This is a genomic window from Amycolatopsis sp. cmx-11-12, assembly GCF_046269425.1.
Lineage (GTDB): Bacteria > Actinomycetota > Actinomycetes > Mycobacteriales > Pseudonocardiaceae > Amycolatopsis.
In genome coordinates this window covers 1-81,677 of the sequence record NZ_JADNQM010000042.1, presented here as the reverse complement: position 1 = coordinate 81,677, position 81,677 = coordinate 1, and the positions used below count along the sequence as shown (strand labels likewise).

The 81,677-nt window shown below is 67.4% G+C and carries 70 protein-coding genes and 1 rRNA gene; 40 read left to right on the top strand and 31 right to left on the bottom strand.

Features of this window, described 5'->3' with window-relative positions; genetic code table 11:
• Positions 1 to 51: 51 nt before the first annotated feature.
• Positions 52 to 1,146: a DUF222 domain-containing protein gene (locus ACLARN_RS37625; protein ID WP_409496247.1), complete on the bottom strand. Its 1,095-nt coding sequence runs from the start codon at positions 1,144 to 1,146 to the stop codon at positions 52 to 54.
• Between the two features lie 253 nt (positions 1,147 to 1,399).
• Between ACLARN_RS37625 and ACLARN_RS37620 the strand changes: the two genes are divergently transcribed.
• Entirely contained in the window at positions 1,400 to 1,732 is a 333-nt protein-coding gene (locus ACLARN_RS37620) for an antibiotic biosynthesis monooxygenase (protein ID WP_409496252.1), read from the top strand.
• Between the two features lie 37 nt (positions 1,733 to 1,769).
• Positions 1,770 to 2,567 carry a DUF1684 domain-containing protein gene (locus ACLARN_RS37615; RefSeq protein ID WP_409496246.1) on the top strand — a complete coding sequence of 266 codons (798 nt, stop codon included), beginning with the start codon at positions 1,770 to 1,772 and terminating at the stop codon, positions 2,565 to 2,567.
• On the opposite strand, the gene ACLARN_RS37610 is transcribed toward ACLARN_RS37615, so the two are convergent.
• From ACLARN_RS37610 to ACLARN_RS37570, 9 genes are all read right to left on the bottom strand, one after another.
• Positions 2,549 to 3,544 (bottom strand): BtrH N-terminal domain-containing protein, encoded by a 996-nt coding sequence (locus ACLARN_RS37610; protein WP_409496245.1) that lies wholly within the window; start codon positions 3,542 to 3,544, stop codon positions 2,549 to 2,551. The two genes, ACLARN_RS37615 and ACLARN_RS37610, sit on opposite strands and share 19 nt — an antisense overlap.
• Complete coding sequence (locus ACLARN_RS37605; RefSeq protein ID WP_409496244.1) at positions 3,541 to 4,344, bottom strand: MerR family transcriptional regulator; 804 nt, start codon at positions 4,342 to 4,344, stop codon at positions 3,541 to 3,543. The genes ACLARN_RS37610 and ACLARN_RS37605 overlap by 4 nt, the downstream gene beginning before the upstream one ends.
• A 46-nt stretch (positions 4,345 to 4,390) precedes the next feature.
• The gene (locus ACLARN_RS37600; RefSeq protein WP_409496243.1) at positions 4,391 to 7,297 is read right to left on the bottom strand and encodes an alpha-L-fucosidase; all 2,907 of its coding nucleotides are present in this window, start codon (positions 7,295 to 7,297) and stop codon (positions 4,391 to 4,393) included.
• 160 nt (positions 7,298 to 7,457) lie between these two features.
• Positions 7,458 to 8,501 (bottom strand): YncE family protein, encoded by a 1,044-nt coding sequence (locus tag ACLARN_RS37595; protein ID WP_409496242.1) that lies wholly within the window; start codon positions 8,499 to 8,501, stop codon positions 7,458 to 7,460.
• A 116-nt stretch (positions 8,502 to 8,617) separates the two neighbouring features.
• The gene (locus ACLARN_RS37590; protein WP_409496241.1) at positions 8,618 to 9,304 is read right to left on the bottom strand and encodes a hypothetical protein; all 687 of its coding nucleotides are present in this window, start codon (positions 9,302 to 9,304) and stop codon (positions 8,618 to 8,620) included.
• 37 nt (positions 9,305 to 9,341) lie between these two features.
• The gene (locus tag ACLARN_RS37585; protein ID WP_409496240.1) at positions 9,342 to 10,067 is read right to left on the bottom strand and encodes a HEAT repeat domain-containing protein; all 726 of its coding nucleotides are present in this window, start codon (positions 10,065 to 10,067) and stop codon (positions 9,342 to 9,344) included.
• 153 nt (positions 10,068 to 10,220) lie between these two features.
• Complete coding sequence (locus ACLARN_RS37580; protein ID WP_409496239.1) at positions 10,221 to 10,706, bottom strand: hypothetical protein; 486 nt, start codon at positions 10,704 to 10,706, stop codon at positions 10,221 to 10,223.
• Positions 10,707 to 10,869: 163 nt separating this feature from the next.
• Entirely contained in the window at positions 10,870 to 12,030 is a 1,161-nt protein-coding gene (locus ACLARN_RS37575; RefSeq protein ID WP_409496238.1) for an HAF repeat-containing protein, read from the bottom strand.
• A gap of 210 nt (positions 12,031 to 12,240) precedes the next feature.
• A complete protein-coding gene (locus tag ACLARN_RS37570; RefSeq protein WP_409496237.1) occupies positions 12,241 to 13,614 on the bottom strand; it encodes a flavin monoamine oxidase family protein in 1,374 nt (457 codons plus the stop codon).
• A gap of 462 nt (positions 13,615 to 14,076) precedes the next feature.
• On the opposite strand from ACLARN_RS37570, the gene ACLARN_RS37565 reads away from it, so the two are divergent.
• Positions 14,077 to 14,355 carry a type II toxin-antitoxin system Phd/YefM family antitoxin gene (locus ACLARN_RS37565; protein WP_409496236.1) on the top strand — a complete coding sequence of 93 codons (279 nt, stop codon included), beginning with the start codon at positions 14,077 to 14,079 and terminating at the stop codon, positions 14,353 to 14,355.
• Entirely contained in the window at positions 14,348 to 14,752 is a 405-nt protein-coding gene (locus tag ACLARN_RS37560; protein WP_409496235.1) for a type II toxin-antitoxin system VapC family toxin, read from the top strand. Before ACLARN_RS37565 ends, ACLARN_RS37560 begins: the two co-directional genes overlap by 8 nt.
• A 98-nt stretch (positions 14,753 to 14,850) precedes the next feature.
• On the opposite strand, the gene ACLARN_RS37555 is transcribed toward ACLARN_RS37560, so the two are convergent.
• The gene (locus tag ACLARN_RS37555) at positions 14,851 to 15,138 is read right to left on the bottom strand and encodes a DUF3892 domain-containing protein (RefSeq protein WP_409496234.1); all 288 of its coding nucleotides are present in this window, start codon (positions 15,136 to 15,138) and stop codon (positions 14,851 to 14,853) included.
• Between the two features lie 428 nt (positions 15,139 to 15,566).
• On the opposite strand from ACLARN_RS37555, the gene ACLARN_RS37550 reads away from it, so the two are divergent.
• Positions 15,567 to 16,931 carry a DUF4365 domain-containing protein gene (locus ACLARN_RS37550; protein WP_409496233.1) on the top strand — a complete coding sequence of 455 codons (1,365 nt, stop codon included), beginning with the start codon at positions 15,567 to 15,569 and terminating at the stop codon, positions 16,929 to 16,931.
• 412 nt (positions 16,932 to 17,343) lie between these two features.
• Here the strand turns inward: ACLARN_RS37550 and ACLARN_RS37545 are convergent, their stop codons facing one another.
• Entirely contained in the window at positions 17,344 to 18,021 is a 678-nt protein-coding gene (locus ACLARN_RS37545; protein WP_409496232.1) for an MBL fold metallo-hydrolase, read from the bottom strand.
• Between the two features lie 107 nt (positions 18,022 to 18,128).
• Here ACLARN_RS37545 and ACLARN_RS37540 point away from each other — a divergent pair, with 107 nt between their 5' ends.
• Both ACLARN_RS37540 and uvrA read left to right on the top strand, forming a co-directional pair.
• The gene (locus ACLARN_RS37540; protein ID WP_409496231.1) at positions 18,129 to 19,364 is read left to right on the top strand and encodes an acyltransferase family protein; all 1,236 of its coding nucleotides are present in this window, start codon (positions 18,129 to 18,131) and stop codon (positions 19,362 to 19,364) included.
• Positions 19,365 to 19,441: 77 nt separating this feature from the next.
• Positions 19,442 to 22,297, top strand: a complete 2,856-nt coding sequence (gene uvrA / locus ACLARN_RS37535; RefSeq protein WP_409496230.1) for an excinuclease ABC subunit UvrA — start codon at positions 19,442 to 19,444, stop codon at positions 22,295 to 22,297.
• A gap of 72 nt (positions 22,298 to 22,369) precedes the next feature.
• On the opposite strand, the gene ACLARN_RS37530 is transcribed toward uvrA, so the two are convergent.
• A complete protein-coding gene (locus tag ACLARN_RS37530; RefSeq protein ID WP_409496229.1) occupies positions 22,370 to 23,008 on the bottom strand; it encodes a fibronectin type III domain-containing protein in 639 nt (212 codons plus the stop codon).
• Between the two features lie 256 nt (positions 23,009 to 23,264).
• Between ACLARN_RS37530 and ACLARN_RS37525 the strand changes: the two genes are divergently transcribed.
• From ACLARN_RS37525 to ACLARN_RS37510, 4 genes are read left to right on the top strand one after another with little or no spacing between them, the layout of a single operon-like run.
• On the top strand, positions 23,265 to 23,816 hold the full coding sequence (locus ACLARN_RS37525) for a sigma-70 family RNA polymerase sigma factor (protein ID WP_409496251.1): 552 nt from the start codon (positions 23,265 to 23,267) through the stop codon (positions 23,814 to 23,816).
• Complete coding sequence (locus ACLARN_RS37520) at positions 23,813 to 24,526, top strand: anti-sigma factor family protein (RefSeq protein ID WP_409496228.1); 714 nt, start codon at positions 23,813 to 23,815, stop codon at positions 24,524 to 24,526. The genes ACLARN_RS37525 and ACLARN_RS37520 overlap by 4 nt, the downstream gene beginning before the upstream one ends.
• Positions 24,523 to 24,996 carry an SRPBCC family protein gene (locus ACLARN_RS37515; RefSeq protein WP_409496227.1) on the top strand — a complete coding sequence of 158 codons (474 nt, stop codon included), beginning with the start codon at positions 24,523 to 24,525 and terminating at the stop codon, positions 24,994 to 24,996. Before ACLARN_RS37520 ends, ACLARN_RS37515 begins: the two co-directional genes overlap by 4 nt.
• A gap of 9 nt (positions 24,997 to 25,005) precedes the next feature.
• Positions 25,006 to 25,710, top strand: coding sequence for a carbon-nitrogen hydrolase family protein (locus ACLARN_RS37510; protein ID WP_409496226.1), 705 nt, complete (start codon positions 25,006 to 25,008; stop codon positions 25,708 to 25,710).
• Here the strand turns inward: ACLARN_RS37510 and ACLARN_RS37505 are convergent.
• Positions 25,689 to 27,098 carry an MFS transporter gene (locus ACLARN_RS37505; RefSeq protein ID WP_409496225.1) on the bottom strand — a complete coding sequence of 470 codons (1,410 nt, stop codon included), beginning with the start codon at positions 27,096 to 27,098 and terminating at the stop codon, positions 25,689 to 25,691. The two genes, ACLARN_RS37510 and ACLARN_RS37505, sit on opposite strands and share 22 nt — an antisense overlap.
• A 100-nt stretch (positions 27,099 to 27,198) precedes the next feature.
• Here ACLARN_RS37505 and ACLARN_RS37500 point away from each other — a divergent pair, with 100 nt between their 5' ends.
• Positions 27,199 to 27,600 carry a winged helix-turn-helix transcriptional regulator gene (locus tag ACLARN_RS37500; protein ID WP_076157104.1) on the top strand — a complete coding sequence of 134 codons (402 nt, stop codon included), beginning with the start codon at positions 27,199 to 27,201 and terminating at the stop codon, positions 27,598 to 27,600.
• Between the two features lie 78 nt (positions 27,601 to 27,678).
• Here ACLARN_RS37500 and ACLARN_RS37495 read toward each other — a convergent pair whose 3' ends face one another.
• Positions 27,679 to 29,001, bottom strand: coding sequence for a cation:dicarboxylate symporter family transporter (locus ACLARN_RS37495; protein WP_409496250.1), 1,323 nt, complete (start codon positions 28,999 to 29,001; stop codon positions 27,679 to 27,681).
• Between the two features lie 203 nt (positions 29,002 to 29,204).
• Between ACLARN_RS37495 and ACLARN_RS37490 the strand changes: the two genes are divergently transcribed.
• The 3 genes from ACLARN_RS37490 to ACLARN_RS37480 all read left to right on the top strand — a co-directional run bounded on the left by ACLARN_RS37490 (position 29,205) and on the right by ACLARN_RS37480 (position 32,197).
• A complete protein-coding gene (locus tag ACLARN_RS37490) occupies positions 29,205 to 30,809 on the top strand; it encodes an ATP-binding protein (protein WP_409496224.1) in 1,605 nt (534 codons plus the stop codon).
• A complete protein-coding gene (locus ACLARN_RS37485; protein WP_409496223.1) occupies positions 30,806 to 31,474 on the top strand; it encodes a response regulator in 669 nt (222 codons plus the stop codon). The genes ACLARN_RS37490 and ACLARN_RS37485 overlap by 4 nt, the downstream gene beginning before the upstream one ends.
• A gap of 174 nt (positions 31,475 to 31,648) precedes the next feature.
• Entirely contained in the window at positions 31,649 to 32,197 is a 549-nt protein-coding gene (locus tag ACLARN_RS37480) for a snapalysin family zinc-dependent metalloprotease (protein WP_409496222.1), read from the top strand.
• A gap of 346 nt (positions 32,198 to 32,543) precedes the next feature.
• Here ACLARN_RS37480 and ACLARN_RS37475 read toward each other — a convergent pair whose 3' ends face one another.
• Both ACLARN_RS37475 and ACLARN_RS37470 read right to left on the bottom strand, forming a co-directional pair.
• A complete protein-coding gene (locus ACLARN_RS37475; protein WP_409496221.1) occupies positions 32,544 to 33,797 on the bottom strand; it encodes a choice-of-anchor Q domain-containing protein in 1,254 nt (417 codons plus the stop codon).
• 1,018 nt (positions 33,798 to 34,815) lie between these two features.
• Positions 34,816 to 36,483 (bottom strand): TIR domain-containing protein, encoded by a 1,668-nt coding sequence (locus ACLARN_RS37470; RefSeq protein ID WP_409496220.1) that lies wholly within the window; start codon positions 36,481 to 36,483, stop codon positions 34,816 to 34,818.
• A gap of 178 nt (positions 36,484 to 36,661) precedes the next feature.
• On the opposite strand from ACLARN_RS37470, the gene ACLARN_RS37465 reads away from it, so the two are divergent.
• Positions 36,662 to 40,240: an NB-ARC domain-containing protein gene (locus ACLARN_RS37465; protein WP_409496219.1), complete on the top strand. Its 3,579-nt coding sequence runs from the start codon at positions 36,662 to 36,664 to the stop codon at positions 40,238 to 40,240.
• Positions 40,241 to 40,307: 67 nt separating this feature from the next.
• On the opposite strand, the gene ACLARN_RS37460 is transcribed toward ACLARN_RS37465, so the two are convergent.
• The 8 genes from ACLARN_RS37460 to ACLARN_RS37425 all read right to left on the bottom strand — a co-directional run bounded on the left by ACLARN_RS37460 (position 40,308) and on the right by ACLARN_RS37425 (position 50,676).
• On the bottom strand, positions 40,308 to 41,714 hold the full coding sequence (locus ACLARN_RS37460) for a beta-N-acetylhexosaminidase (RefSeq protein WP_409496218.1): 1,407 nt from the start codon (positions 41,712 to 41,714) through the stop codon (positions 40,308 to 40,310).
• 1 nt (position 41,715) lies between these two features.
• Positions 41,716 to 42,600 (bottom strand): carbohydrate ABC transporter permease, encoded by an 885-nt coding sequence (locus ACLARN_RS37455; RefSeq protein ID WP_409496217.1) that lies wholly within the window; start codon positions 42,598 to 42,600, stop codon positions 41,716 to 41,718.
• On the bottom strand, positions 42,591 to 43,550 hold the full coding sequence (locus ACLARN_RS37450; protein ID WP_409496216.1) for a carbohydrate ABC transporter permease: 960 nt from the start codon (positions 43,548 to 43,550) through the stop codon (positions 42,591 to 42,593). The genes ACLARN_RS37455 and ACLARN_RS37450 overlap by 10 nt, the downstream gene beginning before the upstream one ends.
• Positions 43,551 to 44,834, bottom strand: coding sequence for an extracellular solute-binding protein (locus ACLARN_RS37445; RefSeq protein ID WP_409496215.1), 1,284 nt, complete (start codon positions 44,832 to 44,834; stop codon positions 43,551 to 43,553). It lies immediately after the preceding gene.
• A 187-nt stretch (positions 44,835 to 45,021) separates the two neighbouring features.
• Complete coding sequence (locus ACLARN_RS37440; RefSeq protein ID WP_409496214.1) at positions 45,022 to 46,152, bottom strand: lactonase family protein; 1,131 nt, start codon at positions 46,150 to 46,152, stop codon at positions 45,022 to 45,024.
• Positions 46,153 to 46,179: 27 nt separating this feature from the next.
• Positions 46,180 to 47,568 (bottom strand): GntP family permease, encoded by a 1,389-nt coding sequence (locus tag ACLARN_RS37435; RefSeq protein WP_409496213.1) that lies wholly within the window; start codon positions 47,566 to 47,568, stop codon positions 46,180 to 46,182.
• A gap of 177 nt (positions 47,569 to 47,745) precedes the next feature.
• Positions 47,746 to 49,338: an N-acyl-D-amino-acid deacylase family protein gene (locus ACLARN_RS37430; RefSeq protein WP_409496212.1), complete on the bottom strand. Its 1,593-nt coding sequence runs from the start codon at positions 49,336 to 49,338 to the stop codon at positions 47,746 to 47,748.
• Positions 49,339 to 49,371: 33 nt separating this feature from the next.
• On the bottom strand, positions 49,372 to 50,676 hold the full coding sequence (locus ACLARN_RS37425; RefSeq protein WP_409496211.1) for an amino acid deaminase: 1,305 nt from the start codon (positions 50,674 to 50,676) through the stop codon (positions 49,372 to 49,374).
• 150 nt (positions 50,677 to 50,826) lie between these two features.
• Between ACLARN_RS37425 and ACLARN_RS37420 the strand changes: the two genes are divergently transcribed.
• The 3 genes from ACLARN_RS37420 to ACLARN_RS37410 are packed head-to-tail and all read left to right on the top strand — an operon-like array spanning position 50,827 to position 52,909.
• A complete protein-coding gene (locus ACLARN_RS37420) occupies positions 50,827 to 51,768 on the top strand; it encodes a sugar kinase (RefSeq protein ID WP_409496210.1) in 942 nt (313 codons plus the stop codon).
• Positions 51,765 to 52,529, top strand: a complete 765-nt coding sequence (locus ACLARN_RS37415) for an IclR family transcriptional regulator (protein ID WP_409496209.1) — start codon at positions 51,765 to 51,767, stop codon at positions 52,527 to 52,529. The genes ACLARN_RS37420 and ACLARN_RS37415 overlap by 4 nt, the downstream gene beginning before the upstream one ends.
• Positions 52,526 to 52,909 carry a RidA family protein gene (locus tag ACLARN_RS37410; RefSeq protein ID WP_409496208.1) on the top strand — a complete coding sequence of 128 codons (384 nt, stop codon included), beginning with the start codon at positions 52,526 to 52,528 and terminating at the stop codon, positions 52,907 to 52,909. The genes ACLARN_RS37415 and ACLARN_RS37410 overlap by 4 nt, the downstream gene beginning before the upstream one ends.
• A gap of 43 nt (positions 52,910 to 52,952) precedes the next feature.
• Here the strand turns inward: ACLARN_RS37410 and ACLARN_RS37405 are convergent, their stop codons facing one another.
• From ACLARN_RS37405 to ACLARN_RS37395, 3 genes are all read right to left on the bottom strand, one after another.
• Entirely contained in the window at positions 52,953 to 53,948 is a 996-nt protein-coding gene (locus tag ACLARN_RS37405; RefSeq protein WP_409496207.1) for a 1-aminocyclopropane-1-carboxylate deaminase, read from the bottom strand.
• Complete coding sequence (locus tag ACLARN_RS37400) at positions 53,945 to 54,592, bottom strand: GntR family transcriptional regulator (protein ID WP_409496206.1); 648 nt, start codon at positions 54,590 to 54,592, stop codon at positions 53,945 to 53,947. The genes ACLARN_RS37405 and ACLARN_RS37400 overlap by 4 nt, the downstream gene beginning before the upstream one ends.
• 122 nt (positions 54,593 to 54,714) lie before the next feature.
• The gene (locus ACLARN_RS37395; protein WP_076157053.1) at positions 54,715 to 55,074 is read right to left on the bottom strand and encodes a DUF1844 domain-containing protein; all 360 of its coding nucleotides are present in this window, start codon (positions 55,072 to 55,074) and stop codon (positions 54,715 to 54,717) included.
• A gap of 268 nt (positions 55,075 to 55,342) precedes the next feature.
• Between ACLARN_RS37395 and infC the strand changes: the two genes are divergently transcribed.
• The 7 genes from infC to ACLARN_RS37360 all read left to right on the top strand — a co-directional run bounded on the left by infC (position 55,343) and on the right by ACLARN_RS37360 (position 64,796).
• Entirely contained in the window at positions 55,343 to 55,918 is a 576-nt protein-coding gene (gene infC / locus ACLARN_RS37390) for a translation initiation factor IF-3 (RefSeq protein WP_143252937.1), read from the top strand.
• Between the two features lie 70 nt (positions 55,919 to 55,988).
• Positions 55,989 to 56,183 (top strand): 50S ribosomal protein L35, encoded by a 195-nt coding sequence (gene rpmI, locus ACLARN_RS37385; RefSeq protein WP_005163285.1) that lies wholly within the window; start codon positions 55,989 to 55,991, stop codon positions 56,181 to 56,183.
• 62 nt (positions 56,184 to 56,245) lie between these two features.
• Positions 56,246 to 56,623, top strand: a complete 378-nt coding sequence (gene rplT / locus ACLARN_RS37380; protein WP_125795399.1) for a 50S ribosomal protein L20 — start codon at positions 56,246 to 56,248, stop codon at positions 56,621 to 56,623.
• A complete protein-coding gene (locus ACLARN_RS37375) occupies positions 56,620 to 57,453 on the top strand; it encodes a TrmH family RNA methyltransferase (protein WP_409496249.1) in 834 nt (277 codons plus the stop codon). The genes rplT and ACLARN_RS37375 overlap by 4 nt, the downstream gene beginning before the upstream one ends.
• Positions 57,454 to 57,689: 236 nt before the next feature.
• Entirely contained in the window at positions 57,690 to 58,754 is a 1,065-nt protein-coding gene (pheS, locus tag ACLARN_RS37370) for a phenylalanine--tRNA ligase subunit alpha (RefSeq protein ID WP_409496205.1), read from the top strand.
• Complete coding sequence (gene pheT / locus ACLARN_RS37365; protein WP_409496204.1) at positions 58,755 to 61,322, top strand: phenylalanine--tRNA ligase subunit beta; 2,568 nt, start codon at positions 58,755 to 58,757, stop codon at positions 61,320 to 61,322.
• 87 nt (positions 61,323 to 61,409) lie between these two features.
• Complete coding sequence (locus tag ACLARN_RS37360; protein ID WP_409496203.1) at positions 61,410 to 64,796, top strand: tetratricopeptide repeat protein; 3,387 nt, start codon at positions 61,410 to 61,412, stop codon at positions 64,794 to 64,796.
• Here ACLARN_RS37360 and ACLARN_RS37355 read toward each other — a convergent pair.
• A complete protein-coding gene (locus ACLARN_RS37355; RefSeq protein ID WP_409496202.1) occupies positions 64,777 to 65,469 on the bottom strand; it encodes a DNA alkylation repair protein in 693 nt (230 codons plus the stop codon). The genes ACLARN_RS37360 and ACLARN_RS37355 overlap by 20 nt on opposite strands.
• Positions 65,470 to 65,654: 185 nt before the next feature.
• Here ACLARN_RS37355 and ACLARN_RS37350 point away from each other — a divergent pair, with 185 nt between their 5' ends.
• Together ACLARN_RS37350 and ACLARN_RS37345 are read left to right on the top strand one after the other, a co-directional pair.
• The gene (locus ACLARN_RS37350) at positions 65,655 to 67,241 is read left to right on the top strand and encodes an alpha/beta hydrolase (RefSeq protein WP_409496201.1); all 1,587 of its coding nucleotides are present in this window, start codon (positions 65,655 to 65,657) and stop codon (positions 67,239 to 67,241) included.
• A 554-nt stretch (positions 67,242 to 67,795) separates the two neighbouring features.
• On the top strand, positions 67,796 to 68,290 hold the full coding sequence (locus ACLARN_RS37345) for a helix-turn-helix domain containing protein (RefSeq protein ID WP_076157032.1): 495 nt from the start codon (positions 67,796 to 67,798) through the stop codon (positions 68,288 to 68,290).
• A gap of 202 nt (positions 68,291 to 68,492) precedes the next feature.
• On the opposite strand, the gene ACLARN_RS37340 is transcribed toward ACLARN_RS37345, so the two are convergent.
• Positions 68,493 to 69,458, bottom strand: coding sequence for a helix-turn-helix transcriptional regulator (locus ACLARN_RS37340; RefSeq protein ID WP_409496200.1), 966 nt, complete (start codon positions 69,456 to 69,458; stop codon positions 68,493 to 68,495).
• A 78-nt stretch (positions 69,459 to 69,536) separates the two neighbouring features.
• Between ACLARN_RS37340 and argC the strand changes: the two genes are divergently transcribed.
• The 8 genes from argC to argH are packed head-to-tail and all read left to right on the top strand — an operon-like array spanning position 69,537 to position 77,076.
• Positions 69,537 to 70,565 (top strand): N-acetyl-gamma-glutamyl-phosphate reductase, encoded by a 1,029-nt coding sequence (gene argC, locus ACLARN_RS37335; protein ID WP_409496199.1) that lies wholly within the window; start codon positions 69,537 to 69,539, stop codon positions 70,563 to 70,565.
• Positions 70,562 to 71,722, top strand: a complete 1,161-nt coding sequence (gene argJ, locus ACLARN_RS37330) for a bifunctional glutamate N-acetyltransferase/amino-acid acetyltransferase ArgJ (RefSeq protein WP_409496198.1) — start codon at positions 70,562 to 70,564, stop codon at positions 71,720 to 71,722. Before argC ends, argJ begins: the two co-directional genes overlap by 4 nt.
• Positions 71,719 to 72,639, top strand: coding sequence for an acetylglutamate kinase (gene argB / locus ACLARN_RS37325; RefSeq protein ID WP_409496197.1), 921 nt, complete (start codon positions 71,719 to 71,721; stop codon positions 72,637 to 72,639). The genes argJ and argB overlap by 4 nt, the downstream gene beginning before the upstream one ends.
• Positions 72,636 to 73,829, top strand: a complete 1,194-nt coding sequence (locus ACLARN_RS37320; RefSeq protein WP_409496196.1) for an acetylornithine transaminase — start codon at positions 72,636 to 72,638, stop codon at positions 73,827 to 73,829. The genes argB and ACLARN_RS37320 overlap by 4 nt, the downstream gene beginning before the upstream one ends.
• Positions 73,830 to 73,846: 17 nt before the next feature.
• Positions 73,847 to 74,773, top strand: a complete 927-nt coding sequence (gene argF / locus ACLARN_RS37315) for an ornithine carbamoyltransferase (protein WP_409496195.1) — start codon at positions 73,847 to 73,849, stop codon at positions 74,771 to 74,773.
• Positions 74,770 to 75,291 carry an arginine repressor gene (locus tag ACLARN_RS37310; protein WP_409496194.1) on the top strand — a complete coding sequence of 174 codons (522 nt, stop codon included), beginning with the start codon at positions 74,770 to 74,772 and terminating at the stop codon, positions 75,289 to 75,291. The genes argF and ACLARN_RS37310 overlap by 4 nt, the downstream gene beginning before the upstream one ends.
• The gene (locus tag ACLARN_RS37305) at positions 75,281 to 75,634 is read left to right on the top strand and encodes an argininosuccinate synthase (protein WP_409496193.1); all 354 of its coding nucleotides are present in this window, start codon (positions 75,281 to 75,283) and stop codon (positions 75,632 to 75,634) included. The genes ACLARN_RS37310 and ACLARN_RS37305 overlap by 11 nt, the downstream gene beginning before the upstream one ends.
• A 26-nt stretch (positions 75,635 to 75,660) precedes the next feature.
• Positions 75,661 to 77,076, top strand: coding sequence for an argininosuccinate lyase (argH, locus tag ACLARN_RS37300; RefSeq protein WP_409496192.1), 1,416 nt, complete (start codon positions 75,661 to 75,663; stop codon positions 77,074 to 77,076).
• A 59-nt stretch (positions 77,077 to 77,135) separates the two neighbouring features.
• Here the strand turns inward: argH and ACLARN_RS37295 are convergent, their stop codons facing one another.
• A complete protein-coding gene (locus ACLARN_RS37295) occupies positions 77,136 to 77,831 on the bottom strand; it encodes a TetR/AcrR family transcriptional regulator (RefSeq protein ID WP_409496191.1) in 696 nt (231 codons plus the stop codon).
• A 34-nt stretch (positions 77,832 to 77,865) separates the two neighbouring features.
• Between ACLARN_RS37295 and ACLARN_RS37290 the strand changes: the two genes are divergently transcribed.
• From ACLARN_RS37290 to ACLARN_RS37275, 4 genes are all read left to right on the top strand, one after another.
• Entirely contained in the window at positions 77,866 to 79,242 is a 1,377-nt protein-coding gene (locus tag ACLARN_RS37290) for a serine hydrolase domain-containing protein (protein WP_409496190.1), read from the top strand.
• Between the two features lie 45 nt (positions 79,243 to 79,287).
• Entirely contained in the window at positions 79,288 to 79,923 is a 636-nt protein-coding gene (locus ACLARN_RS37285) for a DNA-3-methyladenine glycosylase (protein WP_409496248.1), read from the top strand.
• A 32-nt stretch (positions 79,924 to 79,955) separates the two neighbouring features.
• Entirely contained in the window at positions 79,956 to 81,230 is a 1,275-nt protein-coding gene (gene tyrS, locus ACLARN_RS37280) for a tyrosine--tRNA ligase (protein WP_409496189.1), read from the top strand.
• A gap of 345 nt (positions 81,231 to 81,575) precedes the next feature.
• A 16S ribosomal RNA gene (locus ACLARN_RS37275) occupies positions 81,576 to 81,677 on the top strand; the annotation flags it as partial.

The window sequence follows — 81,677 nt, the reverse complement described above, 5'->3', positions numbered from 1 at the left end:
TGCTCCCGCTTCCCCAGCGTCTCCTGGTTCCGCTGCCCTCAGCTATCACCGCTATGATGCGACATAACAATGGTGCAGGTCTTTCACCTCCACATTGATTGACAGCGCCTCGTGGCGCACGCCGGGGAACGCGCAGCCTCGGTCGCGGATGTTCAGGGCTCGGCGTTGGCCTGGGGTGACGAAGCGTCTGAGCCGTCCCACGTCGAGAGGTTCCCCGGCGGCATTGAGCACGACCGGAAGCATCAAGCAATCGCAGGCGGCCATACGGGCTTCGCGGGCGGTCATCGTGCCGACGAAATCGAGGCAGGCAGTTCCGAGGCCGGTCTTGAGTTCTTCGAGGCCGATGGTGACGTGCACCAAGGTCCGGTACCCGTTGGTGCCGGGCTGGTCCGGGCAGGCGATCGCGAGGTCCACGAGGTCGACCCAGGCGTCTCCCTGTCGTTCGGCTTTGCTGCGCAGGTCGGCCTGGCCGAACTCGTCCACCGGGCGGGGTTTCGCGTAGGCCTCCAGTGCGGCCGCGGTCCGGGCTCCGGCTTCGTCGTCGAGGAGGCCTTTCAGTGTCCAGAAGCCGTCTTTGCGGCGTTGCAGGGTCAGTTCGCGGCGGGGCTGGGCGGGTTCGGGGTCCTTGGGCTCTTTGCCGTCCGGGTCGAGCCATCCCAGCAACTGCTCCCCGAGATCCGACACCTGCCCAGGACCCGCCTTCCGGGCCAACCCAGCGAGCGTCTTCTCCGCATGCTCCCGATCCTCCACCGGCACCTCGGCCGGGATCTGCCGCAGGATCTCCAGGATCTGCTTGATCCGTTCCTCGCCGATCGCACCGTCCGCCGCCGCAGCAGCGGTCGCGGGCGCGAACGCCGGGATCTCGGTGCCATCCAGAGCACGCGTCGGGTTCAGGTCGATCGCGCGATTCACATACGGCCGCGCCTCACCAACAGACAACCCCGCGATATCGGCGAACCACGAAACCGTCGTCCCATAACCGTACAAGTCTTTCACGCCACGAGACTCGACCTCCGCCAAATACCGGCCCAATCCGGCGGACGCTACCCGCATCACCTGCAGGAACTGCTGCACGCCGTGGGCAAGCTCCAGCTTGCCAGCGCGCCACAGTTCCTGCGGCAACTCGGGAAGGATCGTCTCGGACACACCCCAATAATACCCCATTCCCGTCGAACACGTGTTCGTAATTTTACGTTACCGCGAACCGGCACATTTACCACTGAAGGGTGACGTGTGTGAGTAGGGACGTGGTCGGGCGCGGTGCCGGTGGCGCGTCCCTCACTATGTGGATGACGGCCCTATTTCCACGCACCCCTCACCCGCGCCACTAAAGGGTCGCCTCACCGCCAGGCAAGGAGTCGACTACTTGCGAAACGTGGTCGCTTAGCATCGCCAGGAACTGACCCGCTTCAAAGTCCCGCCCGCCCGCGCGGACGAACTGCTCCAGTCCCGCCCCGCGATGCTCGCCGAGTTCCGCGCCGACAGGGAAGGCTTCCTCGACGCCCTGTTGATCCGGGTCGACGACGAGACGTGGCTCGACGTCGTGTGGTGGCGTTCCTCCGACGACTTCGCCGCGTCCCGCGAGAAGGGTGCGAATCTGCCGGGGATCAAAGCCTTCTTCGCACCCATCTCCGAGCTGGTCTCCGCCGAGGAGGGCACGACCGACGACTACCGATCCTTTAGGGTCGCCCACATGCCGGGACGGGAAATATCGCCACCGGCCGGCCGTTGACCTCGAAGAAAGAACAAGGTCACGGAAGGGATCGGCGATGAGCACAAGCCTGGACACGTTCACGCAGGACTGGCGCGGCTGGAAGAGCCAGCGCGAGCGCGATCTCGCCGATCCGCTCGGCTGGCTCGCCCTGGTCTCGCTCGACTGGCTGGAGGACAAGCCGCGCGCGTATGAGGGGCTGCCCGGCGTGTGGTGGCAGGACGCCGACGCGGCTTACCTCGACCCGCAGGGCGCGGACCTCTCGCACGAAGGTGAGCGGGTGACCGGTGTCCACCGCTTCGAGCTGGTCAACAGTGGTGCGACCACCCGGGTCGTCGCCGGGGACATCGAGATCGAGGTCGCGCGCCGCGGTGGGTATCTGATCCGCACGCATGACCCGAAGGCCCCGGTCCTGAACGCCTTCCGCGGTGTCCCGGCCTACGAGCCCGACGAGGCTTGGGTGCTTTCCGGGGCCTTCGAGGCCTTCGACGAGCCGCGGCCGACCACGGTCGGCGCTGTCGTAGAAGGCCTCAGCCACGTCTACGTCTCGCCGGGCATCGTCCGGTTCGAACGCGACGGCGTGGAGCACACGCTCACCGCGTTCAATGGCAAGGAGGACGGTCTCCTCATTCTGTTCACGGACGCCACGAGCGGCGTGACCACCTATGCGGCGAACCGGTCGCTCGCGGTGCCCGCGCCCGCCGAGGACGGGTCCGTCGTCCTCGACTTCACCCGTGCGGCGAATCTGCCGTGCGCGTTCACCGACTTCGCCACTTGCCCCCTGCCTCCGGCGGGGAACGATCTGCCGTTCGCGGTGGAAGCGGGGGAGAAGCTGCCCTACGAGCGGCAGGGCTGAACGGTCGCGAGTGCCGTCATCGCCTCCTGTTCGCGCTGAGCCAGCTCGGACAGGACGGCGGACGCGTCGGTCAGGTGCCGGACGTCGCCGGTTTCCCCCGCCTGTGTGAACAACCGCGCGACCTCCGTCCACAGTGGAGTGATCTCGCGGTATTTCTCATGGGCGGCGCGGAGACCGGCGTCGTCGACGAGCGTCGCGCTTTCTTCGAGGAAGTCGCGGTAGATCCGGCGGAAAAGCGCGCCACCGGTCCCCGCCCGTTCCATCAGGACGGCGGCCTGTGGGAGGTCGCGGGCCGGATCGGTGCTGCGGTCCAGCCATTTCCGGACCTGGACGGCGGTTTTGCCGATCCCACGGTATCCGAAGTTGGCGATGGGCGGATTGAGGAACTCCACCGCGTTCGCACGCACGGCGGTGCGGATGACGTCGGAAAGCGGTATCGGAGAGGCGTCCGCGGTGATGGTGAACGAAAGGTTCTTCGCCGTCATGGGACCTTTCTCGGCGCGAGCGCGTTCCAGGCTCAAACGTGATGTCGAGACGGAACCGCCCTGTTGTGCCGTGTCGATCAGGAAAGCGTTCTCGGTGTCGTAGCCGTACAAGGCGGCGAAGTGCCCTCCAAAGTGGACTTTCGTGGTGAAGTACTCGAGGTGGTACGAGTCGAGCTGCAAGCCGACCGGGGCACCGGCGTCGATCTGCTCGGCCACGTTCCGCCACGCCGTGCGCGCCGACGTCGTTTCCTTGACCCGCAAGGTCAGTCCGAGACGTTCGGTCAGCTTCCTGGTGATCTCGGCGGGTTTGCTGCGCCCGCCGAGGAAGGGGAACGGCAGGTTCTTCCCGTCCCAGTAGATGAAACCCAGACCTTCGCCGAGCCCGAACAGCATCGGCTCGGACAACTCGATCCCGGCGTGTCGCAGGAGGACGTCGAGGGTGCTGGTCTCGCAGTGCTCGCCGCCCGCGGTCTTGATGCCGTCGACGATCACGAGGTCACCGGCCAGGCGATCTCGGTGCGATAGGCCTCGGGCGCGACCGACGGTCCGGGTGCCACGAGGTACAGCTCCTCGGCTGGACCCGTCGGGACGCGGTCGCGTTCGGCGATCCAGCGTCCCAGCGACCGATAGGCGGTTTCGACGTCGTCGTAGTCACCCTCGTGGATGGTCGCCGCGAGCAGGCCACCGGGAAGTTCGGCGAAGTCGATCTCGCCGTCTGCCCTCACCGGCCCGTCCACCGGGACGAAAAGTTCGATGGTCAACTCGTCGGGATCGTCGGTGAGATACCGGGTTCCGGGCGGTCCGGCAGGCGCGACGCCTTGCGCTTCGAGAGCCGCTAACAGCCGGGCGTACGCCGGTCCGATCAGCTCGGCGAGGCCGCTCAGCGGGGTCCGGATCGTCAGGAACGCGATCGGCTGGGGCGCCCGCACGCGTTCGTAGACATGCAGCCACCGCGTCGGCTCGGCCAGCACGGAGTCGAGTTCGCCGCTGATCGCCGCGAGTTCCGCGGCCCGCGCCGCCACCCGGTCGTGATGCCGTTTGATCGCGGCCTTCACGTCATCCGGGGTGCCCGCGGCGAGGATTTCGGCGATGTCCGCCAGCGGCACCTCCAGCTCCCGCAGCCGTCGGATCAGGCCCGCGCGGGCGAACTGGGCGAGCGAGTACCGGCGGTAACCGGTGCCGGGATCGATCCGCGCGGGCACGAGCAGTCCGAGCCGGTCGTAGTTCCGCAGCGCGCGGACCGACAGCCGGGTGGCGTGCGCGAACACGCCGATCGGCATCAAGGTCGTCATGGGACCAGCCTGAACCCTCTCCCGGGGAGAGGGTCAAGCCGGTACCTCACCCCAGTGACAGCCGATCGAGATCAGGGGCGGACGCGTGGTCGTTGTGGAGTTTGATCGTGTTCACGCCCGCTTTCAGATCGACCGGCAACGACGTCGTGAGCTGGGTGTTGTTACCCGCCCCGTCGACCTTCACCTCGACCGGCGTCCCGTCGTTGACCGTGACGAAGTACGAGCGCGGTCCGTTGACGGTGAAGTCGATGTGGAGGGTGTACCGCCTCGTCTCGGGCACGGTCACGTCGTCGAACCGCACGTACGAGTCAGGATCGCCGCCGATGTTGCGGACCTTCTGGCCGCCCGAGCACACCCCGCAGTTCGTGACGCCCGCGCTGCCGACGTCGTTCGCCGAGTCTTCGCCCTCCCGCATGAAGAGGCGGTCCAACGGGAGCGGGCTCACCCGCACCGGCTTGCTCACCGTTTTCGCCCGTCCGAGCAGGTCGAACGACGCGGTGACCGGGATGTCTGCCGCGGTGACGCCTTCGGGGGACACCAAGGTCCACGAGGCTTCGAGTTCGTTCCCGACGCGCATGGACGCCGCCGTGGCCGGCGCACCCTGCACTGTCCAGCCGGCCGGGACGACCGGCGCCAGGGTGACCCCGCGGATCGTGTCGTCCGCGTCGAGCCGCAGTTTCGCGGTCACCTTGAGCGACTGCCGCCCGGGGGAGAGCCATTGGACACCGCCGGGTTCGACGGTCAGGGTCGTCTTCGGTGTGTAGGACGATGGCGGCAGGGGAGCGACCGCGATCCGGTCGAGGCCAGGTCCCGAGGTGGCGTCGCTGAACACCTTGATGGTATTGGCGCCCGCGTTCAGCGGGACGGGGATCGCTGTCGAGGTCACGATTCCCCGCGTGCCGGCGTCGGTCGCGGCCTCGACGGGAGCGCCGCCGTTGACACTCACCGCCATCGACGTCGCGGGCCCGCCCCCGGTGTCGAGCTGGAGCCGGTAGGTCCCGGCTTCCTCGACCTTCACGCCCGGAAAGGTGACCGAGTTGCGCGGGCCACCACCGAGGCCGGTGACCTGGAACGACCCGGAGCACGAAGCGCACCAGCCGAGACGGGCGCGGCCGTCGTGGTCATTGCGGAAGGACTCGGCCTCCAGCGGAACCGGCGTGCCGAGGAACGAATTCGGGTAGCCGTACGCCACCTTGATCTCGTCGATCGCCAACTGCTTGTAGAAGGGCTTCGCCTGCGGCCCGGACCAGGTGTTCAGCACCTCGAGCTTGATGAACCGGGTCTGCCGGTCGCCGAGCTCGATGAACTGCACACCGCGAGCGCTCGGCATCGAGCCGGTGCGGACCGGCTCACCCCAGTTCTTGCCGTCGTCGCTGACGTGGACGCGATAGTCCTTGATCCGGGACGAATCCTCGGGGCGGCCGAACGATTCGCGAGCGTGCGTCGGCGACATCTCGCGCTGGTTCACCGCGAGGTAGGTCGCCTGCCGCCGCCTGCCGAGATCCAAGGTCAGTGATACCGGTTGCTTACCGTCGGCGTCCCAGTAGTTCTCGAAGTTCCCATCCACGAGATTCGGCGCCGGATGCCCCGCGCGCGAGGACGAAGCCGTCGCCTTGATCGTGCGGGAGTCGTGGAAGTACTGCTGTCCGGCCGTTTCGACCTTGAACACCGTGTCGTAGGTGTCCCAGTCCTTGATGTCCACAATGGACAGGTATCCGGCGGATTGACTGAAACGCAGTGATTTACCGGTGCGCACGTCGGATACCTTGGTCACCTTGTACCCGTTGTCGCGCAGGCGGAGCAGGTCGGTGCGCGGCCGGGTGACCACGTGGAGGTACTGCGTTCCGGCGCCGGGCTCGACGGTGATGACGCCGTGCGCGCCGTCGTTCCAGAAGCCGGGCTGCATCCCGCCGTACATGTAACCGCCGCCTTCTTTGCCTTGCAGCGAGGATTTGATCGGCGGCACCCAGTTCGCCATGAAGTTGTTGTACGCCTCCTGCTGTGGTGGGAACTTCCCGTTCACCATCGGGGTTTCGGCCATCAGCGACTTCATCGACGAACCGGCGTTGGTGATGTAGCGGCCGGTGGACAGCCGGAAGTCGACGGCCTGATCGGTGCCGTCGTACCACCAGCCGCCGTTGGTCGGCAGTTTGTAGTCGGCCTCGGTGAGCCGCGGCATCGGGGTGAACGCGGCCTGCGGGTAGTCGTACGGGGGTGTGATGCCGGTCTTCTGCTCGTTGCTGACGGTGTCCATGATCGGTGTGTCCTCGTTGTTGTTGCTCAGCAACCAGGACGGCCGTTTTTCACGGATCTGTTCGTAGAGCTTGTTCTTCTCCCAGTAGTCGTTGTCGTTGTCGATCCAGAACCCGGCCAGGTCCGAGTAGCGGTCCATGACCTCGTGGAAGAGGTCGTAGCTGTACTCGCCGAACCCGGGTCGCGTGGTCAGGTCGACCTGCTTGCCCTTGTAAGCGGAATAGGCGGCGGAATCCAGCGACTCGACACCGGTTTCCTTGTGCCACTGGGGGTCGTCGGTCATGTAGAGGATCGTCCGGACACCCTTGGCGTTACCCGCTTTGACGAGTTCGCCGAGGAGGTCGCGCTGGGTGGCGCAGCTGCCCGGGACCTTCGACGGCCAAGGCCGCGCGTAGCCCAGCCTGCTGTGGAAGGTGGCGAGCACGATGTAGGAGGCGCCGAGCTTGCGCGCTTCGTCCACCCAGTAGTCGGCGCTCCAGCCGCCGTCGGTGACGGCGCGTTCCCAAGCCGCGCAGTCGGTTTGGCGTGGCGCGGTGAACATGCCCCAATGCAGGAAGAGTCCCGCGGTGGCTTCGCGCAGCCACTTCTGGCGGGGATGGTGCACCTCCGCGCTCGCCGTCGGCGTGGTGAGGAGGCCGGCCAGCAAGGCGAGGACAAGGGCGAGCCAGGCAGTGCGGTGCGCTCGAACTCTCATGACCATCCGCTCTCATCCAGGGCGTGGTTACCGAGAGATCCGATGATTGCGGGAGATATCTCGCTGGTCAAGACCCGATGAGCGGGACAGTCGCTCAGTCATCCGAGGTTTAATGAGCGAAGGCCCCTCGCCGCAAGGGTGAGGGGCCTTCGGGTCAGGGACGGAGTCAGCCGCGCAGGACGTTCAGCGTGGCTCCTGCGGTGAAGCTGTCGATCGTCACCGCGTAGAGGTGCTCGCCGCCGGGACCCCAGGCGAGACCTCCGGGAGCGAGCTGTGTCTTGTCCGTCGCCAGCCGGGTGAAGTCGTACAGGCGGCTCGGGGTGTGGTTCCCGTCGCGGAAGATGTACACGGCCGGGCCGAAAGTGATGTCGACCCCGCCTGCCAGGACGTTCGCGTCCCGGCTGACGGCGATGGAGTTCGGGAAGGCGTCGGTCTCGTAACCGGCTTGCGGCACCAGGCCTTCCGTCGTGTAGACCCGCACGTCGTAGGGAGAACCGCCACCCACGGAGTGGAAGTACGCGCCATCGTTGGACAGTTCGATGTCCTCCACGTACTCGCCGACCCAGTCGGAGGCCTGCTCGACCAGTCCGGCACCGGTGTCACGGAAGATCCGGGCCGTGGACGGCGAAACACCCGTGACGGTCGTCGCGATCAGGTCCGGGCGCCCCGGTGACGTGGCCAGCAGTGGCGCGCCGTACTCGTTGGAGCCCAGGAGGCCCAGGCGGACGTCGCTGAACGTGGAGCCGATGGTCGCGCTGCCGAAGTTGGCGTCACCGGTGTAGCAGGCGTACCCGAAGTAGATCTTGTTCCCGGAGACGGCCAGTTCTTTCGGGCAGAGCACGCCCTCGCCGACCTGGTGCCGGGCGGTTTCCTCGAGGGTGAGCGTGTCGATCGCCGAAATCGCGCCACCGCGGGAAAGCGCGACGAACAGCGTGCCGCCGTCGGTGCTGAGCGCGAGGCCCGAGGCGCCGGGCTGATTGTCGATCTTGCGCACCACGGTGCCGGAGAGGTCGGTGACGACGACCGCGTTGTCGGCGCGGTTGCTGACGAAAAGGTGCCCCCGGCCTGGATCGACAAGGATGTCGGTGAATCCCGTCAGCGGCAGGTTCACCGCCTTGTGGTCCTCCACCGCGGTAGCGGGTAGAGCGGTGCCCACGAGCGCGGTGACCGCGAAGAGGGCAGCGAAGACAGACCTTCGTAATGAACGCATTCCGAAGTGTTCCTCCCAGTAACGAGCCCGTTCAAAGGCTCGTGGCAGAAACGCTAGCGGATCTCGGCCCCGGGCGGGACTCCGGGCGGGCGCCGCCCGGAGTCCGGTCACCCCGCTCAGATGTTGAAACCGGGGTGGGTCGCGAAGGCGTTGTCGATCACGAGGTTCCCGCGCTGACGGGCTCGTTCACGCAGCGCCGACGTCGTACGGGCGCCCTGGGCGTAGAACCACCACAGGTACAGCGCGCCGTACATCCACGCCCCTTCGTAACCCCAGTTGGAGTCGGCGCCGCTCTTGCCGGCGCCGAACACCGAACCCGCCGGGAAGTTCGCGTTGTGCGGCTTCCCGCCCTGGTGCCGGGACTCGTGGATCAACGTCTCGGCGCGGCCGGGAACGTCCTTGGAGTACCAGAAACCCAGATACAACTCGATCCGGTCGTCGGTGAACGGCCCGGTGAAGGACGTGGCGTTGGCACTGCCGTCGCCGCAAAGCGAGCGCAGGTCGTCGCAGTTGTCCCGGACGTAACGGCGTGCCCAGTTCAGCATCGCCCCGGAATAGGCGTCGTTCTCGTAGTCCTGCGCCGAATAGGTCAGCAGGTAGCACGCGTTGAACGTCCGCGCCAGCGGCTTGTCCGTGTTGCACGCGTCTTCCCAGCCGAAGCCGTCGTCCCAGTATTCCTTGTTGCCAGAGAAGCCGTAGGTGTTCCAGAAATAGTCGATATAGGTCTGATTGCAGATCGAGGCACCGTAGAAATTGTCCCCGGTCACGTTCTTGTCCGGCACTGTGTAACTGCAAGTGGCCATCGGAGATCACCTGTCCGTAGAAGGAATTCGTCGTGGTTCAGGAGCGCGGGGGCTCGGGCGGTGGGACGTCGTCGGACCGGGTGTCCTTCACATACCGGCCGCCGACGGCCTGCGGGACACCGCGGACGTCGACCCGGCGGATGTTCAGCAGCCGCTCGTCCTCGGTCCCGCTGAGTGCTTCACGCACCTGGGCGGTGAGGTCGGTGTCGCCGGTCTCGGCGATGGCCTGGACCGCCGCACGCCGCACCGTGAACACCTCGTGCCGGATCTGCCGCAGCAGCAGCTCCCCGGCCGCACTGTCCCCGGCGGATGCCAGGCGTGCCAATGCTTCCACGGCAGTGGTGCGGATGAGCACCTCTTCGCCGACGGTGCTGATCCCGTGTGCCGGGTCGTCGGAACGTTCCGGCGGGATCGGCTGGCGCAGCACGTTTTCGAGTACGGAAACGGCCGCCGGGTGCCGCAGGTCGGTGAGCAGCTGGACCAGCCCCCAGCGTTCCAGGTACTGGTCCTCGTACAGGGCGTCGTACTGCGCACCGAGCGCGGGGACGACTTCGTCCGCGCGCTCGCGAAGCCGGTCGAGGCTCCGCTGGTAATTGCGTTCGGCGTCCTCGCCGGAGGCGGCCATGGTCTCGGCGGCCTGGGTGACCAGTTCGCCGATTTCACTGTTCGAGAAACTTCCGAGACCGGCACTGTCCGGGCCCGCTTCGAGATTGTCGCCACCCGGGCCCAAGGACGGGGTGTCGGGATTGCGTGGGGTCGGCATGAGGTTCTCCTTCGCAGCGGCGATGATGCTGACGGAAGGAAGGAACGCGGTGCCGGGCGGCAGATACCTTGTTTCCCGAAAAGTTGCCTCTTGGGGCGTACCGGGATTTTCACCGCGGGAATCCGAAAAGGATTCACGGATTCCCGCTCGTGATCAATGACCTACATCGATGACCACACGGTTGGGAGAAGTCAGGGTGAACACCGTGACAGGTGTCCTGGATCGGACGCCGAGACCGATGGACAGAACGCCTTCGTAATCGCCGGTGACCGCGACCGCCATGACGTTGCGCAGAGCGCGGGTCCGGAACTTCTGCGGACCGGGATAGGTCGGGTTTCCGGCATCGTTGTGCGCGGCGGCGGGCGTCGCGGTCACCGCGATGAAGTATTCCCCGGTCAGCCAGACGATCTCGCCCGAGCCGTCGGCGATCAATTCGTCGACGAGGTCGTACCTGACCGCCGGGGCCGGGCCCGCGGTCAGGTCGAGCACGACCCGGTCGAAGCCGGGGTTCTGACCGGTCCGGATCCCCGTCATCGTGGGGATCGTCTGTGCCGCAACGGAAGCCGGTGCGGCCGTGGTGACAGTGCCTGCCAGCATGAGCACGGTGGCGGCGAGTGCGCGTCGTACGGTGATGGTCATGTCCATGACCTCCTGCCGGAGTGGTGGGTTGCCGGGAGGACGCCTGATTAGGGTGTCAGGTTGTGTTCTTCGCCCTATCGTTACTGATCGCCGAAAGCGGAAACGCGAGTCGGCTGAGCGCTGGTCGAGTGGTAACTCGACCAGCGCCGCCGGGGATCACTGTCTAGTCGAGTGTCCAGTACACCGCGTGGGATTTCCCGGTGGCGGTGGAAGCGGTTCCGACGACGCGGCCGCCGTCGGTGATCCGGTAGGCCTGGCTGCGGTTACCGCCGGGCAGTTTGCCGAGCTGCCTGCGTTCCCCGTTCCGGAACCAGGCTGTCGCCTGACTCTGGAAAGTGCCCACGGCGGTGCCGGACGCGTCGACCGCTTCGGCGTCGGCGCCGAGGTTGTCGTCGGGCAGGACGGTGAGATTTCCGGCAGGGTCCCAAAGCACCGCTTGCCGGCGAGGGGGGTTGGCGTAGCCGGAACCGACCACGTAGCCGGTGGAACCGATGTGGTAGATCCAGACCGGATGCGGGCTGGTCCATGCCATGGGGTGAATCGTGCCGTTCTGATCCCAGGTCGCCGGGACAGTGGGTCCGCTACTGGCTTCGCGCTTACTTCCCGCGATCACACCGTGCTTGTTGATCACGTGCGCCCCGCTGCTCCAGCTCAGTGGTGCCAGTTCGGTGATCGGCCCGCCGTCCACCCATCGCACGGCATGGCCCGCTCCGGCGCGGGTGGCGCTGCCGACGATGACACTGCCGTCGTCGGAGATGCCGTCGACCATGCTCCAGGTTTCGCCGGGCAGCGCGCCCAGGTCGGTGGCCTGGCCGTCCGGGTCCCAGCGGAAGGCGTGGTACTGGTTGTCCGGCGTCGACCAGTTCCCGACGACGACCCCGGTGTCGCTGATCGCCCACGCGGTGGCGTTGTGATAGCCGGGCGCGAGCTGCAACGTGGTCGCGGTGCCGTCGGCGTCCCACCGCGTCGGTATGGCGGCGGTCGGAGTCAGCACATAGCCGGCGGAAACCCCGTGACTGTTGACGTCACGCACCTGCCCCTCGGTGGCGCCCGGTGTAGGCAGCGCCATGATCTGGCCGTTGGCGTCCCAGCGAACCGGAAGGCTGCGCTTCGGGTTCGGGCCCGCCAGCGACAGCCCCACCATCACCCCGGCCTCATTGACCGCCAGGACCGTACTGTCGTCGTCGCCGGGCAACGTCCCGAGATCCACCGGTCCGAGCGTGGTGGCCTGCGCGGTCCCCGTCATCGCGCCGGCGAACACGACAAGAGCCGCCATCAGCGACCAAGTCGATCTTCGGTGACCGGCCATACGATTCCTCATCATGATGACTCCCCAATCCCGATGTGGCAGCTTGCGATGTGCTGCCAGCCCCTGCCTTCGGAACAGTAATGCAAACACTTCGGGAATTGCTTCCACCAAAGCGACCAGTGAAACCGGCATGTGGCCTAGCCGTGCCCGGATAAAAAATGGGCGGTAAAAATACCGGTGTGCGCAAATGTTGTCGGGATAGTCAAAGAAAGGCCGAAACATTCGCTATCGTGATGGGTGGATGTCCTGTGCGACCGCGTCCGCGGCGGTCTCACCTGATCGCACCGCGCCGTCGATGTAGCCGTACCAGCGGGGCGAGGTTTCAGCTCCGGCCCAGTGGATTCGGCCGACGGGAGCACGGAGCGCGGGGCCGAGCTGGGTCCAGGCGCCCGGAGGGAACACCGCCGAGTAGGCGCCCCGGGTGAACGGCTCCTCGTTCCAGTTTCGCTCGACGAGCGTCACGGGCGTGCCGGCCTGCGGACCGAACAGCCGGGTCAGCGCGTCGAGGAAGGCTGTCCGGCGGTCGGCGGGGGAGCGAGTGGCGAGGTCTCGCGCGGTCGCGCCGTTGACGAAGCCGATCAGGACGCCGCGATTGCCGGATCGCGGGCTGCTGTCGGCCGTCAAGGCGATCGGCCCGCGCAGGCTGAGAGCGGCGCCGCTGAGGCCTGCTGTCCGCCAGAACGGTTCCGGGTAGGTGGCGATGTATTTGATCACGCTTCCCATGGGCAGTCGCTGCGACAGGTTGTCGCGGGCCGCCGGTAGCGGCGGGTGGTAGTCGATCCGGGCGGCGAGCGCCGGAGCGGCCGCGACCACCACATGCTTGGCCCTCAGCGCGGTCCCGTCGTCGACGGTCACCGTGACACCGGAATCGTCGCGCTCGATTCGCCGTACCGGTGCGTTCAGCCGCAGAGCCGCCCCCAGCCCGGCGGCGAGTTTACCGGCGAGTCCGTGCGCCCCGCCGTCCAACCGGTCCTGTTGCGCGCCGCCTTCGAAGTCGGTCAGCGCCGACAGGCTGCCCGCGGCCTTGATGTAGAACAGCGCGTGCAACAGCGACAGTTCGCTGGGTTCACAGGCCCAGATGGCTTGGCAGGCAAGGGTAAGAAACCGGCGCCCGCTTCGGGTCCGTACTGTGCGGTCGATCCAGGACCGCAGGGTCTGCCCGTCGAGCGCGCTCGCGTTCGGGCTGTGCCACGGTGTTTCGGTGTCGACCGTACGGGCGAGCCGGTCGAGGCGAAACCGCGCTCGCGCGACGTCGAGCAGCGTCAGCAGGCCGAGTTTCGGTGCCATGCCGCGAAACCGCAGCAACCGTCCGGTCTCGGTCTCGAGCACGTTCGCGCCCGCCGTGTACGTCGGGAAAGTAGCCACGCCGAGTTCCGCGGCCAGCGCGTAGACCCGGTCCTGGCCCGGTCCGATGAACTGACCGCCGAGGTCGGCGCCCTCGCCGTCGATCTCGACGCCGACCGTACGACCGCCGGCTTGGTGACAGGCTTCAAGGGCAACGACGTCAACCCCGTGCCGGCGCAGCCGATGCGCGCACACGAGACCGGCCATACCGGTGCCGACCACGACAACATCGATGTCGAAATGGTGGTGGGACACTTATATCTCCTTGGTGGGTCGGTCGTGTTCGTGACGTGCACGAACACGACAGCGCACCCACCTATCACCATGGCGCTGACTTTTGGATTCAGTTGTCGTGGAGATCTTTGATGGTTCACCGTCAGGGTGTCAAGCGATGGTGGGGGTCGGCCGAGGGATACGTGTCATTAGCCAGCTGGTTCAGACTGCGAAACGCAGGACCAGGAAGACGAATTCCGCCTCGACCGGCTGATGGAACTCTTCGGTCAGGCTCGCCCACCGAAAGCGCTGGCAGTAGTCCCGACCAGCTCCACGGCGACGACCACTCACTGCGGTACCGGGCAGCGGGAGGTTTGGAGCCACTAGTCATCAGCCGGGGTACGAACTGAGGGAGGTGCGAGCCAACTGCGTCGCGGGAATGGTTTGCCGAGGAACCCGCTAGGTGAGGTAGCTCGACGAGCTACGCTTGGCTACACTGGTCTCGTGAAGGTGATCACTCAGCGCGAGTTTCGTAACAACTCTGCTGCCGTCATGGATGCTGTCGAGGCTGGCGAGACCTACCACGTCACTCGTAACGGTGTCGAGGTGGCTGAACTGCGTCCTCTTTCGCGCAGACGCCGCCTGACCGCCGAAGAACTGGTTCAGCGGCACCGAGGGTTGCCGCGAGTCGATGCGGCCCAGATGCAGCAGGAAGCCGATGAGTTCTTCGGCACTGAGGACCGCGTGGATGCCGACGATGTGTGGGAGCGACGCCGTGGCTGAGCGTCACGGGACGGGTGTTTTGGACACCTGTACCTACATTGACCTCGGTCTCCTCGATGCCTCGGCTTTGCCTCGCGTGCCGGAGCTCACTGCGATCACGATGGCCGAATTGCATCAGGGCGTGGCGATGGCCAAAGGCGCGGCCGTGCGTGCGGCACGCACCGAGAAACTCGGTGCCGCCATCGTCGACTTCGCTCCGTTGCCGTTCGACGGTGATGCGGCAGCCCGATACGGGACGTTGGTGGCGCTGGTTCTCGCGGCCAACCGCGATCCACGGCCCCGTCGGATGGACCTGATGATCGCCGCCATCGCGTCTTCGCGAGAGTTGCCGCTCTACACTCGCAACGAAGATGACTTCAAAGGACTGGACAGCATGGTCGAGGTCGTCGCCATCTGAACCACCTCAGGCCCAATCGTCGAGTTGGTCTCCGGAAATCTTCAAGGTCCACGGTGCCGGGGCGCTGGCGCTGGAATGTCGGTATAGAGCTGGTGGAGTTACTTCCAGGTGCAGATTCTAAGGTTGTCCAGGTTGTTCGCCGTGGTGGAGTCCGCACTTGATCGCAATGTGCCGACACCGCATGCGCAGTCCCATTTGTGAACGTCGGCTCGTCGGCCTGCGCCGTAGGTGTGAAACGTGTTTCCATTGTTCATGAGGTTGTAGACTTGCTGAACGGTGAACCGTTGGCTCGCGGAGTTTGCATCTGCTCCTGTTCCGACTGCCGTGATGTGGCCGCCGGTCGTGCATCCGGTTTGATCGGTGCACACGATTCGATAATCTGTCATGGCATACCCCTTGCTTGCTGTCTGATGATCACCTCGGCTGTGGTGGTACGGATAGGTCGTGAGTCAATGATGCGGTGTTACAGACGCGAAGAAATCGCGTGAGTGCAATTGGCCAAGTGTTGGGTAGCCGATCAACCCCGTCCCGTTGCCGAACGGGGCCTCGCGGCTTCTCGAACGACCCGGCTGTTCATTACGACTCTCGACGGTCACCAGTCGCGTTTCGGTCGGGCCGCGGTGTGCTGATCTGTGGCCAGCGAGCTAGCGTGTCACGCAATCTTTACCGAGTAACGGATCCATACCTGGCCGAACTCGTCCGGTCGAAGTACTGAAATGAGCCACTGGCCACTATTCTCTGACTGTGTCCAATCAGTCGCGGGACCAACTGCTCGGCTGCCGTGCGCCATGATCTGGAGGGTCCATTGCCGAAGGTGCCTGACGCTCGCAGACCGAGCCGTGCGGCGGTCAACGCGCTGCGGGCGCTTCTGGAGCGACACGATCACATCGTTCAGGAAGTGGACGGCCAGAACGACTTCGGCGAGGACCAACACGTCACGTTCACCGAGGAGGGTGAGGTCACCGGCGACCTGGTCAAGATCCAGGTTAAAGGTGGCCGTTCGTGGCGCAGGGCCGACTGGTACGCCGTGCCGGTCGGTGACCACGGCGGCACCTGGGCCGACGGCAACATCCCGGTGCTCTGCGTTGTGCACGACCCGGACACCGACGGCCTCTACTGGGCCAATGCCACCAAGCAACTCCTGGCGGCGCGGCGCAAGGGCGAGGTGCTTAAGACGATCACCATCAGCCCGGATCAGAAGTTGGACGACGAATCCATTGCGGACTTCGTCGCCGAGGTCAGACGCTACCTGAGCCGCTATCGGGGCAACCGGATCATCCAGGCCCAGTTGGGCGAGATGGCAGGCGTCGAGTTCGGGCCATCGGACATCGTGCAGCACTATGTGAACGTGTTCGGCGAGGATCTGATCTTCTGGCAGCGCAGGGGCGAGGGATTCGCAACCCTGCTCCACAGCGACCTCGACTGGTATCCGGAGCACATTGGCCCTGAACATTTCCACCCCAACGGACGACCAGATCTGCTTCCCGGCATGTCCGTAGTGGCGGACACGATATTGGACACGGCCGAGGCGCAGTGGTTGGCGGCCTGCTTCGACGCGGCTCAGTGGGCTCGCAAACCCGCCGCTGACGATCCGCCGCTTCACACCAACATCGACGCACGTGACAACTACGTGGCCAGACGAGTTGAACACCATCTTCGGATCGAACCCGACGTCTTGACCCGGTCGATCCAGAAGTTCCGCACTGAAGCCACGGCCGACCACGATCTGATTGCTGTCGCCAAGGAGTTGGGCGCGGATGCCGAGGCGCTCTCGAAACCGTGGCGCGAGATGTCGGAAAAGGCGCGTCGGATCGTCACGTTCTACCTGGTCAAAGAAGTACGTGTGGGTCCACCTGCGCTGCCGATCGACGAGCAGTTCCGGATCGTTTGGCGATGCCCCCGGCCGACCGGGGAATACGGTTTCGGCGCGCGGGTTGGACAACCGAGTACTCGAAGGTCAGCGAACCGGGAGTTGGTATCGGCCTCCAAGCTCAGGCCGGGCGACAGGATCTACTGGCTGAGCCGTTACGGGAACGAACGCGGCCGGAGCGTGTCAGCCGTCTGGGACTCCGAAGACACACCCGGAACCGTCTGCGTGCTTTTCGACCAGCTGATTCTGGGAGACACTTTCTGGCCAGGGGAGTTGTTCGTCCGGAAGGTGTCCGCCAAGCCGCGCTGATATCGCAGCCAGCCCGACGATAAGACAGATCCGTTCGTGGATTGCCTCAACGACCGTCTCGTCCCCGTTCCAACGTGAGTTCAGCGCGTCGACCCCTCCCCGCTCGTTGAAGGCGTCGATCACTCCAGGCATATAGTCGGAGCTGACCTTTGGCAGCATGGTGACGTCCTGGACCGCCTGATCCCCGGCCGGACATCATCTGGCTTCGTGCCGGTCGGCTGGCGCGCCTGGTGAACCGCTTGAAAGAACCCTCCGCCGCGGTCAAACGAGTGAAATCGAGGGGATGCGCTCCGGCGCGCTCCGGGTCGGCAAGCTTCCGAGCCATCCAGCCTGCCCAGACCCCATTTAGCGGCTCTACAGCGAAACAGGGCCACCTATTGTGTAGGCAGCCCCGTCCTGAAACGCTGTCAGCTCACCAGCCGCGTTCGCGCCACTCCGCCACGTGCGGTCGCTGCTCACCCAGCGTCGAGTCGTCCCCGTGCCCCGGGTAGAACCACGTCTCGTCCGGCAGCTGGTCAAACAGACGCGACGAGACGTCGTCGACCAGGGACTTGAAGTCCTCCGGCGAGTTCGTCTTGCCGACGCCGCCTGGGAACAGTGAGTCGCCGGTGAACAGGTGCGGGTGTCCGGCCGGGTCGCGGTAGAGCAGGGCGATCGAGCCGGGGGTGTGGCCGCGCAGGTGGATCACTTCGAGGGTGACCTGTCCGACCTTGACCGTGTCGCCGTGCTCGACGAGGAAGTCCGGCGGGATCGGCAGCGGCTCGGCGTCCAGGGGGTGGGCGGCGGTGTTCGAGCCGTTGGCGCCGGCGACGGCGCCGAGGGCTTGCCAGTGGTCCTGGTGCTGGTGGGTGGTCACGACCGTCTTGAGCGCGGGGCGGTCGGGGCCGTGGCCGATGAGGTCGGAGATCCGTTCCGGGTCGTTCGCGGCGTCGATCAGCAGCGCCTCGTTCTCGGCGCGGCAGACGAGCAGATACGCGTTGTTGTCTATCGGACCGACCGACAGCTTCGTGATGGTGAGCGCGTCCAGGGTGCGGCGGGCGGCGTCACCGCCGGGCTCGACATGCCCGGTGTAGGTCTCGACGATGTTCACAACGCACACGGTAGTCGTTCCCCTGCAATCGGTTCCACCCGCACAGGCGACGCACAGGCATGGGACGTAGGCTCGCGTCGCCCAGCCAGCCGAGCCACAGGACTCCCGTGCCCGACCCTTCGCCGCCGACCGGAACGCGCAGTCCGCGCCGGATCAGTTGGGATCTACTCCGGGTGGTCGCCGTCTTCGCGGTCGTGCTCGGGCACATCACTCATCAGGGTGCACTCCTGCACCCGGAACTGGCGGGGTACCCCTTTCGGGTCACCGCTCAGTTCGGCGCGGCCATCCTTTTGGTGATTTCCGCCTTCTTCGTGTGCGCGAGTCTTCGAAAGGGTGAACCTCGACGGTGGCTGTGGAACCGGGTCGCGCGGCTGGTGCCCGCGTATCTGGTCGCGGTGATCGTCACCTACGTCGTCGCCCGGTACGCGACGATCCGGTTCAGCGGCCTGCCGTTCCCGCCCGGCCTCACCGGATTCCTGTTCGGCATCCCGCAGGGGCCGCCCGCCGACCCGTCGCCGTGGTACGTCCCCACCGGCTCCGACCTGCTCGCCAACCTGGGCATGGTCCAGGAATGGGGCTGGCGCTACGAGCTCTTCTACTACCTCGACGGCGCCTACTGGACGCTGCCGGTCCAGCTCATCGCGTTCACCGCCGCGGCCCTGCTGTGGCCACGCCGGTGGCGTACCCATCGGCTGACCGTCGGGCTGCTCTGGGCGCTGATCCTGGTCCCGCTCTTCCTCCGGTTCGTCGTGTTCGACCCGGTTTCGACGCCGAAGCTCGTGGAGACCTTCTTCTACGGTCTCGGCCTGCACCGAGTGCACGTCTTCGCCATCGGGATCGCGATCTGGCTGTGGGCGAAACGACGGCTGGCGCACTGGCATCTCGCGCTCTTCCTGCTCGCCGCCTGCGCCGCGCAGGACCTGCAAGTCTTCCCGTTCCACCAGGCCCTGCCCAACGATCCCGAGCGCTGGCCTTCGCTCATCGGTTTCGCGATCATGCTGCTGGCCGTCTGCCTCGCGGCGCGGGGACCGGACTGGCGGTTCCCCGGTCTCGCCCGGGTCGCCCCGGTTGTCACCTGGCTCGCGGGCATCTCGTATGGTCTTTATCTGGTGCACCAGGAACTCGGATACATCCTGGCCCGTGCCCTGCTGAACGTCGGAGTCCCCGGCTGGCTGCGTCTCCCCATCGTGCTGGCCGCCGCCGTGCTGGGGGGCTGGGCGATCACCGCAGGCGTGGAACGGCCGGTCCACCGGTGGCTCACCGCTCGCCGGGATCGACGCGAAAAGCCTGGAAAACCGCAGGTCAAGGACTCGGAACCAGTTTCTGTCGGTGGTGCCTCGTAGCATGGACGCGGCCGCCCGTGCAGCTATCGACCGGGACGGCGACCGCAGCTGAGAATGAAACCTGAAGGGACCCTGGCGTGGCTGATCGCCTCGTTGTTCGCGGCGCCCGCGAGCACAACCTCCGCGGCGTGGATCTCGACCTGCCCCGCGACAGCCTGATCGTGTTCACCGGTCTGTCCGGGTCCGGGAAGTCGAGCCTCGCCTTCGACACCATCTTCGCCGAGGGGCAGCGCCGTTACGTCGAGTCGCTGTCGGCGTACGCGCGCCAGTTCCTCGGCCAGATGGACAAGCCGGACGTCGACTTCATCGAGGGCCTGTCGCCCGCGGTGTCGATCGACCAGAAATCCACCTCGCGCAACCCGCGTTCGACCGTGGGCACCATCACCGAGGTCTACGACTACCTGCGTCTGCTCTACGCCCGCGCCGGCAAGGCGCACTGCCCGCAGTGCGGCGAGGCGATCAGCAAGCAGACCCCGCAGCAGATCGTCGACCAGGTGCTCGCCATGGAGGAGGGCACTCGCTTCCAGGTGCTCGCGCCGGTCGTACGCGGGCGCAAGGGGGAGTACCTCGACCTCTTCGAGAACCTCCAGCAGCAGGGCTACGCGCGTGTCGTGGTCGACGGGACGATCCACCCGCTCACCGACCCGCCGAAGCTGAAGAAGCAGGAAAAGCACCAGATCGCCGTCATCATCGACAGGCTCTCGGTGAAGACGAGCTCACGGCAGCGGCTCACCGACTCGGTCGAGACGGCGCTCCGGCTGGCCGACGGCCTGATCGAGCTGGAGTTCGTCGACCTGCCGGAGAACGACGCGCACCGCATCCGCGGCTTCTCGGAGAACCTGGCCTGCCCCAACGGCCACCCGCTGGCGATCGAGGACCTCGAGCCGCGGTCGTTCTCGTTCAACGCGCCCTACGGCGCCTGCCCCGAATGCACCGGTATCGGCGTCCGCAAGGAGGTCGACCCGGAGCTCGTGGTCCCGGACGACGAGCTTTCCCTCGGCGAGGGCGCCATCGCGCCGTGGGCCGGTGGCCAGAGCGCGGACTACTTCATCCGGCTGCTCGAGTCGCTTTCGGAGACCGTCGGTTTCCGGATGGACACGCCGTGGCGCAAGCTGCCGGCGAAGGTCCAGAAGGCCGTCCTGCACGGCGTCGACGACCAGGTCCACGTTCGCTACAAGAACCGGTACGGCCGCCAGCGTTCGTATTATGCGAGCTTCGAGGGTGTCATCCCGTTCCTCGAGCGGCGCCAGGAGCAGACAGAGTCCGAGTACATGCGCGAGCGGTACGAGGGCTACATGCGCGAGGTGCCGTGCCCGGCCTGTCAGGGCACGCGGCTCAAGCCGGAGATCCTCGCGGTCACCCTCGAGCACAAGACGCAGGGCGACCGGTCGATCGCCGAGGTCTGCGCCCTCTCGATCGCCGAGGCGTCGCAGTTCCTCGACGAACTGGAACTCGGCAAACGCGAGACGGTGATCGCCGGCGCGGTGCTCAAGGAGATCCAGGCGCGGCTGCGCTTCCTCCTCGACGTCGGGCTGAACTACCTCTCGCTCGACCGCGCCTCCGGGACGCTGTCCGGTGGCGAGGCGCAGCGCATCCGGCTCGCCACGCAGATCGGCTCCGGCCTGGTCGGCGTGCTGTACGTGCTGGACGAGCCGTCGATCGGGCTGCACCAGCGGGACAACCACCGGCTGATCGAGACGCTGGTCCGGCTACGAGACCTCGGCAACACGCTGATCGTCGTCGAGCACGACGAGGACACCATCCGCTCCAGCGACTGGGTGGTCGACATCGGCCCCGGCGCGGGGGAGCACGGTGGCCACATCGTCCACAGTGGACCGTACAAGAAGATCCTCAAGAACAAGGAATCGATCACCGGCGCCTACCTGTCGGGCCGCAGCAAGATCGAGGTCCCGGCGATTCGGCGCCCGATCGACAAGAAGCGTCAGCTGACCGTCGTCGGCGCCCGCGAGCACAACCTGCGCGGCCTCGACGTGTCGTTCCCGCTCGGCTGCCTGGTGTCGGTCACCGGTGTCTCGGGTTCCGGGAAGTCCACGCTGGTCAACGACATCCTCGCGACCGTGCTGGCGAACAAGCTCAACGGCGCCCGCCAGGTGCCGGGGCGGCACACGCGCGTCAACGGTCTGGCAGGCGTCGACAAGCTGGTCCGCGTCGACCAGTCGCCGATCGGCCGCACCCCGCGGTCCAACCCGGCCACCTACACCGGCGTCTGGGACCACGTGCGCAAGCTGTTCGCCGCGACCACCGAGGCGAAGGTGCGCGGCTACCAGCAGGGCCGGTTCTCCTTCAACGTCAAGGGCGGCCGGTGCGAGGCCTGCGCCGGTGACGGCACGATCAAGATCGAGATGAACTTCCTGCCGGACGTCTATGTCCCCTGCGAGGTGTGCAAGGGCGACCGGTACAACCGGGAAACCCTCGAGGTGCACTACAAGGGCAAGACCGTCTCCGACGTGCTGAACATGCCGATCGAGGAGGCGGCCGAGTTCTTCGAGCCGATCAAGGCGATCCACCGGCACCTGGCCACCCTCGTCGACGTCGGCCTCGGCTACGTCCGGCTCGGGCAGCCCGCGCCGACGCTGTCGGGCGGTGAGGCGCAGCGCGTGAAGCTCGCCAGCGAGTTGCAGAAGCGGTCCACCGGCAAGACGGTCTACATCCTCGACGAGCCGACCACCGGTCTGCACTTCGAGGACATCAGCAAGCTGATCGGCGTGATCAACGGGCTGGTGGACAAGGGCAACACGGTGATCGTCATCGAGCACAACCTCGACGTCATCAAGACCTCGGACTGGATCATCGACATGGGTCCCGAGGGCGGTTCCGGTGGCGGCACCGTGATCGCGGAGGGCACGCCGGAGTACGTCGCTTCGGTCGAGGAGAGCTACACCGGTGAGTTCCTGAAGACCGTCCTCAAGTAGTCCTGAGCGTGTTATGAAAGGTCCGTTCATAACAGAATTTGTTATGAACGGACCTTTCATAACATCCGGGGGCTATTCCGTGGGCTTCCCCGTCGTCCGGTCCACAACCGGCGAAGCGGTCCCGTAGTAGAAGGCGCGCAGCCGGTACGAGGCGCCCTCTTCGCCCGGCATCGAAGCGAGCCCGGCCGACGTCGTCCCCGGATCCGACATCTCGATCGGCACGAAGTCGGGGGCGCCGGGTTTCCTGATCTCCACGAGGAAACCGTCCTCGTCGCTGGAGCGGTCGGCCCAGCTGAATCGCACCATCTCCTCCGCGGCGGGCTCCGCCCGGAACGATGCGGGAGCCGCCGCCTGGCCGCCTGTGCGGAGCGAGACCGCCGGTCCCGAGCCGGACACCACAGAACCGGAGACCGTGACATCGTCCGACACGGCACCGTAGAAAGGCCGGATCCGGTAGTAGAACCGCGTTTCCGGGATCAGGTCCGGATGCCGGTAGGTCGTCTGCCGCGGCGGCACGAACTGCAGGATCGTGTAGTCCCCGTGCGGATCGGTGGTGTATTCGACGACCCGCCCCGCGACGTTCGGATCGTCGTCGGGCCAGCTCAGGGTGACGTTCACCGGGTCCGTCAGTGTCGCGGTGAAACCGGGTTCCGCACCGCAGCCCGACATGAAAGCGACCGCCAGCAGCACGGCCGCGAGTTTCCTTGGCACGCCTCGACCCTCCCGGGAATCAGGCGGCGGAGTCCGGAGGCGTCAGCATACGAGCGCGTCCAGTGATCGACAAGACCCGGTTGAACCGCTCCGCGGTGCCGTCCGTGTGGGAGGCAAGAGGAGGCGGCCATGGAGTACCGAGGAGAGGCCGGTGCCGATGCACAGTTCGATCGCGGCGCGTGCCGAACGATCCACTTTGCCCCTGCGGGTTGCAGTACTGTCCTCGCCGACCCAGAAGACCGTCGGGAGGACACGAGTGGCGATCGGAGGCTGGCGGCCCAAAAAGGCCAAAGGCGAGGACTTGGTCCGGCACTTGTACGCCGAACACGGGCGAAGCCTGCTGGCGTACGCGACGAGGCTGACCGGGGACCGCGCGGCCGCGGAGGACGTCGTGCAGGAGACCTTGGTCCGGGCCTGGAAGCATGCCGAAGACCTGGAGAACGACGCGAAGGGATCGGTGCGGGGCTGGCTGCTCACGGTCGCCCGGAACATCATCACCGACCGCGCGCGGGCCAGGGCGGCGCGTCCGCCGGAAGTGGCGGAGCCCGAGGAAGGCGTGCCCACCCCGGCGGTGTCGAAGGACCACGCGCAGAGCGTCGTGGATTCCATGGCCGTGCTCGGAGCGATGGACGGCCTGTCCACGGAACATCGTGACGTCCTGGTGGAGATCTACTACCGGGGCCGGACGGTGGCCGAAGCGGCGAGATCACTCGGCGTCGCCCCGGGTACCGTTAAGTCGAGATCTTATTACGCGTTACGGGCGCTCAGAGCCGTGATGTCGGGAACCGGGAAGGAGGTAGCGCGATGAGTGCGGTGGGACATGACCAGGGCCAGCTCGCCGCCTACGTCCTCGGCGGGCTCACCCCGACGGAAGCGGCCACGTACGAGACGCATCTGGCGAACTGCCCCACGTGCCGTCGTGAGGTACGCGAGCTGAGCGAGCTGCGGTATCACCTCGACGAGGTGCCGCCGGAGGCGTTCCTCGAAGGACCTCCCGAGGGAGGCGACCTGCTTTTGCAGCGCACGCTGCGTCAGGTCCGCGACGAAGAAAGCACCCAGGAGCAGGCGAAGCCTCGCCGGTTCCTCGCGATCGCCGGAGCCGCCGTGCTGGTCGTCGTGGCGCTGGGCGCGGGCGTGCTGGTCGGACGGCAGACGTCGCCCGAACCGTCGACAGTGGCCTTGCCGGTGCCGACGGCGACCGCCCCGGTGGCGGGCACCCGCGATCTCGCGGCCACCGACCGGGACACGGGCGCGCAGCTGGCGGTCCGGGTCGTCCCGGCGGTGGGCTGGGTCCGGCTCCACGCGAAGGCCGAAGGTGTTCGTGAAGGTGAGAAGTGTCAGCTCGTCGTGGTGACCAAGAGCGGCGAGCGGGTCAACGCGGGCAGCTGGCTGGTTTCGGCGAAGGGCGAGAAGGAGGGCACCGGGATCGACGGTTCGGCACTGGTCGCTCCGAACGACGTGGCCTCGGTCGACGTCGTGACCATGGACGGCCGGAACCTGGTGTCGGCGCGGGTATGACGGGTTCGCACGCGGGTCGCGGAGGCGGTTGGTACCGCTTCCGCGACACGTGGGTGCTTCCCGCCTCGCCCAAGGCCGTTTTCGACGCCGTCGTAGACCTCGCCGCGTATCCGCTGTGGTGGCGTGACGTCCGCTCGGTCAGCCAGGTCGACGAGGACACCGCCGAGCTCGTCTGCCGGTCGAGGTTGCCGTACGCGCTGACGGTGCGCATGCATCGTGTCCGGCAGGACGAGGGCGAGGGCCGGGTGCGGGTCCTGCTCACCGGCGATCTCGAAGGGACGCTGGCGGGCTCACTGACCCCTGCGGACGGCGGGACGCGGCTGGAGATCACGCAGGAGGTCGAGGCGCGGAAACCTTTGCTGCGCAAGCTCGACCGCATCGCCAGGCCGGTGTTCCGGATCAACCACGCGCTGATGATGCGACGGGGGCAACACGGATTACAGGGGTATCTGGGAGCTTCGGCGGGTTAGGCTCCCGCCATGCGTGTCGCCACCGTGCAGCCGTTCACCGTCCCGGCGGATCTTTCCGCGAACATCGCCGAACACGCGAGGCTGCTCCGGATCGCGGACGCCGACCTCTGTGTCTTCCCCGAACTTTCCCTGACCGGCTTGGAGATCGAGGCGCTCGCCGCCGATCCGGGACTCTGGCTCGCGCCGGACGATCCGCGTCTCGAACCACTTCGGGAAGCTTGCCGCGCAGGCGGTGTCCACGCCGTCATCGGGCTCCCGCTCTTGGAGGGCGGACGGCGGTTCATCGGTTCGCTCGTCCTCGGTCCCGCCGGTGAAACTGTTGCCACGTATGCGAAACGCAATCTCCACAACACCGAGGAGGAGCTGTTCGACGCCGGGGAGCGGCAGGTGATCATCGACGTCGGCGGCAAGCGGCTCGGCCTCGCGACCTGCCTTGACGCCGCCAACCCGGACCACCCGAGGGAACTTGCCGAAGCCGGCGCCGAAGTCTACGTCCTCAGCGCGCTTTTCAGCGAAGGCCAGGAACAGCGGCTGCTCGACCAGGTCGGCGTCGCGGCCGGGTACGGGATGTGGGTGGTGCTCTCCCAGTATTCCGGCAAGACCGGCGGCATGGCCGCGTTCGGCGGCAGCGGGGTCTGGAGGCCCGGAGGCGCCGCCGAGGTGCGCCTCGGCGGCGAGGTCTCCGAATGGGCCTACGCGACGATCACCTCCTGAGCCTTCCTTTCGCGCAGCGCCACGGCCGCGACGAAGACGGCGAGAGCGAGTAGTCCGGCACTCAACGCGTACGCGGTCCGGTAGCCGCCAGCCAGCGCTTCGGGCATCGCCGTGCCTTCGGCCAGCAGTGACCCGGTGTGGGACGCCGCCGCCGTCGCGAGCACCGCCGTACCGACAGCGGCGCCGATCTGTTGCGTGGTGTTGATCAGTCCGGAAGCCACTCCGGCATCGGCGGGCGCGGCACCCGACATCGCCTGACCCATCAGCGCGGGCATCGCCGCGCCGAACCCGACGCCCATCAGGACGAGCGCGGGCAGGACGTCCGTCGTGTAGTTCCCGTCCGCCTCGACGGTGGTGAGGAAACCGAGTGCCAGCGCGACCATCGAAAGCCCGGTGACGAGCACCGTCCGCGCCCCGAAACGGTGGTTCAGCTTCTCCGCGAAGACCAGCGACATCACCGCGATCGAGACCGGCGCGGGCAGGAAGGCGAACCCCGTGCCCAGCGCGTCGAGCAGGAGCACCCGCTGGAGATAGAGCGCGGTGATGAACTGGAAGCCGAACAGTCCGGCGACCATCAGGACCATCACCGTGTTCGCGCCGGACACCACCCGGCTGCGGAAGATCCTCAGCGGCAGCAACGGGTTTCGCGCTTTGGCCTGCCGGAGCACGAATCCGGCGAGCAGCAGCAGCGACACCGCGAGCAGCCCGAGTGTGCGGGCGTCGGCCCAGGTGTACTCCTCGGCCTTGACGATCGTGTACACCAGCAGCATCAGCCCACCGGTGACCAGACCCGCACCGGTGACGTCGGTGCCGCCGCGCAGTCCGGGCCCTCGATCGTCCGTGAGCAGCCGGACCGCCAGCACCAGCGCGACCGCGCCGATCGGCAGGTTGATGTAGAACGTCCAGTGCCAGTCGAGCAGCTGGGTGAGCGTGCCGCCCGCGATGAGCCCGATCGACGCACCGGCGGCCTGGGTGAAGCTGTAGACGCCGATGGCCTTCGCCCGCGCCCGCGGTTCCGGGTAGAGCGTGGTGATCATGCCGAGTACGACGGCCGAGGCGAGCGCGCCGCCCGCGCCTTGCAAGAACCGGAACACGACGAGCTGGGTTTGGTCCTGCGCGATCCCGCACAGCAGCGAGGCGAGGGTGAACACGCCGAGTCCGGCGAGGAAGACCCGTTTCCGGCCGATCAGGTCGCCCAGCCTGCCGGACAACAGGAGCAGCCCGGCGAACGCGATCAGGTAGGCGTTGACCACCCAGGCCAGGGTGGACGGCGTGAAGCCGAGGTCGTTCTGGATCGCGGGCAGCGCGACGGCGACGATCGAGCCGTCGAGGACGACCATCAGTGAGACGGCGCAGAGCACGGCGAGGGCGAGAGCGCGCTGTGGCATTGTGAATCCTTAACGGTTTCCCCAGGTGATGCCTTGGTGCATCACTTGTAACAGCGCTCATCTTGTGTGACTCTGTTCCCTGCCGGAAGGAGGCACTTTGATGTCCCAGGGGAACACCGATGTGACCGCGCAGGCCAGGGTGGTCGACCCGGAAAAACTCGAGGTGTGCACCGTGCTCGAGGTGATCAACCGGATCAGCGGGAAGTGGGCGATCGGCATCCTGCTGGAGGCCACGCGCGGTCCCGTGCGGTTCACCGAACTGGAACGGTCGGTCGAGGGGATCAGCCGCCGGATGCTCACGCTGACGTTGCGGAACCTCGAACGCGACGGCCTGCTGATCCGTACCGTGTACCCGACCGTGCCGCCGAAGGTGGAGTACGAGGCCACAGCGATGGCGAAGGAGCTGTACGCGTCGCTGAGCGGCCTGCTGCACTGGGCGGAACGCCATCGCGACTCGATCGCCGCGTCCCGTGTCGTTTACGACGAGAAGGTCAGCGCCTGACACCACAGGTCCCGGAAACGAAGAACCGCGGTGCGAGGACGGGGGACCCTCGCACCGCGGTTTCACTCATGCCGCGCGCTAAGCGTGCGCCACGGCTTTCTCCCGGTCGTCGTCACGGCCCTCGTGGGGATCCGAGGCGTGATCGTCGATCAGGGTGGCTTCGTCGAACGGGGCCTGGCCGCTGAACACCTGGTTCGCCCGGTCGCGGTCGAACTCCTTGGTCCACGTACCGACCAGGACGGTCGCTACGGCGTTGCCCGCGAAGTTGGTCAAGGCGCGGGCTTCGGACATGAACCGGTCGATGCCGAGGATGAAGCCGACGCCGTCGACCAGTTCCGGCCGGTGCGACTGGAGGCCGCCCGCCAGCGTCGCGATACCGGCGCCGCTGACGCCCGCCGCGCCCTTCGAGGCGATGATCATGAACAGTAGCAAGGAGATCTGCTCGCCGAGTGCGAGCGGCTGGTCCTGCGCGGTGGCGATGAACAGCGTCGCCATGGTCAGGTAGATGGCCGTGCCGTCGAGGTTGAACGAGTACCCGGTGGGCACGGTAATGCCCACAACGGGTTTAGAGACGCCGAGGTGTTCCATTTTCGCGATCAGGCGCGGCAGGGCCGACTCGGACGACGAGGTCGACAGGATCAGCAGGAACTCACGGCCGAGGTACTTCAGCAGCGTGAAGATGTTGATCCGCGCGCCGAGCCACAGCACCGTTCCGAGCACGCCGAACACGAACACCAGGCAGGTCAGGTAGAACCCGATCATGATGACGGCGAGGCTGCGCAGCGCGCCCCAGCCGGTTTCCCCGACGACGGCGGCGATCGCGCCGAACGCGCCGATCGGGGCCGCCCACATGATCATCGCGAGGATCCGGAACACGAGCCGCTGGATGTGCTCGATGCCGCGGCGGATCGGTTCGCCCTTGGTGCCCAGCTTCTGGACGGCGAATCCGGCGAGCAACGCGACCAGCAGCGTCTGCAAGACCTGGCCTTCGGTGAAGGCGGAACCGAAGCTGGTCGGGATGATGCCGAGCAGGAAGTCGACGGATCCTTCGCCGCCTTCGGCCTGAGTGTGCGCCTTCGCGGCGGCGGCCGGATCGAGGTGCAGGCCCTCGCCCGGGTGGAGGAGGTTGCCGACGACGAGGCCGATCGCGAGCGCGAACGTCGACATCATCAGAAAGTAGCCGAGCGACAGCAACCCGACCTTGCCGACCTTCGCGGCCTTCGCCACCGATCCGATGCCGAGCACGATGGTGCAGAAGATGATGGGGGAGATCATCATCTTGATCAGGTTGACGAATCCGGTGCCGAGGGGCTTGAGTTCTTTGGCCAGACCTGGCGCGGCGAACCCGACGATGATGCCGAGGAGCACCGCCACGATCACGGCCACGTACAGGTAGTGCATCTTGTCTCGGCGACGCGGCGCCGCTTCGGGCGTTGTAGGCACCTTTGCCTCCAGCTCAGGGGGTGTCCGGGATTGCCGGTCACTATCACCCGGCCAGGTGAGCTGGGTCACGGTTGTGTTCATTGAGTTCGCGCGAGTGGTTTCCGGGGAATTCCGTCCGGGCGGACCGAGCGGCCCGGGTGCCGGTGTGCTGGTATGGGTGCGTGCCCTCGACGACGCGGACCCGGACCAGGCGCGGTTCTCTCGCCCGCCAGCTGCTGGTTCTCCAGCTCGTGGTCCTTTTCGTGCTCGTCGCGGCAGGGGTGACCTTCGCCTACCTCGATTCCGTCAGGGCTACCGAAGACCGGGCGCGGGATCAGGTGCTCACGGTCGCCGAAGCGGTGGCTGACGCGCCAGGAGTCCTCTCCGCACTGTCCACATCGGAGCCCAGCCGGATACTGCAGCCGTTCGCGCAGAGTGTCCGCACGGACACGGGCGTGGACTTCGTGACCATCATGGACAAGAACGGGATCCGCTTCACCCACCCGAATCCGGAGCTGATCGGACAGCGGTTCATCGGGAACATCGGCGAGGCGCAACGCGGCGGCCGGGTCACCGAGACCTACGCCGGTTCGCTCGGCCCGTCCGAACGCGTCGTGGTCCCGGTGTTCGATACCGGAGGTCAGGTCGTCGCACTTGTCTCGGTCGGCATCACCGTCAAGGCGATTGACGCCGAACTGCGCGAACGCCTGTGGCCGCTGGTCGGTGTCGCGGCGGCGGTGCTGGTGGTCGGCGGGATCGGCAGTTATCTGGTCAGCGCCCGGCTCCGGCGGCAGACCAGGGGGATCGCGCCCGAGGAACTGAGCAACCTGTTCGAGTACCACGAAGCCGTCCTGCATTCGATGCGCGAGGGGCTGCTGCTCGTCGGCGGCGACGGGCGAGTGGTGCTGTGCAACGACGGCGCCCGCGCGCTGCTCGGCGTCGACGGTGACCCAGTCGGCCGAGAGCTGTCCACATTGGACATTCCTGAAGACCTCGTCGAAGCGTTCACGTCGGGGGAGGAGCGCACCGACGAACTCCACCTCACCGAAGCCAGGGTGCTCGTGGTCAGCACCGCGCCCGTGCGGTCGCGCGGCGAGGCGATGGGCACCGTCGTGATCCTGCGCGACCACACGGAACTCCAGGCGCTGACGGGTGAGCTGACCACGGTGCGCGGACTGGCCGAGGCGCTGCGGTCGCAGGCGCACGAGGCGGCGAATCGGCTCCACACCGTCGTTTCGCTGGTCGAGATCGGCCGTCCCGAACAGGCCGTCGAGTTCGCGACCGAGGAACTCGCGCTGGCGCAGGAACTCACCGACCGGGTGGTCGGCGCGGTCGCCGAACCCGTGCTCGCGGCGCTGCTGCTGGGCAAGGCGGCGGAGGCCAGCGAACGCGGCGTCGAATTCACGATCACGCCCGACACCGTCATGGAGGACTCGGACACCGGCGTCCCGCCGCGGGACCTGGTGACCATTCTCGGCAACCTGATCGACAACGGGATCGACGCGGCGGCGGGCAACGCCGGCGAGGCCGGGCGGCCCGGCGTCGAGGTCACCGTCCGGTCCGGCGCGGAGGGGTTGCTGCTGCGGGTCGCCGACACCGGCCCCGGCGTGGACGACGTCGAGGACGTCTTCCGGCGCGGCTGGTCCACCAAACCCGAGGACGGCCACGGGCTCGGCTTGGCACTGGTGGGTCAGGCGGTGCGGCGGCACGGTGGGACGATCGACGTCGGCCGCGACGAGGGCGCGGTGTTCACTGTGCGTTTGCCGCCGAAGGAGCCGACACGATGATCAAGGTGCTGGTCGTCGAGGACGAACCGGTCGCCGCCGACGCGCACCGGGTGTACGTCGAGAGAATGCCCGGCTTCTCCGTGTCCGGCGTCGTTCACTCCGGCGGCGACGCGTTGCGGTTCTGCGAACGCGAGCCCGTCGACCTGGTGCTGCTGGACTTCTACCTCCCGGACACACACGGGCTCGCGGTCTGCCGGTCGCTGCGCGCGGCCGGGCTCCCGATCGACGTCATCGCGGTGACCTCGGCGCGTGATCTGGCGCTGGTCAAGGCCGCCGTGTCGGTCGGAGTGGTGCAGTACCTGCTGAAGCCGTTCACGTTCGCTTCCCTGCGGGAGAAACTCGAGCGCTACGCCGAGTTCCGCGGCTCTTCGGGCGAGGTCACCGGGCAGGCCGAGATCGACCGGGCGCTCGGCACCCTGCGCACCACCGAGCGGCAAGCGCTGCCGAAGGGGATGAGCGGGCAGACCCTGGAGGCGATCACCGAAGTCCTCGCCTCGGCCGCGGACGGCCTGTCCGCCGGGGCGGCCGCGACCGCGATCGGTGCCTCCCGGGTCACCGCGCGGCGCTACCTCGAATACCTCGCCGACAACGGCCTCGCCCAGCGCGAGCCGCGCTACGGCCAGGTCGGCCGCCCCGAGGTCTGGTACCGGCCGAAAACCGTATAACGACCTATACGGCAGCTCGTGGTCGAATATCGTCGTATGCGAACACGTGCATGTCAATAGGGCGAAAGTGTTGGTAAATCACCAGCTGGCGGAAGCGACGAAAGTTGGTGCCCGTTCTCGGGTTTCGCTCCTAGATTCACGAACCATTCCGTTGTCCTCACAAGGAGTGGGTCCATGGCAAGGAAGTTCTTCGTCTCCGCGTCCGTGAGCTTGGCGCTGCTCGCCGTCCCGGTCACCGCGGGTCAGGCCACGGCCGCGGTCCAGCCTGCTCAGCAGACCGTGGCGGCGACCACGGTCTACTACGACGCCTCGGGAGCGCCCAGCTTCCGTGCCGCCATCCAGGCGGGCGTGGCGAACTGGAACAACTCGGTGTCCAACGTGAAGCTGCAGGAGAGCTCGTCAGGCGCCACCCTGCGCTACACCGAGGGCAACGACCCCTCGGGCTCGTACGCCGAGACCGACGGCCACGGCCGCGGCACCATCTTCATCGACTACACGCAGGCGCAGCAGTACAACCAGACACGGATCGCCGCGCACGAGACCGGCCACGCGCTCGGCCTGCCGGACAACTACCAGGGCCCGTGCTCCGAACTGATGTCCGGCGGCGGCCCCGGCCCGTCCTGCACCAACGCGAACCCGAACGCTCAGGAGGTCTCGCGGGTGAACTCGCTGTGGGCCAACGGGCTCGTCGCGGCGGGCGCCATCCAGCGCATCTACAACTGACGCTCGGAAGTCCGTGAAGGCCTCCTTCCCTACTCTCAAGGTCAGGGTCCCGGCAAAGTCGCAGAGTTGCTGGTCAGGCGGTGCTCTTGGTAATCCGGGCTTGACATCGTTAGTGCCCCGCAAGGGTCGAGCGGGGAGGATTCCGGACGTTGAACGTCCGGATTCTTCCCCGCCCGGGGGGCTCCGCAATCGGTGTGCCCGCTGACGGTGAAGGAATGGGGACATTCAACGTCCCGATTCCTTCATCGTCAGCCTCACGCAGGCGGCGAACAGCCACCTGACCTGCAAGATCTTAACTTTGCCGGGACCCCGACTCTCAAGGTAGGGAAGGAGGCCTTCACGGCGTTCAGCCCTGGAACTCGTAGGCCCCCGCGTCGACCCGGGCACCGGCGTAGACGGGATTCCCGTCGACGTCGCGGTCGTCGTACTTCGTGGTACCGAGATCGATCGCCGGGCTTCCCGCCTTCAGCACGAGGTTCGTCGCCGAAGTGAACTTCGGATCGGCGACCTTGTCCGTCGCCCCCACGGTGAACTGCCGCAGCCCGCCGAAGTAGACGTTGTGGTCGGTCGCGGTAAAGGTCGGGTCCGCGTAGCCGACCTTCAACGCCGCCTGGACGACGTTCTGCGTCATCGTCAGCATCTGGTTCGTGCAACCGCCGTAGCAGACGAAACCCTCCGACTCGGCGTTCGAGAGCCGCAGCGAGTTGTTGCGGAACACCGTCCCGAGCACCGGCCCGTTCCCGTCTTCGGCCCCGCGCGTGATGATCCCGCCGCGCGTCTTGGCGCCGAAGATCACGTTGTACTCGAAGACGTTGCCGGTCGAGACGCCGTCGGGATCCTTGGCGTCCGTGCCGAGTTCGGTGAAGGTCTCGTTGTCCTCGGAGATGTTGTGGTGGATGACGTTGCGGGATCCGTAGAAGATTTCGACTGCGGCGCCGTCGAGGCCGCCGAAGTCGTCGGACTTCGCGATCGAGCCGCTGATCCGGTTCCACCCGATGTCGGAGTCGTTGCCCTGGACCAATACGGCGAACGCGCCGGAGTCGTCGTTGCCGCCAGGGGTCACGACGGTCATGTGGTTGTTGTCGACGAGGTCGTTCTGCGTGACCTCGGTATGGTCTGCCGACGGTGCGATGTACACGCCCGCGCCGGCGCCGGTGATCAGGTTCGACAGCACCTTGTTGCGGTCGCCGGTCACCTTCACCCCGGCCCACGAGCAGCGCCCGGCGTCGGCCGCGACGCCGATTTGCAGGTCCCGCACGCGGTTGTCGTTGCCGGGCAGATCGACGCACGCTTCGGTGTTGCCCTTGACGATCGGGCGGGCACCGGTGCCGTACGCGCCGATCGTGACGCCCGATCCCTTGACGGTGAGGCCGCCGGGCCAGGCCGCGCCGCGCCGCAGCAGGACGGTGTCGCCCGCGGCGAACGTGGTCGCGGAAACCTTCGTCAGCGATTTCCACGGTGTCTGCTGCGAGGTGCCGCTCGCGGTGTCGCTGCCGGAGACCTGGTCGACGTAGTAGGTCTTCGGGGCGGCTTCGGCCGTCGTGAAGCCGGTGCACGCGACTGCGGCGAGCAGGCTCACGGAAAACAGTTTCCAGGACATTCCGCGGACCGTAACCACCTGCCGCACAAGGCTCGTACAAAGACCTCGTCGGCTCTAGCATGATCCGATGCGTCGGGCGTCGTGGATTCTCGGTCCGGTCGCGTTGCTGCTCAGCGCGGTGCTGGCGAGCAGCGGGATCGCGCCGATGCCGGTAGACCCCGCTCCCGCGTTGAACGATCTCTGGATCGCTACGGCGATCAGGGCGGTCACTGGACCGGCGGCGATCGCACGGTGTCGGTCCCGCTGCCGGACGGTCGCACCGCGTGGCTGTTCTCGGATACGTTCCTCGGCGAGGTGAACCCCGACCACAGCCGCCCGTCGGACAGCCCGATCGCCCGCAACACCCTGGTCGTCCAGCGGCCCGACGGCACGCTGGGGGAGACGCTGCACGGCGGCACTCCCGGCGATCCGGAGGCGCTGATCGGGCTCGCGGGCTCAGGGGAGCACTACTGGGTCGGCGACGGCGTCGTCGAAGGTGACGTCCTGCGGGTGCTCTACAACCGGTACAAGACAACGGGGCCCGGCGGACTCGACTTCCGGGGCACCGGGACCTCGCTGGCCACCTTCCGGCTGCCCGCGCTGACGCCGTCCGAGCTGATGGTGATCCCGGTGAGCGACCGGGTCGCGTGGGGATCGGAACTGCTCGAAGACGGCGGATACACCTACATCTACGGCAGCGACCAGGGACACCTCCAGCTCGCCAGGGTGCCCACCGGCAGCCTTCGCGGACCATGGCAGTTCTGGACCGGCTCGGGCTGGTCGTCCCACGAGGAGGACGCCACCCGGATGCTGTCCGGCATCGGGACGGCGTTCTCGGTGACCCGGATCGGTACCGGATACGTGCTGATCACCATGGACACCAGCCCCGGCTTCAGCCCGGTGATGCTCGCGTACCCGGCGAGTTCGCCGACCGGGCCGTTCGGGCAGCCACGCGTTCTCTACCGGGCACCCGAAGCGAGTGACCGGCGGATCGTCTACGACGCGACCGCGCATCCGCGGCTGAGCCGTCCGGGGAAGCTCACGGTGTCGTACAACGTGAACAGCCTGGACCACGGCGACAACATCGCCGACGTACGGATATACCGGCCACGATTCGTCGAGATCGACTGGCCGCGGCCTCGGCCGCGGTGGTTCGGCGGTCCTTTCGAGATCCGCTTGTCTTCTTGAGAGCTTTGGCGACCTCAACCCGAAAGTCGGTGATTTCCGTTTGTGGGATCGCTTTGACGTCAAGTGCCCGGTGACGCTCCTTGGCTGCTTCCGCCACCAATGGATCGAGATGCCACAGGGTGTCGTCGCGGGTCGCCACCGCGCGGCTGAGTAAACCGAGCAATACGGCGGCGACATCGACGGTGGCGAAGCTCGGCGCCGCCGCGATCACACTACCGGGGAACTCGTACTGGTCGGCGCCAGAAATAAAGGTGAGAAGCATTAGCTCATCACTGCTCATGAGGTCCACGACCCGCCGGGCCCCCTCGAACACGGCATCGCGCAGCGGCCCCTCGACGGCAAGCTCGCCCCCGGCTGTGCGATAAGAGGAAAACCCCTCTCTGTTCCTGAGATGTTCTCCGAGGGCGACCAAAGCCCCTGGATTGCCGCCCAGATCGTGAATGACGTCCAGGCGACTCTTCCGGTCTATGTCGTCGTCAGGCATCCGGTACGAGTCCAGCAACTCTTTCGCTTCGGTTGAAGGCAGTGGCCCCACTTGGACGGTAGGCAGGCGGTCCCGGAAAGCGGCATCATGGCCGATGAGGATCGTGTGCGCTCCGGTCCCGCTGGGAAGCACCAGGTGGTCCAGGTGCTCGGGACCGCAACCAGGAGGAAGGTCGTCGACTATCCACAGACTGGCCGAACCGGACCTCCTGAGTGCTCGTGCCAAGGTCGCGGGAAGCCGTTCGTCCGGGACGAGACCCAGGTCCAAGCCGATGTCGTGACCGACGCGTCGGAGTTCGCCGCAATAGACGGACTGAACACGATCCAGCCTCGACTCGGCTCGGGCGAGACTCAGCCAGTGGACTCCACCGGGGAACGCGTCCCTGAACCGCCACGCGTAGTTCACGACGAGAGCGGTCTTTCCCGAGCCAGGGGAGCCCCAGACCGACACAAAGGAGCCGTAGGCGCGTTCTCTGATGACAGGATATTTGCTGGCGTGGAGTTCCGTATGGAGGCGCCAAAGTTCGCGGTGCCGTCCGAGGAACCCCTGGACGTGACGAGCCAGCCAGACGGGCCATAGATGTCCCTCGAAAGAAGGCGGCGGGCCGAGGGGCCCGTCCATCTCGCGTGTCTTTGCCGCGATCCACCGGGCAAGGGTGGCAGTCCTTGCTCGGGCCAGGGCGAACTTGGCGTCGGCCAGTTCGATCGGGTGAATATGGTCCGTGCCTGGCTCGGGGTTGATCACCAGGATCCGCCGCCGGATGGTGTCTTCCCGCTGAGCGGCCAGGAAGGCCGTCATGAGTTCGTGCTGACACGCGGGCCTGCTGCCATAGTTCGCCGAGTAATAAGCCACGAGCGTCTTCGACCCCTGCAGGGCAAGCTCGATACTCTCCGTGAGACTGTCGGAGCGCGCGATCCCGTCCTCGTCGAGGAAGACGTCCATCTTCTGTGACCGCAGCTTCTTCGCAAGGGCGCGCCCGAACTTCCTATCGCTGCCGGAGAACGATAGGAAGACGTCGTAGATCGCATCGGACAAGTTCGTTGGGTCCTCTCAGCCGACACTGGCGCAGGTGGCATCCAGTAGTCTTTCTCCCCAGAGACTTCACCATGTGTAGTGGTCGCCGCGACCTGCCATGCCGTTCCATCGTTCCCATCGGGTTTTGTAACGGCTGAACGGCTCGGGGAGGGCTTTCGCCGAGGTGACTTGCCTGACCATGGGTGAACGCTCGAGTAGAACGCGTGACCGCGAGAAGAGGGCAGCGGTGGACCGAAAAGTATTCGGGGCGAGAGTGCAGGGGTTGCGCGTCGATGCCGGCTTGTCCTTGAAAGCGTTCGGGGATCTGATCCACTACAGCAAGGCACAGATAAGTCGCGTGGAGCACGGGGTGGCACCACCGACGACTACCTTCGCCGCCGCCTGCGATCGCGTCCTGGGAACAGGTGACGAGCTGGCGCGGGCGGCCGCGGTCCTGGCCGTCGATGAACGGCGTGCCCGTGTCGAACCACCGTGCGACCTGCCGGCCGGGCCGCGCAAGCTGATCGGCCGCGACATCGAGGCGAGGGGGCTCGAACGGCATCTCCGCCCCGCCGAGCCGAGCCGCTTGCCGCGTGTTTGCGTGCTCTACGGCATGGCCGGTGTCGGCAAGACGGCGATCGCGTTATGGGTCGCCGAGCGGCTCCATCACGACTACCCGGACGGCTGCATCTACCTCGACATGCAAGGCTACAACCCGGACAGTCAGCCCTTGGGGAAGGACGAGGCACTCGTCCGTGTCCTGCGACGGCTGGGGGTACCCGGTGAGCTGGTGCCACCGAGCGAAGAGGATCGGACCGCTCTTCTCCGGCAGAAGCTCGCCGGACGCCGAGTCCTGGTCATGCTCGACAACGTCTCGAGCGCACAGCAGGTGCACGCCTTGCGCCCGCCCAACGGCAGGTCCGCGGTCATCATCGCCAGCCGTCAGCCACTGACCGTTTTGGACGCCGCCTTGCACCAGCACGTCCGGGCGCTGGAACCAGCCGACGCGGTGGCCTTGTTCACCTCGGTCGCCGAACTGGGGACGACGACGGAAAGGGGCGATCCGGCGGTCGTCCGGAAGATAACCGAGATGTGCTATCGGCTCCCCCTCGCTGTGTGCATCGTCGCGTCGCGTTTCCGGGACAACCCGGCCCGGCGGCTGGAGGACGTGGCCGCCCGCCTCGCCGATCAAGCGGCTCGTCATCATGAGTTCACCGATGGGCTGCGAAGCGTGACCGCGGTTCTGGAGGCCTCCTGCGCCACGCTGTCCGACGCGCAGCTGGCGATGCTGCAGCTCATGGCGGCGCATCCAGGTCCTCGGGTGGACGCGTGGGCGGCCGGGGCACTGGCGGGAATCTCGCCCGCCGCGGCCGAAAGCCTGTTGGACGAGCTGATCAGAGCAGGGATGCTCGAACGTCATTCCCATAGCGCGTACCGCCTGCACGACGTCCTGCGGGATCACCTGCGCCGCCCTGACGCCGAACTCTTGTCCGGTCCTGAAGAGGATTCGGCAAGGGGCAGGCTCTTCGAATACTTTTTGCACGCCGCCGCCGCGGCGGATTCCCATATCGACGAGCACCGCTATCGGCTGGAGCTCGATCTGGTGTCTCCGTCGGTGGAGACACCATTGTTCCCGGATGCCTACTCGGCGAGTAAATGGATGGAGAGTGAAGTCGACAACTTCCTTCCATTGATCCAGGAGATGGTCTCGCGGCTCGAAGACAAGGCCTGCTGGCAGTTCGCCTACTGCCTTCGAGGCTACTTTTACGCAACCAAGCAGTGGGAACTGATGACGGCTTGCTATGAGCAGGCGATGGAGGCGGCGACACGAACCGGTGATCATCGAGCGATCGCCATCGTGCTCAACAACCTCGGCCTGGCCAGCATGCAACTCGGCCGCAAGGACGAGGCGATGGAACTGTACTCGCGCGCTCAGACGGAGTTCTCCGCCGTCGATGACCGGTTCGGCGAGATGAACGTCGGAGCGAACCGGGCCTGGCTCGCTTACGAGAGAGGTGATTTCAGTCAGGGGCTGGACCTGTCGCGACGCGCCTGGGTCTTTTACCACGATCAGGCGCAGCTCGCGAACGCGGCGATCGCGCTCGATTGCATCGCGCGTTGCGAGCTTCGGCTCGGTGGGTTCGCCGCCGCGAAACTGAACTTCGAGAAAGTGCTGGTCGACTACCGGAAACTTCTCTTTCGCGACGGTGATATCGCGCAGCTCATTTCCCACCTCGCTGAAACGGAATTGCTCTTGGGTGACCTCGATGCGTCGGCGAAGCACTACCGGGCTGCGATAGACCATGCCCGATCGGGCAAAGCACAGCGAGAAGAGGCGGTGGCCTACGAGGGCCTCGGCCGGGCAGCGGCCGCGCAAGGCCGCCTGGTCGACGCCGACGCGCATCGCGCGGCGGCGATCGCCCTGTACAACGAAGTCGGTGCGGTCGCGGACGTCGAGCGGCTCCGCGGCGTGCAGATGGCTCAGGTGGGGCAGGACCACGAAGAGTCGCGAGGGGACGAGCCCCGGCCCGAGGTGACTGTCGCCGACCCTGGGCGGGTTTGTGTGCTGGCGGTCAACACCGAGTGGGCCTCGCGACACGGCGGCGGTATCAGCACCATCAACCGTGAGCTCTGCAAAGCACTCGTGGCTCAAGGGGCAGAGGTGTACTGCTCGGTCCCGAGCGCCAGTGACGAGGAGCGGCGCGACGCGGCCGCGTCAGGCGTCCACCTGGTGCATCCGCCCTCCGCGCTGGGAGCACCGGAAACCGCGTTGTCCCGGCCACCGGTCGTCACTCCGCCGATCACCCCTGATTTCGTGATCGGGCATGGTCGTAAGACCGGCGAAGCGGCCTTGTGGCTGGTCGAAGATCACTACCGGGACGCCAAGCTCCTGCATTTCCTGCATGTCGTCTCTGATCGAGTCGAAGTCGACAAACGGAGGATGGACGGAGATCCGGCCGCCCGTGCCGACGAGCGCAGCAGGCACGAGATCGAGATCGCGAAAAAGGCGCATCTGGCGATCGGGGTCGGGCCGGCGCTGAGCAACAACCTGCGGGACCATCTGCGTGGTTCCGGAGGCCCGGAGGTGGTGCGACTCGACCCGGGTTTCGATGTCTCCGAGGACGTTGCGGAAACGCCGGTGCTCAGCGACACGGTTCGCGTGCTGCTGATGGGGCGGCTGGGGAAACAAGAAGCGTGGATCAAAGGTGTCGACATCGCCGCCAGGGCTTTGGGGCATGTGCTGTCGCAGAGAGGCGCGAACGAACCTGAAGTCGAACTGGTGCTTCGCGGGGCGGAGAAAGGAGACTCCGATCGCTTGATCCACGAAGTCAAATCGTGGGCGGGCACCGATTCTCTTCGGGTGGTCCCACGGCCGTACTCTCCGGACAGCGGGGCTCTGCGACAGGACTTGCACCGTGCGAACGTCGTCATCATGCCCTCCCGCTCCGAGGGGTTCGGACTGGTCGGGCTGGAGGCGATCAAGCTCGGGGTGCCGACGCTGATCAGCAAGCGAAGCGGGTTGGGCCTCCTGCTCTCCGAAGAACAATCCGAATTGTCGGTGGATCTGTCGAACAAACTGATTCCGGTCACGGAGGAGGAGTACAAGGACACGTTGCGATGGGGAGACGCGATCGCGGCCGTCCTCGCCAATCCCAAGCCCTCGTTCGGGATGGCGAGGCTCCTGCGTGCGGAGATGGCGGAGAAGCGCACTTGGTCGATGGCCGCCGAAACGCTCCTGAAAGCGATGCGAGAAGTTCGCGGCGACAACGGGGGATGAAGGTGTCAGAGCGACATCGGTTGGGCTGCAGGTAATGGCGGCCCACCCGATGTCCATCTCTGATCAGCTAGCGAGGACGCCCAGGAACCCCAGGCCGTGTCTGCCACGGGTGCGGTCCGTCCAGCGGCCGGTACTCGACGCCCAGTGCGTCCAGCCGCGGCAGGTGGTGATCCCGCAGGCGCGGCAGGAACTCCGCGTAGTCCCGGCCTTCCGGGCTGCTCCACGCCACCTCGGCGAAAGCGCTCAACCGCGGGAAGGCGGCGTAGTCGACGCGGCGCACAGTGTCCAAGTGCTCCGCCCACACCTGTGCCTGTGTGCCGAGAATCGTCCGGTCGGCAGGGAAATCCGCGGGCACCGGCTCGTAGCCGTAGACGTCCTCGAGCGTCCGCAGATAGCCGACGGGGATCGGTTCGTCGGGGTGGTCCGACTGCCGGTGGTCCAGGTACACGTGGTCTTCCGGGCACATGACGACGTCGTGTCCGGCCTTCGCCGCGCGTGCCCCGGCTGCCTCGCTCTGCCACGAGCCGATGACCATCGGCGGCAGGTCACCCGCTTCGAGCACCTCGTCCCAGCCGAGGGGACGACGTCCTCGTTCGACCAGGTGCTGGGCGATCTCGCGGACGAACCGGCCGTGTTCCTCGGTCGCGCCGGGTACTTCGTCGCCGCCGAGCGCGATGACCTCCGACGGGAAGATCTCCAGCACGTGGTCGAAGACGCCCTTGAAGAAGTCCACAGTGGACTTCTCCGTGTTCAGCAGTGACGTGCTGATGCCCCAGCTCGTCCAGACCTCCCACGGTTCGGCGGTTTCCGGTCCGAGTTCGGGGTATGCCGCGATCGCGGCCCGTGCGTGCCCGGGGATGTCGACTTCGGGGACCACGGTCACCGAGCGCGAGTCGGCGTACGCGACGATCTCGCGGAGGTCTTCGGTCGTGTAGAACCCGCCGTGTGGCCGTCCGTCGCGTTCCGGGCCGTCGTGCCGCCCGACCATGGACGACTTCCGCCAGCCGCCGACCTCGGTCAGCTTGGGGAACTCGGGGATCTCGATCCGCCAGCCCTGATCGTCGGTCAGGTGCAGGTTGAGCACGTTGAGCTTGTGCGCGGCCAGCAGGTCGATGAACCGCAGCACCTCGGCCTTGGTCCGGAAATGCCTTGCCACGTCGAGTAAACAACCACGCCAGCCGAAACGCGGATGGTCGGTCACCACTCCGCACGGGATCGTGGCTTGTCCATTGTGGATGGACGCGGCCCGGAACGCGTCCGGGCCGATGAGCTGCCGGAGCGTCTGGCGGCCGTACAGCTCGCCCGCCGCGTCGGCCGCGTGCAGTGTCACTCCGGACGGGTCGATCTCCAGCCGGTAGCCCTCGGCTGGCAGTCCGGCATCGATGCGAACGTCCACTTCGGACGGTGCTGGACACTGTCCCGGCAGCGGTTCCACCGAGACGGGACGGGGGAGCAGAGTTTCGAAGCCAGGCATGTCAGCCCTTCACCGCGCCGCCCATGACGGACACGAGTCGTCGTTGCACGAGAATGAAGAACACCAGCACCGGGATGGTCATCAGGGTCGAGCCCGCCATCACCGCGCCCCAGTCGGTGTCCTCCGGTTTGAAGAACACCAGGATCGCCAGCGGGAGCGTCTGATTCTCGGTGTTGGAGATGATGAACGTCTTGGCGAACAGGAAGTCGTTCCAGGCGTGGATGAACGCCAGCACACTGATCGCCACCAGCCCGGGCGCCACCAGCGGGAAGAGGATCTGCCAGGTGAACCGCATCCGGCTCGCCCCGTCGATCTTCGACGCCTCTTCCAGTTCCTGCGGCACCGCGGCGACGAAGCCGCGCAGCATCCAGATCGCGAACGGCAGGCTGAACGCCAGGTGCACCAGGATCAGTGAGCCGAGATGGTTGGTGCCGAACGCCGGAGCGACGTCGCCGACCGACCGCATCAGGAAGAACAGCGGAATGGTCAGCGCCTCGACCGGCACCATCTGCGCCACCAGCACCATCACGAGCAGGACGGTCTTGCCCTTGAAATTGAACCGGGTCAGCGCGACCGCCGAAAGGAACGAAAGCAGCAGTGACAACGCCACCACCACTACGGCGACTATAACGCTGTTCAGGAAGAACAGCGCGAAGCCTTCGCCACTGAGCACCCGTTCGAAGTGTTCCAGGGTCGGCGTGAGCGTCCACGGCCGCGGGTTCTCCGCCTGGATCTGCCCGGTGGGCTTGAACGCCGAAAGCACCATCCAGTACACCGGGAACGCGACCATGCCCGCGATCACCACGCAGATGATCTCGGCGATCAGCCTGCCAGGCTTTTTGACCCGGCGGGTCTTCGGGCGGGCAGGCGCTGTCGTCACACCCATCCCGCGCTCCGGCGTTGCGACCGGACGTACAGCCCGGTGATGGACAGCAGCAGCAAGGTCATCACGACTCCGAGCGCCGCGCCGAGACCGTATTCCTGTCCGGCGAAGGCCTGTTGATAGGCGAAGACGTTGAGCACGAGGTTGCGCCCGGCCACGCCGCCGCCGTTGGTCATCACGTAGATCTGCGTGAAGATCTTGAAGTCCCAGATGATCGACTGGATCGTGGCGATGGTCAGCAGCGGCCGCACCATCGGCAGCGTGATCGACCACGTGGTGCGCCAGGTCGAAGCGCCGTCGAGGTACGCGGCCTCGATGACCTCTTCCGGCACGCCCTTGAGCCCGGCGTACATCGTCACCATGACGAACGGGAACGAGCACCAGATGACCTCGGCGGCCACCAGCCCGAACGTGCTGTAGGTGTCGAAGGTCCAGGAGTGGTTCGCCATCCCGGTGAACCCGAGACCCGAGAGCACCTCGTTCACCAGGCCGAAGTCCGAGTCGAACAGGAACAGCCAGACGTACGAGCCCGCCATCGCCGGTGTCGCCCAGGCGGCCAGTGCCGCCAGGAACAACGGGACCCGCGCCCAGGAGCGGACCCGGGTCGCCAGGACGGCCAGCCCGGTCCCGAGCGCGAGGCTGCCGACGACACAGACCGCCGTGAAGCCGAGGGTCTTGGCCAGCACTTCCCAGAACTGCACGTTTTCGAGCAGGTCGACATAGTTTCCGAAGCCGAGGAACACCAGCGGCGCGTTGCCGACGGCCTGCGGCTGGCCGTAGTCGTAGAACGAGATCAGGACGAGCTGGTAGATCGGGTACACCAGCATCGCCAGCAGCAGGATGCCGCCGGGCGCCAGGTAGAGCAGGGCGGCCCGCCCGTCCCGGCGACGGCGGGGGGACCGCCGTGCCGGGACGGCCGGAGCCGTGGTGCGGGGGATGTCTTTCGTGACCACTTAACCGAACGCCTTGTTCATCTCGGCGGCCGCGGTGGCGAGTGCGGCCGCGGGGTCCTTTCCGCCGGTCGCGATCTGCTGGATCGCGGTCGGCAGCACGTTCTGCGCGTCGATCTTCGACCACGCCGCGGTGGCGGGGACGAACTTCGTGCCCGCGGTGAGCGTGTCGACGAACGGCTTGACCGACGGGTCGCTCGCGGCGACCTTCTGCTGGACACTGCCGAGCGTCGGCAGGTTGCCCATGGCGATGTACATCTTCTCCTGGTACTTCGCGCCACCGAGCAGTTCGGTGAACTCGACCGCGAGGCTCTTGCGCTTGGTCGCGTTGAACACGCCGAGCAGGTTGCCGCCCGCGAACGCCGGGGCGACCTTGCCCGCCTCGGTACCCGGGATCGGGATGATCGCGTACTTCCCCTTCGCCTGACCGGCTTCCACGGCCTTGCGGTTGAAGTCACCACCGATCGACATACCCGCCTTGCCGCCCGCGAACGCCGTGATGCTCTGCGTCCCGGTGAGGTTGGCGCACTGTTCGGGCGGGCAGATGTCCGCCTTCAGCAGGTTCGCGTATGCCGCCACCCCTGCCTTCGACTGCTCGGAGTCCACAGTGGACTTCCACTTGTCGCCGTCCTGCTTGGCGATCTCGCCGCCGTGCGCCCACAGGAACGGCAGCATCGCATAGGTGTACTTGCCACCGACGGAGATGCCGTACAGCTCCGGCTTCTTGGCGCGGATCGTCCGCGCGGTCTCGGTCAGTTCCGCCAGCGTCGTTGGCGGCTTGAGGCCGAGCTCGGCGAAGAGGTCCGTGCGGTAGTACAACGCGCGGATTCCGGTGAACCAGGGCAGACCGTACGTCTTGCCACCGGACTTGGCCGTTTCCAGTACGGCGGGAAGGATGTCGGAACCCTCCTTCCACGACGACAGGTCACCGGTCAGGTCGGCCAGCGCGCCGGTGGCGGCGTAGCTGGAGACGTCGGTGTTGCCGAACTCGGCGACGTCCGGCGCGCTGGCCGGATCGTTGAAGGCACCGGAGAACTTGTCCGCGCGGCCTTCCACCGGGATCCACTGGACGTCGACCTCGACCCCGGAATGCGCCGCCTTGAACTCGGCGATCGCCTCCTTGACCGCGGCCTCCTTCGGTGCGCGGTTGGCCTCGTCGAACAGCCAGACCCGGACCGTGCCGGTCTTTTCGTCACCGCCGCCCGCGGCGGGGGTGTTCTGCGCCGGCGCACAGCCCGCGACGAGGCCGATCGCCGCGAGGCCCGCGATGAGGACGCGAGTTCTCATGGGAGTTTCTCCTTGTCATCTGGTGGTGAACCCGCGTCCGCGATCGACGTCGGCAAGGCGCTGCCTGGTCATTCACGTCGCGGTGGCAGGTAAGGCGCCCTGCCACCGCGATAGCGGGGCCTTCGGCCGGGCGGGTTCACGCGTCGGCCGCCTATCGAGATATATCTTCAGCTCCGCCAACAGGTCCTTATGCGAAAAAGACGGAATTGACCTGGGGGAGTGCCAGCTTCCCGGCGACCGCGCCGGGAAGACCGGTGTCGGGATCGCGCGGCAGCCAGCTGAGGGTGCCGGACTTGTCGCTGGAGACGTAGAACCAGCGTTCGGTCGGGTCGAGGGTGAAGTGGCGTGGGTAGACGCCGCCGACCGGCGCGTTGTTCAACAGCTTCAAGGACTTCCCGTCCTCGCCGACGCCGAACGAAGCGATCGTGTCGGAACCGCGCACCGACGCGTAGACGAACCTGCCGTCCTTGGCCGTGGTGATCTCGCCCGGATACTGCGCGCCGGGCGTGCCAGCCGGAACGGCCGGGACGACCTGTCCGGCGGTCAGTTTCCCGGTGGCCGGGTTCCACGCCGCGATGGTCACCTCGGCACGCAGCTCGCCGAGGATGTACGCGTACTTGCCGCCTCTGTGGAACGCGAGGTGCCGCGGTCCGGCGCCCGACGGGAGCTTCAGCTGCTGGTTCAGCTTGAGTTTCCCGGTGGCGACGTCGAGTTGGTAGACGTAGACCGAATCGGCGCCGAGGTCGACCGAGAGCACCCATTTGCCGGTCGGGTCGTTGACGACCTGATGCGCGTGCGCGTCCCGCTCGGCGCCCTTGTGCTGGGCAAGATCGACGACGTCGCCGAGTTTCCCGCCCACGAGGATCGGGAGCACGACGACGCTGCCACTGCTGTAGTTCGCGGCCAGCACGTACTTCTGGCTCGAGTGGACGGTCAAATGCGTCGGGTGCTTGCCCTTGGCCGACTTCTTGTTGAGCAGCTTGGGTTTCGCCGGATCGGCGAGGCTGAGCGCGGAGATCTGGCCGTTCTCGTCCTCGTTGGTCACATAGAGCGTCTTGCGGTCGGCGCTGATGTCGAACCAGGAGGCGTTGCTGACCCCCGGAATCGTCCGGTCGACGACCAGCGCGTTCGTGGTCGCGTCCCGGTGAGCGACATCGAGTCCGTGCCCGGAACTGGTGTAACTGCTGACGTAGATGGCCCCGGTTCCCTTCGGTCCGCAGGTCTGTTCGGAAGCGTTCGCGAGGTGAGAACCGAGAACGGTGGTGAGTCCAGCCGCTCCGACGGCGCCGAGGAAGGTGCGTCGATCGAGTCCGGTCATCGTGATTTCTCCCAGCTTTCAGGTGGTTTAAACCACTGCCATGAGCAATGCTGCCACGCCGAAACCGGAAACGGAAAGGACGGTTTCCAGGACGGTCCAGGTTTTCAGGGTCTGTGGCACCGTCATGTTGAAGTACCGCGAGATGATCCAGAAGCCGCCGTCGTTCACGTGGGAGGCGATGATCGACCCGGCGGAAATCGCCACGACCAGCAGTGCGAGCTGCATCTGCGAGTAGCCGAGCGTCGCCACCGTCGGCGCGACGATACCGCTCGTGGTGACGATCGCGACGGTTGCCGAACCCTGCGCGATCCGCATCCCGCAACTGATCACGTAGGCCGCCAGGATGACCGGGAGACCGGCGTTGTCGAGGGAACCCGCGACAGCCTTGCCGATGCCCGTCGCGGACAGCACGGCGCCGAAGAACGCGCCCGCGCCGACCACCAGCAGGATCATCGCGACCGGGCGCAGCGACTTCGCCGAAAGCTCGCTCAAATCCTTGCCGGTCAAGCCTCGGCGCAGGCCCAGCAGCCACGACGCGAGCAGCACCGAGATCGTCAGCGCGACCGCCGGAGTGCCGATGAACGCGGCGACACCTGCCGGAGCGGAGTTCTTGGGAAGCCAGATGCTGCCGAAGGTCCCGGCGAGGATCAGCACCAGCGGGACCGCGATGATCGACGCCACCAGCTTGAGCGACGGTGGGTTCTCCTCCTTTTCGCCTTCCTCTTCCGCCACGAGGAATTCCTCTGGGACCCGCACGTCGATGCGCTTGCCGATCCAGGTCGAGTACGCGACGCCGCCGACGAGGAACGCCGGGATACCGCAGACCAGGCCCATCAGGATGATCCAGCCGAGTTCCACGTGCAGCAGACCGGCCGCGGCGACCGGGCCGGGGTGCGGCGGAAGGAACGCGTGTGTGATGGAAAGACCGGCGAGCAACGGCAACGCGTACAGCACCAGCGAACGGCCGCCCTGTTTGGCGGCGACGTAGACCAGCGGCGCCAGCACGAAGATGCCGATGTCGAAGAAGACCGGGATACCGAAGACGAAACCCGCGAGACCCATCGCGAGCGGGGCCCGCTTCTCACCGATGGCCCGCAGCAACGCGCCCGTGAGCACCTTCGCTCCGCCTGAACGCTCCAAAATGGACCCGAGGATCGTGCCGAGGCCGATGATCGCGGCGATATGCCCGAGGATCCCGCCGAAACCCTTTTCCAGCAGGGATTCCGACGCCTTCTGCGCGGAGCCGACGATCTGGCCGACCGGCAGGCCTGCGGCCAGCGCGGTCAGCAGGCCGACCACGATCAGCGCGATGAAAGGCTCCAGCTTGACCTTGATGATGAGGAACAGCAAAACCGCGATCGAGACTGCGGCGAGGGTCAGGAGACCTCCCGTCGAATGTTGGAGCCAGTCGATCATCGGGCACTCCCGGGGTTCCGCAGTGTCTGTTGGTGAACCCGCGACCGCGATCGACGTCGGCAGGACGCCGCCAGGTCGTGCTCGTCACGGTGCGCGGGAAGGGCGTCCTGCCACCGCGATAGCGGGGCCTTCGGCCGAGGCGGGTTCATGTGTATGGTCACTTTCGTCAGGTACATCTCAGCTCCGCCGACCAGCTCTCAGCGAATGGCCGGCGAGGGCGCCGGTCGGTTGACCATCGTCGATGGCGGCGACACCGTTGACGAAGACATAGGGGATACCGGCGGCCTGTTGCCGCGGTTCGTCGAACGTGGCCGTGTCGGCGACGGTTTCCGGGTCGAACAGCACGAGGTCCGCCGCGTATCCGGCGCGGACGAGCCCCCGGTCGGTCAGCCGCAGGCGGTCCGCCGCACGGCCGGTGAGGTGCGAGACGCATTCGGCGAGGTCGAGAACACCGAGTTCGCGGACGTAGCGCGCGAGGTACCGCGGGAACGTGCCCCAGGCGCGGGGATGCGGCCGCGCGCCGACGAGGAGGCCGTCGCTGCCGCCGGTGTGCGTGCGGTGCCGCATGATCGCCTGGACGTTCTCCTCGTGCCCGACGTGCATCAGGCAGGACGTGCCGAGCTTTTCCGAGAGCAGGACGTCGAAGTACAGTTCCGCGGCCGGTTTCCCGGCACGCTGCGCCGAAGCGGCGACGGAATGCCCGACGAGGTGCGAGTTCTCGTCACGGCGGACGCCGTTGATCTCGATGGCTTCCCAGTCGATCGGCACGCCGTGGGCGCCGTCGGAACCGGTCTCCTCGATCTCGGCGCGGATCCGCTCACGGGTGTCCACATCGGACAGCCGGGTGATGGTGGCGTCCAGTCCGCCTTCGGTCGACCAGCTGGGCAGCAACGCGGAAAGGTAAGTGGCGCCGGGAAGATAGGGATAGGTGTCCAGCGTGATGTCGCAGCCGTCGTCGAGCGCCTGGTCGAGCAGCTCCAGCAGCTGGGGCGCCTTGCCCTTGTTGACCGAGAAGTTCATCGTCGCGTGCGCGAGGTGCAGCGGGCAGCCGGACCGGCGGGAGACGTCGACCATCTCGCCGAACGCTTCGAGCGCGCCCTTGCCGTAGCTGCGGTGGTGCGGACTGTAGAAGCCGCCGTTCTCCCCGACGACCTGGCACAGCTCGACGAGTTCCTCGGTGGTCGCGTACATGCCCGGCGTGTAGGTGAGCCCGGACGACATGCCCATCGCGCCCTCGGCCAGCCCAGTCGCGATGAGTTCCTTCATCGCGTTCATCTCGGCTTCGGTCGCGGGCCGGTCATCCCAGCCGACGGTGAGCATGCGGACAGTGCCCTGCGGCACCAGGTAGGCCGCGTTGACCGCGACCCCGGTGTCGAGCCGGTCGAGGTATTCCCCGACCGAACGCCAGTTCCAGTCGAATCCGGCGGGGTCGTCGTTCCAGCCGGCGAGCTGCTGGCGCAGCGCAGTGAGGACGTCGTCGTTCACGGGCGCGTAGGAGAGCCCGTCCTGCCCGAGCACTTCGGTCGTGACGCCCTGGGAGAGCTTCGCGAGGTGATCCGGGTTCGCGAGCAGCTGGAGGTCGGAATGCGAGTGCATGTCGATGAACCCGGGCGCGAGCACGAGTCCTTCGGCGTCGATGGTGCGGCGGCCCGCGAGCGAGCCCGGTTCGGCGACACTGGCGATCCGGCCGTCGGTGATGCCCACGTCGTGCCTGGTGAGCGGATCCCCGGTGCCGTCGGCGACCAGTGCGGAGCGGACAACGATGTCCATGGCGATTCTTCCTCTGCGGCGGTGGAGGACGGATCAGAAATGGGTGCGGACGAAATCGAGCACGGTCTCGCCGTCGGGGCCGACGACCGGGATGAGGGGCCATTTGTCGAACACGGTGCACGGATGCGACAGGCCGAGTGCGATCCAATCGCCGACCTCGACCGGCGACGACGCGGGCAGCGTGAGGAAGGCATGCTGGTCGTTCATCTTCTGGATGGAATGACCTTCGAGCGCCGACGGTGGCCCGTCACCCTTGCGGATCAGGCGCGGCTCGGGCATTCCTTCGTCGAAGGACGCGTCCCGTTTGCCGATGGTGAGCAACGCGAGTTCGTCCGTCGGCTTCGACGTCACCTGCGCCCAGGCGCGCAGCGCGGGACGGAACGAGGCGACGCCGCCGATGCGCGGGTTTTCGCCCAGCGGCGAGATCACCCGGTAGAAACCGTCGTCGTGGGTCACGTACGCGCCGCTGCGCAGGATCGGCAGGACGTCCAGGTCGCCCCAGTCCTTGGTGAGCTCGTCGGCGACCCGGTCGAAGTAGGCGCTGCCGCCGCCGGTGACGATGATCTGACCGGCGTCGTCGAGCAGGCCCTTTTCGGAGAAGGCGAAGACGAGTTCGCGCAGACCGTCCACATAGGAGCTGATCAGCTGGAGCGACTTCTCGTCGGTGTGGTGGGAAAGCGCGCCTTCGTAACCACCGGAACCACGCAGCCGCAAGGCCGGGCTCGCGTGGGCGGCTTCGGCGACGGCGAGCGCGGTGTCGGTGTCACGGACACCGGTCCGGCCACCCTCGGCGCCGAGTTCGACCAGGACGTCGACCTTGCGCCGGGCGCCGCGCAGGGCCTCGGTCATCAGCTCGACACCGCGAACCGAGTCGACCCAGCAGACGAACTCGAAGTCGTCGTCGGAGTCCAACTCCGCGGCGAGCCACTTCAGGCCCGACGGGTCGAGTAGCTGGTTCGCCAGCAGGATCCGGGAGACGCCGAAAGCACGGTAGATCCGCAGGTGCCCGGCGTTCGCGCAGGTGATTCCCCAGGAGCCGTGCCGGAGCTGCCGCTCGAACAGTTGCGGCGCCATCGTCGTCTTGCCGTGCGGGGCCAGCGCGATACCGCGTTCGGCGCACCAGTCGGCCATGGTGCGGAGGTTGTGCTCGACGGCTTCCTCGTCGAGCACCACGAATGGGCCGAAGAAGCCGTCGTCGAACAGCTTCGCGCCGCGAGCGGCGGCCTCGCCGATCGTGAGTCCGGACAGCGAAGGCGCCACCGAGCGGAAGCGCCAGTCGACGCGCTCCTCCCGGACGGCCGCGACCGCTGCGGAATCGATGGTGCCGGCTTCGAACATGAGGTTCACCTCGGTTGCGTATGTTGCAACGGACGTTGCGCATATTGCGTGGGATAGGTGTAGCATCCGGTCCGCTAGAGGTCAACGGGGTGACGACGAGGAGACGCGGAAGTGACAAGCGCGCCCGACGTTATTTGCATCGGGGAGTCGATGGCCTTGTTCGTACCGGCCGAACCAGGGCCGCCCGACGAGGTACGGAAATGGGTGCGGACGATCGGCGGAGCCGAATCGAACGTCGCCTGCCATCTCCCGGCGCTGGGGTTCGCCAGCGCTTGGGTGAGTGCCGTCGGCGACGATCCGTTCGGCCGCGCGCTCGTGCGCGAGATCGCCGGGGCGGGGGTGGACGTCAGCGCGGTGCTGGTCGACCCCGCGCGCCCGACCGGGCTCTACATCAAGGAAAGCGGCGCGCACGGCAGTCCGGTGCGCTACTACCGCAAGGGCTCCGCGGCGTCCGGAATGGACGCCACGCTGCTGGGGAAACTCGATCTCGACGGGGTTCGCGTGATCCACCTGTCCGGGATCACGCCCGCGCTGTCGGATGGCTGCCTCGACCTGGTGCGGGCACTGCTGGAGCGGCCGCGTGGGGACACGCTGGTGTCGTTCGACGTGAACTTCCGGCCCGCGCTGTGGACCGGGCGCGACCCGTCGGTGCTGGCCGAACTGGCTGCCCGTGCCGACATCGTCCTGGCAGGCGACGACGAGGCCGAGCGGGTGTGGGGGACCGGCGATCCCGAGCGGCTGCGCGCCGCGGTGCCCGGGCCGAAGACGCTGGTCGTCAAGCACGGGGAGCGCGGGGTGACGCTGATCGACGGCGACGAGGCGCCGCTGTTCGCGCCCGCGTTGCAGGTCGACGTCGTGGAGCCGGTCGGTGCCGGTGACGCGTTCGCGGCGGGCTTCCTCGCCGCCACCCTGCGCGATGACGATCCCGCGACCCGGCTGCGGCGCGGACATCTTCAGGCCGCGGCCACTTTGCTGACCCACGACGACGTGGGGACGCCGCTGCCCGAATCCGTCGTCGAGGCCCTGATCGGTGCGGATGAGGCATCCTGGGCGTCGGCGAAACTGACGGACAAGGGATTGGTGGGCGTATGAGTCAGAGTTTGGACAGGGCGCTCACCTTGTTGAGCGGACTCGCCCGCGAGGCGAAGACGCTGGATCAGCTCGCCGAAGAGATCGGCGTGCACAAGTCGACCGTGCTGCGGCTGCTGCGCACCCTGGAGTCGCACCATTTCGTGCGCCGGGAAGGACAGCGGTACTACCGTCTCGGCAGTGCCCTCTTCGATCTCGCACAGCAGGCGCTGGAAGACCGCGACGTCCGCCGCAGCGCGCAGTCCGCGCTGGCCGGGCTCAACGCGCGTACCGGGCACACCATCCACCTCGCGTCCTATGAGGACGGTGAGGTGGTCTACATCGACAAGTTCGAGGGCAGGCATTCGGTGCGGATGTACTCCCGTATCGGGAAACGTGCCCCGCTGCACTGCACGGCCGTCGGCAAGGTGCTCGTCGCGGCGATGACGCCGGAGAAGCGGGCGGACGTGGTGTCGAGGATCGACTTCTTCGTCCGCACCCCGAACACGATCACCACGCCGTCGGCCTACGAGACCGAACTGGATCTCGTCGCCGACCGCGGCTACGCGGTGGACAACGCCGAGCACGAGGACTTCATCCACTGCATCGCCGCGCCGGTCCGCGGCCCCGGCGGCGTGGTGCTCGCCGCCGCGTCGATCTCGGTGCCGAAGGTACTGCTGGACTACGACGGCCTGATGGGGCTCGTGCCCGAACTGGCCGCCGCCGCCGAAGAAGCTTCCGTCCACAGTGGATGGACGGGGAACCGAAAGGAGAAGTTGGAATGAGCAAGACCGCGATCAGCACGGAGAACGCGCCGAAGCCGGTGGCCGCGTTCTCGCAGGCGGTCCGCAAGGGCAACATCCTGCAGGTGGCCGGCCAGGTCGCCTTCGACCCGGCCACCGGCGCCATCGTCGGCGAGACCGTCGGTGAGCAGACGGAGCAGACCTTCAAGAACATCGAAGCGGTGCTCGAGGCCGCCGGTTCGAGCCTTGCCGACGCGATGATGGTGCGCGTGTACCTGACCGACGTCGACCACTTCGGCGCGTTCAACGAGGTCTACAACAAGCTGATCGGCGAAGCGCCGCACCCGGCCCGCACCACCGTGTACGTCGGCCTGCCCGCCGGCCTGCTGGTGGAGATCGACGTCCTGGCCGTGGTGGACTAGTCACGCGTGTTATAAACGGTCCGTTCATAACAGCCAGCTCCCGCTATAGCACGCTCGTGTACCCGTTCAGCGCGGGCTGCCCGCCCAGGTGCGCGAAGAGCACGTTCGACTCACGCGGGATCTCACCCCTGCCGACGAGGTCGATCAGGCCCGCCATCGACTTGCCTTCGTACACCGGATCGGTGAGCATGCCCTCCAGCCGCGCCAGCGTCCTGATCGCGTCCAAAGTGGACTCGTCGGGAATACCGTAGATCCCCGCGTGGTACCGCTCGTCGAGTTCGACCTCGCTGATCTCACCGGCGCCGATCAGCTCCGCGGTCGCTCGCGCGATGCGGGTGATCTGGTCGCGGGTCTCGGCCGGTTTCGCCGAACCGTCGATGCCGAGGATCCGCCGCGGCTTCCCCGAAAGCGCCGAACCGGCGACCATCCCGGCCTGCGTGCTGCCGGTGACCGAGCAGACGACCACCGTGTCGAAGAAGACGCCGAGTTCGGCCTCCTGCGCTTCGAGTTCGACGATCCAGTTCGCGAAACCGAGCCCGCCGAGGCGGTGATCCGACCCGCCGGCCGGGATCGCGTACGGCTTGCCGCCGTCCGCTTCGATCTCCTTGACCGCGTTCTCCCAGCTCTCCTTGAAACCGACGCCGAACCCGGCCTCGACCATCCGGATGTCCGCGCCGAGAATGCGCGAGAGCTGGATGTTGCCGACCTTGTCGTACAGCGGGTCGTTCCAGTCGACCCAGCTTTCCTGCACCAGCACGGCCTTGAGCCCGGCCCGCGCGGCGGCCGCGGCCACCTGGCGGGTGTGGTTGGACTGGACGCCGCCGATCGAGATCAGCGTGTCCGCGCCCGAGGCGAGCGCGTCGGCGACCAGATATTCGAGCTTCCGCGTCTTGTTACCGCCGAACGCGATGCCGGAATTGACGTCCTCGCGTTTCGCCCAGACCTTCGCACCGCCGAGGTGGGCGGTGAGTCGTTCGAGCGGATGCACGGGGGAGGGGCCGAACAGCAGCGGGTAGCGCGGGAAGTCGGTGAGGGTCATGGCGTCTCCAGTAGGGCTTCGAGGTCGGTCCAGATCGTGGCGGTGATCGAGCAGGCCGCGTCGACGTCGCCCGCTTCGATGGCGTCGGCCAGCTCCGCGTGGCGCTGCACCGACCGGTGCGCGGGCAGCGAGCCGAAGCGGGCGTATTCGAGACGCCGGAGCAGCGGCGTGTAGCGGGCCAGCGTCGCGGCGACCGCCCGGTTGCGCGCGGCGGCCACCGGGACGTCGTGGAGTTCGTCGTCGGCGGTGATCGCGGCCGCGACGTCCCCGGCGGCGACCGCTTCGGCGAACCGGGTGTTGGCCGCGCGCATCGCCGCGACTTCGGCGGCACCCATCCGTGGCACGCCCACCCGGACGGCGAACTCGTGCAACGCCCTGACCAGCTGCAAGGCGTCGCGGACATCATCGGGCACGAATCCGGCGACGCGCGTGTAGCTCTGCGGCTTCGACTCGACGAGGCCGTCCTCGATGAGGCGGAGCAACGCCTGGCGAACCGGCGCCCGCGACAAGCCCAGCTGCTCGGCGAGGTCGCCGTCGCGCAGGTTCGTCCCCGGCGGCAGCGTCCCGTCGATGATCGCCCGCCGGATGTTCTCGTACGCCTCGTCCCTGAGGAGAGACCTCGGCACCTTCGCTAACCCACTCACATCTGAAATGTTAGCTGTCAGTGCTCTAGTTGGGTAGCGGCTCGTGAGATGAACGGGGCTTTCATTGCAAATTTTGCAATGAAAGCCCCGTTCATCTCACGGGTATGAGCGGGAGACCAGGCTTAGTAGACCGGTCCCGTGTACTTCTCGCCCGGTCCCTGCCCAGGAGCGTCCGGCACGGCCGAAGCCTCACGGAACGCCTTCTGCAGTGACTGGAGGCCGTCACGCAACGGGCCCGCGTGCAGGCCGAGGTACTCTGCCGAAGCGGTGACCAGCCCGGCGAGGGCGGTGATCAGTCGGCGGGCTTCGTCGAGGTCGCGGTGGGGTGAGGCGGCCGGATCCTCGTCGGCGAGACCGAGGCGTTCGGCGCCGGCGGAGAGCAGCATGACGGCCGCCCTGCTGATCACCTCGACGCTCGGGATGTCCTCCAGGTCGCGGACGTCCGGGGAATACGGGGGCTGCTGAACGGGTTCATCTGACACGTCTGGTACCCTTCCACGAGCGACCAGCCCCCGAGTGATCGGGGGCGGCAAGTGGAGCCCCGCTCCCACCCGCGTCACTGCCGCAACACCAGGTGTCCGGGTCCGGTCTCGCCAAGACGATTTCGGGCGTCGAGGCGGTGTGTTCGGTTCTGGAGACTGAACGCGATCGGAAAGAGTGGGCCTCGTGTACCTCACGGTACCGAGGCCTTCGGTATGTGGGCACCAGGTCGAAACGGTAGAAGAATTTACCTCGAACCAGGGAGGCCCCATCAGTTCCGAGACACGCATCAACGACCGAATCCGGGTACCGGAGGTCCGCCTTGTCGGACCCGCCGGTGAACAGGTCGGCATCGTCCGGATCGAAGATGCGCTGCGGCTGGCACAGGAGAACGATCTCGACCTCGTCGAGGTTGCTCCGCAGGCACGCCCGCCCGTATGCAAGCTCATGGACTTCGGCAAGTTCAAGTACGAGAGCGCGCAGAAGGCCCGCGAGTCCCGCCGCAACCAGCAGCTCACCGTCATCAAAGAGCAGAAGCTGCGGCCGAAGATCGACCAGCACGACTACGAGACCAAAAAGGGTCACGTGTCCCGCTTCCTGGCGGCTGGCAACAAGGTCAAGGTCACGATCATGTTCCGCGGTCGCGAGCAGTCCCGGCCGGAACTCGGTTTCCGTCTGCTGCAGAAGCTCGCCGACGAGGTGACGGAACTCGGTTTCGTCGAGTCGTCGCCGAAGCAGGACGGTCGCAACATGATCATGGTGCTGGCCCCGCACAAGAACGTGAAGCCGCCCAAGGCCGCGAAGGCAGCCAAGGACGAGTCGTCCGAGCCGCCCGCCGACGCGTAAGCGCCGACAAGCACCTGTCGCGGCACACCGGAGATTCCCGGTGTGCCGCCACACGAAAGAGGACAACGCAATGCCGAAGATGAAGACGCACAGCGGGACGTCGAAGCGAGTTCGCGTCACGGGCACGGGCAAGCTGCGCCGCCAGAAGGCCGGCCGCCGCCACCTGATGGAGAAGAAGTCCAACAGGCTCACCCGTCGTCTCGAAGGCACCACCGAGATCGCCAAGAACGACGTCGGCCGCGTCAAGCGCCTTCTCGGCCGCTGACACCCCGCACTTTGTAAACGCCGGGCGCGCCAGCGCGCCCCCAGATCGACAGGATGGACCCAGTGGCACGCGTCAAGAGGGCTGTCAACGCCCAGAAGAAGCGTCGCGCGACTCTCGAGCTCGCCAGCGGCTACCGCGGCCAGCGTTCGCGGCTGTACCGCAAGGCGAAGGAGCAGACGCTTCACTCGCTGAACTACGCCTACCGGGACCGCCGTGCCCGCAAGGGTGACTTCCGTCGGCTGTGGATCACCCGCATCAACGCGGCCGCCCGCGCCAACGGTGTCACCTACAACCGCCTCATCCAGGGCCTCAAGGCCGCGGGTGTCGAGGTGGACCGCAAGATCCTCGCGGAACTCGCCGTCAACGACGCCGCCGCGTTCACCGCGCTGGCCGAGCTGGCCAAGGCGAACGTGAACACCGAAGAGAAGAAGTCGGCCTGACCGGCGAGAGCGCTCTTCAACGACCCGGGGCTGCTCCGTTCACCGAACGGACGCCCCGGGTTGTTGCTGCGCGCAAGCTCACCCGCCGGGCCGAGCGTGATAAAGCGGGCCGGTTCCTCGCCGAGGGCGCGAACGCCGTCGAAGCGGCGCTCGAACACGGCGGCACGGTGTACGAGCTGTTCGTGACCGAACGCGCCGCCGCACAGCACGAGCGCCTGCTCCTCGCCGCGCGTGAGGCGGGCGTCCCGGTTTCGCCGATCACCGACCGCGCCGCCGATGGGCTTTCCGAGACCGTGACGCCGCAAGGCATCGTCGCGGTCTGCGCGCTCGTGGACCGTCCACAAGAGACGGTTTTGAAACCGGGTGCGAAGCTCGTCGTCGTCCTCGTCGACGTCGCGGACCCCGGGAACGCGGGCACCGTGATCCGCGTCGCGGACGCCGCCGGCGCCGACGCGGTCGTCCTGGCGGGCGACAGTGTCGACCCGCACAACGGCAAATGCGTCCGCGCGGCCGCCGGCAGCCTGTTCCACCCCGCCATCACCCGGATCCGGGACGTCGACGCGGCCTTGAAGGCCTGCTCCGCCGCCGGTCTCCGCACGTTCGGCGCGCACGGGTACGCCGACACCGAACTCGACCAGGTGACCTTCGACGAACCCACCGCCTGGGTGTTCGGCAACGAGGCGCACGGATTGCCCGAGGACGTCCTCGGCGCCGTCGACCTCGCGGTCAAGATCCCGATGTACGGCCGGGCCGAAAGCCTGAACCTCGCGACAGCGGCGGCGATCTGCGTCTACACGAATGCGATGGCTTCGCGGCGTACCACCACGTAGAGTCGCAGGGACTACGCCTTCCGAACCACGACACAAGGGAGCTCTCATGGAACGCAGTGTTCGTTCCAGCACCTTGTTTACGGCGTAGAGCGCGTTTTTCGCACTTCCGAGTGACGGTGTGCCCAGCCCGAGGGTGATCGGGGGCCGCCGTTCGCTGTCCCATAGAATTCAGCAGCTGCTAAACCCATGTGTGCGCTCGCGTGCACCGGACCAGTCCCAGCGGACGCCGAGGAGTTATGTCCGAAGCCAACGACAAGCAGAACCCCCAGGCGGGGGCGCTCGCGCCGGAAACGTTGACGGCCGCCGTCAAGCAGGCCGAGACGGACTTCGCGGCCGCGGCGGATCTCGACGCGCTGGCCGCGGTCAAACCCGCCCACCTCGGGGACCAGTCTCCGCTGCTGCTCGCGCGCCGCGAGATCGGCGCCCTGCCGAAGCAGGAGAAGGCCGAGGCGGGGAAGCGGGTCAACGAAGCGCGGCAAGGCATCCAGGCCGCCTTCGACGCGCGCCGTGCCGTGCTCCAGGTGGAACGTGACGAAAAGGTGCTCCGTGAGGAGACCGTCGACGTCACGCTTCCGTGGGACCGCCTCCCCCGCGGCGCCCGGCACCCGATCGCGACCCTTTCGGAGCGGATCGCCGACGCGTTCGTGGCGATGGGCTACGAGGTCGCCGACGGTCCGGAACTCGAAGCCGAGTGGTTCAACTTCGACGCGCTGAACTTCGGCAAGGACCACCCCGCGCGCCAGCTGCAGGACACGTTCTACCTCGGTGAGGAGGACTCCGGGCTGGTGCTGCGGACGCACACTTCGCCGGTGCAGGCCCGCGCGCTGCTGCACCGCGACCTGCCCGTGTACGTCGTCTGCCCAGGCCGTACCTACCGGACCGATGAACTCGACTCGACGCACACTCCGGTGTTCTCGCAGGTCGAAGGGCTCGCGATCGACAAGGGCCTGACGATGGCGCACCTCAAGGGCACCCTCGACGCCTTCGCCCGCGCGATGTTCGGCGAGAACTCGAAGACCCGACTGCGCCCGCACTTCTTCCCGTTCACCGAGCCGTCGGCCGAGGTCGACGTCTGGTTCGAGGAGAAGAAGGGTGGCGCGGGCTGGGTCGAATGGGGCGGCTGCGGCATGGTCAACCCCAACGTCCTGCGTGCCTGCGGCGTCGACCCCGAGGTCTACTCGGGCTTCGCCTTCGGCATGGGTATCGAGCGCACCCTGCAGTTCCGCAACGGAATCCCGGACATGCGCGACATGGTGGAGGGCGACATCAGGTTCACCCTGCCCTTCGGAACGGAGGCCTGAGTGAAGGTCCCAGCCAGCTGGCTGACCGAGCACCTCGACGTCGACGAGGAGGTCACGGCCCAGGATCTGGCCGACGCCTTCGTGCGTATCGGCATCGAGGTCGACGAGGTCCGCGCGCTCGAACCGGTCACCGGCCCGCTCGTGGTGGGCCGCGTGGCCGAGATCGAGGAGCTGACCGAGTTCAAGAAGCCGGTCCGCTTCTGCCGGGTCGACGTCGGAGAGTCCGAAGAGGACACCGACAAGCCCGACGAGAACGTCGACGCCGATGATGACGATGACGAAGGTCCTTTCGAGGACGAAGGCCCCACGGGGATCCGGACTCGCGGGATCATCTGTGGTGCCACGAACTTCGCCGAGGGTGACCTGGTCATCGTCGCGCTGCCCGGCACGGTGCTGCCCGGCGGTTTCGAGATCGGTTCGCGCAAGACCTACGGCAGGCTCAGCGACGGCATGATCTGCTCCGCGAGCGAACTCGGCATCGGTGACGACCACTCCGGCATCCTGGTGCTGCCGCCGAGCACCGCCAGCCCCGGCGAGGACGCCAACAAGCTGCTCGGCCTCGACGACACCGTCCTCGAGGTGACGCCGACCCCGGACCGCGGGTACACGCTGTCGGTCCGCGGGCTGGCCCGCGAGCTGTCGAACGCGCTCGACGTCCCGTTCGGGGACCCGGCGTCCATCGAGGTACCGGCGGCCGAGAGCGTCGCGTGGCCGGTGCACCTCGAGGACACCGAGGGGTGCAAGCGGTTCGTGCTGCGCCGGGTCAAGGACCTCGACGCCACCGCGCCGACACCGTGGTGGATGCGCCGCCGTCTGATGCTGGCCGGTATCCGCTCGATCTCGCTCGCGGTCGACGTGACCAACTACGTCATGATCGAGCTCGGGCATCCGCTGCACGCGTTCGCGACCGGGTCGGTCAAGGGCGATCTGGTGGTGCGCAAGGCGAAGCCGGGCGAGAAACTGACCACTTTGGACGATGTCGAGCGCACTCTCGACGCCGACGACGTGATCATCGCCGACGACACCGGGGTCATCTCGCTGGCGGGCACGATGGGTGGCGCGTCGACCGAGATCACGTCGGAGAGCACCGACGTGCTGCTCGAAGCGGCGCACTGGGATCCCTCGTCGATCAGCCGGACGGCCCGCCGTCACAAGCTGTTCTCCGAGGCGGCCAAGCGGTTCGAGCGTTACACCGACCCGCAGCTGTGCGCGGTGGCCGTCGAATTCGCCGCGCGCCTGCTGCGCCAGTACGGCGACGGCTCGATCCTGCCCGGCCGCACCGACGAGGGCGGTGTCGAGCCGAACCAGCCGGTGACCATGCCGATCAGCCTCCCCGACCAGGTGGCCGGGGTGCGTTACGAGCGCGGTGTCACGGTCCGGCGGCTCTCGCAGATCGGCTGCAAGGTCAACGTGGGCTCGTCCGAGGACGGCACCGCACTGGTGACCGCGGTCCCGCCGAGCTGGCGCGGCGACCTGGTGCAGCCCGCCGACCTGGTCGAGGAGGTGCTCCGGCTTGAGGGCTACGACAGCATCCCGTCGGTGCTGCCCGAAGCCCCGGCGGGCCGCGGCCTGACCGACACGCAGCGCCGTCGCCGTTCGGTCGCGCGTGCGCTGGCCGAGGCGGGTTACGTCGAGGTGCTGCCCTTCCCGTTCATCTCGGATTCGGTCTGGGATTCGTTCGGGCTGCCTGAGGACGACGTCCGCCGCAGGACCGTCCAGGTCCGCAACCCGCTGGAAGCGGACAAGGACCGGATGGCGAGCACGTTGCTGCCCGGTCTGCTGGAAATGTTGCAGCGCAACATCTCCCGTGGCTTCAAGGACGTCTCGCTGTTCCACGTCGGACAGGTGGTCCTGCCGGGGCCGAACCCGATCCCGATGCCTTCGCTCGGAGTGGATCAGCGCCCGACCGACGAGGAACTCGCGGTACTGGAGGCGGCCGTCCCGCCGCAGCCGGTGCACGTCGCCGTCGTGCTCGCGGGCCAGCGTGGCCGCGCGGGCTGGTGGGGCGAAGGCGAACAGGCGAACTGGGCCGACGCGGTGCAGGCGGCGCGGCTGGTGGCACAGGCCGCCGGTGTCGAGCTGACCACGGCCGCGGCGGACCAGCCGCCGTGGCACCCTGGCCGGTGCGCGCAGCTGCGGGTGGGGCAGTGGCCCGTCGGATACGCCGGTGAGCTGCACCCGAAGGTCGTCGAGGCGCTCGGCCTGCCGCCGCGCACCGTCGCGATGGAACTCGACCTGGACGCGATCCCGATCCCGGACGGCCGTCCGGCGCCGCGGATTTCGGCCTACCCGCCGGTGCTGCTCGACGTCGCCCTCGTCGCCGAGGCGAGCGTGCCGTCGGCCGACCTGGCCGAGGCGCTGCGCGAAGGCGCGGGCGAACTGCTCGAGGACATCACGCTGTTCGACGCCTACCAGGGTGAGCAGCTGGGCGAGGGCAAACGTTCGGTGGCGTACAAGCTGCGGTTCCGTGCCGCGGATCGCACGCTGACCGTCGACGAGGCCACCAAGGCCCGTGACGCCGCCGTCGCGGTCGCCGGTGAGCGTTTCGACGCGAGCCTGCGGGCCTGACCTGTAGTCCCGTGAAGGCCCCCTTCTCTCAGTTCAACCGAGGGAAGGGGGCCTTCACGCGTCGTGGATGTGGCAAAGTGAGGACTTGTGTCACGTCCAGACGGTCGGTCCAGCATCCAAGACGTCGCCCGTGCCCGGCTGAGCGACGGTTTCGTCGGCAGAGTCGGGGAACGCGAGGACTTCCGGGTCAATCTGGGGCTGCCGGGGAGTGATCGGCGCCGCCGCTACCTGTTCTCGGTGCACGGTCTCGCCGGGGTCGGCAAGTCCTTCCTCCTCGAACAGCTCCGGGGTATCGCCGAGGAAACCCGTGCGGCCGTCGGCTTCGCGGACGACCGGCAGCAGGATCTGCCCGCGACACTGGTCAAACTGGCGAAGGACCTCGCGCGCAGCGGACACGAGATGCGCCGGTTCGAGAAACGCCACGAGTTCTACCTCAAGGCGAGGGAGCGGCTCCACAGCGATCCGCAGGCCCCGGCCGCCGGCCGTGCGCTCGTGACGAAGACAGTGGTCAAAGCCAGTCTCGGTGTGGCGAAGACGCTTCCCGGCGGAAGCATCGCCGCCGACGCGATCGACGCCGACGCGACGGCGAAGCAGCTGGAACAGTTGCAGAGCTATCTCGCGGCGAAGTTCAAGCGGAAAGCCGATGTGCGGCTGCTCCTCGATCCGGCGGAGGAACTGACCAAGCCGTTCGTCGAGGATCTCTGGCGGGTTCCCGAATCCCGGCAGATCGCGCTGTTCTTCGACACCTTCGAGCGAACGGCGCCAGTGCTCGAGACGTGGCTGCTCGACCTGTTCGGCGGACTGTACGGCGACCTGCCGCAGAACCTCGTGCTCACCACGGCCGGGCAGTTCCCGCTGGACGAGGCGAAGTGGAACAGGCACGCGCCGCTGGTGCACGAGGTCGAACTCCGGCCGTTCACCGAACCGGAGGCACGGCGTCTGCTCGCCGAACACGGGATCACCGACGAAGAGGTGATCGAGATCGTGCTGCGGCTGACCGACGGCCTGCCCGTCCTGGTCGCCATGCTGGCACGGGGAAAGCCCGCCGAAGCGGGCGCCGTCGGGGATCCCAGCGACGACGCGGTCAAACGGTTCCTGCACTGGGTTCCCGAGAAGGCCAAGCAGAAGATCGCCGCCACGGCGTCGCTTCCCCGTGTCCTGGACGAAGACGTCCTCGGCGTCCTGACCGGGAAGGAAACCGCGGGGGAGACCTTCCGCTGGTTGCGGGAACTGCCGTTCGTCGGGCGGCGCGAGCTTCCGGTGCGCTATCACCCGGTGGTCCGCGGTCCGATGGTGCGTCTGGAACGCGGGAGCTCACCGGCGGCCTTCGCCGAACACCACCGGCGGCTCAGCGAGTACTACGAAGGCCGGTGCGCCGAACTCGGACTCAGCCGCCATCGCGACGCCTGGAGCAACGAAGGCTGGCAGCGGAGGAAACTCGAACAGACCTACCACCGGCTTTGCGGTGATCCGGCGGAAGCGCTGCCGGACGCCCTGCTCGGGGCCGCCGAGATGATCACTTCGGGTACCGCGGCCGCGCGGACCTGGGCGCGGATGATGGAGCAGGCGGGCGTCGACGCGGACGCGCCCGCCGTACTGGACTGGGCACAGCGGCTGACCGCCGCCATCGGGGACGGCGACGGTTCCCGGGAGATCCCGGTGCTCGACCTGCTCGCCGGTGCCGGTGAACTCGACACGGCCCGCCTCTCGACGGTGATCCGCCGTCGTGCCTGGGCCTACGAGGGCCTGGACGAGTTCGAGCCGTCGAAGCGGGACTACGACCGGGCTTGCGACCTCAACCCCGCCGACCCCTACGTCTGGAGTGACCGGGGCAATCTGTTCCACAACGAAGGCGACTGGGAACGGGCGCTGTCGGATCTGAACCGGGCGATCGAACTCGACCCCGCCTACGCCTATTCGTGGCGAGGGCGCGGTTCCGCCCGCGCCGGACTCGGCGATCTCGACGGTGCGATGGCCGATCTCGACGAGGCCGTCCGCCTCGAACCCGACCACGCGTGGGCGTACACCGCCCGGAGCGAGGTGTACGTCAAGCGCGGAGAACCCCGGAAGGCGATCGACGAACTCGACATCGCGATCCGGCTCGATCCCGACTATGCCTGGGCGATCTGCCAGCGGGCGATGCTGCTGGCCGAACTGGGGGAGAACGAGGAAGCCCTCGCCGGGTACCGGGCGGCGGACGCGCTGCGCCCCAAGGACGTCTACTACCTGACCGAGCTCGCGTGGTTCCTCGAACAGACCGGGGACGAGGACGGCGCTTCGAAGACGTTCGATGCGGTCATCGCGGCGAACAGGGAGAACGCGAGGTCCCACGCGATCCGGGCGGCGTTCCACTACCGCGGCGAGCGGTATCGGCTCGCGACCGACGGCTTCACCGCCGCCCTCCGGATCGACCCGGACTACGAGTGGGCGTGCTACATGCGTGGCCAGGTGCATGACGCCGAGGGTGCTTCCGAAGCGGCACTCGCCGACTTCGACCGGGCGATCGAACTGGCCCCCGAGGACGCCGAGAACCATTTGCGGCGAGGGATGGTGCTGCTCCGGCCGTTGAAGCGGCGCGACGAGGCGATGGAGTCGCTGAACCGCGCGCTCGAACTCGAGCCCGCCAACGAATGGGCCCACGTTTGGCGAGCGTTCGCCTACCGGGCTTCGGACGACTACGAAGCCGCCCTCGTCGACATCGACGCCGCACTCGAAGCGAACCCGGAGAGCGCCTTCTTCCACACCCTCCGGGGCGACAACCTCGCGGACCTGGACCGTCACGAGGAAGCCCGGGCGGAGCTGGACGTAGCGGTCCGGTTGGCGCAGGACAGATACGCCTTCCACCGGCGTGCCCGTCATCGCCTTCTGTTCGGCGATTTCGACGGCGCGCTGTCCGATGTGGACAGCGCGCTGGCCGTCGGCCAAGACGACAGCGTTCGCGCCCTGCGTGCGGAGATCCATCGCCGGGCGGGTGACCACGAGGAAGCCGTCCGGGAACTGCGTGAACTGGTCGCCCAGTATCCGGACGACACCGACCACGCCGGGAACCTCGGGGAAGCCTTGCTGTACGCGGGGAAGACGGACGAGGCGATGGAGGTCCTGCGTCCTCTCGCGCCGGAATCCCCGTGGGCCCGCAATCTTCTCGCGCTGGCCTGGCTGAAGACCGGGCGAACCGAGGAAGCCGAACGACGTTTCGGCGAAGCCCTCGAAGAGGCCGTCGCCGGTGCCACGGCCGACCCCGGCGATTGGGACACCAAGACCCAGCCGCTCTTCTACCTCCTTGTCCTCGGGCGCACCGAAGACGCGAAACGCAACCTCGCCGACTTGCTCGGCGAAGGACCGTCCGAAGAGGTGCGGCTCGACCTGCTTCGCGATCTGAAGGAGACAAGGGAGCTGTTGCCCGAATTCGGCGAGGTGATCGAGGGACTCGTCGCGCTGATCCCGCGGCCGGTGCTCAACCTCCCAGGTGCTTGAGCGCCTCCTTCCGGGACAGATTGGACAGTGCCGGGTGCGCGGCGACGAAGGCGCGCACCCAGTCCGGCTCGGTTTTCGCGTACTCGCGCAGCGCCCAGCCGATTCCCTTGCGCAGGAAGAAGTCCTTGTCGTCGATGTTCGCCTCGACTGCCCGGGTGAGCAGATCGGTGTCAGTGCCGCCCTTGGCCCCGACCTGGCAGATCACCGCCGTCCGACGTCGCCACCTGTCCTCGTCGTAGGCCCAGGTCAGCATCAACGGCGTCACCGTCTCCGGCTCCGCGCGCAGGATCGGCCCGACGCGGCGGATGGCGACCTCGTCGACGTAGTCCCACCACGCGCCCGTCACGATCATCTCTTCGTACAGGCCGAGCAGAGCGCTGTCCTGCCATCGGGCGAAGGAGCGATGTCCGGAAAGGGCCACCGCCGCGTACCGCTCTTCACGGAATTCCGCTTCACGCCACAAGGTGAGGACGGCAGCGGAGAAACTCACTCGATCGGGTAGCGGATGTTCGGCGAAGAGCCGCTTCAGCAAGGCAGCCCGAGGGGGTGACGCGACACCGAGGAACGGCATCTGCGACTTCATGTACGCCCGCATGCCCGGCGCTTTCTCCGGATCGGCCAGCCCGGCCAAACCGTTGCGAACCGCCGAAACCAGGCTTTTCACCTCGTTCACGCGAACTCCTTTCCCCAGTGGACGCCGCGAGCGTACGACAGGGGACCGACAAGACTGATATGCCCGGATCGAGGCGCGGATACCGACTAAAGAGGGATGGCGGTCAACGTGTCGGTCAGCGAGATTGAAGCCGGTTCTCGGTAGCTTCGGCCCGACCGGGTCGAACGCGGACGAAAAGGAACACAGTGAAGAAATTCGTTGCCGCCCTGGCGGTCGCGGGGATCGGCGTCGGCACCATGGCGCTCGCTCCCTCCGCCACGGCCGCCTCGGCGTCGGACTTCGATCCGAAGCCCATCTCCTGGGGAGCCTGCACGCGTCCGAGCCTGGTCAAGGCCGGCGCGGAATGCGGCTTCCTCGAGGTCCCACTGGACTACGCGAAGCCCGGCGGGGAGAAGATCTCGATCGCCGTCTCGCGCGTGAAGCACAAGTCCGCCCAATCGCAGGGCGTCATGATGGTCAACCCGGGTGGTCCCGGCGGCTCCGGCCTCGGCCTGTCGACGCTCGGCCGGGCCGTCCCCAAGAAGGCGGGTGACGAGTACGACTGGATCGGCTTCGACCCGCGCGGGGTCGGGGAGAGCAAGCCGTCGCTGACCTGCGACGGTAACTACGCCTCCTACAACCGCCCGCAGTACGTGCCGACCACGCGTGCGCTCGAGAAGGCGTGGTTCGACAAGGCGAAGGGCTACGCGGAGGCGTGCGCCAAGAACGGCGCGATCCTCGAGCACATCAAGACCATCGATGTCGCGAAGGACGTCGACAGCCTGCGCAAGGCGCTGGGTGAGAAGCAGATCAACTACTACGGCTTCTCCTACGGCACCTACCTCGGGCAGGTCTACAGCACGCTGTTCCCGCAGAACGTGCGGCGGATGGTGTTCGACGGCACCGTCGACCCCCGCGATGTCTGGTACAAGGCGAACCTGAACCAGGACATCGCCTTCGACAAGAACATCAAGACCTACTTCGGCTGGCTCGCCAAGTACGACGACGTCTACCACCTCGGCAAGACCGCGGTCGCGGTCGAGAAGCTGTGGTACGCCGAGCAGAAGAAGCTGTACGACAAGCCCGCCGGCGGTGTCATCGGCGGTTCCGAGTGGACGGACATCTTCCTTCAGGCCGGATACTACGTCTTCGGCTGGGAAGACATGGCGAACGCGTTCTCGGGCTGGGTCCACAAGGGAGACTGGCAGACCCTGAAGGGCCTGTACGACGACTCCAACCCGCCGGGCCAGGACAACGGGTACGCGGTGTACACGGCCGTGCAGTGCACCGACGTCGCGTGGCCGCAGAGCTGGAGCCGCTGGAAGTTCGACAACTGGGTCACGCACTTCCGGGCACCGTTCGAGACCTGGGGCAACGCGTGGTTCAACGCGCCGTGCCTCAACTGGCCCGCGAAGTCGGGCAAGCCGGTGGAGATCGACGGACGCAAGGTGCCGGGCATCCTGCTGGTCAACGAGGAGAACGACGGCGCGACGCCGTACCCCGGCAGCCTCGAGGTCCGCAAGCGCTACCCGAACTCCAGCCTGATCAGCGCACCCGGTGGCACCACGCACTCGGGCTCGCTGTCCGGCGTGTCCTGTGTGGACGACAAGATCGCGGACTACCTGCTGACCGGGAAGCTGCCCGCGCGGAAGCCGGGCAACGGTTCGGACGTGCAGTGCGCCCCGGTCCCGCAGCCGGTTCCGGCCGGTTCGTCGGCAGGCGCGAAGAAGTCGGACGTGCCGTCCGTCGCTGAAGTGAAGAAGGAGGCGCTGGCTCAGGCACTGCCTTTCTGAGCCCGGTCGCTTTGAGGTGCCCCGCTTCGGATTCGTTCCGGAGCGGGGCATTCCTTTGTGCCTGCCGCAATTGGTCCTCTAAATGCGACGGGCGCGATGGAAGGCAAGTGACCGAGGGGCGTTTTCCCTGTCCTGAAGGTCACCGTTGAGACGATCAACGTCTCAACGGTGGTCTTCAGGACAGCTCGGCGGCGATGGTGGGACGCGGATCGTGGGTGTTGCCAGGAATCATGGTGGAGGGTAGCGAAGGACTCTTTCACTACCCTCAGGGTAGGTAAGGAGGCCTTCATGGCCAGGTGAACGCGTGCTCGGGGCAGCCACACGCACCGCTCAATAGGCCGAATCGCCAATCACGAGCCCACCACCGACCCTGCCCACGACCCCGCGCAGGTGCCGCCCCACCGCAATTAGTCCTCTAAATGCGGCGAGAAGCCGCCATGACCGGCACCCTCTCGTCTCGAAAAGCGCTGAAAGTACCGGTCATCCACCCTCCCGGCCCGAATTCCCGCCGCCGGGCCGCGGAATTGTCGGGGCCGCCCGTTAGCGTCCCCGGCATGACCATTGTCGAAGAGCACCGGACCGAGATCCGCGTGCAGGACACCGTTTATCGCATCGAGGTCGCCGCCCGTGAGGGTGGCGGCGCGGCCGGGGAAGACCGCTGGGTGACCGTCATGGTCGGCGGAGCCGGACCGCAGGAGGAGCCTGTCGCCGAAGGCAGGCTCGACATCGACGCCGAGGCCGTACCGGCTTTGGCGACCGTCCTTTCCGACACGCTGATGGCGTTCGCCGGTCGGAGCAACGGCCGGAACGGCCGCCGAAGATCGGCCGACCGCCCCGCGCATCAGGGCCTGCCGTGGTCCGAAGAGCTGGACGCCGAACTGGAAGGCCGTTGGCTGGCCGGGGAAAGCGTCGAGGAGATCGCGCGGCGGTTCGAACGGACGCCGGGCGGGATCAGGGCCCGGCTGCCGAGGGTCGGCTGCGACCCGGAGCGCCGGGGCGCGTATCTCCCGATCCCGCCAAGTCAGCGAGAGGTAGGTGAACTCGGCTGAACGAAGGCGGCCGCGAGGGTCACCCGGCCCTCGCGGCCGCTAGGTCGTGTCCTGTGAGTCTGTTCGCGGTCTTCGCGCCCAGGTGGTCCCTGACGGCACGGGCGGACGCGGCCGAGTACGACCCGGTACGAGGCCGATCCGCCCGCACCGTCAGGAACCACCTGGATCACGAAGCCCATCGAACAGACTCACAGGACACGACCTAGTCCACTGTGGACGAAATACCGCGGTTCATCCGCGCCGCCATCTCCCGGAGGTGGCCGATCAGTTCCGGCGGTTCGTGCACGGTGAATTCACAGCCGAGCCCCAGCAGCCGGAACGCGAGCCAGTCGAGAGTGTCCGCACCCGCGTTCCAGACGCAGTTCTCGGCATCGATCGGCTCGATCTCGCCGATGCTGTCCCCGATCGCGGGGGCGACCTGGTTCATCGGCGCGTGCAGGGTCACGCGCGCACTGTAAGTGGGAAGGAGGCTGTACATCCTGTCGGTGACATAAGCCGCCACGTCCTCCGCGGGCGGCTGCCTGGGGGTGGCCCGGCCGCCGGTCGCGCGCGGTTCGGAGATCCGGTCCGCGCGGAAGATCCGCCAGTCGTCGCGGTCGAGGTCGTAGCCGAGCAGGTACCAGCGGCGCCCGGCCGAGACGAGCCGGTGCGGTTCGACGTGCCGCCGGGATTCGGTCCCGTCGCCGGTGCGGTAGGCGAAGCGTGTCCGCTCGGTGTTGGCGATCGCGCCGGCGAAGACGGTGAGGTGTTCCGGGTCCACCGCGGGGCCGGTGCCGGGAAGCGGCACGGTCGCGGCACCCAGCGCGCCGACGCGGTAACGCAGTCGCGAGGGCAGCACCTGCTCGAGCTTCGCCAGCGCCCGGACCGACGACTCCTCGATCCCCGAGATCGCCTGCCCGGCGGCGCCACGGAGACCGACCGCGATCGCGACGGCTTCCTCGTCGTCGAGCAGCAACGGTGGCATCGCCGCGCCCGCGCCAAGCCGGTAGCCGCCGTCGGAGCCTCGTGACGCCTCGACGGGGTAACCGAGCTCACGCAGCCTGTCGATGTCGCGCCGGATGGTCCGCTGGCTGACCTCCAGCCGCTCGGCGAGCTCGCTGCCAGGCCATTCGCGTGGTGTCTGCAACAGCGACAGCAGGCTGAGCAACCGGGCGGGCGTGTCTGTCATGCGGCAAGGATGGCCGATATCGGGTGAGCCGCACGACTTTGTTTGATTGAACTTGCACGACTGTGCATAATCATTCGTATGACGGTGAAGATCGCGGTAGCCGGAGCCAGCGGGTACGCGGGTGGCGAACTCCTGCGCCTGCTGCTGACCCATCCCGAAGTCCAGATCGGCGCGCTGACCGCGGCCAGCTCCGCGGGGACGCCACTGATCCAGCACCAGCCGCACCTCGCGCCGCTGGCGGACCGTGTGCTGCTGGAGACGACCCCGGAGACACTGGCCGGGCACGACGTCGTCTTCCTCGCCCTGCCGCACGGCCATTCGGGAGCCATCGCCGCCCAGCTGGGCCCGGACGTCCTGGTGGTCGACCTCGGCGCGGACCACCGCCTCGCGAACGAGGCCGACTGGCAGCGCTGGTACGGCGGTGACCACGCCGGGCAGTGGCCGTACGGGCTCCCCGAACTCCCCGGTGCCCGCGAGCGTCTCGCCGGGACCAAGCGCATCGCGGTCCCCGGCTGTTTCCCGACCGGCGGTTCGATCGCCCTCGCCCCGGCCCTCGCCGCGGGCCTGATCGAGCCGGAGGTCAACGTCGTCGCCGTCACCGGGACCTCGGGCGCGGGCAAGAGCCTCAAGCCGAACCTCCTCGGTTCGGAGGTGATGGGTTCGGCCACCGCGTACGGTGTCGGCGGCGCCCACCGCCACACCCCCGAATTCGCGCAGAACCTCTCGGCGGTCTCGGGCGAGCAGGTCAAGGTGTCCTTCACCCCCGTGCTGGCCCCGATGCCGCGCGGGATCCTCACCACCGCGAGCGCCGCGCTCAAATCCGACTTGGACGCCGACGGCGCCCGCGAGGTGTACGAGAAGGCCTACGCCGCCGAGCCGTTCGTCCAGCTCCTGCCTCCTGGCCAGTGGCCGTCGTCGGCCTCGGTGGTCGGCTCGAACAACGTCCAGCTGCAGGTCACCGTCGATGCCGACACCCGGCGCCTGATCGTGGTCGCGGCCATCGACAACCTGACCAAGGGCACCGCCGGCGGTGCCGTCCAGTCCATGAACCTCGCGCTCGGTCTCCCCGAGACCACCGGACTTCCGACCGTAGGAGTCGCTCCGTGACCATCACCCAGCCGAAGGGATTCCGGGCCGCCGGCGTCGCCGCCGGGATCAAGGCCGCCGGAAAGCTCGACCTCGCGCTCGTCGTCAACGACGGTCCGCTTCAGGTCGCGGCCGGCGTGTTCACCCGCAACGTGATCAAGGCCGCGCCCGTGCTGTGGTCGCAAGAAGTGCTCAAGCAGCAGCGCCTCAAGGCCGTCGTCCTCAACTCCGGCGGCGCGAACGCGGCCACCGGACCCGGCGGGTTCCAGGACACGCACCAGACCGCCGAGAAGGTCGCCGGACTCTTCCAGGCAGGCGCGATCGAGGTCGCGGTCTGCTCGACCGGCCTGATCGGCGAGCGGCTGCCGATGGAAGCGCTGCTTTCCGGTGTGGACTCCGCCTTCAAGGAACTCGGCACCGGCGCCGAAACCGATCTCAACGCCGCCACCGCGGTCATGACCACCGACAGCAAGCCGAAGCAGGCGGCCGCGAAGCACGACAGCGGCTGGAGTGTCGGCGGGTTCGCCAAGGGCGCCGGGATGCTCGCCCCGAACCTCGCGACGATGCTCTCGGTCCTCACCACCGACGCGGTCGTCACTCCCGAGGTCCTCGACAGGGCCCTGCGCGCCGCCACCGGCGTCACCTTCGACCGGCTCGACGTCGACGGCGGCACCTCCACCAACGACACCGTCCTCGTCCTCGCGTCCGGCGCCAGTGGCGTCGAGCCGCCCGAGGCCGAACTGACCGAACTGCTCACCGCCGTCAGCCTCGACCTCGTGCTGCAACTGCGCGCGGACTCCGAAGGCGCGACCAAGTACGTCGACGTCACGGTCACCGGAGCGGCGAGCGAGGCGGAGGCCATCGCCGTCGGCCGGACGATCGCCGAGGACAACCTGGTCAAGACCGCGCTGTTCGGTTCGGACCCGAACTGGGGCCGCATCGCCATGGCGCTGGGCCGCGTGCCCGCGGAGATCGACCCGGAGAAGGTCGCCATCACGATCAACGGCGTCACCCTGTTCGCCAAGGGCACCCCCGCCGCGGACCGTTCCGAGGCGGACCTCTCCGGCCGTGACATCCAGATCGTGGTCGACCTGGGGCTCGGTGAAGGCGAGGCGACGATCTACACGACCGACCTCTCGCACGCGTACGTCGAAGAGAACAGCGCGTATTCGTCATGAGCCCTTCCGAATCCACGGTCCCCGCGGACGACCGGCTCGCGACGGCCGCCGAGAAAGCCGCGATCCTCATCGAGGCCCTGCCCTGGTTGCAGCGCTTCCACGGCGCCACCGTCGTGGTGAAGTACGGCGGCAACGCCATGATCGACGAGAGCCTCAAGCAGGCTTTCGCCGAGGACATGGTGTTCCTGCGCATGGCCGGGCTGCGTCCGGTGGTGGTGCACGGCGGCGGCCCGCAGATCACCGCGATGCTCAACCGGCTCGGCGTCGAAGGCGAGTTCAAGGGCGGCCTGCGCGTCACCACGCCCGAGACGATGGACATCGTCCGCATGGTGCTGACCGGCCAGGTCAGCCGCGAGCTGGTCGGGCTGATCAACGCGCACGGCCCGTACGCGGTCGGCATCTCCGGCGAGGACGCGCGGTTGTTCACCGCCGAGCGCAAACAGGCCACTGTGGACGGTGTACCGGTCGACATCGGGCTGGTCGGCGAGGTCTCCGAGGTCAACCCGGACGCGGTGCTCGACATCGTCAACGCGGGCCGGATCCCCGTGGTGTCCACCGTGGCGCCGGATATCGACGGCGTCGTGCACAACATCAACGCCGACACCGCCGCCGGTGCGCTGGCCGCCGCGCTGGGCGCGGAGAAACTCGTCGTCCTCACCGACGTCGAAGGCCTTTACGCCAACTGGCCGGACCGCGGCTCGCTGGTCGACCGCATCCGCGTGGACCGCCTCGAAACCCTGCTGCCCGGCCTCGCCAGCGGCATGATCCCGAAGATGGAGGCCTGTGTGCGCGCCATCCGCGGCGGTGTCCGCCGTGCGCACGTGATCGACGGCCGCATCGCCCATTCGGTGTTGCTGGAGGTCTTCACCTCCCGCGGCATCGGTACCATGGTCTTCCCCGAAACGGAGCTCCCGTGACCACGCTCAAGTCCAATGTAGACGGCCAGGAGCACTGGAAGTCTTCTCTCATGGACAACTACGGCACCCCGTCGCTGACGCTGGTCCGCGGTGAGGGCGCGAAGGTCTGGGACGCCGACGGCAAGCCGTACATCGACCTGATCGGCGGGATCGCGGTCAACGCGCTGGGCCACGCCCACCCCGCCGTGGTCGCCGCGGTCTCCGAACAGGTCGCGAAACTCGGGCACACGTCGAACCTCTACGTGAACCCGGTCGCGGTCGAACTCGCCGAAACCCTCCTGGACGTCGCCGGTCTCTCGGGCAACGCGAAGGTGTTGTTCGTCAACTCCGGCGCGGAGGCCAACGAAGCCGCGCTGAAGATCAGCAGGCTCACCGGGCGCACGAAGATCGTCGCCTGTGAGGGGGCCTTCCACGGCCGCACCATGGGCGCCTTGACCCTGACCGGGCAGCCGTCGAAGCGCGAGCCGTTCGCGCCGCTGGTCCCGGGCGTCACCCACGTTCCGTTTGGTGACGTCGACGCGCTTCGCGCCGCGGTGGACATCGACACGGCGGCGGTGTTCCTCGAGCCGATCCTCGGGGAGGCGGGTGTCGTCCCGGCACCGGACGGCTACCTCCAGGCCGCGCGGGAGATCACCAAAGCGACCGGGACCCTGCTGGTCCTCGACGAGGTGCAGACCGGCATCGGCCGCACCGGCTCGTGGTTCGCCTTCCAGCACGCCGGCATCGTCCCGGACGTCATCACCCTGGCCAAAGGCCTCGGCGGCGGCCTGCCGATCGGCGCGGTCATCGGCGTCGGCGAGGTGGGCGAACTCGTGAAGCCGGGGCAGCACGGAACCACTTTCGGAGGAAACCCGATCTGCTGTGCCGCCGGACTCGCCGTGCTCAAGACCATCGCGCGGGACAACCTGAACGACCACGTTTCCGCACTGGGCAAGGACATCGCGACCGGGGTCGAGGAGCTCGGCCACCCGCTGATCGCCGGGGTCCGCGGCGCCGGGCTGCTGCTCGGTATCGCGTTGCGCGAACCGGTCTCGGCGGCGGTCGCGAAGGCCGCGCAGGAGGCGGGCTACCTGGTCAACCCGATCGCCCCGGACACCATCCGGCTGGCACCACCGCTGATCCTGAGCGCCGACGAGGCCAAGGGATTCCTCGAAGCCCTTCCCGGGGCGCTCGATTCCACCACCACCTAGGACAGAGACGAAAACGCATGCTCCGCAACTTTCTCCGTGACGACGATCTCAGCCCGGCCGAACAGGCCGAGATCCTGGACCTCGCCGACCAGCTGAAGGCCGAACCGCTGAGTTCCCGCGCGCTGGAGGGCAAGTCCGTCGCGGCGATCTTCGAGAAGAACTCCACCCGGACCCGGTTCTCGTTCGAGGTGGGCATCTCCCAGCTCGGCGGGCACCCGGTGATCGTCGACGGGCGCTCCATGCAGCTCGGCCGCGAAGAGACCATCGAGGACACTTCGCGGGTGCTTTCGCGGTATCTGGACGCGATCGTGTGGCGGACCTTCGCCCAGAAGCGCATCGACGCGATGGCCTCGGCGGCGAGCATCCCGGTGATCAACGCGCTCACCGACGAGTTCCACCCGTGCCAGGTGCTCACCGACCTGATGACCATCCGCGAGCGCAAGGGCAAGCTCGCCGGGCTCACCCTGGTCTACCTCGGCGACGGTGCCAACAACATGGCGCATTCGCTGCTGCTGGGCGGGACCACGGCCGGGATGAACGTGCGTGTCGTCTCGCCGGAGGGCTTTCAGCCGGATCAGCAGGTCATGCTCGACGCCAAACACCGGTCGAGCGAAACCGGCGGCAGCACCACGGTCTTCACCGATCCGTACGCCGCGGTCGAAGGCGCGGACGTCGTCGTCACCGACACGTGGACCTCGATGGGGCAGGAGAACGACGGTCTCGACCGCGTCGGCCCGTTCCGTGAGCTGCAGGTCAACGCCGGGCTGATGCGCCGCGCCGCGGACGAGGCGATCGTGCTGCACTGCCTGCCGGCGCACCGCGGCTGGGAGATCACCGACGAGGTCATCGACGGCCCGTCGAGCGCGGTCTGGGACGAGGCCGAAAACCGGCTGCACGCCCAGAAAGCGCTGCTGGTGTGGCTACTGGACGAGAAGCGACGATGACCGGCAGCAGGGTCACCCGGCAGGCCCGGATCACCGCACTCGTGTCCAGGATGGCCATCCGCAGCCAGACGGAGCTCGCGAAACTCCTGGCGGCGGAAGGCATCGACGTCACCCAGGCGACGCTTTCGCGGGACCTCGACGAACTGGGCGCGGTCAAGTTGCGGGGCGCCGACTCCGGCGCTCCCGTGTACGTGATCCCGGAGGACGGCAGCCCGGTACGCGGCGTGCAGGGCGGCACGTCGCGGCTTTCGCGGTTGCTCGCCGAGTTGCTCGTTTCGGCGGACTCGTCGGGGAACCTGACCGTGCTGCGTACTCCGCCGGGTGCGGCGCAGTTCCTCGCCAGCGCCATCGACAGGGCGGCGCTGGAGGAGGTCGTCGGCTCGATCGCCGGCGACGACACGGTCGCGGTGATCGCGAGAGAACCGTTGTCCGGCAAGGACCTGGCCGAGCGTTTCATGGCGCTGGCCCGACGGTCGTCCACAGAGGACGGCGGTGAGGAGACCGAAGGTGGCGCCTGACGGGTTCGCCTTCCCGGACGATCCGGAGAAGCTGGTCGTCACCTTCGACGAAGGTGTACCGGTCGCCATCGACGGGGAGACCGTGACCCTGCTGGAGGCCTTCCAGCAGGTGAACCGCCGTGTCGGCGCCTTCGGGCTCAAAGGACGCGAGATCTACGACAGCCCGGGCGCGCTCGCGCTGGTCACTGCGCACGACGAACTGGAAAAGATCAGTATCGGGCGGGTGTCCGGCGAAGTCCGCCTGGTCCTGCACCGCGGCAACGCGGTCGTGAACTCCGCGCGCGACGAGCGCACACTGTACGACTTCAGCACAGGCGCTACGTTCGATCAGTCAGTCGCCTGAAGAGAACCAAGGATCCGAGGAGTGTTGTGAGCGGGAATGAGCAGCCGGTGCAGCTGTGGGGCGGCCGGTTCGCCAGCGGGCCGGCGGAGGCGATGGCGGCGCTGAGCGCGTCGACCCATTTCGACTGGCGGCTGGCGCCGTACGACATCGCCGGGTCGAGGGCCCACGCGCGAGTGCTGCGGAAGGCCGGGCTTCTCACCGAAGACGAGCTGACGGGCATGCTCGCCGCGCTGGACACACTCGCGCAGGACGTCGCCTCGGGCGCGTTCACCCCGACCATCGCCGACGAGGACGTCCACACCGCGCTCGAACGCGGTCTGCTGGAGCGGGCGGGCACCGAACTCGGCGGCAAGCTGCGGGCGGGCCGTTCGCGCAACGACCAGGTCGCGACGCTGTTCCGGATGTGGCTGCGTGACGCCGCGCGCCGGGTGGTCGCCGGCACCCTCGGCGTCGTCGACGCGCTGGTTTCGCAGGCGAAGCGGCATCCGGACGCGATCCTTCCGGGGCGCACCCACTTGCAGCACGCCCAGCCGGTCCTGCTGGCGCACCATCTGCTCGCGCACGGCCAGTCGCTGCTGCGCGACGTCACCCGGTTGCGTGACTGGGACGCCCGCACCGCCGAGTCGCCCTACGGTTCCGGCGCGCTCGCGGGCTCCTCGCTCGGGCTCGACCCCGAAGCCGTCGCCGCGGAACTGGGCTTCGACACCAGCGTCGAGAACTCCATCGACGGCACCGCGTCGCGGGACTTCGTCGCCGAGTTCGCCTTCGACGTCGCGATGCTCGCGGTCAACCTGTCCAGGATCGCCGAAGAGGTGATCATCTGGAACACCGCCGAATTCGGCTACGTCACCCTCGACGACGCGTGGGCCACCGGCAGCTCGATCATGCCGCAGAAGAAGAACCCGGACGTCGCCGAGCTGACCCGCGGCAAGGCCGGACGGCTCATCGGCAATCTGACCGGCCTGCTCGCGACGCTCAAGGCGCAGCCGCTCGCGTACAACCGGGATCTGCAGGAGGACAAGGAGCCGGTCTTCGACTCCGTCGAGCAGCTGGAACTGCTGTTCCCGGCGATCGCGGGCATGCTCGAGACGCTGACCTTCCACACCGACCGGCTCGCCGCACTGGCGCCCGCCGGGTTCACCCTCGCCACGGACATCGCCGAATGGCTTGTGCGCCAAGGGGTTCCGTTCCGTGTCGCGCATGAAGCGGCGGGGGAGAGCGTCCGCGTCGCCGAGGGCCGCGGTGTCGGACTGGACGAACTGACCGACGAAGAGTTCGAGAAGATCAACCCGGCGCTGACGCCCGCCGTACGCGAGGTGCTGACCGTCGAGGGCTCCGTGAACTCACGCGACGCTCGTGGCGGAACCGCTCCCCAGCGGGTCGCCGAACAGCGGGACCGGCTGGTCGCGCGCGTCACCGAACACCGCGCCTGGCTGAGCTAAGAAGTACATGAAGGCCCCCTTCCTTGCGCCTAGGTACAGGAAGGGGGCCTTCCTGTACTTCAGGGAAGCCTCGTCCCGAGCCCGTCGAGGACGCAGCCGAGGCCGCGCTCGAAGTCGTCGTCGTTGGTCTCGCCCGGTTTCTGATTTCGCTGTGCGGCGTAGAGCTTCTTCAGCCGCGGATGGTCCCGCACCGCTTGCTCGGCGGCGGGCCACAGCCGGTCTTTCCACTCCTGCTCGCTCTGCCCGCTGCGCTTGAGCGTCGTGAGCCATGCGGCTTCGCTGGTGGCCCTCCCGACGACGAACGCCATCACCGTGTTGAACGCCAGATCGGCGTCGTCCAGCGAGAACCCGGCGTCCTCGAACAGTGCCAGCGCCGCCTCCGACAGCCGCAGGACGTTCGGCCCCAGATACGCCACCCCCGCCTCGCCGAGCAGCGAGCCGATCCAGGGATGGCGAAGGAACACCGAGCGCAGGTCGTGCGCGAACCGCGTCGCCGCCGCCCGCCACGGACCTGGCTCCGGGAGCGCGACTTCGCCGTAGATCTCGTCGACGACCAGTTCGACCAGCTCGTCCTTGCTGGCCACGTGGGTGTACATCGACGCGGCGGCCACGCCGAGCCGGATCCCGAGCTTCCGCATGCTCAGCGCGTCGATGCCCTCGGCGTCGAGCAGTTCGATGGCCGCGGAAACGATCTGTTCCCTGCTCAGCGACGGCTGCTCGCGCTTGCGTTTCGGAGGACGAACCCAGACCGACATCCGCACTCTCCTTTCTTTCCGTACAGTGTTCAGTATGCCTAACATTGTACGGACTACATTCGACCTTGACCACTGGCAGTCCCGCCTCGACGATCTGCGAGCCGAACACCAAGTTCCCGGTGCGACCCTCGCCGTACTCATCGACGGCGAGATCCACGAACTCGCGAGCGGGATCCTGCACCGGGGGACCGGTGTCGAGACCACCACCGATTCGATCTTCCAGCTCGGCTCGGTCGCGAAGGTCTACACGGCCGCGCTGGTGATGGGGCTGGCCGAGGAAGGGCGGCTGGATCTCGACGCACCGGTGATCGAGGTCTTGCCGGAGTTCGCGACGGTCGATCCGGACGCGACCAAGACGATCACCGCCCGGCGGCTTCTGAGTCACACGAGCGGCCTCACCTGCGACTTCATCGAGGACACCGGACGCGGCGACGACTGTCTCGCCAAGTACGTCGAAGCGGCGAGGGGAGTGGCGATGGACTGCCAGCCGGGGACGGCGGCGTCCTACAGCAGCGTCGGGTACAACGTGCTCGGCCGGATCATCGAGGTGCTCACCGGTCTGACCTGGGACAACGCCTTGCGGGAACGGCTCATCGCGCCCCTCGGGCTCGCCGAGACGATGACCCTGCCCGAAGAGGCGTTGCGGTTCCGCGTCGCGATGGGGCATCTCGGGCAGGATCCGGAGCCGACGGCCGCCTGGGATCTCATGCCGCGTAACGCCGGTCCCTACGGCCGAGTCCTGGCCACCGCCGGTGACGTGGTCCGCTTCGCGCGGATGCTGCTGGACGGCACCGCGGCCGACGGGACTCGCGTGCTCGCCGAGGACACGGTGACCGCGATGCGGCGTCGCGAGGTCGAAGTGCCCGACAAATGGACGCTCGGTTCCGACGGCTGGGGCCTTGGCCTGTCGATCTACGACTGGAACGGCGTTCCCGGCTTCGGGCACAACGGCTCCTCGATCGGGCAGCGCTCCTACCTGCGGGTGGTTCCGGAAGCCGGGCTGGTCTTCGCCCTGCTCACCAATCACGGCACGACCGATCGGCTGTACAACGACCTGTCCCGGGAACTACTCGGCGAACTCGCCGGAGTGCGGGTGCCCGCCGACTTCGCTCCGCCGCCGTCGCCGCCTTCGGTGAACGTCGCAACTTTCGCGGGCACCTATCGCCGCGAAGGCGTCATCATCACCGTCACCGAGAAGGACGGGGAGCTGCGCTTCGTCTACGAATTCGCCGACGGTCTCGAAGGCATCGCCCCGCCGATCGAGGCGGATCTGGTGCCGGTGTCGGAGAACGTCTTCGCCGGGATGAACCCGATGTTCGGCGACGACTGGATGCCGGTGCTGTTCACGAAACTGCCCGATGGCACCGCCTGCTGCTACACCAGCATGCGAGTGGCGCCGAAGATCGCCTGATACCTGGTCCGAGCAGGGGCCGGTTAAGGTCGGGGAGTGCGGAACGTGGTGACCGGGAGGCAGTTCACCCGGCGGGAATTGGCTCTGGATCCGGTGGAGCTGTCGACGCTCCTGCTCGGAGCGGTGATCGAAGCGACCGGTCCCGACGGCACGGTCGCCGTCCGCCTGGTCGAGGTCGAGGCCTATCGCGGACTCGACGACCCCGCCTCACATTGCTATCGCGGCCAGACCCCGCGCAACGCGGTCATGTGGGGGCCTGCGGGGCATCTGTACGTGTACTTCGTCTACGGCATGCACTTCTGCGCCAACGTCGTCGGCACTGAAGATGGCCAGCCGGGCGCCGTACTGCTGCGCGCCGGGGAGGTGGTGTCCGGCGCGGACATCGCCAAGGCGCGGAGGCCGTCGGCGCGGGGCAACGGCGAGCTCGCCAAAGGCCCGGCCATCCTCACCTCGGTGCTCGGCATCGACAAGGCAGAGAACGGGGTCGACCTGACCGACCCCGCGTCACCCGTCCGGCTGTACACCGGTGAACGCGTCCCAGAATCGTCCATCCGCAGCGGGCCGCGCGTCGGCGTCGCGATGGCGATGGACACGCCGTGGCGGTTCTGGATCGACGGTTCGCCCGCGGTCTCGACCTACCGACGGGGCGGCAAGCGGCGGGCGGCGGCCCCCGGCCGATAGTCGGTTGACCTGGTGCGGGAGGATCTACAGGCGTGAGCGAGCACATCCTTGACGAGCTGACCTGGCGCGGCCTGATCGCGCAATCCACCGACACCGACGCACTGCGGCGAGACCTCGACCAAGGACCCCTCACGCTCTATTGCGGATTCGACCCGACGGCGCCGAGCCTGCACGCCGGCAACCTGGTCCCGCTGCTGATGCTCTCGCGCTTCCAGCGCGCCGGGCACCGCCCGATCGTGCTGGCGGGCGTCGCCACCGGGATGATCGGCGATCCTCGCGACACCGGTGAGCGCACCCTCAACACGGTGGACACCGTCTCCGAGTGGGCCGACCGGATCCGCGGACAGCTGGAACGGTTCGTCGACTTCGACGACTCGCCGACCGGCGCGGTCATCGAGAACAACCTGGACTGGACCGCGAAACAGAGCGTGGTCGAGTTCCTGCGCGATGTCGGCAAGCACTTCCCGGTCAACATGATGCTGAACCGGGAGACGGTGAAGCGCCGCCTCGAAGGCGACGGCATCTCCTACACCGAGTTCAGCTACCTGCTGCTGCAGTCGCAGGACTACCTGCACCTGTACCGCGAGTACGGCTGCAAGCTCCAGATCGGCGGCTCGGACCAGTGGGGCAACCTCGTCGGCGGCGTCGACCTGATCCGCCGGACCGACGGCGGGCACACCCACGCGCTGACCGCGCCGCTGGTCACCGACTCCGAGGGACGCAAGTTCGGGAAGTCCACCGGCGGCGGCAGCGTCTGGCTCGACCCGGAGATGACCTCGCCGTACGCGTGGTTCCAGTACTTCCTGAACGTCAGCGACGCTGACGTCATCCGCTACCTGAAGATGTTCTCCTTCCTCGGGCAGGAGGAGATCGCGGCACTCGCCGAGGACACCGAACAGCGCCCTCACCTGCGGTCCGCGCAGCGGAAGCTGGCGGAGGACTTCACGACCTTGGTGCACGGCGAGGGGGCGACCCGGCAGGTCGTCGCCGCGAGCCAAGCGCTCTTCGGCAGGGGAGAGCTGCGTGAGCTCGACTCGTCCACCCTCGACGCCGCCATGGCCGAGGTGCCGAACGGCAAGGCGGACCCGAGCGGCGAGTCGACGATCGTCGACCTGCTGATCACCGCCGGGCTCGTCGACAGCAAGAGCGCCGCGCGCCGCACCGTCAAGGAAGGCGGCGCGTACGTCAACAACACGAAGATCGCCGACGAGGAGTGGAAGCCGTCCGCGGACGACGCTCTGCACGGCCGCTGGCTCGTGGTCCGCAAGGGCAAGCGCAACGTCGCCGGCGTCCGCGTCGGGGGCTGATCGCGGCCCCGGCCCGAAACAGGGGCCTTGACCTGCGGAAACGCAGTTAAGGTACCCCCCTGTTTCGGGCCCCTCCGGGCCATGTAAAGTTCTCCAAGTCGCCAGGGAAACCGGGTGGCCGAGGGACACGAACCAAGCTCTCACCTCTGGGTGATTGAGTGGGTGTCTCACCAAAAACTGCTAGGAATGACTGCTTCGGATAAGGCCGCGTGCGGTGCGATTCGGGGTGTGTTGCTTGAGAACTCAACAGTGTGCTAGTGAACTAAGCCAGTAGAGCTTATGTATTAAGAACCTCGTTTGAGGTTCCTTTGAGAGCAAGAAAATTTGCCTCGATCAAATTTGACATTGTTGGAGAGTTTGATCCTGGCTCAGGACGAACGCTGGCGGCGTGCTTAACACATGCAAGTCGAACGATGAAGCCTTCGGGTGGATTAGTGGCGAACGGGT

Excerpts from the sequence above, each read along its gene's own strand:
- ACLARN_RS37615 (WP_409496246.1), top strand. The coding sequence starts at position 1,770 with ATGAGCACAAGCCTGGACACGTTCACGCAGGACTGGCGCGGCTGGAAG.
- ACLARN_RS37605 (WP_409496244.1), bottom strand. The coding sequence starts at position 4,344 with ATGACGACCTTGATGCCGATCGGCGTGTTCGCGCACGCCACCCGGCTG.
- ACLARN_RS37600 (WP_409496243.1), bottom strand. The coding sequence starts at position 7,297 with ATGGTCATGAGAGTTCGAGCGCACCGCACTGCCTGGCTCGCCCTTGTC.
- ACLARN_RS37595 (WP_409496242.1), bottom strand. The coding sequence starts at position 8,501 with ATGCGTTCATTACGAAGGTCTGTCTTCGCTGCCCTCTTCGCGGTCACC.
- ACLARN_RS37590 (WP_409496241.1), bottom strand. The coding sequence starts at position 9,304 with ATGGCCACTTGCAGTTACACAGTGCCGGACAAGAACGTGACCGGGGAC.
- ACLARN_RS37585 (WP_409496240.1), bottom strand. The coding sequence starts at position 10,067 with ATGCCGACCCCACGCAATCCCGACACCCCGTCCTTGGGCCCGGGTGGC.
- ACLARN_RS37580 (WP_409496239.1), bottom strand. The coding sequence starts at position 10,706 with ATGACCATCACCGTACGACGCGCACTCGCCGCCACCGTGCTCATGCTG.
- ACLARN_RS37575 (WP_409496238.1), bottom strand. The coding sequence starts at position 12,030 with ATGATGAGGAATCGTATGGCCGGTCACCGAAGATCGACTTGGTCGCTG.
- ACLARN_RS37555 (WP_409496234.1), bottom strand. The coding sequence starts at position 15,138 with ATGACAGATTATCGAATCGTGTGCACCGATCAAACCGGATGCACGACC.
- ACLARN_RS37520 (WP_409496228.1), top strand. The coding sequence starts at position 23,813 with ATGAGTGCGGTGGGACATGACCAGGGCCAGCTCGCCGCCTACGTCCTC.
- ACLARN_RS37515 (WP_409496227.1), top strand. The coding sequence starts at position 24,523 with ATGACGGGTTCGCACGCGGGTCGCGGAGGCGGTTGGTACCGCTTCCGC.
- ACLARN_RS37510 (WP_409496226.1), top strand. The coding sequence starts at position 25,006 with ATGCGTGTCGCCACCGTGCAGCCGTTCACCGTCCCGGCGGATCTTTCC.
- ACLARN_RS37505 (WP_409496225.1), bottom strand. The coding sequence starts at position 27,098 with ATGCCACAGCGCGCTCTCGCCCTCGCCGTGCTCTGCGCCGTCTCACTG.
- ACLARN_RS37500 (WP_076157104.1), top strand. The coding sequence starts at position 27,199 with ATGTCCCAGGGGAACACCGATGTGACCGCGCAGGCCAGGGTGGTCGAC.
- ACLARN_RS37495 (WP_409496250.1), bottom strand. The coding sequence starts at position 29,001 with ATGCACTACCTGTACGTGGCCGTGATCGTGGCGGTGCTCCTCGGCATC.
- ACLARN_RS37485 (WP_409496223.1), top strand. The coding sequence starts at position 30,806 with ATGATCAAGGTGCTGGTCGTCGAGGACGAACCGGTCGCCGCCGACGCG.
- ACLARN_RS37480 (WP_409496222.1), top strand. The coding sequence starts at position 31,649 with ATGGCAAGGAAGTTCTTCGTCTCCGCGTCCGTGAGCTTGGCGCTGCTC.
- ACLARN_RS37475 (WP_409496221.1), bottom strand. The coding sequence starts at position 33,797 with ATGTCCTGGAAACTGTTTTCCGTGAGCCTGCTCGCCGCAGTCGCGTGC.
- ACLARN_RS37465 (WP_409496219.1), top strand. The coding sequence starts at position 36,662 with ATGGGTGAACGCTCGAGTAGAACGCGTGACCGCGAGAAGAGGGCAGCG.
- ACLARN_RS37460 (WP_409496218.1), bottom strand. The coding sequence starts at position 41,714 with ATGCCTGGCTTCGAAACTCTGCTCCCCCGTCCCGTCTCGGTGGAACCG.
- ACLARN_RS37455 (WP_409496217.1), bottom strand. The coding sequence starts at position 42,600 with ATGGGTGTGACGACAGCGCCTGCCCGCCCGAAGACCCGCCGGGTCAAA.
- ACLARN_RS37445 (WP_409496215.1), bottom strand. The coding sequence starts at position 44,834 with ATGAGAACTCGCGTCCTCATCGCGGGCCTCGCGGCGATCGGCCTCGTC.
- ACLARN_RS37440 (WP_409496214.1), bottom strand. The coding sequence starts at position 46,152 with ATGACCGGACTCGATCGACGCACCTTCCTCGGCGCCGTCGGAGCGGCT.
- ACLARN_RS37435 (WP_409496213.1), bottom strand. The coding sequence starts at position 47,568 with ATGATCGACTGGCTCCAACATTCGACGGGAGGTCTCCTGACCCTCGCC.
- ACLARN_RS37430 (WP_409496212.1), bottom strand. The coding sequence starts at position 49,338 with ATGGACATCGTTGTCCGCTCCGCACTGGTCGCCGACGGCACCGGGGAT.
- ACLARN_RS37425 (WP_409496211.1), bottom strand. The coding sequence starts at position 50,676 with ATGTTCGAAGCCGGCACCATCGATTCCGCAGCGGTCGCGGCCGTCCGG.
- ACLARN_RS37420 (WP_409496210.1), top strand. The coding sequence starts at position 50,827 with ATGGCCTTGTTCGTACCGGCCGAACCAGGGCCGCCCGACGAGGTACGG.
- ACLARN_RS37415 (WP_409496209.1), top strand. The coding sequence starts at position 51,765 with ATGAGTCAGAGTTTGGACAGGGCGCTCACCTTGTTGAGCGGACTCGCC.
- ACLARN_RS37410 (WP_409496208.1), top strand. The coding sequence starts at position 52,526 with ATGAGCAAGACCGCGATCAGCACGGAGAACGCGCCGAAGCCGGTGGCC.
- ACLARN_RS37405 (WP_409496207.1), bottom strand. The coding sequence starts at position 53,948 with ATGACCCTCACCGACTTCCCGCGCTACCCGCTGCTGTTCGGCCCCTCC.
- rpmI (WP_005163285.1), top strand. The coding sequence starts at position 55,989 with ATGCCGAAGATGAAGACGCACAGCGGGACGTCGAAGCGAGTTCGCGTC.
- pheS (WP_409496205.1), top strand. The coding sequence starts at position 57,690 with ATGTCCGAAGCCAACGACAAGCAGAACCCCCAGGCGGGGGCGCTCGCG.
- ACLARN_RS37345 (WP_076157032.1), top strand. The coding sequence starts at position 67,796 with ATGACCATTGTCGAAGAGCACCGGACCGAGATCCGCGTGCAGGACACC.
- ACLARN_RS37340 (WP_409496200.1), bottom strand. The coding sequence starts at position 69,458 with ATGACAGACACGCCCGCCCGGTTGCTCAGCCTGCTGTCGCTGTTGCAG.
- argC (WP_409496199.1), top strand. The coding sequence starts at position 69,537 with ATGACGGTGAAGATCGCGGTAGCCGGAGCCAGCGGGTACGCGGGTGGC.
- argB (WP_409496197.1), top strand. The coding sequence starts at position 71,719 with ATGAGCCCTTCCGAATCCACGGTCCCCGCGGACGACCGGCTCGCGACG.
- argF (WP_409496195.1), top strand. The coding sequence starts at position 73,847 with ATGCTCCGCAACTTTCTCCGTGACGACGATCTCAGCCCGGCCGAACAG.
- ACLARN_RS37310 (WP_409496194.1), top strand. The coding sequence starts at position 74,770 with ATGACCGGCAGCAGGGTCACCCGGCAGGCCCGGATCACCGCACTCGTG.
- ACLARN_RS37295 (WP_409496191.1), bottom strand. The coding sequence starts at position 77,831 with ATGTCGGTCTGGGTTCGTCCTCCGAAACGCAAGCGCGAGCAGCCGTCG.
- ACLARN_RS37290 (WP_409496190.1), top strand. The coding sequence starts at position 77,866 with ATGCCTAACATTGTACGGACTACATTCGACCTTGACCACTGGCAGTCC.